This window comes from Sphingobacterium sp. (genome assembly GCF_032065005.1).
Lineage (GTDB): Bacteria > Bacteroidota > Bacteroidia > Sphingobacteriales > Sphingobacteriaceae > Sphingobacterium.
Genome location: NZ_DAMBMM010000005.1, coordinates 1 through 115,343 on the forward strand (window position 1 = coordinate 1; position 115,343 = coordinate 115,343).

93 protein-coding genes, 2 tRNA genes and 1 riboswitch (1 of these 96 running past the window's edge) are annotated in these 115,343 nt (G+C 40.9%); of the genes, 57 read left to right on the forward strand and 38 right to left on the reverse strand.

The window, feature by feature from the left end:
- Positions 1-646: 646 nt before the first annotated feature.
- The 3 genes from RT138_RS09545 to RT138_RS09555 all read right to left on the reverse strand — a co-directional run bounded on the left by RT138_RS09545 (position 647) and on the right by RT138_RS09555 (position 2,874).
- The gene (locus RT138_RS09545; protein WP_313190481.1) at positions 647-1,261 is read right to left on the reverse strand and encodes a sugar O-acetyltransferase; all 615 of its coding nucleotides are present in this window, start codon (positions 1,259-1,261) and stop codon (positions 647-649) included.
- A gap of 348 nt (positions 1,262-1,609) precedes the next feature.
- Positions 1,610-2,242: a nitroreductase family protein gene (locus RT138_RS09550; protein WP_313190482.1), complete on the reverse strand. Its 633-nt coding sequence runs from the start codon at positions 2,240-2,242 to the stop codon at positions 1,610-1,612.
- Between the two features lie 29 nt (positions 2,243-2,271).
- The gene (locus RT138_RS09555; RefSeq protein WP_313190483.1) at positions 2,272-2,874 is read right to left on the reverse strand and encodes a TetR/AcrR family transcriptional regulator; all 603 of its coding nucleotides are present in this window, start codon (positions 2,872-2,874) and stop codon (positions 2,272-2,274) included.
- Between the two features lie 119 nt (positions 2,875-2,993).
- Between RT138_RS09555 and RT138_RS09560 the strand changes: the two genes are divergently transcribed.
- Complete coding sequence (locus tag RT138_RS09560; RefSeq protein WP_313190484.1) at positions 2,994-3,863, forward strand: patatin-like phospholipase family protein; 870 nt, start codon at positions 2,994-2,996, stop codon at positions 3,861-3,863.
- Here RT138_RS09560 and RT138_RS09565 read toward each other — a convergent pair.
- On the reverse strand, positions 3,860-4,687 hold the full coding sequence (locus tag RT138_RS09565) for an alpha/beta fold hydrolase (RefSeq protein WP_313190485.1): 828 nt from the start codon (positions 4,685-4,687) through the stop codon (positions 3,860-3,862). The two genes, RT138_RS09560 and RT138_RS09565, sit on opposite strands and share 4 nt — an antisense overlap.
- A 138-nt stretch (positions 4,688-4,825) precedes the next feature.
- Here RT138_RS09565 and RT138_RS09570 point away from each other — a divergent pair.
- From RT138_RS09570 to RT138_RS09590, 5 genes are all read left to right on the forward strand, one after another.
- Positions 4,826-4,899 (forward strand) — tRNA-Arg (locus RT138_RS09570).
- Positions 4,900-5,091: 192 nt separating this feature from the next.
- Positions 5,092-5,165: transfer RNA gene (locus RT138_RS09575), tRNA-Arg, on the forward strand.
- Positions 5,166-5,237: 72 nt separating this feature from the next.
- Complete coding sequence (locus tag RT138_RS09580; RefSeq protein WP_185211480.1) at positions 5,238-5,807, forward strand: adenylate kinase; 570 nt, start codon at positions 5,238-5,240, stop codon at positions 5,805-5,807.
- Positions 5,808-5,833: 26 nt separating this feature from the next.
- Positions 5,834-6,832, forward strand: coding sequence for a GTPase ObgE (obgE, locus tag RT138_RS09585; protein ID WP_313190486.1), 999 nt, complete (start codon positions 5,834-5,836; stop codon positions 6,830-6,832).
- A gap of 550 nt (positions 6,833-7,382) precedes the next feature.
- A complete protein-coding gene (locus RT138_RS09590) occupies positions 7,383-8,153 on the forward strand; it encodes a TIGR02757 family protein (RefSeq protein WP_313190487.1) in 771 nt (256 codons plus the stop codon).
- A gap of 4 nt (positions 8,154-8,157) precedes the next feature.
- On the opposite strand, the gene RT138_RS09595 is transcribed toward RT138_RS09590, so the two are convergent.
- From RT138_RS09595 to secDF, 4 genes are all read right to left on the reverse strand, one after another.
- The gene (locus RT138_RS09595; RefSeq protein ID WP_313190488.1) at positions 8,158-8,595 is read right to left on the reverse strand and encodes a GNAT family N-acetyltransferase; all 438 of its coding nucleotides are present in this window, start codon (positions 8,593-8,595) and stop codon (positions 8,158-8,160) included.
- On the reverse strand, positions 8,592-9,590 hold the full coding sequence (gene gap / locus RT138_RS09600) for a type I glyceraldehyde-3-phosphate dehydrogenase (RefSeq protein WP_313190489.1): 999 nt from the start codon (positions 9,588-9,590) through the stop codon (positions 8,592-8,594). The genes RT138_RS09595 and gap overlap by 4 nt, the downstream gene beginning before the upstream one ends.
- A complete protein-coding gene (locus tag RT138_RS09605; protein WP_313190490.1) occupies positions 9,590-10,219 on the reverse strand; it encodes a redoxin domain-containing protein in 630 nt (209 codons plus the stop codon). Before RT138_RS09605 ends, gap begins: the two co-directional genes overlap by 1 nt.
- Positions 10,220-10,393: 174 nt before the next feature.
- On the reverse strand, positions 10,394-13,417 hold the full coding sequence (gene secDF, locus RT138_RS09610) for a protein translocase subunit SecDF (RefSeq protein ID WP_313190491.1): 3,024 nt from the start codon (positions 13,415-13,417) through the stop codon (positions 10,394-10,396).
- 383 nt (positions 13,418-13,800) lie between these two features.
- Here secDF and RT138_RS09615 point away from each other — a divergent pair, with 383 nt between their 5' ends.
- Complete coding sequence (locus RT138_RS09615; RefSeq protein WP_313190492.1) at positions 13,801-14,151, forward strand: DUF4870 domain-containing protein; 351 nt, start codon at positions 13,801-13,803, stop codon at positions 14,149-14,151.
- A 72-nt stretch (positions 14,152-14,223) separates the two neighbouring features.
- On the opposite strand, the gene RT138_RS09620 is transcribed toward RT138_RS09615, so the two are convergent.
- A complete protein-coding gene (locus tag RT138_RS09620) occupies positions 14,224-14,691 on the reverse strand; it encodes a hypothetical protein (RefSeq protein ID WP_093095147.1) in 468 nt (155 codons plus the stop codon).
- A 210-nt stretch (positions 14,692-14,901) separates the two neighbouring features.
- Between RT138_RS09620 and guaB the strand changes: the two genes are divergently transcribed.
- The 4 genes from guaB to nhaA all read left to right on the forward strand — a co-directional run bounded on the left by guaB (position 14,902) and on the right by nhaA (position 19,523).
- On the forward strand, positions 14,902-16,377 hold the full coding sequence (gene guaB / locus RT138_RS09625; protein WP_093095148.1) for an IMP dehydrogenase: 1,476 nt from the start codon (positions 14,902-14,904) through the stop codon (positions 16,375-16,377).
- A gap of 159 nt (positions 16,378-16,536) precedes the next feature.
- Positions 16,537-16,662 carry a 30S ribosomal protein THX gene (locus RT138_RS09630; protein ID WP_093095150.1) on the forward strand — a complete coding sequence of 42 codons (126 nt, stop codon included), beginning with the start codon at positions 16,537-16,539 and terminating at the stop codon, positions 16,660-16,662.
- A 248-nt stretch (positions 16,663-16,910) separates the two neighbouring features.
- Positions 16,911-18,347 (forward strand): alanine/glycine:cation symporter family protein, encoded by a 1,437-nt coding sequence (locus RT138_RS09635; RefSeq protein WP_313190493.1) that lies wholly within the window; start codon positions 16,911-16,913, stop codon positions 18,345-18,347.
- Between the two features lie 6 nt (positions 18,348-18,353).
- Entirely contained in the window at positions 18,354-19,523 is a 1,170-nt protein-coding gene (gene nhaA, locus RT138_RS09640) for a Na+/H+ antiporter NhaA (RefSeq protein WP_313190494.1), read from the forward strand.
- 35 nt (positions 19,524-19,558) lie between these two features.
- Here nhaA and RT138_RS09645 read toward each other — a convergent pair whose 3' ends face one another.
- Complete coding sequence (locus RT138_RS09645) at positions 19,559-20,860, reverse strand: DUF389 domain-containing protein (RefSeq protein WP_313190495.1); 1,302 nt, start codon at positions 20,858-20,860, stop codon at positions 19,559-19,561.
- A gap of 101 nt (positions 20,861-20,961) precedes the next feature.
- Complete coding sequence (locus RT138_RS09650; protein ID WP_313190496.1) at positions 20,962-21,831, reverse strand: AraC family transcriptional regulator; 870 nt, start codon at positions 21,829-21,831, stop codon at positions 20,962-20,964.
- Positions 21,832-21,945: 114 nt separating this feature from the next.
- On the opposite strand from RT138_RS09650, the gene fucP (RT138_RS09655) reads away from it, so the two are divergent.
- The 14 genes from fucP (RT138_RS09655) (at position 21,946) to RT138_RS09720 (ending at position 39,375) form a co-directional block, all read left to right on the forward strand.
- Positions 21,946-23,196 (forward strand): L-fucose:H+ symporter permease, encoded by a 1,251-nt coding sequence (fucP, locus tag RT138_RS09655; protein WP_313190497.1) that lies wholly within the window; start codon positions 21,946-21,948, stop codon positions 23,194-23,196.
- A gap of 10 nt (positions 23,197-23,206) precedes the next feature.
- Positions 23,207-23,542 (forward strand): L-rhamnose mutarotase, encoded by a 336-nt coding sequence (locus tag RT138_RS09660; RefSeq protein ID WP_409529451.1) that lies wholly within the window; start codon positions 23,207-23,209, stop codon positions 23,540-23,542.
- Between the two features lie 6 nt (positions 23,543-23,548).
- The gene (locus RT138_RS09665; protein WP_313190498.1) at positions 23,549-25,213 is read left to right on the forward strand and encodes an altronate dehydratase family protein; all 1,665 of its coding nucleotides are present in this window, start codon (positions 23,549-23,551) and stop codon (positions 25,211-25,213) included.
- 34 nt (positions 25,214-25,247) lie between these two features.
- Positions 25,248-26,012, forward strand: coding sequence for an SDR family NAD(P)-dependent oxidoreductase (locus RT138_RS09670; protein ID WP_254528366.1), 765 nt, complete (start codon positions 25,248-25,250; stop codon positions 26,010-26,012).
- A gap of 99 nt (positions 26,013-26,111) precedes the next feature.
- Entirely contained in the window at positions 26,112-26,969 is an 858-nt protein-coding gene (locus RT138_RS09675) for a fumarylacetoacetate hydrolase family protein (protein ID WP_313190499.1), read from the forward strand.
- Positions 26,970-26,977: 8 nt separating this feature from the next.
- Positions 26,978-27,808: an amidohydrolase family protein gene (locus RT138_RS09680; RefSeq protein ID WP_313190500.1), complete on the forward strand. Its 831-nt coding sequence runs from the start codon at positions 26,978-26,980 to the stop codon at positions 27,806-27,808.
- Positions 27,809-27,813: 5 nt separating this feature from the next.
- Positions 27,814-28,602 (forward strand): SDR family oxidoreductase, encoded by a 789-nt coding sequence (locus RT138_RS09685; protein ID WP_313190501.1) that lies wholly within the window; start codon positions 27,814-27,816, stop codon positions 28,600-28,602.
- A 445-nt stretch (positions 28,603-29,047) separates the two neighbouring features.
- Complete coding sequence (locus tag RT138_RS09690) at positions 29,048-30,214, forward strand: glycoside hydrolase family 172 protein (protein WP_313190502.1); 1,167 nt, start codon at positions 29,048-29,050, stop codon at positions 30,212-30,214.
- A 6-nt stretch (positions 30,215-30,220) separates the two neighbouring features.
- Positions 30,221-31,465 carry a DUF6786 family protein gene (locus tag RT138_RS09695; protein ID WP_313190503.1) on the forward strand — a complete coding sequence of 415 codons (1,245 nt, stop codon included), beginning with the start codon at positions 30,221-30,223 and terminating at the stop codon, positions 31,463-31,465.
- Between the two features lie 11 nt (positions 31,466-31,476).
- Positions 31,477-33,240: an L-fucose isomerase gene (locus RT138_RS09700; RefSeq protein ID WP_313190504.1), complete on the forward strand. Its 1,764-nt coding sequence runs from the start codon at positions 31,477-31,479 to the stop codon at positions 33,238-33,240.
- Positions 33,241-33,244: 4 nt separating this feature from the next.
- Positions 33,245-34,579, forward strand: coding sequence for an L-fucose:H+ symporter permease (fucP, locus tag RT138_RS09705; protein WP_313190505.1), 1,335 nt, complete (start codon positions 33,245-33,247; stop codon positions 34,577-34,579).
- Positions 34,580-34,590: 11 nt separating this feature from the next.
- Positions 34,591-36,258, forward strand: coding sequence for a ribulokinase (locus tag RT138_RS09710; protein WP_313190506.1), 1,668 nt, complete (start codon positions 34,591-34,593; stop codon positions 36,256-36,258).
- A 5-nt stretch (positions 36,259-36,263) separates the two neighbouring features.
- A complete protein-coding gene (locus tag RT138_RS09715; protein WP_313190507.1) occupies positions 36,264-38,345 on the forward strand; it encodes a hypothetical protein in 2,082 nt (693 codons plus the stop codon).
- A gap of 40 nt (positions 38,346-38,385) precedes the next feature.
- Positions 38,386-39,375: a LacI family DNA-binding transcriptional regulator gene (locus RT138_RS09720; RefSeq protein WP_313190508.1), complete on the forward strand. Its 990-nt coding sequence runs from the start codon at positions 38,386-38,388 to the stop codon at positions 39,373-39,375.
- Between the two features lie 4 nt (positions 39,376-39,379).
- Here RT138_RS09720 and crcB read toward each other — a convergent pair whose 3' ends face one another.
- On the reverse strand, positions 39,380-39,760 hold the full coding sequence (crcB, locus tag RT138_RS09725) for a fluoride efflux transporter CrcB (protein WP_313190509.1): 381 nt from the start codon (positions 39,758-39,760) through the stop codon (positions 39,380-39,382).
- Between the two features lie 272 nt (positions 39,761-40,032).
- Here crcB and RT138_RS09730 point away from each other — a divergent pair, with 272 nt between their 5' ends.
- The gene (locus tag RT138_RS09730; RefSeq protein ID WP_185211507.1) at positions 40,033-40,929 is read left to right on the forward strand and encodes an AraC family transcriptional regulator; all 897 of its coding nucleotides are present in this window, start codon (positions 40,033-40,035) and stop codon (positions 40,927-40,929) included.
- Positions 40,930-41,541: 612 nt separating this feature from the next.
- Here the strand turns inward: RT138_RS09730 and RT138_RS09735 are convergent.
- Together RT138_RS09735 and RT138_RS09740 are read right to left on the reverse strand one after the other, a co-directional pair.
- Positions 41,542-42,531, reverse strand: a complete 990-nt coding sequence (locus RT138_RS09735; protein WP_313190510.1) for an IS110 family transposase — start codon at positions 42,529-42,531, stop codon at positions 41,542-41,544.
- Between the two features lie 788 nt (positions 42,532-43,319).
- Positions 43,320-43,826: a DUF6702 family protein gene (locus tag RT138_RS09740; protein WP_313190511.1), complete on the reverse strand. Its 507-nt coding sequence runs from the start codon at positions 43,824-43,826 to the stop codon at positions 43,320-43,322.
- Between the two features lie 112 nt (positions 43,827-43,938).
- On the opposite strand from RT138_RS09740, the gene RT138_RS09745 reads away from it, so the two are divergent.
- Complete coding sequence (locus RT138_RS09745; protein WP_185211509.1) at positions 43,939-44,514, forward strand: HupE/UreJ family protein; 576 nt, start codon at positions 43,939-43,941, stop codon at positions 44,512-44,514.
- Positions 44,511-46,877: a M1 family metallopeptidase gene (locus RT138_RS09750; RefSeq protein WP_313190512.1), complete on the forward strand. Its 2,367-nt coding sequence runs from the start codon at positions 44,511-44,513 to the stop codon at positions 46,875-46,877. The genes RT138_RS09745 and RT138_RS09750 overlap by 4 nt, the downstream gene beginning before the upstream one ends.
- 236 nt (positions 46,878-47,113) lie before the next feature.
- Here RT138_RS09750 and RT138_RS09755 read toward each other — a convergent pair whose 3' ends face one another.
- From RT138_RS09755 to RT138_RS09765, 3 genes are all read right to left on the reverse strand, one after another.
- Positions 47,114-47,659, reverse strand: coding sequence for a GNAT family protein (locus RT138_RS09755; protein ID WP_313190513.1), 546 nt, complete (start codon positions 47,657-47,659; stop codon positions 47,114-47,116).
- Entirely contained in the window at positions 47,656-48,309 is a 654-nt protein-coding gene (locus RT138_RS09760; protein ID WP_313190514.1) for a TetR/AcrR family transcriptional regulator, read from the reverse strand. Before RT138_RS09760 ends, RT138_RS09755 begins: the two co-directional genes overlap by 4 nt.
- A gap of 68 nt (positions 48,310-48,377) precedes the next feature.
- A complete protein-coding gene (locus RT138_RS09765; protein WP_313190515.1) occupies positions 48,378-49,442 on the reverse strand; it encodes a WYL domain-containing protein in 1,065 nt (354 codons plus the stop codon).
- 594 nt (positions 49,443-50,036) lie between these two features.
- On the opposite strand from RT138_RS09765, the gene RT138_RS09770 reads away from it, so the two are divergent.
- The 3 genes from RT138_RS09770 to RT138_RS09780 all read left to right on the forward strand — a co-directional run bounded on the left by RT138_RS09770 (position 50,037) and on the right by RT138_RS09780 (position 52,844).
- On the forward strand, positions 50,037-50,210 hold the full coding sequence (locus RT138_RS09770) for a hypothetical protein (RefSeq protein ID WP_313190516.1): 174 nt from the start codon (positions 50,037-50,039) through the stop codon (positions 50,208-50,210).
- A 46-nt stretch (positions 50,211-50,256) separates the two neighbouring features.
- Positions 50,257-51,354: a slipin family protein gene (locus tag RT138_RS09775; RefSeq protein ID WP_313190517.1), complete on the forward strand. Its 1,098-nt coding sequence runs from the start codon at positions 50,257-50,259 to the stop codon at positions 51,352-51,354.
- 68 nt (positions 51,355-51,422) lie between these two features.
- Positions 51,423-52,844, forward strand: a complete 1,422-nt coding sequence (locus tag RT138_RS09780) for an RtcB family protein (protein WP_313190518.1) — start codon at positions 51,423-51,425, stop codon at positions 52,842-52,844.
- A 129-nt stretch (positions 52,845-52,973) separates the two neighbouring features.
- On the opposite strand, the gene RT138_RS09785 is transcribed toward RT138_RS09780, so the two are convergent.
- From RT138_RS09785 to RT138_RS09820, 8 genes are all read right to left on the reverse strand, one after another.
- Entirely contained in the window at positions 52,974-53,678 is a 705-nt protein-coding gene (locus tag RT138_RS09785; protein ID WP_313190519.1) for a HesA/MoeB/ThiF family protein, read from the reverse strand.
- Complete coding sequence (gene thiH, locus RT138_RS09790; RefSeq protein WP_313190520.1) at positions 53,671-54,813, reverse strand: 2-iminoacetate synthase ThiH; 1,143 nt, start codon at positions 54,811-54,813, stop codon at positions 53,671-53,673. Before thiH ends, RT138_RS09785 begins: the two co-directional genes overlap by 8 nt.
- A 4-nt stretch (positions 54,814-54,817) precedes the next feature.
- Positions 54,818-55,585 (reverse strand): thiazole synthase, encoded by a 768-nt coding sequence (locus RT138_RS09795; protein WP_313190521.1) that lies wholly within the window; start codon positions 55,583-55,585, stop codon positions 54,818-54,820.
- Positions 55,566-56,216, reverse strand: coding sequence for a thiamine phosphate synthase (thiE, locus tag RT138_RS09800; protein WP_313190522.1), 651 nt, complete (start codon positions 56,214-56,216; stop codon positions 55,566-55,568). Before thiE ends, RT138_RS09795 begins: the two co-directional genes overlap by 20 nt.
- On the reverse strand, positions 56,213-56,821 hold the full coding sequence (locus RT138_RS09805; RefSeq protein ID WP_313190523.1) for a thiamine phosphate synthase: 609 nt from the start codon (positions 56,819-56,821) through the stop codon (positions 56,213-56,215). Before RT138_RS09805 ends, thiE begins: the two co-directional genes overlap by 4 nt.
- Entirely contained in the window at positions 56,818-58,629 is a 1,812-nt protein-coding gene (thiC, locus tag RT138_RS09810; RefSeq protein WP_313190524.1) for a phosphomethylpyrimidine synthase ThiC, read from the reverse strand. Before thiC ends, RT138_RS09805 begins: the two co-directional genes overlap by 4 nt.
- Before the next feature lie 19 nt (positions 58,630-58,648).
- Complete coding sequence (gene thiS / locus RT138_RS09815) at positions 58,649-58,855, reverse strand: sulfur carrier protein ThiS (protein ID WP_313190525.1); 207 nt, start codon at positions 58,853-58,855, stop codon at positions 58,649-58,651.
- A 65-nt stretch (positions 58,856-58,920) separates the two neighbouring features.
- Positions 58,921-59,019: riboswitch (TPP riboswitch) on the reverse strand.
- A gap of 101 nt (positions 59,020-59,120) precedes the next feature.
- Positions 59,121-59,861 (reverse strand): hypothetical protein, encoded by a 741-nt coding sequence (locus tag RT138_RS09820; protein WP_313190526.1) that lies wholly within the window; start codon positions 59,859-59,861, stop codon positions 59,121-59,123.
- Positions 59,862-60,081: 220 nt separating this feature from the next.
- Between RT138_RS09820 and RT138_RS09825 the strand changes: the two genes are divergently transcribed.
- The gene (locus RT138_RS09825; RefSeq protein ID WP_313190527.1) at positions 60,082-60,948 is read left to right on the forward strand and encodes a DMT family transporter; all 867 of its coding nucleotides are present in this window, start codon (positions 60,082-60,084) and stop codon (positions 60,946-60,948) included.
- A 63-nt stretch (positions 60,949-61,011) separates the two neighbouring features.
- Positions 61,012-61,260: a Rho termination factor N-terminal domain-containing protein gene (locus RT138_RS09830; RefSeq protein WP_313190528.1), complete on the forward strand. Its 249-nt coding sequence runs from the start codon at positions 61,012-61,014 to the stop codon at positions 61,258-61,260.
- A 13-nt stretch (positions 61,261-61,273) separates the two neighbouring features.
- On the opposite strand, the gene RT138_RS09835 is transcribed toward RT138_RS09830, so the two are convergent.
- Positions 61,274-62,023 carry a DUF6882 domain-containing protein gene (locus tag RT138_RS09835; RefSeq protein ID WP_313190529.1) on the reverse strand — a complete coding sequence of 250 codons (750 nt, stop codon included), beginning with the start codon at positions 62,021-62,023 and terminating at the stop codon, positions 61,274-61,276.
- 480 nt (positions 62,024-62,503) lie between these two features.
- On the opposite strand from RT138_RS09835, the gene RT138_RS09840 reads away from it, so the two are divergent.
- Both RT138_RS09840 and RT138_RS09845 read left to right on the forward strand, forming a co-directional pair.
- Positions 62,504-64,192, forward strand: a complete 1,689-nt coding sequence (locus RT138_RS09840) for an ATP-binding protein (RefSeq protein WP_313190530.1) — start codon at positions 62,504-62,506, stop codon at positions 64,190-64,192.
- Between the two features lie 6 nt (positions 64,193-64,198).
- Complete coding sequence (locus RT138_RS09845) at positions 64,199-64,864, forward strand: response regulator transcription factor (protein WP_185217178.1); 666 nt, start codon at positions 64,199-64,201, stop codon at positions 64,862-64,864.
- 372 nt (positions 64,865-65,236) lie between these two features.
- Here RT138_RS09845 and RT138_RS09850 read toward each other — a convergent pair whose 3' ends face one another.
- On the reverse strand, positions 65,237-65,929 hold the full coding sequence (locus RT138_RS09850; protein ID WP_313190531.1) for a helix-turn-helix transcriptional regulator: 693 nt from the start codon (positions 65,927-65,929) through the stop codon (positions 65,237-65,239).
- Positions 65,930-66,275: 346 nt separating this feature from the next.
- Between RT138_RS09850 and RT138_RS09855 the strand changes: the two genes are divergently transcribed.
- On the forward strand, positions 66,276-66,956 hold the full coding sequence (locus RT138_RS09855) for a hypothetical protein (protein ID WP_313190532.1): 681 nt from the start codon (positions 66,276-66,278) through the stop codon (positions 66,954-66,956).
- A gap of 7 nt (positions 66,957-66,963) precedes the next feature.
- Here RT138_RS09855 and RT138_RS09860 read toward each other — a convergent pair whose 3' ends face one another.
- On the reverse strand, positions 66,964-67,818 hold the full coding sequence (locus tag RT138_RS09860) for an SMP-30/gluconolactonase/LRE family protein (RefSeq protein WP_313190533.1): 855 nt from the start codon (positions 67,816-67,818) through the stop codon (positions 66,964-66,966).
- 113 nt (positions 67,819-67,931) lie between these two features.
- On the opposite strand from RT138_RS09860, the gene RT138_RS09865 reads away from it, so the two are divergent.
- From RT138_RS09865 to RT138_RS09885, 5 genes are all read left to right on the forward strand, one after another.
- Positions 67,932-68,684 (forward strand): aldolase/citrate lyase family protein, encoded by a 753-nt coding sequence (locus RT138_RS09865; RefSeq protein WP_313190534.1) that lies wholly within the window; start codon positions 67,932-67,934, stop codon positions 68,682-68,684.
- A gap of 280 nt (positions 68,685-68,964) precedes the next feature.
- Positions 68,965-70,758, forward strand: a complete 1,794-nt coding sequence (locus RT138_RS09870; RefSeq protein WP_313190535.1) for a class I mannose-6-phosphate isomerase — start codon at positions 68,965-68,967, stop codon at positions 70,756-70,758.
- Between the two features lie 32 nt (positions 70,759-70,790).
- Entirely contained in the window at positions 70,791-73,919 is a 3,129-nt protein-coding gene (locus RT138_RS09875; RefSeq protein WP_313190536.1) for a GH92 family glycosyl hydrolase, read from the forward strand.
- Positions 73,920-73,966: 47 nt separating this feature from the next.
- A complete protein-coding gene (locus RT138_RS09880) occupies positions 73,967-75,262 on the forward strand; it encodes an MFS transporter (RefSeq protein ID WP_313190537.1) in 1,296 nt (431 codons plus the stop codon).
- A gap of 1 nt (position 75,263) precedes the next feature.
- Complete coding sequence (locus RT138_RS09885; protein WP_313190538.1) at positions 75,264-77,597, forward strand: GH92 family glycosyl hydrolase; 2,334 nt, start codon at positions 75,264-75,266, stop codon at positions 77,595-77,597.
- Positions 77,598-77,621: 24 nt separating this feature from the next.
- On the opposite strand, the gene RT138_RS09890 is transcribed toward RT138_RS09885, so the two are convergent.
- Positions 77,622-78,923, reverse strand: coding sequence for an amylo-alpha-1,6-glucosidase (locus RT138_RS09890; RefSeq protein WP_313190539.1), 1,302 nt, complete (start codon positions 78,921-78,923; stop codon positions 77,622-77,624).
- 123 nt (positions 78,924-79,046) lie between these two features.
- On the opposite strand from RT138_RS09890, the gene RT138_RS09895 reads away from it, so the two are divergent.
- Positions 79,047-79,784: a GntR family transcriptional regulator gene (locus RT138_RS09895; protein WP_313190540.1), complete on the forward strand. Its 738-nt coding sequence runs from the start codon at positions 79,047-79,049 to the stop codon at positions 79,782-79,784.
- Positions 79,785-79,934: 150 nt separating this feature from the next.
- Positions 79,935-80,363 (forward strand): cold-shock protein, encoded by a 429-nt coding sequence (locus tag RT138_RS09900; RefSeq protein ID WP_237219494.1) that lies wholly within the window; start codon positions 79,935-79,937, stop codon positions 80,361-80,363.
- 115 nt (positions 80,364-80,478) lie between these two features.
- Here the strand turns inward: RT138_RS09900 and RT138_RS09905 are convergent, their stop codons facing one another.
- The 5 genes from RT138_RS09905 to RT138_RS09925 all read right to left on the reverse strand — a co-directional run bounded on the left by RT138_RS09905 (position 80,479) and on the right by RT138_RS09925 (position 87,464).
- Positions 80,479-80,673: a cold-shock protein gene (locus tag RT138_RS09905; protein WP_093095228.1), complete on the reverse strand. Its 195-nt coding sequence runs from the start codon at positions 80,671-80,673 to the stop codon at positions 80,479-80,481.
- Between the two features lie 27 nt (positions 80,674-80,700).
- A complete protein-coding gene (locus RT138_RS09910; RefSeq protein ID WP_313190541.1) occupies positions 80,701-81,807 on the reverse strand; it encodes a DEAD/DEAH box helicase in 1,107 nt (368 codons plus the stop codon).
- Between the two features lie 247 nt (positions 81,808-82,054).
- On the reverse strand, positions 82,055-83,116 hold the full coding sequence (locus RT138_RS09915) for an acyl-CoA desaturase (protein ID WP_313190542.1): 1,062 nt from the start codon (positions 83,114-83,116) through the stop codon (positions 82,055-82,057).
- Between the two features lie 108 nt (positions 83,117-83,224).
- Positions 83,225-84,637: an aminopeptidase P family protein gene (locus RT138_RS09920; protein WP_313190543.1), complete on the reverse strand. Its 1,413-nt coding sequence runs from the start codon at positions 84,635-84,637 to the stop codon at positions 83,225-83,227.
- A 100-nt stretch (positions 84,638-84,737) separates the two neighbouring features.
- Positions 84,738-87,464 (reverse strand): DUF5695 domain-containing protein, encoded by a 2,727-nt coding sequence (locus RT138_RS09925; RefSeq protein ID WP_313190544.1) that lies wholly within the window; start codon positions 87,462-87,464, stop codon positions 84,738-84,740.
- A 380-nt stretch (positions 87,465-87,844) separates the two neighbouring features.
- Between RT138_RS09925 and RT138_RS09930 the strand changes: the two genes are divergently transcribed.
- The 13 genes from RT138_RS09930 (at position 87,845) to RT138_RS09990 (ending at position 106,965) form a co-directional block, all read left to right on the forward strand.
- Positions 87,845-88,708: an AraC family transcriptional regulator gene (locus tag RT138_RS09930; RefSeq protein ID WP_313190545.1), complete on the forward strand. Its 864-nt coding sequence runs from the start codon at positions 87,845-87,847 to the stop codon at positions 88,706-88,708.
- A 110-nt stretch (positions 88,709-88,818) separates the two neighbouring features.
- Positions 88,819-89,721, forward strand: coding sequence for a dihydrodipicolinate synthase family protein (locus RT138_RS09935; RefSeq protein WP_313190546.1), 903 nt, complete (start codon positions 88,819-88,821; stop codon positions 89,719-89,721).
- 78 nt (positions 89,722-89,799) lie between these two features.
- Positions 89,800-91,296, forward strand: a complete 1,497-nt coding sequence (locus RT138_RS09940) for an aldehyde dehydrogenase (NADP(+)) (RefSeq protein WP_313190547.1) — start codon at positions 89,800-89,802, stop codon at positions 91,294-91,296.
- A gap of 4 nt (positions 91,297-91,300) precedes the next feature.
- Entirely contained in the window at positions 91,301-92,299 is a 999-nt protein-coding gene (locus RT138_RS09945; protein WP_313190548.1) for a 4-hydroxyproline epimerase, read from the forward strand.
- Between the two features lie 22 nt (positions 92,300-92,321).
- On the forward strand, positions 92,322-93,581 hold the full coding sequence (locus RT138_RS09950; RefSeq protein ID WP_313190549.1) for an FAD-dependent oxidoreductase: 1,260 nt from the start codon (positions 92,322-92,324) through the stop codon (positions 93,579-93,581).
- A 26-nt stretch (positions 93,582-93,607) separates the two neighbouring features.
- The gene (locus RT138_RS09955) at positions 93,608-95,374 is read left to right on the forward strand and encodes a DUF885 family protein (RefSeq protein ID WP_313190550.1); all 1,767 of its coding nucleotides are present in this window, start codon (positions 93,608-93,610) and stop codon (positions 95,372-95,374) included.
- Positions 95,375-95,390: 16 nt separating this feature from the next.
- Positions 95,391-96,806, forward strand: coding sequence for an APC family permease (locus tag RT138_RS09960; protein WP_313190551.1), 1,416 nt, complete (start codon positions 95,391-95,393; stop codon positions 96,804-96,806).
- Positions 96,803-99,037 (forward strand): S9 family peptidase, encoded by a 2,235-nt coding sequence (locus tag RT138_RS09965; protein ID WP_313190552.1) that lies wholly within the window; start codon positions 96,803-96,805, stop codon positions 99,035-99,037. Before RT138_RS09960 ends, RT138_RS09965 begins: the two co-directional genes overlap by 4 nt.
- A 36-nt stretch (positions 99,038-99,073) precedes the next feature.
- Positions 99,074-100,018 (forward strand): ornithine cyclodeaminase family protein, encoded by a 945-nt coding sequence (locus RT138_RS09970; protein ID WP_313190553.1) that lies wholly within the window; start codon positions 99,074-99,076, stop codon positions 100,016-100,018.
- Positions 100,019-100,313: 295 nt separating this feature from the next.
- Positions 100,314-103,262, forward strand: a complete 2,949-nt coding sequence (locus tag RT138_RS09975; RefSeq protein WP_313190554.1) for a SusC/RagA family TonB-linked outer membrane protein — start codon at positions 100,314-100,316, stop codon at positions 103,260-103,262.
- 49 nt (positions 103,263-103,311) lie between these two features.
- Entirely contained in the window at positions 103,312-104,922 is a 1,611-nt protein-coding gene (locus RT138_RS09980; protein ID WP_313190555.1) for a RagB/SusD family nutrient uptake outer membrane protein, read from the forward strand.
- 188 nt (positions 104,923-105,110) lie between these two features.
- Positions 105,111-105,449, forward strand: a complete 339-nt coding sequence (locus tag RT138_RS09985) for a zf-TFIIB domain-containing protein (protein ID WP_313190556.1) — start codon at positions 105,111-105,113, stop codon at positions 105,447-105,449.
- 595 nt (positions 105,450-106,044) lie between these two features.
- Positions 106,045-106,965, forward strand: coding sequence for a glycoside hydrolase family 43 protein (locus RT138_RS09990; protein WP_313190557.1), 921 nt, complete (start codon positions 106,045-106,047; stop codon positions 106,963-106,965).
- Positions 106,966-107,038: 73 nt separating this feature from the next.
- Here RT138_RS09990 and RT138_RS09995 read toward each other — a convergent pair whose 3' ends face one another.
- Positions 107,039-107,956 (reverse strand): hypothetical protein, encoded by a 918-nt coding sequence (locus RT138_RS09995; RefSeq protein ID WP_313190558.1) that lies wholly within the window; start codon positions 107,954-107,956, stop codon positions 107,039-107,041.
- Between the two features lie 9 nt (positions 107,957-107,965).
- Positions 107,966-108,811 (reverse strand): hypothetical protein, encoded by an 846-nt coding sequence (locus tag RT138_RS10000; RefSeq protein WP_313190559.1) that lies wholly within the window; start codon positions 108,809-108,811, stop codon positions 107,966-107,968.
- 188 nt (positions 108,812-108,999) lie between these two features.
- On the opposite strand from RT138_RS10000, the gene RT138_RS10005 reads away from it, so the two are divergent.
- A complete protein-coding gene (locus tag RT138_RS10005; protein ID WP_313190560.1) occupies positions 109,000-110,490 on the forward strand; it encodes a sulfatase in 1,491 nt (496 codons plus the stop codon).
- Positions 110,491-111,525: 1,035 nt separating this feature from the next.
- Here RT138_RS10005 and RT138_RS10010 read toward each other — a convergent pair.
- Positions 111,526-113,553, reverse strand: coding sequence for an FUSC family membrane protein (locus RT138_RS10010; RefSeq protein ID WP_313190561.1), 2,028 nt, complete (start codon positions 113,551-113,553; stop codon positions 111,526-111,528).
- Between the two features lie 144 nt (positions 113,554-113,697).
- Positions 113,698-115,343 carry the 3' portion of a TonB-dependent receptor gene (locus RT138_RS10015; protein WP_313190562.1) on the reverse strand. 1,042 nt of this gene lie beyond the right edge of the window, so only the last 1,646 of its 2,688 coding nucleotides appear in the window; its start codon lies off the right edge, out of view; it ends in the stop codon at positions 113,698-113,700.

Below are 115,343 nucleotides of genomic sequence, written 5' to 3' on the forward strand. Positions count from 1 at the left end.
CTTTACCGAAGGTAAAGGACCTGTACGCCAATGCGATCAATAATAATGTTGAACAAATTATGGGTTCGTATTTCTCCGAGATGCTTCGGTTAACCTCAGCATGACGCAAAAAATAAACATACTGACATTGCCCGCTTGGGTTCATTTGAAAAGTTTAAAACATTCTTTTTTATTGCACACTTTATATTCTGAACGATCAGTAAGGAATCTGTACGGTCCTCCACTCTACGACCCTGTCATTCTTTACCGAAGGTAAAGGACCTGTACGCCAATGCGATCAATAATAATGTTGAACAAATTATGGGTTCGTATTTCTCCGAGATGCTTCGGTTAACCTCAGCATGACGCAAAAAATAAACATACTGACATTGCCCGTTGGTGTTCACCTGAACAGTTGTAAATCATTCATTTTTATTGCACACTTCCGATTCTGAACGATCAGTAAGGAATATGTACGGTTCTCCATTAAAACCGCTTGTCATCCTTTACCGAAGGTAAAGGACCTGTACGCTAATGCAATCAATACTATTTTTGTACAAATAAGGGTTTGGAATATTCCTAAATGCTTTGGATGAACCTCTGCATGACACACAAAAAAACAAACTTACTGACATTGTCCGCTAGGGTTCTATCTTCAAAAATGTTTTTATTCTTCCTCAAAATTATATTTCAAGTCCCTAAAGTAATATACCTTATCCCTGATATTGATCTCTCGCAATACCCGACAAGGGTTACCTGCCGCAACCACATTATCGGGAATATCCTTGGTCACGACAGAGCCTGAACCAATAACTGTATTGCTGCCGATTTTTACCCCTGGATTAATTACGGTGTTTCCTCCGATCCAGACATTGTCACCAATTTCAATGGGTAGGGCATATTCCCAACCTTCAACCCGCAACACCGGATCTACCGGATGCCCAGCCGTAAATAAGCTCACATTCGGTGCGATCATCACATTATCCCCGATCTTTACCTTGGCACAGTCTAAAATGGTCAGGTTATAGTTGGAGTAGAAATTATCACCGATTTCAATATTGTATCCATAATCACAATAGAATGGCGGCTCAATAAAGAATCGGGATGTGGTCTTCCCAAACAATTGCTTGATGATCTGGTTTCTCCCCTTGATCTTTGTGGGGTCCATTAGATTGAACTTCTGTAATTCCACTTTTGCATGTTGCCTTTCCTTAAATAGTTCATCTCCCGAAGCGATATAAGGTTCGCCTGCGATCATCTTTTCTTTTGAGCTTTTATTCATCTGCTATACCTTGTTGATTACTGATTTAATATACAAAAATTGGCTGGCTCGAAGCAAAATTAGCGGCATAACTTGTAGGATTTTCTTTGTTGGGGATAAGATTTTGGCTAAGAATAAGCTTCGAGAGAAGCTTTACCCTGATTCGAGCCATATTCGGAAAATTCGAAATGTGTCTCGAATAAGGACAAAGTTTGAATGGGTAAATTGGCTAAAAAACTTTCTTAACAAGCCTTGCCTTTGCCCTTAAAAATTGGAGGTCTTTTAGATCGTCTGATCGAGTTCGGAATAAAGGTATGCAAAAGAGGCCTCGGATTTCTCGAGGCCTCTTCCAATATGTTGGATGAAATATTAGTTTTTGCTGATCACGAAGTTCTCTTTGGTAATCCTAACTTTCTTCAAGTTGACCAACCAATCATTAGATTCGTCGCGGTGACCTAATGCCAAGATGGTTACAGAACGTAATCCTAATTCATTAAGTCCTAGGAATTGGTCCAGTGCTTGGCTGTTAAAACCTTCCATCGGAGTGGCATCAACACGTTGTTCAGCAGCAGCGGCAATCGCGATACCGAAACCGATGTAGGCCTGGCGTGCGGCGTGTTCAAAATGCTGGTCTTTCGTCTGACTGTTAAACCTGGTCATCAAGTTGTTCTTATAGTCATTCGCGAAGCCAGCAGGCAATCCACGTTCTTGCTCCTGTTGTAAGAATACCGAATCCACGCGTTCTTGGGTGTATTCATCGTATGCTGCAAAGATCAACAGGTGTGAAGAGTCAACGATCTGCGATTGGTTATATGCCAATGGAAGGATCTGTTCTTTGATCTCTTGGTTGCTGATTTCGATCACCTTGAAAGGGTGTAATCCAGAAGAGGTAGGGGCAAGCCTAGCAGCCTCGGTTATGTAATCAATCTTCTCTTGTTCTACAGCCGCTCCTGTCATTTTTTTAGTAGCGTATCTCCATTGTAAATCTTGTAGTAAGCTCATTCTCTTGAAATTTATGATAGTATTTTACGTTAAATCAATATGGATTTGATATAGCCATCAATGGCGTCCGCTAGGACAGCCGATGGACATATGTTTTCCTTGCTGCTCAGGGCTAGCAAGTCCATGGCGACAATGCCATGCAGGATAGACCAAAGGGTCTTTAGTTTGAGGTATCGGTCAAGTTCCTTCTTTCCGCTGGCCTTGATCGCTTCATCGATCAGGGATAACATCAGGTTAGACACCCTTTTTATCTCTTCCGATTCATTGGTTTTTTCGCAGGTTGGGATTCCCAGGCCAAACATGATCTCATAATGTTTGGGGTATTTTGCAGCGAACAACCAATATCCAACCGAAAGCTGTTTGATCTTTGTTGCGATGTTTTCCTGAGGGTCTATCTCTTGATTGATGGAATCCAGTAATTGGATAAAACCTTCCTGTACAAAATAAGCAGCAATAGCCTCTTTATTTTCAAAATGCTTGTAGATCACGGGGACAGAATACTCGATGGCATCCGCAATCTTTCGGATGGAAAGTGAAGCCCAACCTTCTTTTTCGACGATTTCTCGGGAGCAGATGATGATCTGTTCTTTAAGTTCTTGCTGTTGTCTGAGTTTTCTTTCTGTAAGTCCCATGCTGCATTTAGTTAACAGTGTTAGCAAAAGTAACAATGATATTTAGATGTTGCAAACATCTATTAAAAACATACATCAAAATGACAATGAGCTTCGGGAAATAAATTCTAACTTTAAGGATGAACTTCTTAAAAAGTAAACGCAAGGTATCATTGGTCTTAGGCAGCGGAGGAGCTCGTGGACTGGTTCAAATTGGGGTAATTCGTAGTTTGGAGGAGAAAGGATATGAAATTGATGAGGTAGTAGGATGTTCGATCGGTTCTTTGATTGGGGCGGCCTATGTCGAAGGGAAAATGGGGAAACTGGAAGAATGGATGCGGTCCATTACCCGAAGGCAGGTCTTTAAACTGATGGATTTTACCAATCCAAAATTTGGGCTGCTCAAAGGCGAGCGGGTCTTTGAATCCCTGAAAGATATCTTCCCAGATAAGAACATCGAGGATATGGATATTCCATTTCGGGCCATCGCGACCGATATGGTAAGCGAAAAAGAAGTTGTGTTTGATAAAGGGAGCGTTTACAAAGCCATTCGGGCATCCATTGCCATTCCAGCTGTTTTTACCAGTATAGAAAGCGAGGACTGGAATCTGGTGGATGGAGGGGTCATCAATCCATTGCCCATCAACTATGTCAGGAGGAAGCGAAGGAACATCATTATTGCGGTCAATCTCGATGGCAAACCGGATGCTGAATACGGGCCATACAATGGTGCAAAAGGACTGAATGCCATATCCATGCTTCAGGAGTCCTATTTTATGATGCGGAGACGATTGAGCCAACTGTCGGTTGAACTGTACAAGCCCGATTATGTGATCAATATCCCCCATAATATCGCTGGGATTTGGGACTATGACAAAGCATCTTTTATGATCGAGAAAGGGAAGGAGCTTACGGACAGAGTGGTTCCTGATGTACCGATAAAAAAGAAGGAGACCAAGAAAAACAGTAAGACTCCTCAAGAAATAGAGAAAGAAAAAGAGGCCGTTTAATCGACCTCTAGCAATAATTTATTCATGTGGAGATTAAACTCCTCAGGATGTTCCAGGTTTGGAAGGTGTCCACAATCTTGCATTTCTATATATTTTGACCCCTTGATTCCTTTTGACAGTTCTTCCATGAGATTGGCAGGGGTGATCTTGTCTTCCTTTCCGCGAACCACTAAGGTGGGAATATTGATCTTTGGAAGGACTTCCGTAGTGTCCGTTCGGGCTGCCAGTGCCAGCAAGGTTGCACAGATGGATTCGATGCTGTTCCTTCGGATACTGCTCTTGATCAATTCTATAGCATCAGGGTTGGACTCTATGCTTTTTTTCGAGAACAGGTTGGCAATAAATCCAATGGCATAAGGTCTGCGACCATATTGCAGTACTGCCTGTATGGCATCAAAACGCTTCTGTTTACCTGCATTTTCATCGGGTTTGCTGTGGGTATCGGAGAGGATCAGTCCAGAAATCCGATCTGGATACAATTCATAGGCCCTTAGGGCTATATAGCCTCCCATGGAAACCCCACAGAGGACAGCTTTGTCAATTTCAAGTTTGCGCATGAATACGCCGAGGTCTTTAGCAAATACATCGATGGAAAAAAATCCATGACCTTTAGTTGTATTTCCATGTCCGCGAATATCGACTGCAATACCAGTAATGTTATCTTCTAAACTTTCGAGCTGATCTCGCCACATTTTTTTATTGAAGGGAAAACCATGTAGGAAAATGATCGTTTTTTCAGGTTGTTCGCTGGCCTTTTTGATATAATAGGAGATACTGATATCCCCAATCCGGATCTTGTTGCTTTTAATTATACGTTCCGCCATAATTTTAAATATATAAATATCAACACGATAAGCAAAATATAGTTTGAAAATGATTAAAAAAGGGAAAAAGGATTTGGAAAATCTAAAAAAGTCCCGATATTTGCGCCACCTCAAAGGACAATTTGTCCTTTAAAGAATGCGCTCATAGCTTAATTGGATAGAGCATCTGACTACGGATCAGAAGGTTAGGGGTTCGACTCCCTTTGAGCGCACTTTCTTTTATAAACACAGCCACAACATCTTCCTTTAAAAATTGAAATCCTCCACCGAAAAGGGGAAAAATAAGTCATTGAGGCTGAAAGGAATTGGTTTTAAATGTAAAAAAAAATTTTGCTGAGGATATTATTTCCTTATATTTGCATCACCAAAACAGAAAGGGCGTCAGTCGTATAGTATTGGTTGCCGCGCTCATAGCTTAATTGGATAGAGCATCTGACTACGGATCAGAAGGTTAGGGGTTCGACTCCCTTTGAGCGCACTTGGAAAGAGCCTAATTCTTATACGGGATTAGGCTTTTGTTTTTTTACATCTAAAAAAATAACAACACATTATGCTAAACCTAGTTTTATTCGGACCTCCGGGGGCAGGTAAGGGGACCCAATCGGCTAAATTGATCGATAAATATGCCTTGCACCATATTTCTACCGGAGATATGTTCAGAGGGCACATCAAAAATCAGACTCCACTGGGTAAAGAAGTGAGTCAGATCATTGCTGATGGTAATTTGGTTCCTGACTCGATTACAATTTCTATGTTGGAAGAAGAGTTGAAAAACAATCCTGAAGCTAAAGGGTTTATTTTTGATGGATTCCCACGTACAGTAGCTCAAGCAGAGGCATTGGATAAATTTTTGGAAGCGAACAATACGTCGATTACTGGAGTGATTGCATTGGATGTGGATGAAAATGAACTTACCCAGCGTATCGCTAAGCGTCAGGAGATTTCAGGACGTGCGGATGATGCAGCTGACAAATTGAAAAAACGTATCGAAGAATACTTCGGAAAGACCATTCATGTGTTGCCTTACTACGAAAACCAAGGTAAGTTGACAAAAGTGAACGGTATCGGTGAAATCGAAACGATTTTTGCCGACCTTTCAAACGTTATCGATAATTATTAATAAAAATATTCTGAATAGGGAGAGATATGGCTCAGGGGTCAAATTTTGTTGATTATGTAAAAGTATGTTGCCGTTCTGGACACGGAGGTGCCGGATCAGCCCATTTGCACCGTGATAAACACACGGCAAAAGGTGGACCTGACGGTGGTGATGGTGGTCGTGGTGGACATATTATCCTGAAAGGGTCGCATCAGCACTGGACTTTATTGCACCTGAAATTCAGAAAACATATTATTGCTGAAGCTGGTGAATCTGGGGGAAGTGCTTTGCGTACCGGTGCAAACGGAAAGGATGAAATCCTGGAGGTGCCACTGGGTACCGTTGTCAAGAATGCCGAAACTGGAGAGGTCCTATTCGAAATCACCGAAGATGGAGAAACCAAGATCTTGACGCCGGGAGGAAAAGGTGGTTTGGGTAACTGGCACTTTAAATCCTCTACCGTTCAAACACCAAGATTCGCTCAACCGGGCTTACCGGGCATAGAAGAGTGGATGATCCTAGAATTGAAGGTATTGGCAGATGTTGGTTTGGTGGGCTTCCCGAATGCAGGTAAGTCAACCCTTCTTTCTGTGGTATCGGCAGCAAAACCTGAAATTGCAGATTACCCCTTTACGACCTTAGTGCCAAATCTAGGTATCGTAAGTTACCGTGATGGGAAGTCATTTGTGATGGCAGACATCCCGGGGATTATCGAAGGGGCATCTGAAGGTAAAGGTTTAGGACACCGTTTCCTGAGACATATCGAAAGAAATTCAGTATTGCTTTTCTTGGTGCCTGCAGATACTGACCGTACTATCGCTGAAGAATACGAGATCCTTTTGAATGAATTGACCGCCTATAATCCGGAATTATTGGATAAGCCAAAGCTTTTGGCAATCAGTAAATCGGATATGCTGGATGAAGAACTGGAAAAGGAAATGGCCCTTCAAGTACCAAAAGGAATTCCTTACCTATTTATTTCTTCCGTTACCGGAAAAAATATCCAGCAACTGAAGGACATGATCTGGAAAGAAATCAATTCATAATATTAAAATATAGAAGCCATCGGAAGATGGCTTTTTTTGAACCAGGATTCAAGAGATTCGAGGATAGACCAAGATTATGGCGGACATTTCGCTGGAAATCTTTATTTTTTCTGTCATGTTGAGGAACGAAACATCTCGGAACAATCCAAACTTCCAAAAATAATTCCATCATTTATTTTGTCACATACAGTTTCTTAGCCCTCGGTTGTAACTGCGATTGGCGTACAGTTCCTTGACCGAAGGTCAAGGATGACAGGGTCGGTGGAAGGAGAATCTGTACGTAAATGTCCAAATACTGCTGTCATCCCCATCGAAGATGGAGGACCTGTACGCTTATACAAACAAAGTCATACAGCGGGCGTATGCGATACGCTCCTACCAACCCGTCGCTTAACTGTTTATTGATCTTGGTCCATCCTCCAATCTTTCAAATCCTGGTTCTTGCCCAAATCTTGGCCTATCCTCTTATCCCGTAGCCCGAGCGGAGCCGAGGGCAATCCTGGTTCAAACTCTCCCTCCAATCTCCTTTCTTTTCCTTATTTTCGCAACAATGGATTTATCATTAAAGGAATTTTTGGACCGTAAAGTGGAAGAGTTCAACCAACCGAATTTTATTCCTAATGACCCCATCAGTATTCCGCATCAATTTTCATTAAAGCAGGATATTGAAATCGTGGGATTCTTTGCGAGCATATTGGCTTGGGGACAACGGAAAACCATTATCAATAAATGTAATGAGCTTATCCAACGTATGGATGGCAGTCCCTATGATTTTATGCTCAACCATCAGGAGCATGATCTGAAAAATATGTTGGGTTTCAAGCATAGGACCTTCAACGATACCGATCTCCTTTACTTCATCAGCTTTTTCCATTACCATTACCATCATTTCAATAGCTTGGAAGATGCTTTTTTACAGATTGAGGAAGGAGAGGAGTTTACTGTGGAGCAATCCTTAAATGGTTTCAAATCCTATTTTTTCTCCTTGGCGGATTTTCCGGAAAGGACCCGTAAGCATGTGAGTTCGCCAATGCAGAAATCAAGTTGTAAGCGTTTGAATATGTTTCTGCGTTGGATGGTAAGGAAAGATGATAAGGGCGTGGATTTCGGGATCTGGAACAGGATTGATGCCAAAGACCTGATCTGTCCATGCGATGTGCATGTGGAAAGGGTAGGCCGGAAGTTCGGGTTGATCCAATCGGATAAGGTAAATTGGAAAACAGCCTTGGAACTGACCGAAAATCTGCGCTTACTGGATTCCAAGGATCCTGTTAAATATGATTTTGCCTTGTTTGGACTGGGAGTTGCAGGCGAGTTATAGGCACTTAGTAAAAGGGGATATACATTTCCTTGTGCTTACCCGCATCCTTATATTCGAATTCATCAGATATATATTCAAAGCCCATATCCAAATAAAAGGGGTATGCTATTTCTCGGGCAATGCACCATAGATAATCTCCATGCAACTGGGATTTGATATGGTCGATCGCAGCCCCTAATAATTCTTTTGCATAGCCTTTTCGTCTGGCCTCAGGGGCAGTTGCCATTCCCCGCAAACGGTAGCCTTCATGTGGAAGCTTGGGATTGTTGGTTTTGTGGACGGTCAGGACACATTGTAACTGGTTTTCATCGTCATACAGCCCTAAATGGAAGCTGTCTGGCCTTAAATCTTCGGGGTTGACACAAAGTTCCAGAGCTTTGCCTTTTTGCAATACAGCGCTTCTTAACGGCAAAGCATCATCAACTTGGATAAACCTGATCATCGATTCGATAATTTTTGGAGAATATCCACCAAGCGATTAGAATAGCCAAATTCATTGTCATACCAGCCTACTACTTTGACCAAACCACCGACAATACTGGTAAGTTCCGAATCAAAGACGCAGGAGTAGGGATTATTGATGATATCGACAGAGACGATGGGATCCTCGGTATAGTATAGTACATCCTTTAATTCACCTTCTGCAGCTTCCTTAAATTTCTGGTTGATTTCTTCCACCGTAGTTTTTTTGGCAAGGTTGCAGGTGAAGTCCGTTAGAGAGCCATTTAGGACAGGCACCCTGATTCCGGCGCCTCCAAGTTTACCATCCAGATGTTTGAATACATTGGTTATGGCTTTTGCAGCTCCGGTAGTTGTCGGTATAATGGATGCAGATGCCGCCCTAGACCTTCGGAGGTCACGATGGGGTGCATCATGGAGATTTTGATCGCCGGTCATGGAATGCACCGTTGTGATATAGCCATCTACTATTTCCCAGTTTTCATCCAAGATCTTGATCAGTGGCGCGACATTGTTGGTGGTACAGGATGCATTGGAGAAAATTGGGGTATTCCAATCAAAATCCTTATCGTTGATGCCTAATACTACGGTAGGGATCTCTTTGTCAGGGGAAGGGGCAGAGATGAGCACCTGTTTGGCTCCAGCGTCCAGATGTTTTGCTGCCAATTCTGCCTTGACAAAGAAGCCTGTGGATTCTACAACAAGGTCAATGTTTAAGTCTTTCCAAGGAAGGTCTTCTGGATTCCTCTGGTTCAAGATCACAATGGATTTGCCATCAATGATCAAATGGTTTCCGTCAAAATCTACCGTTCGATTCAATGGTCCGTGGACCGAATCGTATTTGAATAAATGTGCCAATGTTTTTGCGTCTGCAAGATCATTAATGGCTACAACCTCGATCTGGTTAAGGTTTCTGTTCAGTAGATTTCTGAGGGTATGGCGACCGATACGGCCAAAACCATTGATGGCAATTCTCATTATTTGTTAAATTCAGCGATTACTTCATTGATGTTTTTTTCACCTTCCCAATAAGTTTTCAATTGGCCATCAGGACCATAAACATAATTGGCAGGGAACATATTCGGGATATGGAATTTCTGTACGAACTCTTGGTTTCTGTCCCACAGCATTTGAACATTTGGTTTTCCGTCAAGTTCCTTACCGAAGGTAGTGAAGAACTGCGCCATTAGAGCTGGGTCATTCATGGATACATAGATCACATTGATGTCCTTGATCTTATCGTAATTCTTTGCTAAACCTTTGGTTTCATTTTGACAGTGGCTACATCCTGGATCGAACAGTACGAATACGGTATTCTTTCCAGCAGGCAGATCGGCCTTGGTATAGGAGATTCCAGATTTTACTTTATAGAAATTGAACTCAGGGATACTCAATGCTGCAGCTTTTGTTGTTTGTGGTGCAGCAGGAGCAGGGGTGCTTGATTGTGCCGTGTGCTCGTGAGCAGAGTGGTCATGGGCAGCATGGTCATGGCCGGCATGTTCATCATGTGCTTCCGTATTTTCTGTTTTCTGCGCTTGGTTATTGCATCCCACAGCTAATACACCTAAAGAAAGGCAAAGAGAGGATAGGATTAATTTATTTCTCATGTCTTGTGTTTAAGATTCAAAACTAATAAAAAATATAGAGTATGCCGGCTGTGATGATAGAATAAACATTATTTTGACATAATAAAAGGCGTATTCTGACGGAAGGATTTAGGATGGCATAAAAAAAGGCCCTGAATTTTCAGGGCCTTCTATTTTTCAGGTAGATTCCAAGTATTATGGAGTTACTACTTTAGCTTGTTTTTTGTCTTTTTCTTTTGCAGAGTCTGCTAAGTGTTTACCAGCACTTAGGTCATAAATAGCAGGAGCTGCCAAGAAGATCGAAGAGTAAGTAGCTACTACGATACCCACAAGGATAGCGAATGAGAAACCACGGATAACCTCGCCACCAAAGACGAACAATACAGCTAACACGAAGATTACAGTCAATGATGTAATTACGGTACGGCTCAATGTAGAGTTGATCGCTTTGTTGATGGTAGTTCCCATATCTTCATGGTGTGCATTTGGTTTCTTCAAGTATTCACGAAGACGGTCAAATACAACCACCGTATCGTTCACCGAGTAACCTAATACGGTTAGGATCGCTGCAACGAAGTGTTGGTCAATATCCAATGAGAACGGTACGATACCATCTAAGATCGAGAATAGACCCAATAGGATGATCGCATCGTGAACTGTTGCAATAGCTGCACCAGCTGAATATTGCCATTTGTGGAAACGAATCAAGATATATGCAGCAATTACGATAATCGATAAGATTGACGCATAGATAGCACGGTCGCGGATGTCACTTGCAATGGTTGGTCCTACTTTTTGTTGCGATAGGATTTCGTATTTGTTTCCTTGAATTTTAGAAAGTCCTTCATTCAATTTACCTAATACTTCATTGTCAGCTTCATCGCTTGTTTCTTCAATATGGTAAGAAGTAGTGATACGCAATTGGTTTTCACTACCGAAGGTCTTAACCTCTGTTGTTGTACCAAATACATTGTCTAGGTTCTCACGAACATTATCAGGAACAACGTTTTGATCATAACGTACGGTATATGTACGACCACCTTGGAAGTCAACTCCGTAAGAGAAACCTTTGAGCATGATGGCAGCAAATGAAAGGATCACCGCTATAACTGAAATTCCGTATGCAACTTTTCTTTTCTTGATGAATTGGAAGTTGGCATTTTTCAAGGTATGATTTGACCAAGGGAATGACAAAGTGATTTTCATGTCTTTGCTCAACATGTATTCGAAAATCAAACGAGTGATGAAGATCGCTGTGAACAGAGAGGTAATAATACCGATCATTAACGTCGTTGCAAAACCTTGGATAGGACCAGAACCTGTAAAGAATAGGATCAAACCTACCAAGAATGTAGTGATCTGCGAGTCAAGGATCGAAGGCATGGCATGTTTATAACCATCGGCAACAATCTGACGAGGAGATTTACCCAAAGCCTGTTCCTCACGCATACGCTCATAGATCAGTACGTTTGCATCCACCGCGGTTCCCATTGTCAATACGATACCTGCGATACCCGGCAAGGTCAGTACAGCATTCAAGGAAGCAAGAACTCCCATTAAGAAGAATACGTTGAAGATTACCGCGATATTCGCTGCGATACCAGCACGGTTGTAATAAGCGATCATGAACGCCATAACAACGATAATACCGATAACAGCTGAGTTCACACCTGAATCAATCGCTACTTGACCTAATGAAGGACCTACGATAGCTTCTTCCACGATCTTAGCAGTTGTTGGAAGCCTACCAGCTTTCAATACGTTAGCTAAATCTTTGGTGTCTTCAATAGTGAAGTTACCTGAGATCTGAGAGTTACCGTTAGGGATTTCCTCGTTTACACCAGGAGCAGAATACACGACACCATCCAATACGATAGCGATTGCATCTCTGTTTTGTGCCGCTTGAGCAGTCACACGTTTCCATTGACGAGCACCATCAGCGTTCATTTCCATAGAAACGATAGGGCTGTTTTGTTGGTCGAATCCGTCACGAGCATCGGTAATTACCTCACCCGTCATTACAGGACCGTTTTCAGCACCAGTAGTTTTGATAGCATATAGCGAAAGGAAATCCTTTGCATTGTTTTCAGGTTTTACAGCCCATAACAATTTCAAGTTACCCGGGATAATCGATTTTACCTCTGGACGAGCAAGCAAAGCATTTACTTTAGCAGTGTCTTTCAAGTTAGCATATCCTACCACAGCACCAGGAGCCAATTGTTGTTGGCCGTTTTGGCTGAAGGTAGAAGGAGATAATACGGCAAATAGAGGATTGTCTGCTAGAGCAGCTGCATTAGGTTGAGCTGAAGAGTCAGCTGTTGCAGAGTCAGTAGACTTTTGGTTAGCCCCTAATTTTGCCAATAGGTTATCTTCTTTCTTAGTGCTGTCTGCAGCTGTAGTAGCAGCAGTAGAATCAGAAGCAACAGTTGCAGCTGGTTTATTAGCTTTCAAAGTTGTTGCCAAGGTTCTGTTCACATTTTCTAATAAAGAATATACCTGAGGGTTTTGGTAAGTTTCGTAGAATTCCAATTTCGCAGAACCTTGTAAAAGCTTACGAACACGTTCTTCATCGTTTACACCAGGTAATTCGATCAAGATACGGTTGGTTCCTTGTTGGATTTGGATGTTTGGAGAAGCTACACCGAATTTATCGATACGCGTACGCAAAACTTTATAGGAGTTTTGGATGGCGTTGTCAGCTTCTTTGTCCAAGAAATTACGGACATCCGATTCAGAGCTGTTACCAGAGATTACAGCGGAGTTATCTTTTGTAGCAAAGAAAGAAGCAATCGGCGTGCTTGCACCAGTAGCTTTATATTCATTTAAAAATAAATCAATCAACGAAGTGTTGGTCGTTTTACTTTTTTTCACTGCATTTTCTAATGCTTTGTTGAAGTTTGCATCCTTAGGATTGTCTGCTAAATTGGCAATCAATTCGTTCAATGAAATTTCCATTGTAACGTTCATACCACCTTTTAGGTCCAAGCCTAGCGCAATTTCATTGGATTTTGCTTCGCGATAAGTGAATTTAGCAATACCTATATTATATACTTCCTCACCAGCAATGGAATCTAGGTAGGCTTTTTCTTTAGCCATGTCGCCTTTGGCGTATTCCGCTGCGTCTTTCTCAACTTTTCTAGTTACAAAAGTGAATGATAAGGAGTAGAGGCACGCTAAGGAAACCACTATCACCAAAAATTTAATCAGCCCTTTACTCATTGTCTAATCGTAATAAATTATGGTTTTTTATGTTTTTTTTAAGCTTAATAATATTTTACCAAGATTCGCAAAGGTATAAAAAAATTATATAATGAAAATAGTATATCAAACTTAATACGGAAAAAGTTGTTATTAAATATTGTCTTCATTTTCAATTAGAATGGAATCGTCAAATTCCTAATTTTCTGTATTATTATTGGGTTAAACATATTGGCGATAACCTAGCAATCTTTTCCACAATCTTCTGACTAATGCCTTGTTCAATTACCCTAAAATGCCCTGAATTCAGGGATGTTTTCCTTTGATCCATTTCGATAAGTTTGCAGCACTGATCGATGATCATTGACTAATAACTAACTATTAAATAAATAAACAATAATAATATGGAGAGAAATGATTTGAAATTGAACGAAGAAAAGATTCAGGACAATAAGACATTAGGTGTCGTATCCTACTTGACTTGGATTGGTTTGTTAGTGGCATTTTTGATGAACAGGGACAAGAACGATCCCTTTGTCAAGTTTCATATTCGCCAAAACCTAGGCTTGTTTATCCTTGGCCTTGTTGCTGGGGTATTGCACTATATACCTGGAGTAGGAGGGATTGTAGCTTATGTAGTCTTCACCGCACTGTTTATCTTTTGGGTAATCGGATTGATCGGAGCTATCAATGGGAAGGAAAATGCAGTTCCAGTGGTTGGACCCATGTTCCAGGAATGGTTCAAGGGTTTTTAGTGTCTAGGATTTGATCCATTAAAAAAGGCTTTTCGCTATCCGAAAAGCCTTTTTTATACATTTTAATTCAGCTTATTTCAAAGTGAATTTAAATCCTAAGCTAAAACGAGCAGCTTCGAAGTTTGATTCGTGAGAAAGGTTCCACCAAGGTTTCCAGTCAAAATGTAATGCTAAAGGAGCAGCAGGGATTTTGTACTCAAGACCAGCAGCTGGACGTACAGCAAACCAAGTCTCATCACCACCGAAACCTAACTGAGGACCAACACCTACATACCATCCTAAGCCGTTAGTACCAGCGAATTGTTGGTTGTAAGAGTAGTCAGCTCCAACTGCGGTGAAGTTATCACCGAATAAAACTTGCGCGTTACCAGCATTGTTGCCACCGAATGAATGTTTGATCTGTGGACCGAACAAAGTAGCGCCATCACCTAAGTCAATAGCTAAACCGATTGCTGTTTTATAAGGAGTCTGAGCTTTTGCTTCGTTAAAACCAAAAACTAATGCAGCTGCAGCTGCTAATGATAGTAATGTCTTTTTCATAAATATTGTGTTAATTAAACTTTAATTTATACATGATTAGCAATTAGCTTGCCAAAAATTTAACATTCCTTTAACTAATTGCTCAATTACCTGTTTTCCGGTAGTTATGCCTGAATGTCGATTTTATGTAAATAGTTATTTAGAGTTTTATTATTTTATAAATTTTCGTAAATTTGCCTCGCAAATAGGAAACCCCATTTAATATTTGCTATGCAATTAGATCCACAAAAATTCGTACAAGAAGGACTTACCTACGACGATGTATTATTAATTCCTGCATATTCAGAAATCTTACCTCGTGACGTTGACACAAGTACATTCTTAACTAAGAAAATCAAATTAAATATTCCTTTGGTATCGGCCGCTATGGACACCGTAACAGGTGCTGATCTAGCGATAGCGATTGCTCAGGCAGGCGGAATCGGTATGTTACACAAGAATATGACCATCGCGGAACAAGCTGCTGAAGTGCGCAAAGTAAAGCGTTCTGAAAGCGGAATGATCCAAGATCCGGTTACCTTATTGGAAAATGCCACGGTAGGTGATGCTTTTCAGATCATGAAAGATCATAAAATCGGTGGTATTCCGGTTATTAATTTGGAAAGCAAATTGGTTGGGATTGTTACAAACCGTGACCTTCGCTTCCAAAAAGACATGGCTCGCCCGATAAGTGAGCTGATGACCAAAACCAATTTGGTGGTTGCACCTGAAGGGACCGATTTGATCAAGGCTGAAGAGATCCTTCAGAACCATAAGATTGAAAAACTTCCTGTAGTTGATACAAACGGTGTCTTGAAAGGATTGATTACTTTTAAAGACATTCAAAAATACAAACACTATCCAAATGCAGCAAAAGATGAACATGGTCGTCTATTGGTTGGTGCAGCGGTAGGGGTTACTCCAGATACCCTAGAACGTGTTGAAGCTTTAGTTAAAGCAGGTGTTGATGTGGTTACCATTGATACTGCACACGGACATTCCCTAGGGGTTATCAATAAATTGAAAGAGGTAAAGGCTGCATATCCGAACCTACAGGTGATCGTCGGGAACATTGCAACGGGAGATGCGGCGAAAATGTTAGCAGACGCTGGTGCAGATGCGGTTAAAGTGGGTATTGGTCCCGGATCAATCTGTACAACCCGTATCATTGCTGGTGTAGGTGTTCCTCAATTGTATGCCGTTTATGAAGTTGCTAAGGCTTTAAAAGGAACTGGAGTTCCTTTGATCGCTGACGGTGGTATCAAACAGACCGGAGATATTGCGAAAGCAATTGCTGCCGGCGCAAATACCATTATGGCTGGTTCATTGTTTGCCGGTGTTGAAGAAGCACCGGGGGAAACTATCCTATTAGAAGGTAGAAAATTTAAGTCCTATCGTGGAATGGGTTCTGTAGAAGCTATGGAAAAAGGCTCTAAAGACCGTTATTTCCAAGATGTGGAAGATGATATCAAGAAATTGGTTCCAGAAGGAATCGTAGGTCGTGTACCATATAAAGGGACCTTGGCAGAAGTAGTTTACCAATATATTGGTGGATTACGTGCTTCCATGGGTTACTGTGGTGCTGCAACCATTGAAAAATTACAAGAAGCGAAGTTTGTTCGTATCACAGGTGCCGGATTGCGTGAGTCTCATCCTCATAACATCCAAATCACTAAAGAGGCACCAAACTACAACAGTAGAGGATAAGCTCGCCTCCATGGGGTATTTAAACAGGGTTATGGTTTTGCCATAACCCTGTTTTGTTTATGGCCATTCCCTTTTTGTTCATTTTGTAATATGTCTCATTTTTAGTAACTTGAGAATCCAAAATATATTTTTATTTAACAATTACATAATAACAAGCTTATGGGAAAAGGAGATAAAAAAAGTAGAAAAGGAAAGATCATCATGGGTTCATACGGTAAAAAAAGGCCTAGAGATCCATGGAAACATAAGACCACAGTAAAGTCTACAGAAGAAAAATCTAAATAGAACATATTTTCTGAAATGTAAGAAGCATCTTGAGGAAGGGTAAAACTGGAGCAAGATGCTTTTTCTTTTGTTTTGATATTGGTTAAAATTATCCTTTCCTTAAATTTTCTGCTTGTATTTTATAGAAAAATTGGGTCAATTCTTTCTATAAAATTAGCGTGATATATAGAGATTATCTATGCAATAATTCTGTAAAGCGTTGGAAGTATTCTATATTTTAGCGGACCTACCAATTGAGGGACGGATTTATGCAGGAAATTATAGACAAAATTTATAGTATAGTTTGGAGTGATGCCTTGGTGTACTTGTGCCTTTTGGCAGGGGTGTATTTTACGGTTCGCTTTAAATTTCCCCAGTTAATTTATTTGAAAGAGATGATCCGCCTTCTCTTTAAGGGCAATAGTTCTAAAAAGGGAATATCTTCTTTTCAGGCCTTTTCATTGGCCATATCGGGACGAGTAGGGACAGGAAACATTGCTGGTGTGGCTACAGCCATTGGAATGGGTGGACCGGGTGCCGTGTTCTGGATGTGGATCATTGCTTTCTTGGGAAGTTCATCGGCTATTATTGAGGCCTCTCTTGGACAATTGTATAAGGAGGAAAAGGATGGGCAATATCGCGGGGGACCGGCCTATTATATCCAAAAAGGGTTAAAGAGTAAGGTGTTTGCTTGGATATTTGCCATTGTGACCATTATCAGTACGGGTTTCTTATTGCCAAGTGTACAGAGCAATAGCATTGCCTTGGCCATGAAGTCTGCCTTTGACCTTTCACCAATGGTTATCGGGATCTTTTTAGCGCTTTTATTGGGTTTTATCATTATCGGAGGTGTAAAAAGGATCTCTAAGGTTGCCGAATATGTGGTTCCATTTATGGCCGGTGCCTACATCTTAATGGCCGTTGTCATCATCATCCTAAACATCCAACAAGTTCCGGCAGTTTTTAAATTGATCTTCCAGTCAGCCTTGAATCTGGATGCCACATTTGGCGGGATTGTGGGTTCTGCGATTTCTTGGGGGGTAAAACGAGGGATCTATAGCAATGAAGCCGGTCAAGGTACTGCGCCACATGCAGCAGCGGCTGCCGAAGTGAGCCATCCTGTAAAACAGGGTTTGGTGCAGGGTTTTTCAGTTTATGTGGATACTTTATTTGTTTGTACGGCTACGGCGTTGATGATCCTGTTTACAGGTCAATATAATGTAGCTGATTCGGCAGGCGGTTTTATTGTGCAGCACATCCCTGGTATTGAAGCAGGACCGGAGTTTACCCAATTGGCCGTTTCGCAGCACTTCCCTTCCCTAGGGGCGGGTTTCATCGCCATTGCATTGATGTTTTTTGCTTTTACAACGATTATGGCCTATTACTATATCGCCGAATGTAATGTAAGCTTTATTGGAAAAAACAGGAGCAGGACTGCCTTGATCTGGGTTTTGCGGGTGATGATACTGGGTTCGGTCTATCTAGGATGTATTTCGACAGCGAAGATGGCCTGGGATCTGGGCGATATTGGCGTAGGAATGATGGCTTGGCTAAACATGATCGCCATTATTTTGTTGCACAATAAGGTCTTGAAACTTTTCAAGGATTATAACCAACAACGAAAGGAAGGAAAAGATCCGGTATTTAATAATGCTGAAACGAAGTTTTCAGATGTGGGGATTTGGGAGAAAAATAAAAATATATAATTACCTATGGCTAAATTAATTAATCTGAACGTTTTTAAGGATTTCTTTGCGTCGAGTAACGCGGGCGGGATCATGTTGTTTCTATGTGTTATCCTATCCATGATCATTGCAAATAGTCCCTTGGCGGCAGCCCTTCAAAATCTTTTGGACCTGCCACTAGGTTTCGAAACGGAATCCATACACTTGAAATATTCGGTTCTACTGTGGATCAATGATGGTCTGATGGCCGTTTTCTTTTTATTGGTTGGTCTGGAGATCAAGCGCGAAATCGTGGAAGGTGAACTGTCTTCACCCAAAAAGGCAAGTTTGCCAATTTTGTGTGCCATAGGCGGTGCCGTTGTGCCTGCATTGATCTATTTGTCCTTTAATGCTGGACAGGAGACTGCAAGCGGTTGGGGTATTCCAATGGCTACGGACATTGCTTTTGCATTGGCAGTAATCAATCTTTTGGGAAACAGGATTCCTTCCAGTCTTAAGATATTCCTTGCTGCCTTGGCTATCGTGGATGACTTGATCGCTATCTTGGTGATCGCGTTTTTCTATTCTTCGGGAATTGAATTGACCTACCTATACTATGCAGTTGCAGGAATGGTAGTTTTGATCCTGATGAACAAATTCAATGTGCTGAATCCTTATCTGTATTTGATTCCGGGTGTGTTTATTTGGTATTTCATCCATCATTCTGGTATCCACGCTACTATTGCTGGGGTTTTGGTGGCTATGACCATTCCTACTAATGATACGGCTATTGAATCGCCATTGGAGCGTTTGGAGCATGCCTTGACCAAGCCGGTTAACTTCTTGATCATTCCACTTTTTGCTTTTGCCAATACCAATATTACCCTGGAAAAGGAAATGTTGGGCGGACTGACTTCTGGCTTAGGATTGGGGATTTCATTGGGCTTATTGGTCGGGAAACCGATCGGAATCCTATTAACTTCCTTTTTATGTACGAAGGCTAAACTAAGTTCTCTGCCTGAAGGAAGTAATTGGAAGCATATTATTGGGGTAGGGCTGTTGGCTGGTATTGGTTTTACCATGTCCATCTTTATCGCCATCCTTTCCTTCAATGATCCAGAGCATGTTTCTGAGGCTAAGCTTTCGATCTTACTGACTTCATTATTAGCTGGAGTGTTTGGCTATCTCGCCTTAAATTCCAAGAAAGAATATAAGTAATAAACAAAGGGAGGCCGATAAATGCCTCCCTTTGTTTATTGTGAATTAGTCCTGACGATTTGGATATTGCCGGTTTCCAATTTGTTTTCCAGCCATTTCTTTAATTTGCCAAGTTCCTCTGCATTTATATCCTTTTGAGCATTGTAAGTAATGATATTTTGGTAGTGGCTGCTATCGGGTGAAACCACGAACAGTTGTTTTCCTATGCTGTAGGGTGCCAATTCGGGGAATAGGATATTGATTTCCTTGATCAGGTTCTGGTCATCGAAGGTATAGGAAGAGAGTTCTTTCCTTAGATTCTGGATCGTCACATCTTTTTCTGACACATTTCTAGATTGCCTGTTGATCTCTGCCAAAATATCCCTTTTGAGGTCTGTGCTGTCCTGTCTGATCAGGAGATCGGTGTTTTCAAGATGATAAGATGCTAGCTTCATTTTGAGGTCCTTGATTTCCAAAGAGTCGAATTTCTTGTCCAGGAAGGCAAGTTCAATCTTTTTGGGTCTGCTATTGAAATAGGTGTTCTCGTAAATCAAGGTGTAGCCCTTGTTCACAAATTCATTTTGGATGAAATTATCAACGTTTTGGCTGTATTTCTTTTCCTGTAGTAGGAGGTAAGCCAAATAGAAGCTGGGTATTAGGATTACCAAGATCAGGGTACTGATGGTTCTTGTAATGCGTTTTTCCTTGGCTTCATCCACGAATTTTACCTTAGGGTATTTCAGGAATTTAACAATCAAGAAGGTTGAGATACAGATAAAGAAACAGTTGATGGTGTAAAGGTAAAGTGCTCCACCGAAATAACTGAAATTACCGATGGCGAGGCCATATCCAGCTGTACAGAGGGGCGGCATAAGGGCGGTAGCAATCGCAACCCCGGGGATAGGGTTTCCCTTTTCGACCCTGGTCAATGCTATGACGCCTGCTAAGCCACCAAAGAATGCGATGAGGACATCGTAAATGTTTGGAGCGGTACGAGCCAGTAATTCTGATTGCGCTTCCTTAAAAGGGCTTAAAAGAAAGTATACAAAGGAAACAAATAGACTGACAACCGTGGCGATAGCCAGATTCTTGATCGATTTCTTCAATAGAGTGAAGTCATAGGTCCCTAAGGCAAAGCCGGCGCCCACAATAGGGCCCATCAATGGAGAAATTAACATGGCACCAATGATGACAGCCGTGGAGTTTACATTCAGTCCAACCGAGGCAACGACAATGGCACATGCCAAAATCCATACATTGGCCCCGCGAAAAGATATGCTGGAAGTGACGTTTTCCAAAACCTTGTCCTTCGCTTCTTCTCCAAAATGTAAATTTAAAAATCTGTATAGTTTGTTCATGGCAGTGTGATTCTGCCTGCAAAAATATCGTTTAATATGAATTGAAAAAATAAAAAAGGGAGCTTTCGAGAAAAAATATCGAGGAATTATTTACTTCGTAATTAAGTCCTGAATTGATTGGGCGTGGTGCCTGTAATGCTCTTAAAAGACTTGTGGAAGCTCACAAAATTATTGAATCCAGAGTCATAGCATACTTCTTTCAGGCTAATGTTGCTGTTCCGCAATTGAAAACAGGCATGTGATATCCTGACTTCATTAATGAATTGCACCGGGGTTTTTCCTGTTTTATTCTTAAAATATCGGCAAAAAGAGTTTTCGGTCATTCCGGCAACCTTGGCCAGGTCCTGGAGCATGATTCTGTGTTTGTAGTTTTCACGAATGTAGCCCATTAAACTATTCATCCGAAATTGGTCTTCTGACTGATTGAGGATGGAATAATTAGTGCTGATCAACTCCTCTGCTAATAGGTCGGATAGCTGATTCAAGCATTCCAATAAGAGGAAAAACTTGGTCATTCCACTGGATTGGATGCATTTCTGGATCTGCAGGTCAAATAAACCTTCCTGTTCAATGGGGATGTACCTGCCTCTGCTCGTTTGATCCAGCAACTGTTTAATCTGTACCAGCTCAGGAGCTTGTAAAAACTTTTCTATGCCAAAGTCCTGAATAAAATGGACTACAATACAATCTATGGGTTCTTCAGGTTTTTCAGGATTGGATATTTCATCAAAAAGCCAATAATGGGGAATCTGGGAGGGGATGAGCACTGCAATTCCTGCATGAAAACTTTTTATCCGGTCACCAATAAAAAGAGTTCCCGATCCTTTCTTCACATACACCAGTTCCCATTCTTCGTGATAATGCCAAATGGATTGGTGCTTGGGGAAATAATCCCTTCGCATCTGGAAACTTTGATTCTCAGTTTTGGGAACGGCGAGTTGTTTGATGATCATAATGTCTAATTTATTCATAAAAATTGAATTGCAAAGGCTGTGAATGGTAAAATAGTTTATTAATTAGGTAATATAGTTCAATACTTTTTGCTGAAATATCTCGTATTTAGTTTCTCAATTATATTCCACACTATGAACAATAGGAGTAACACTATAGCTATCGTATTAATCACGTCCCTGTTTTTTTTCTGGGGATTTATCCATAACCTGGACCCTATATTGATAGCTCACCTCAGGAGTGCGTTCAGTTTGACCCATCTTCAGGCCTCTTTGGTGGATTCAGCAGTGTTTATTGCTTATTTGGTCATGGGTATTCCGGCCGGTCTGATTATGCAGAAGTATGGGTATAAGGTGGGAATTTTAGTGGGATTGATCCTTTTTGCGGTAGGGTGTTTTTTGTTTGTGCCGGCTGCCAATACGATGAGCTATATGTTCTTTCTTTCGGCTTTATTCGTGGTGGCCTGTGGAATCACGATTCTGGAAACCGCTGCAAACCCTTATATGACTGTCTTAGGAGATCCTAATACAGCCACCCAACGTCTGAATTTTGCCCAATCCTTCAATGGTTTGGCTGCTTTTGTTGCTCCGATCGTCGGAGGGAAGTTTATTCTGACGGAAGATCCTAAAACCGTTGAACAGGTTGCGGCCTTGACTGATGCGGAACGTTTGGCCTATATACAGACGGAAACTGCCGTGGTAAAAGGGCCTTATGTTATTTTGGGGATCATTATTTTGGTAGTTGCATTGATCTTTTTCTTCATCAAGTTGCCTGAAGTAAAGGAAGAAGAGGGCGAAGGAAAAGGATTTTTAAAGGCTTTGAGACATAAAAACGTGGCTTGGGCGGTCCTAGCACAGTTCTTTTATATTGGTGCACAGGTCTGTGTGTTGAGTTTTTTGATTGTATATGCCGTGGAGGTGTCAGGTATTGAAGCTAAAGATGCTAAATACTATGCAGGGGTTGCTGGCTTGATGTTTATGTTAGGAAGGTTTGTTGGTACCTTCTTTATGCGTTATATCGCTCCGGCTAAACTGTTGTTGTATTATGCCGGAATCTCAGCCTTACTGACCTTATTGTGTATTTTTGGTACAGGTGTCATCACGCTTTACAGTATGGTTGCCATAGCATTTTTTATGTCGATCATGTTTCCAACGATCTTTGCGATTGGGGTGGAAGGTACCGGTGCGGATACTAAATCTGCGTCAAGTTTGATCATTATGTCCATCGTCGGTGGGGCTTTATTGCCTCCGGTGTTAGGGTATGTGTCAGACTTGACCGGACATATGCAATACGGTTATTTTGTGGTTTTGGTTTGTTTCTTGGTGGTGGCCTTGTTCGCTACCCAAAACAAGAGCGATAAGCTAATTGTTAAACAGGGACATTGATAAATAGATTATGAGTATTAAAAGATATGCCATGGCTTTGGATCTGGTTGATGATCCGAAAATGATCGCCGAATATGAAGATCACCATAAGCGAGTTTCTGCTGAGATCAAAAAGTCGATTACCGATGCTGGCGTCACGGTAATGGATATATATCGCTTTGCTAATCGCCTGTTTATGATCATGGAGGTTGATGAGAGCTTTAGCTTTGAGCGAAAAGATAAGATGGACGCTGAGAATCCTGCTGTACAGGTTTGGGAGCAGTTGATGTGGAAATACCAGCAGTCTATCCCAGGATCTAAACCTGGAGAAAAATGGGTAATGATGGAACAAATATTTGAATTATAGTACCAAATGGAAAAAGAGAGATTGGAGTTTTTACAAATCCATCCTAAAGATAATGTCCTGGTAGCTCTTCGCGACCTGCCAGCTGGCTATTCCCTGGAATTTGAAGGGAAAGAAATCAGCCTGAAAAGGGCTGTGGCTGCCAAGCATAAGTTTACCATAGATCCTTTCCAAAAGGACGATGAGGTTTATATGTACGGCGTTTTGGTGGGGAAGGTGAATGAAGACCTGCAAAGTGGGGAGTTGCTGGATGTGAATAACCTGCGCCATGCCGCTGACGATTTTAAACTTGGCGATAGAAAATTAGAATGGCATAAGCCTGATGTATCTGCATTCTTAGGCAGGACATTCCGAGGCTACCATAGGAGCAATGGGTTGGTAGGGACGGCTAATTATTGGTTGGTTATTCCATTGGTGTTCTGTGAGAACAGGAATGTGTTGACCTTGAAGTCGGCATTGGAAGAGAAATTAGGTTACCAAGTTGAATCGAAAGATTATTCGGATGAGGTTGATGAGTTGATTTCCAGATATCAAAGTGGAGCTTCCGTAGATGATCTGATGACTGTGGACCTGAGTGCAGCGAGAGAGAACAAGTCTAAAAAGAGACTTTTTTCCAATGTAGATGGCGTGAAATTCCTGAACCATGATATGGGCTGCGGTGGAACTAGGATGGATTCGGATGCCCTATGTGGCCTATTGGCTGGATACATTACGCATCCCAATGTTGCTGGAGCGACAGTGTTGAGTCTAGGATGTCAACATGCGCAAGCTTCTATCTTGAAAGCTGAGATTGCAAAACGGGATCCTCATTTTGATAAACCGCTGTTCGTTTTTGAGCAACAGTTTGAAGGAACAGAGCAAGAGTTGATGCAGAAAGCTATCAAATCCACCTTCACTGGTTTGGTAGAGGCGAATAAATTGGAACGCAAAGAAGCAGGGTTGGATAAATTGTGCATAGGGTTGGAGTGTGGAGGGTCTGATGGTTTTTCCGGTATTTCGGCAAATCCTGCTTTAGGATACCTTTCTGATATGCTGGTAAGCCTAGGTGGCTCGGTCATCCTTTCGGAATTCCCAGAGTTGTGTGGCGTAGAACAGGAATTGAGCGATCGCTGTATTGACGAACCTACCGCAGAAAAGTTTATTCAGTTAATGCGTACATACAATGCAAAAGCAGAGGCTGATGGTTCTGGTTTCTACATGAACCCATCGCCAGGAAATATCCGGGATGGATTGATTACGGATGCGATTAAATCAGCTGGTGCCGCAAAGAAAGGAGGGACTTCTCCCGTGGCAGCAGTGGTAGATTATCCTGAATTGGCAAACGGTCCTGGTTTAAACCTGCTATGTACTCCTGGAAATGATGTAGAGAGTACGACGGCGGAAGTTGCTGCCGGAGCCAATGTGGTTTTGTTCACTACAGGGTTGGGAACTCCAACTGGAAATCCGATTACTCCAGTTATCAAGGTGGCGTCCAATACGAAAGTCTATAATAAAATGAATGATGCAATCGACCTGAACTGTGGGACTATTATCGACGGGGAAGAAAGCATTGAGGAAGCGGCACACCGCATCTTGAATTATGTCATTGCGGTTGCGAGTGGTGAAGAAACGGCAAAAGCAGTTAAGCTTGGTCAGGATGATTTTATTCCTTGGAGACGTGGAGTTTCACTTTAGTAAATAATAATAAAACCTTTAAATAGAAATAATTATGTCTAGGCTAAAAGATAAAGTAGCGATTGTGACAGGCGGAGCAAGTGGGATAGGAAAAGCCATTTCCACTTTGTTTGCCAAGGAGGGAGCAGTTGTACATATTTTGGATCTGAACCCGACCGGTGGGGAAGAAACCAAGAAGTTGATTGAAGACGAAGGCGGAAAATGTGAAGTCCATACTTGTAATGTGAGCAAGCAAGCTGAAGTACTGGATGTAGTAAAGCAGATTGGCAAGGTAGATATATTGGTGAATAACGCCGGTATAGCGCACGTAGGTAACCTAGAAGGGTGTACTGAAGAAGATATGGACCGGATTTACCAAGTGAACATAAAAGGCGCTTATAACGCCTTATTTGCGGTCGTTCCAGTGATGAAGGCTAATGGAGGTGGAGCAATCTTGAATTTGGCTTCCATTGCGACCCTTGTTGGTATTCCTGATCGCTTTGCTTATTCCATGAGTAAAGGAGCCATGTTTGCCATGAGTTTATCCGTAGCTAAGGATTACCTGAAAGATAATATCCGATCAAACTCCATTTCGCCGGCACGAGTACATACGCCATTTGTAGATGGCTTCATCGCTAAAAACTATCCTGGTAAAGAAGCCGAAATGTTTGAGAAGCTCTCAAAAACCCAACCTATCGGACGTATGGCAGAGCCGGAAGAAATTGCAAAATTAGCCTTGTTCCTTTGTTCAGATGATGCATCGTTTATTACTGGTAATGACTATGCTATCGATGGAGGTTTTGTTAAGTTGAATAATTAAAATAGACATAAGATAATAGATAAAAGACATTAGACTTTGGTGACTTGATTGTTCTTATGTCTCGTGTCTTGAGTCTATTGTCAATAAAAGTATAGAAAAATGAAATTAATCAGATACGGAGAATCAGGAAGAGAAAAGATCGGTGTGAACATCGATGGAAAGAATTATGATGTTTCGGCATTTGGCGGAGACTATAACGAGGAGTTTTTTACAGACAATGGACTAGCTCGTTTGGAGGAGTTTGTGAAAGCGAATCATGGGAAACTGATTGAGATTCCTGCAGAATCTCGATTGGGGGCTCCATTCACAAGACCATCCAAGATCGTTTGTATTGGCTTGAACTATAAAGACCATGCGGAAGAAACTGGTGCTAAGATACCAGCAGAGCCGATTATCTTTATGAAGTCCACTACTGCATTGGTAGGTCCTAATGACCAAGTGATGATTCCGAAGAATTCAATCAAGACCGATTGGGAGGTTGAGTTCTGCATTGTTATCGGAAAGAAAGCATCTTACGTCGAAGAATCTAAAGCCTTGGACTATGTTGCTGGCTATGTTCTTCACAATGATGTTTCAGAGCGTGAATACCAATTGGAGCGTGGCGGAACATGGGATAAAGGGAAAGGTTGTGACACCTTCGCGCCTATGGGCCCATTTATGACCACTACTGATGAAATTCCTGATATCAACAATGTAAAGCTTTGGTTGAAAGTGAATGGCAAGACCTATCAAAACGGAAATACCGCCAACCTGATCTTCAATGTGCCATTTGTAGTTTCCTATGTCTCTCAGTTCATGACCCTGTTACCAGGGGATGTGATCTCGACAGGAACACCTGCCGGTGTTGGCTTGGGCTTTGATCCTCCAATTTACCTGAAAGAAGGTGATGTGGTTGAATTAGGGGCAGATTACCTTGGCGAGCAACGTCAGGAAGTAATCGCTTTCCGCAAAAATTAAAAGAGACCATGAGAATAGATACTCATCAACATTTTTGGTTATTTGATCCCGTAAAGGACGCTTGGATTACGGATGAAATGTCGGTAATTCAACGGAATTTCCTTCCCAATGATATTTCTGGGACCCTAAAGCAATTGGATTTTGATGGTGTTGTAGCTGTTCAGGCAGACCAATCCTTTCGGGAGACAGCGTTTTTGCTGGAGTTATCCCAAGTCTATGCCTTGATCAAGGGTATCGTTGGATGGGTGGATCTCAGGTCTGAAAATGTAGAAGAGCATCTCCAAAACTTCTCAAAACATCAGGTCATCAAAGGATTCAGGCACATCGTTGAAGCTGAGGATGACCCTGACTTTCTCCATAGGGATGAATTCTTGCGCGGTATGGCCGCATTGACCAAATATAAATACACCTATGACCTTCTGTTGCGCCCAAGGCATTACCAAAGTTCCTTAAAATGCGTGGCGGCCAATCCGGATCAAGCTTTTGTTTTGGACCATATTGCAAAACCGCCAATCAAATCCCAGGAATTTACGGAATGGGCGAGCTATATCGAACAATTGGCTTCCTATCCGAATGTTCATTGTAAGATTTCAGGACTAGGCACAGAAGCAGATTGGAAACATTGGAAGTTGGATCACTTTACGGAGTACCTGGACCATGTCATTCAATGCTTTGGTAAGGAAAGATTGATGTTCGGGTCTGATTGGCCGGTGTGCTTGTTGGCCGGTAGTTATGAGGATGCGCTTAAGATTGTTGAGCATCGGTTAGGTGATTTTTCGGAACAGGAGTTGAAAGGCTTCTGGGGAGATAATGCAGTGAAGTTCTACGGTTTAAAATAGTTTATATGAACTTAAATTTAAAAGATAAAGTGGTCTTGGTTACCGGTGGTGCCAAAGGAATTGGAAAGGGAATTGTTGAGCTATTAGCTGAAGAAGGAGCGATTCCGGTAATTATTGGGAGAAAGGAAAAAGACAACCTTGCCGTAGAGGAGGAGTTAGCTACAAAAGGCTTTAGATCCTTCGCGGTCCAGGCTGAATTAACAAATCCAGAAGACTGTAATAAGGCCGTTGATGCAGTAATAGCTAAGTGGGGCAGGATAGATGGATTGGTGAATAATGCAGGCTTGAATGATGGTGTAAGCCTAGAAACTGGCGATTATGACTCTTTTGTAAAGTCCCTGCACAATAGTTTGGTCCATTACTACCTGATGGCGCATCATTGTCTCCCAGAATTGAAGAAAAGCAAAGGGAGTATATTGAACATTACTTCTAAAACTGCTGAAACTGGACAAGGGGGGACATCCGGTTATGCAGCTTCCAATGGTGGAAGAAATGCTTTGACAAGGGAATGGGCAGTCGAATTGCTGCCGTATTCCATTCGGGTCAATGCTATTGTCGTTGCAGAAAGCATGACACCGCAATATGAAAGCTGGATAAAAACCATTCCTAATCCAGAAGAAACATTGAAAAAAATTACGAGCAGGATTCCGCTTGAAAACCGGATGACTACCGTGGAAGAAATTGCCAATATGGCTGTATTCTTACTTTCGGATCGATCAAGCCATACCACAGGTCAGTTAATCCATGTGGATGGGGGCTATGTGCACCTAGATAGGGCTTTGATCAATGACTAAGTATAACAAGATATATTTGTAATCAACCTTTAGTAAACTCAATTGAGCTGCTTTCATTAAGCAGCTCTTTTTTATACCTTTCCTCCAATATAAATTGTTACAAACGATTTACTTCATTCAAAATCTTGTTCTATCTAAAACAACTCCAGTTTTTGAAGTAAAATCCCATTTCTAACCTTTAGTTCTTATCAGATTCGGACTTAAAATTTTTAGATTTTATTTTGATATTAAACGTTTAAGCATTAACATTGTGTAATTATAAACTGAAAAGTTCCGCATTTGTTTTATTTGAATTGTCTTGAGCAGTCTTCTTTTATGCTTAAGATGCTTAAACGATTAAAGCAATAGCCAGAATCCTTAACTAACCGAGAGATTTGGTAGCTCTTTTCAAAAATAGAATGTGATTTCCAATTGAACATTTGAATAATCAACTAATAAATAAATCATGAAAATTAAATTGTTATTAGCTTCCTTATTACTCTGTGGCATGTCCTATGCCCAGCAAAAGCAGCCATTTAATGGAATAGATATGAGTTTGGGAAACCTTTCCAAACTTTCCAATGCCAAAACCAGGTCAATTAGTCCAGAAAACTTTACAGGTGCCAAGGGGAAAGGAGGAATGGCAGATCCAGCGAAACAGGCTGGTCAAAAGAATGTTGCCAATGCTTCGCATGCTTCTAGGGAGCTAGGAGTGGGTTGGAAGGTAAATCCCTATATCACGATTGCACCTGGCGAGACCTTCACCATGGCCGAAATCAATGAATCAGGGGTAATTCAGCACATGTGGATGACTCCAACAGGAAATTGGAACCACACGATTTTCAGAATTTATTGGGATGGCGAGTCAACTCCTTCGGTGGAATCTCCTGTAGGACCATTCTTTGGAATGGCTTGGCATCGTTTCGCACCATTGAATTCATTGGCGATGACCGTTAATCCAGGAAGTGCATTCAATTCCTATTGGAAGATGCCATTTCGGAAAAGTGCCAAGATTACTATGGAAAATATTTCCAGCGAACCCATGAACCTGTATTACCAGATAGACTATGCCGTAACCGAGGTTCCTGAAGATGAAGGGTATTTCCATGCCCAATACCGTCGGTCAAATCCAACCCAAGGCTCTTTACACACTATAATCGATGGAATCAAAGGAAAAGGACAGTACGTAGGAACATATTTAGGGGTAGGGGTCAACAACATAGGTTGGTGGGGAGAAGGTGAGATCAAATTCTTTATGGATGGTGATAAGGATTATGCAACGATTGTTGGAACAGGTCTGGAGGATTATTTCTGTGGTTCCTACAACTTCGAAAACAAGGCCACAAGGCAATATCAAGAATATTCCACCCCATACGCTGGCTTGCACCAAGTAATTCGTCCTGACGGCGTATATGAGTCCCAGGCGCGCTTTGGAATGTACCGTTGGCATATCATGGATCCCGTGAGGTTCGATGGGGACCTAAAAGTGACCATTCAAGATTTAGGATGGCGTTCGGAAGGGAGATACCTACCGCAGAAGTCCGATATGATCTCTGTTGCCTATTGGTACCAATCCGAACCCCATAACAAATTTCCAAATCTACCATCCAAAAACGATCTAGAAGTAAACTAAATTTCTATGAAAAAAACATGGCTACATGCATTTATTGGAGTTTCGGCAGTTTTGTTGGCCAGCTCCTGCCAAGAAACCAAAAAACAAGAATCATCAATCCAGGATACCGTGAGCACCAACTATAATGAAGGGCAATTTGGCTACGACCTGCAATTCCTGCAGAAGTATGATAGCATTTTGATTTTGAGCAATGAAAGTGGACTAGGGCAGATCTTGGTCTCCCCAAAATATCAGGGCAAGGTATTTACCTCAACCGCAGATGGGCCTGACGGTAAAAGTTTTGGCTGGGTAAATTACAAAGCCTTCTCTGCGCCGGTTGATCCCCATATGAATGCCTACGGTGGGGAAGACCGCCTCTGGTTAGGTCCAGAAGGAGGCCCATTTTCCCTATACTTCGAAAAAGGAAGTGAAATGGTCTATGATAACTGGAAAACACCAACTGCCATCGACACGGAGGCTTGGACCCTGCTCTCCGCAACTGGAAATTCAGCCAGCATGGAGAAAACTGCGGAATTGAAAAATTATGCAGGCACCGTGCTCAGCATGAAGCTTAACAGGGATATCAAGATGTTGAGCAATTCACAGATCGAAACCGATCTAGGTATTCAACTATCCGATCAGGTAAAAACGGTAGGATTTAGCAGCATCAACAGCATCAGCAATACTGGAAAAGAGGCTTGGACCAAAGAAACTGGAGCACCATGTCTTTGGAGCCTGGATATGTTTATGCCGACTGACAGCACCGTTATTCTTGTCCCTTATGAGGAGTCTGCGAAAGGAAAGGTCGCCACGACCGATTATTTTGGAGAAATCGATAAGGATAGAATCAGCTATAAAGCAGGAATACTCTATTTCAAGGCAGATGGAAAGTCAAGAGGCAAATTGGGACTGTCGCCTTCTCGAGCAAAAAACATTGCCGGAAGTTACGATCTAGCCAATGGAATCCTGACCGTAACCAAATTCAGCATCGACTCAAGCAAGGTCTATTTGAACCAGGAATGGACCACCAAAAAGGATCCTTTCTTAGGAGATGCCGTCAATGCCTATAACGATGGACCATTGGAAGATGGAAGCCAAATGGGACCTTTCTACGAAATCGAAAGTGTTTCACCCGCTGCTTTCCTGAAACCTTCAGAAAAGCTGGAGCATACCCATAATGTATATCATTTTGTTGGAGATAAATCACAAATTGCTAATCTGTTAAAGAAGTTATTTAATATAACCGTTGAAGATATTCAAACTGCTTTCTAAACCCCTAGACCATGAACAAATATCCAAAAATCGGGATTAGACCCATTATCGATGGCCGCTGGGGCGGCATACGGGAATCCCTGGAAGATACCACTATGAACATGGCCAAGGCTGTGGCAAAATTATATGAAGCTGAACTGAAATATCCCGATGGCAGCCCTGTACAATGCGTCATTGCAGATAGCTGTATCGGTGGGGTCAAGGAGGCCGCGGATTGCCAGGAAAAGTTTGATCTGGAACAAGTCGGTGTTTCCTTATCGGTAACCCCTTGTTGGTGTTATGGGTCAGAGACCATGGATATGGATCCGATCCGGCCTAAAGCCATCTGGGGCTTCAATGGTACAGAAAGACCAGGTGCCGTGTATTTAGCGGCTACCGTTGCTGCCCATAATCAAAAAGGCCTCCCTGTATTCAGCATTTATGGACATGATGTCCAAGATATGGGAGATACCAAGGTCCCAAACGATGTGAAGGACAAATTACTTTCCTTCGCCAAATCCGGCCTTGCTGTGGCCATGTTGCGCGGTAAGAGCTACCTAGCTATCGGCTCTGTTTCGATGGGCATTGTAGGTTCCATCGTAAATGCTGAATTCTTTCAGGAATATCTAGGCATGCGTAATGAATATGTAGACTCTTCAGAGGTACTACGGCGCATACAATTATGTATATATGATGAAGAAGAATTCAAAAAAGCATTGGAATGGACCAAAAAGCATTGTAAGGAAGGTGCTGATTTCAACCAAAAGCATAAGGTAAAAAACAGAAAAGAGAAGGATGAAGACTGGGAGTTTGTGGTAAAGATGACCTTGATCATCCGTGACCTTATGATCGGAAATCCTAAATTGAAGGAAATGGGCCATGCCGAGGAAGCTATGGGCCACAATGCCTTTATTTCTGGCTTCCAAGGCCAAAGGCAATGGACCGATTTCTTGCCGAATGGTGATTTTCCTGAGGCTATATTGAACTCCTCATTCGATTGGAACGGTATCCGTAGCCCTTTAATGGTCGCTACGGAGAATGACTCATTAAATGGCGTGTCCATGGCCTTCAATTACCTCTTGACCAATACGGCGCAAATATTTGCCGATGTTAGGACATATTGGTCGCCAGAGGCCGTAAAAAGAGTAAGTGGATGGAAACCTACGGGTGCCGCCAAAGACGGATTTATCCATTTGATTAACTCTGGTTCCGCTACCCTGGACGGTACTGGGCAACAATCCAGCAATGGAAAACCAGTCATGAAACCATTTTGGGAAATCTCCGATAAAGAAGCAATAGCCTGTTTAAAGGCGACAACCTGGTATCCTGCAAACCGTGATTATTTTAGGGGTGGGGGTTATTCCTCCAACTTCCTGAGTAAGGGTGGAATGCCAGTGACCATGTGCAGAATTAATTTAATAAAAGGTTTAGGACCAACGATACAAATAGCTGAAGGTTATACGGTTGATATACCAGAAAAAGTACATAAGGTTTTGGACGAACGTACCGATAAAACCTGGCCAACCACTTGGTTTGTACCTGAATTGACTGGGGAAGGTGCCTTCTCCGATGTCTATTCTGTTATGGCCAATTGGGGTTCCAACCATGGGGCAATCAGTTATGGCCACATCGGGCACGATCTGATCACGATGGCAGCCATGCTTCGGATTCCAGTCTGTATGCACAATGTTCCTGCAAACCGTCTGTTTAGACCTGCAACTTGGGCAGCCTTTGGTATGGACCCAGAAGGAGCAGACTATCGGGCATGTGAGGTATTTGGACCACTTTATAGATAGCAACATGAGCAACCACAAGAAATCATTGTTTCGGGATGATGAAGGGAACTATCTATTGGTTCCATTCCTATTCATCTGCAGTCTATTCCTATTATGGGGCTTCGCACATGGATTTTTGGATGTTTTGGATAAACATTTCCAGGATCTATTGCATGTGTCCAAGGCGCAGTCGGGCTTTGTGCAGTTCTCCTTGTACATCGGATATTTGGCAATGGCCATCCCGGCAGGCCTTTTTATCAAGAAATTTGGTTACCAGAAAGGCATCATATTCGGATTGGCGCTCTTTGCCATAGGTGCTTTTATGTTCTATCCGGCAGCCAAACTTGCCGCATTTATCCCGTTTTTGGCCGCTTTGTTCGTGATTGCCTGTGGATTGGCATTCCTGGAAACTGCTGCCAATCCCTATTCCATTGTCCTGGGTTCTAAAGATGGAGCTGCTAGACGCATCAATATTTCCCAATCCTTCAATGGTCTGGGCTGGATATTGGGACCCTTGATCGGTGGATTGATGATCTTTGGAACGGAAGCCGAAGGCGAACATGATAAATTTGACTCCTTGGTGCAGCCCTATATTGGTATAGGCTGTGTCGTGGTATTGGTTGCTATTGTCTTCCTGATCATTAAACTCCCCGAAATCAAGGAGAAGAAAGAGGCTGGGGAATACGAGGAAAATCCGCCCATGCGGAACCTGCTGAAGCATCCGGTATTCATCTTCGCTGTTATTGCCCAATTCTTATATGTTGCAGCCCAGACAGGAACAAACTCATTTTTCATCAATTATGTGATCGATGCCATTCACGATTTGAAAACCCCGATTTCTAATATTATGGGCAATCTAGGTTCATTCGGTGAATTCTTTATGCCTAAAAACGACGAACAGGCCGCTTCACTGATCCTTGCCTTTGGTGGGATGGGAGCTTTTTGGATAGGTCGGCTTACAGGTTCTTATTTGATGAAGTTTATCGCACCTCATCGTCTTTTGGGTTTTTACGCAATCATGAATGTCATCTTAAATATTTTGGTGTTCATGAACCTTGGTTGGGTTTCCGTGTTTGCACTGTTCCTGACCTACTTTTTCATGTCCATCATGTTCCCGACCATTTTCGCACTGGGGATCAACAATTTGGGTACACTCACCAAAAAAGGGTCTTCTTTTTTGGTCATGGCCGTTGCCGGTGGTGCATTCTGTCCCCCTTTGATGGGCCTGATCGCCGATCATAGTTCAATGGCCACAGGGTTCATTATTCCAGTAATGTGCTATATAGTGATTGCCGTGTTTGCTATTTGGGGGGTAGGTAAAGTGGAAGGTAAATTAGATATGTCAAATCCTGTTCATTAATAGAAGGTTAAATGAAACAATCATATGTTATTGGGGTTGATTTTGGGACTGATTCAGCTAGGGCTCTGCTGGTCGATGCTTCTAATGGTGAAGTGCTTGGATCTGCAACATCCAGCTTTAGGAGGTGGAAAGAAGGACTGTATTGCGACCCTAAAAAAAGTCAATTCCGTCAACATCCCTTGGATTATATCGAAAGCCTTGAAGTTTGTTTGAATGGCTGTTTGGCAAATGTCCATGATGAAATCAAAGCTAATATAGTGGCCATATCCATCGATGCTACGGGATCCACTCCAGTAGCCATAGATAGCAGTGGTCAACCCTTAGCCCTGACCTCGGAATTTTCCGAAAATCCAAATGCCATGTTTTTTCTGTGGAAAGACCATAGCTCCATCAAGGAAGTGGAAGAAATCAATCGAAAAGCTCAAGACTTTGAAGTCAATTACCTCAGCTATTGTGGCGGAGCCTATTCATCGGAATGGTTTTGGTCAAAATTGCTCCACTTAGCTAGGACTGACGAAGAAGTTTACAACGCTACCCATTCCTGGCTGGAGCAGAGCGATTGGTTGCCCTATCTTTTGACAGGTCAACAAGATGCACAAAAAATAAAGAGGAACGTGTGTGCAGCCGGGCATAAGGCTTTATGGGCTAGAGAATTAGGGGGATATCCTCCGCTGGAATTCTTTAACCATTTAGACCCTAAATTGGAAAGGATATACCAATCCATCAATAAAGAGGTATTTACCGCTGATGAGATTGTTGGAGTTCTATCCGCAGATTGGGCAGATAAACTAGGGTTAAAGAATAGCGTTCTGATCTGCGTAGGAGCGATCGATGCACATGTGGGAGCCATAGGAGCACAAATCCAACCTGGATATATGTGCAAGGTCATGGGGACATCCACCTGCGATATGATGGTCATTGATAGAGAAGAATTACAAGATCGATTGGTCCAAGGAATCTGTGGACAGGTTCAAGGGTCAATCGTACCACACTATATAGGGCTGGAGGCCGGGCAATCCGCTTTTGGCGATGTCTACAATTGGTTGAAAAACTTGCTGTTGTGGCCAATCACGAATAGTATGAAAAAAACTGCATTTCTGGGTAGTCAAGCCATTTCAGATTTAAGGGATGAACTTGAGCAAAATTTACTTTCGGAACTTTCCGAATTGGCCAAACAACAGCCTATCCAAGAAGATGATGAGCTGGCCTTGGATTGGTTCAATGGAAGGAGAACCCCAGATGTAAACCCTTCACTGACTGCCGCCTTGTTCCATTTGGACTTGGGGACCAATCCTGTCCATATCTTTCAGGCATTGGTCGAAGCTACCTGTTTTGGCTCCCGAGCTATTGTTGAACATGTAGAACGCCAAGGGGTTGCTATTCAAGGTGTCATTGGAATTGGGGGCATAGCCAAAAAATCGGATTATGTGATGCAGACGCTGGCAGATGTCCTTCAAAGACCAATTATGGTCCATCGGTCAGATGAAACCTGTGCTATGGGAGCTAGTATGCTGGCTGCAACTGCAGCAAAAATCTATCCTTCCTTGACGGAGGCCATGGATAACATGGGAGCCGGATTTGAAAAAGAATATTCGCCCAATCCTGAAAAGAAGGAAGTTTTTGACAAACGCTATGCAAAGTATTTGACTTATGGTTCCATGGTAAATACCATACAATAATTGAAATGAGAATTCACTTGATTTACATATTTGTTGGTTTGTTAACTTGGCTGAATGCTATGGATTCTTCCATAGCGTATGGCCAAGGGATTCCAAAATTGCTCCAGCCATACATAGCCAATCTGGAGTATTCCAAGATTGAAAATCAAAATCCTGAAATCAAGTTTAAAAAAATCGATAAACATACCTTTAGGGTTGAATTTAATTGGATAATAAAGGCCGACACCAGCTTAGATAGGCTCTATGTCGCTGTAAAGCCTGCTTTTAAGCCCAGTTTTCATTGGTCCCCTCATCTGACACCTACAGATAACCATATCATCGCCCAACATGTTTTTCGCTCAGCGGCTTTGATTGTTCAGGACAGCCAAAAGTCTTTGGCCATCATTCCGGATGTGTCGCTGTTAACATCAGAAGCTGCTGTTCCTAGCTATCTGGATCTTAATGCCGATAAGAATCTCTTGACCTTTGGCCAGGCAAATTCTAAGATTACCGATCATGTACTTTATGAAAAAGAAGAAAAAACAGATTTTCCAGCAGGAACCTATCGTTTGGCTTTTTTCGTAAAATTCTCTTCAGATCCAGCTAGCATTGAAAACCCTTTTGCCAGTATAAATCAGTTTATGTGGCAGCATTGGAGCAAGAAACTGTACCAAAATGGGGAGCCCTTCGTAAATAATAATCTCGATGCTTATGTAGACTATACCTACCAATGGGCTTTTAAATATTGGCGTGACGCTGTATGGCAGGAATTTGACCTGAATGGCAAAAGGGTTGGAGCTCCAACCTTTATTGTCAATGTTACTCAAAGCCCTAATTATCCAGGCGAAGTCAACGAAAGAGAGTTTAGGTCCATTTGGAACCAAGCTTGGTTCAATTCTTTACGCTCGGCTTCTGGATTATTTCGCTATGCAAAGCGGAAAAATATAGATTCGCTGTTGCATTATGCGAATATGACCAAGGAATTGGCTCTTTCCTTTCCTCAGAGAAATGGTTTTTTCCCGGGATTGATCGCCACAGAAATGAAGGAAGTAGAAGTCGAAGGAAAAAAATATTGGCGTTCGGCAGGGTGGGATACCTACTTTTTCGGCAACTCCAACCGTAACCCTTTTACCTGGAATGCAAAAGAGTCTCCTTACCATATTTTGGATATGAGCTATACGGCTCTATTGATGCTGGATTGGTATTCTGAATTGGAAAAAGATCCCCGTTTATTGGATTATGCCATTCGTTATGCTGATGCATTGATTAGCATACAACGCCCAGATGGTTATTTTCCAGCTTGGCTAGATTTAAACCAGCAGAAAGATATGGAGCTGCTGAGCAAATCTCCAGAATCTGCCATGTCCGTAAGTTTTTTACTGAGATTATACCAGGTCAGCAAGGATGAAAAATATAAGGCATCCGCCCTCAAAGCCCTTGATGTAATCGTAAAGGAAATTGTTCCCGTCGGACGCTGGGAAGATTTTGAAACCTACTGGTCCTGTAGCCGATTCGGACATGACAGTTTAGTGGATCGGAAAATTGCAAGAAACAATATGTACAAGCAAAATACCCTGAGCATGTACTATACGGCCCAGGCTGCTATGGAAGCTTATAAGGTTACAGCAGACCACTCCTATTTGCAAAAAGGAAAAAGGGTGCTGGATGAACTGCTGATGTGGCAAGCTGTTTGGCAACCATCCTTTATCTATATACATGCGCTGGGCGGTTTTGGAGTCATGAATGCCGATGCGGAATGGAATGATTCCAGGCAGAGCTTATTTGCTGAACTGATCATGCAATATGGAAAAGAATTAGGTCGGAAAGATTATATGCAAAGGGGTCTTGCTGCCTTAAAAGCATCCTTTGTCATGATGTATGCTCCCGAGAACCTAGAGACCAAGGAGCAATGGCAAAAACGCTGGCCATTTCTGGGAAAACAGGATTATGGCTTTATGATGGAAAACTATGGGCATGATGGCCACACCGATTCCAACGGGATTGGAATTGGGGAATTTACCATCTATGATTGGGGGAACGGAGCAGCCTCGGAAGCAGTGAATCGGATCATCGATCATTGGGGTGAAAGTGTCTTTGCAAAATGGTAATGCAAGATTAATTATGAATTAATAATAATATATTTACAAAATGGTAAAAAAGGTATCATTAAAGGATATTGCTCAGAAAATTGGTGTTTCTACCGCATTAGTTTCTTATGTATTAAGCGGTAATGAAGAAAAGGGCCGAGTAGGGAAGGATACTGCAGAAAAGATCAGACAGGCTGCCAAAGAACTGAATTATCAACCCAACCATATCGCCAAGAGTTTAAAAACGGGTAAAACCAATACCATAGGACTGATCGTTGCAGATATTTCAAATCCTTTCTTTGCGTCTATCGCAAGAGGAATAGAAGATGAGTCTGGACATTTTGGTCTGACCACCATAATCGGTAGTTCGGATGAAAGTACGGAGAAATTGAAAAATTTAGTCGATGTTTTTATAAAAAGGCAAGTCGATGGATTTATCATCTCTCCACCGGACCACTCCGAAGAAACCATTGAATATATCATTTCCTTGGGGATTCCCATCTGTTTGATCGATAGGCATTTTGACCATGTCAATTCCAGCTATGTCATCACGGATAATAAGGAGTCCATGCAGACTGCAGTGAGCCATCTCATTGAAATGGGGTACAAGAACCTGGCTTTTGTGGCCTACAAGAGTAGCCTACAGCATATGAAAGACCGTGAACAAGGTTTCTTGGATGCCAGCTCTGCCATCCAATCCAAATTGTATAAAATTAATTTCAGTAAGCAGCAGCAAGAATTGGGGCAAGTCCTCGAGGAGATTTTGAACGATAAGAAAGCTGATGCCATCGTTTTTGCCACCAATACCCTTTCGGTTGCGGGATTAAAATACCTCACCCAAAAAGAGATCCAGATCCCAAAGGACTTAAATGTAATGTGCTTTGACTTTAGTGAGGTATATGATTTCTTTTATCATCCCATTATCCATGTAAAGCAGCCTATTGAGCAGTTGGCAAAGGAAAGCGTCATTGCCCTGACCCAACAGATGAAAGATAATACGATTCAGAAAAAGGTGTTGAATTCTGAATTGGTTGCCAAGACGAGGGCCTAATGATTTATTGAAATAATTTCCAGACCATCAAGCCACAGTAAACTGCAGCCAATCCAAGAACAACGCTAAGGCCAATGTATAGGAAGGCTTGCGAGGTCTGTTGGTTTTGGATAAGATTGATGTTTTCGGCAGCAAAGGTGGAGAAGGTCGTGTAACCACCACAAAAGCCTGTTATCAGCAACAGTTTCCATTCATTGCTCAAACCCTGGTTTTTGGCAAAATAACCCAGTAATAGGCCAATCAACAGACAGCCTAAGAGGTTCACGATTAAAGTGCCAAGGGGAATCTGGCTGGGGTAATTTTTGCTGATAAATTGTCCGCTGAAATACCTTAGTACACTTCCGACAGCTCCACCTGCAGCAATAATGAATGCCTCTCTGATCATGAATAATAACTAATTTTGATTTATTTTTTTTCGAATTTAATGAATTCCTTTACAAGTTACGAATGGATTGAATCTCAATAAAACCCAGCGAAAGGTATGAAAATGAATGAAATATGATTGATGTCAGAAAATTATTGGGGAAATTATCTTATAAAATTTCAAAAAATACCCTGCGATTGTAAAAAAATGATATTTTTGTTATAACTAAATTATGAATATCATTATCCCCAAACAACAATAACCGGTTGGATTGGGACAAAAATTAGGAATGTATGGAAGCTTTAAAGACTATGGAAGCAAGGTATCCAATTGAGTTTACTGTGCCTGCTTTTGGAGCTGGTTCGTTTTATATTCAAGAAGACCTGAGGGAGGAATTCTATACCCACTATCATAGACATAAGGAAATTCAAATTTCCTATATCTTAAAAGGTAGGGGTTCGGTCGTTATCGGAAACTTAATACAGCCTTTTTTTGAAAATGAAATCTATATCCTAAAGGCCAACGACCCCCATATCTTTATTAAAGAAGGTGCTGAAAATGACCAGATCCATGTCGTCCATATTTTTGTCGCCTTTGACAAGATGCAGTCCTTCTTCAATATGCAGGAGCTGCATCGGATCAGGGATATCTTTACAACCCTGGATTCCAGTAAAAAGCTGTTGCAGAAATATAGCCTACCGGTGAGGAGCATCTTTCAATCATTACTGCGCGAGGAGGGTCTACCAAAACTCATGCGCGTATTGGAGGTCTTCGAGTACCTGATCGCCAATGAAAAGGAAATGATCTCCCTGTATTCCGGACTTCCTGAATCAAACTTCAATGATAAAGTCGGTGTCCGTATCAATGAAGTCCTGCGATATTCCCTAGAAAACTATAACCGGGAAATCAGTATCGATGCGGTTGCCAAACTCATCCACATGACCCCATCCGCATTCTGTAAGTATTTTAAAAAGCATACCATGAAAACCTATGTAACCTTTTTAAATGAAATCCGAATCGAAAAAGCCTGCCAATTGCTCATCAACAAGTCCACAGAAAATATTTCCGAAGTCGCCTACCAATGCGGTTTCAATACCGTCGTCCATTTTAACCGAGTCTTCAAACATATCCTGCATAGTTCACCCTCTGAGTTTATCCATCGTCATGCAGTGAATAATATGGCGAATTAAGGAGGAGAATTGAGATGGGAGATATGAGATGTGAGACAGTGAATTTTCTGAAAGGGTAGTTTTTTTAGTCATTCTGAGGTTTATCCGAAGAATCTCGGAGTAATACAAACAAAGATTGGGTTGATGTACAAGTCCTCCATCTTCGATGGAGAATGAAGGGAACTGTTGGAGGAGAACCGTACAGATTCCTCACTGATTGTTCAGAATCAAAATATGCTAAAGAGGGATTCAGAGTGAAGCGAAGGATCTATTTTTGTTTTTTTTCTTAGGGTTGGAGTCATTCCGAAATCGTAAGATGAGGAAACTATTTTTTGGCGATTAATTCCTGTTTTAGAGGATTTATAGAAAAATATTTCACCCACGCTGTGGGTTGGCCATTACACACATCCAATTTCTACAAAGATTCCACCCCCGCTAGGGGTTATCTGTCCCAAAGATATCCTTTGACCTATTCCTGGCCCATCCTGTCCCAGAGCAGCATAGAAAGGCATTCTAGTTCAACAGCGGGCGTTTTCAAAACGCCCCTACAGTATTGGGGACTTTCCAACGATATAATGACAAGATAATCTTGGTCTATCCGGTGGGTGAGCATTCTAAGATAAAAGCAAATAATTATGCTGATAATTTTAGAAATGGTTCATCTCTTTTTACCACTGCGAATATTCTCAATATAATTTTGTTTGCAATAGCGTTGATTACAGATAGTTTATGTTTTCCTTCCTCCGTTTTCCTTTTATAATAGTTTTTGAGCTGTGGGTCATGTTGTAACGCCGATGAAGCTGCCTTGAACAGGATTGCCTTCATGTTTTTGTCGCTGATGGGACTGGTGCTGGCCCTTTTTCTTACGCTGCTTCCGGATCGATATTCAAACGGGGCAAGACCGCTGTGGCAGGCAAATTTTCTGGGGTCATCAAACTTGCTGAAGTTCTCGGTCTCCACGATACATTTGATTGCAGTAAGTGGTCCCACGCCAATTACCTTTGTGATCTTGCGATAAGAATCGCTGAGTTGGACATTTCCCCGGATGATCTCCAGCATCTGCTTTTCAAGCTTAGCAATTACCTTTTGATGTGCATCGATTAGTTTTTGATTTTCTTTGAGTTCCTTTGCCAGGGAAATATCAGCTGCAACCAACTTAAATGCCTTCAGGCTGTTTTTTTGCTGTACCATAATCTTGACTTGACCATCCCGCATGGCCATAAGGATTTTAAGTCTGCGGATTTCACGGCTGGCCAGGGTGAAGGGCTTTAGGTCAAACCTATTGGCCAGTGCGTATTTGGCAATCCGTAAAGCATCAACAGCATCGTTTTTACCACGTACCAATCCACTGGAAAGTTTCATCTCAAGAGGATTGATGACTGAGAATCTCATCGATGCAGAACTAAATTCCGTCATCAGCAAATAACCATAGAGACCCGTATGTTCCATGCACATATGCGGCTCATAGTCGGTATACTTCTTTACCATGGTCAAAAAGGACTTGATCCCTTTCTTGCTATTGAAATGGATACCTGATGGGATCACTGTTTCACCTGTTTCAGATATACCGTAGAAGTCAAAAACATCTTTTGATATATCGATGCCAATAAATAACTTTTTCATAATTTTACAATTAGGTAAGAGTCTGGAAACCTCAGGGTCAATGCTATCGCTATTAATAAGTCTTAAAACTTGGCATTCTAAATGGCACCAAAACCCAAGAAGAATTGAGGACTAATGCTCACGATAAGTCATGAACTTACGAGTCGAACTAGTTCACCTCAATTCTTCAGGTTTTCAGATATATAAATTTAATATAAATCTCTATTACAAATCTAATAGCCTGTCGAACCCCCATTCTGTACCCAGAGCGGCATAGAAGGACGTTCTAGTTCAACAGCGGGCGTTTTCAAAACGCCCCTACAGTATGAGGGTATTCCAACGACATAATGACAAGATGATCTTGGTCTATCCTCTCATCCTTTCCATCCTGGTTCCTGCCCAGCTCTTGGTCTATCCTCACATCCATTTAATCCTGGTTCATATCCAGTTCTTGGTCTATCCTCTCATCCTTTCCATCCTGGTTCAAAAGATGCACTTCCCCAAATTTGGAATTTGGCTCAAAATTTGTTATATTACTAGCAAACAATAAAAGAAAGGTAAATAATATGATTAAAAAAGAAAGAAGTAAAAAAGAAAAAATGATCCAGAACCCATTCTCATTCTATGTAACGAATGTAGGGTTTATCGGAAACCAACCAAGCCCACAAAATAGAAGTGTTAACAAGAAAAGTTAACCCTTCTACAAAACCAAAACAGATTAAATTTAGACGTGCTTTTTGAGAAAAAAGCATTTTGTGTTTCTAGAGGGGCCGTTCACCTCACCCAAAATCCCCAATCCTTCAAAAGAATTAAAAATTGAAACTTGCCGTCCTTTTAGGATTGTCGAGTTTGGTGCTTTTTTTTACATTGTTGACCTTGATATGCATGATGTTCGACTGATTCTTGAAATCCTGGAAAAGGAGTTGATTGACAATGTCCAGTTTGCTGATGGAGGTAACATTGCTGACTTCAAAATAGCACCAAGCTACATCCTCCTCAATCTCATAGCCAACATATTGTAAGTTTCGAGGTTGATTATTGATATTGATCTTGAAATTTTGCCGGATGTATTTCGAAATGGCGGAGTCTGCAGCGGCTTTGTTTTTGGGATGGATTACATCGATATGTTGGCCTAATTGGCTTTTCAAGGCTACTTCCAGGTCATCATAAAACAGCCTGCAGGAGACCTCAATGCGTTTTTTGCTGGGGTTGAAATCAACTGAACTGATGCTGACATAAAAAGGGTGCGCAAAAGCAATCAATGCCGTAAACATTCCAACAAGCAGCAATCCTAATCTTAATTTCTTCCAATCCATTCTTTTGATTTTTTGCAACAATTATGTGCAAATCTGCTTAAAATTAGTAAATCCGTTTGTCTATGTTAAAATAATATTAATTTTGCTATGTTATTATTACAAGACCTAATTAATGAGCGATTTCTCTATCTATTTTCAGCTTGGTTGGCAGCATATCTTGGACCTGACGGGTTATGACCATATTCTGTTTGTTCTCGTTTTATGTTGCAGTTATACGCTAAAAGATTGGAAGAAAATTCTTTGGCTGGTAACCGCATTTACGGTCGGCCATTCCATCACCTTGGCATTGGCAGCTTTTAAGATCGTAAGGGTAGATACCGCTTGGGTGGAATTCTTGATTCCGGTGACCATTTTGGCCACCGCATTCTATAATTTGCCCAAAAGAAGAAAGCAGCGAAGTCCATATGTACTTTATGCGATGACCTTATTCTTTGGGCTGATCCACGGTCTTGGATTTTCAAATTACCTGCAATCGTTGTTGGGACAGGAAGCTAATATTGTACTTCCACTGCTGTCCTTCAATATAGGTTTAGAGTTTGGACAACTTATCATTGTCTTTTTTGTTATTCTGCTGTCGGAGTTGATGCTCAAGATTTTTGCAGTTAGCAACCGTGATTGGAGCTTCTTCCTCTCATCGGCTGTCATTGGAATCTCCTTTATTATGGCACTTGAACGTATTCCTTTATGAAATTAAATTCATCAATAATCAAAACCATTTGCCTTGCCCTTTTAGGCTCGGCAAGCATATATGCTGCCCAAGCACAGATGCAGCACAACCCAGGTTCCAACCATGGGAATAAGTTTGAGCAACTGGGTAACCTGTTGACGGATCCAAATATCTTTCGAACGGCATCTGGTGCACCAGGGGCAATGTATTGGCAACAGAAAGCCGATTATGTCATTGATGTGGAAGTTGATGATGTCAATCGCGTGCTGAAAGGATCTGAAACCATTACCTATACCAACAATTCGCCAGATCCATTGACCTACCTATGGATTCAACTGGATGAAAACGAACATGCTGACAATGCCGAAAGTAAACGGTTTGACCAAAGTAGCTTAAGGGAGAAAATGTCCATTGGCGAACTGAAATCATTGGTTCCTGAGAAAAAAGGTTTTGGTGTCAATATCCATAAGGTGACCGATGGAGCCAATAAGGCGCTAAAATATACCATCAACTATACCATGATGCGTATTGATCTTCCTACAGCATTGAAGCCTGGCGCTAAATTCGTGTTGAAGATTGATTGGGATTATAAGATCTCTGATCGTATGGTCGAAGGTGGTCGTGGTGGGTTTGAGCATTTTGCAAAAGATGATAATAACCTATACACCATTGCGCAATGGTTTCCACGTATGGCGGTCTATTCCGATTTTCAGGGATGGCAAAATAAACAGTTTACCGGAAGAGGGGAATTTGCCCTGGTTTTTGGTGACTATAAAGTAAATATCACGGTTCCAGCGGACCATGTGGTAGGAGCGACCGGCGAATGCCAAAACTATGCTCAGGTATTGACCTCGGCGCAATTGGCTAGATGGAAGCAGGCTCAGCAATCGAAGGAACCCGTTGAGATTGTTACTTTGGAGGAAGCTAACAAAGCCATTCAACAGAAATCAAATGCCAAGAAAACTTGGGTATATGAAGCCAAGAACGTTCGCGATTTTGCCTTCGTTACCTCTCGTCGCCTGATCTGGGATGCTTTGCGCGTAAATGAAGGTATTCCGGGAAACCAGCCGATGGCCATGTCCTATTATGGTCCTGAGGCTTACCCATTGTACCGTAAATATTCCACCAAAGTTGTTGCCCATACCTTAAAGACATATTCTAAATTCTCTATCCCGTATCCTTATCCAGTAGCTATCTCTGTGGAAGCTGCAAATGGTATGGAATATCCTATGATCTGTTTCAACTATGGCCGTGCCGATGAGGATGGTACCTATACGGAGGCCGTAAAATATGGCATGATCGGAGTGATTATCCACGAAGTTGGACATAACTTCTTTCCGATGATCGTCAATTCGGATGAGCGTCAATGGACTTGGATGGACGAAGGATTGAATACGTTCCTTCAGTATTTGACCGAACAAGAATGGGACAAGGATTTTCCTTCCCGTCGTGGACCAGCCTACAAGATCGTGGATTACATGAAGCTTCCAAAAGATCAGTTGGAACCTATCATGACCAATTCAGAAAATATCGTTCAATTTGGACCGAATGCATACGCTAAACCAGCGACAGCTCTAAATATCTTGAGAGAAACAGTAATGGGGCGTGAGCTCTTTGACTATGCCTTTAAGGAATATGCAAGACGATGGGAGTTCAAACACCCTACACCAGCCGACTTCTTCCGTACCATGGAAGACGCCTCTGCTGTAGATCTTGATTGGTTCTGGAGAGGATGGTTCTTTGGAACTGATCCGGTTGAGATTTCCTTAGATAATGTGACGCAATACAGAATGAGTGGATCAGATCCTAAGAAAACGCAACAGGAGAAAAAAGAAGCATTTGAAAAAGACCTGAACAGTATTACGCGTCAGCGAAATATGGAAGAGAATATGGCTTTCTTAGTCGATAAGGATACCTCTCTTCAAGATTTCTATAATAAATGGGATCGTTTTGCCGTGAATCCAGCAGATGAGGCTAGCTACCAAGATTTCTACAATAAGCTAACCGATAAGGAAAAAGATATCTTCAATGGTAAGACTACCTTCTATGAGTTGAACTTCAAGAACAATGGTGGATTGGTCATGCCATTGATTATCGAATGGACCTTTACCGATGGAAGCAAAGAGATCGATCAAGTCCCTGCTTATATCTGGAGAATGGATGAAAATGAAGCAACGAAAGTATTTGCAAAGAGCAAGCAAGTTGCCTCCATTCAATTGGATCCGTACCGTGAAACTGCGGATATAGATGAGTCAAACAATGCATGGCCTCGAACTTCTCAACCTTCCAGGTTTGAGTTGTACCAGCAGAATGGACGAGCAGCTCGCGGTCAATCGGCCGAGAGCAACCCGATGAAAGAAGCTAAAAAACAAAATAATAGATAGGTAATACTAAACCAAAAATATAAAGGGCAGCTCAAATTTTGAGCTGCCCTTGTGTTATATCTAACAATTTTTTGGCTATAATATCCTAGTTTTGGTTTGGACTTATTCGAGACAGATTCCGAATTTTCCGAATATGGCTCGAATAAGGGTAAAGCTTGGTCAAGAGCTTGCGGTCTAAGAACGCTTGGTCAGGGAAAATTTCGGATGAAAGATAAGTGGGTTTAGATATCCTAAAACTATGGTCTGTCTGATTTCAGCCTGCTGAAGACCAGAAGGTCCCTAAATTGGAAATTGCCCATCCATTCGCCATTCCTTTTGGTTCCTTCGAGCTTAAAGCCTAGTCTTTTTGGGATATTGATGCTTTTTTCATTGCCTATGGCGCAGCAGATCTGTATGCGTTCTAATTTAAGTTCTTCAAAAAGCTCCTGGATCAGGGCTTCCACCGAACGGGTCATGATCCCCTGATTTTGGAAGTCTTGGGATAGCCAATAGCCAATTTCTGTGTTCTTGTTCAATAAATCGGTCTCCTTGGTGCCGATCAAGCCAATCATACGGTCATCGAAACAAATCTTATAGACATAATCCTTTTTGAGCTTTCGGCTGAGCATCGCCATTTCAACAAATCCCTTGCTGTCCTCCACTCTGTTGGTAAATTGGACGAAAGGTAGCCATTGTCCAAGATACTCCCTTTGGCTATTGATGATGTTGTACATGCGAATGGCATCGCTCTCGACGATTGCTTTCAAGCTGATTTGAGGATCTATTTCGATGATTCTTTTCATGTTTGGGTCTTAGTCAGTATTTCTCTCAGTGCTGCGGAAACTCGTTCTTGGTCTTGTTCGGAATTGAGATCAAGACCGCAGAATGTGCTTCCGTTTGTTTTGGCGTGAAGGGCTAGGTAATATAAGCCTGCAGTTTGCAGGGCAAGGATAGCGCAGGTGTCGACATCGGAATTGGGGTGGCTCTTCTCGTATTTACGGATGAGCTCTGCGCCAATTTCTTCACGGCTATCCGCTAGTTTACGCAGGATTTCCTTGTTTTCAGAAAGCTCCCACTGCAAGATTCGCTGTAGGATCTCGTCGTTAAGAACAGCATTGAACTGTCCTTGCAAGAGCGCAAACATCTCATCATCCTGAATGATCTCCTGGCTCAATAATTTGGAAATAGTGGATTTGGCCTTGGTTTTCCAATAATCCCTTTTTTCGATATATAGCTCGACCAAATTGTCCAAATTATCAAAATAGGTATAGATCAATTTACGGTCGACTTTTGCTTCTGTGGCAATATTTGCAATGGTCAATCCAGGGTAACCATGTTTTTTTAAAACCTTTCCGACGGCATTGACGATTCTGTTCATCGTTCTTGCCTTTTCACGTACGGGTCCAGAGGTGATTTTTCTGGACTTCTGCTCAGGATTCGGAGCTTTTTTCATATCTGTTTAAAATAGTAGGATAAATTTAAGCATTATTCACAGCATAGGGAATAAAGTGAGTAATATCATTATTTATCAGGTTGCTTCTGCGGCTCTGTATCTTCCCTTATGATTTGGGCTTTGGCATATTGATTTAACGCTTTGTAGTGCCTATAAAGTATTCTCTTTTCTAGGCTTTTTGGTGCCAATACCTTAATACATTCCCCAAATCCCAATATCTCTCGCTCCAGCTCCAGGTTCAGTACCACGTCTATACGTATGGTAATGGAACCATCGTCATGTCTTTTTTGGATCTGTTGGGAGCTGTGCAACGGTTTGGTCTCTACATAGGGGGCATTGGCAGCATTTACCTGTAGGATGACCTTCTGGCCACGTTCCTTGGCAGATTTGGTTACGCCTATGGTATCTGAAAAGTATCGATCGAAATCAATACCTTCATAAGGTTGAAACCCATTTTTGGCCATCATGTCAATTTCAGCCATCCGGTCCAGTGCCAACGTAGTTAGGCTTGAATGGTGCTTTTTACAACAGATAAGAAACCATCGGTTTCTATATTCCTTTAATAGATAGGGGCTGTATACCTCAACGGTTGGCTGTTTGGACTTGAAGGATTTGTATTTGATTAAAACTGGGTTTTCGTCCTTGATGGCTTGATAGAGTGGGGTAATCCATTTCAATCCCTTTAATAAAGGGTTGGCTTCAAGCTGTACAATGGACTTGCCTTCTCCCTTTGAAGCGTACATCTGGCTCTCTAAACGGATGATCATATCGCTCATTTCCTCAAAAAAGGTAAAGCCATTCAAATGTTTCAGGACATCGACGGCTTCTTTCATTTTTTCCATGTCCATGGAGGAAATTGGGGAGTTGCTAATGCTGTAATTCGGGTCTTCGTAGCTATAATATCGACGGTCCTTGACAACAATTGGAGCATTATAACCGAGCTTATTGCTTCGCATCAACTGTATATCGCCTTGTATTGTCCTTTTACTGACGCCACTATTGATTCCTTCCAGCTCATAAAGCGCATCCGAAACCTTTTCTATCAAGTCCTCCAAAGTCCATTTCCTATGGGTTTGTTGAAGACATTGGTCGATGATTTTGTATCGGATAAGAGCAAGTTTGTTTGTAGACATGGATTTCCTTTCCTTTTTGGATAAAATAAAGATAGATAATTTGACATTATTACGCAAAGTATTTGCGTAGTAATGTCTTTTTGTAAATATGTTATAAAAATGTTGTTAAATTAATTAATTGATACACAGTGTAATAAATGTATAATGTTAAAATAATATGGATAAAATTTTACTACGCATAAGTGATGCGTAGTGCTGTATGCACCTTTGTAATGTCGGGTATGACAAATGTTCTTTGATTAAACAAGCGATAAGCTTTTTATACGATATATGTCCGAAAGGATATATAATCTGTAGAGATCAAATCGTAATCCTGGTGTCCTGTTTCTGTATAGCAGGCTAGTGCTTTTCCGGTAGGATGGAGTATACTGATTATGAGATGGGTCTATAGATTAATTGTTTGCTGTGCAGGTTCGAATCCTGCTCCTGGTTTCCAGGATAATTCAAATGGCTAGAATAACAAACCCATGGTTGAAATAGGACCATAAACATCCTCACACGATGCATTTTCGTGGTAAAACACGATGGACGAGTTTAGGTCTTCTCTAAAAAGATCAAAAGCTTATTGCCAATGGTTCGGTTAAAGGCATGTTCATGCCAATAACAGTTGGAAAGGATCTTTGCAACTTTTTGCTAGACCTAGACCAAAGGCGAATTGTTCTTGAACTACTGGAAGACCTGTTCTTCCACTATGGGAAAGGCAAGGTCACTGGATGGTCTAGGACTACCCTAGAGTTCCGTTCTGGACCGATGAACGATTGGCGGTAGCTTTTTAGGATTAAATGAATGAGTGAAATAATTAAATAGAAAAACAATGAAAAAGGTATTAATTAACAGAAACGAAGTAGGATTGATCATCAAAAACAATGCTGTGAAAAGGATTGTGACTGAAGGAAAATACTGGTTAGGCTTTGGGGAATCCCTAGAGCGCCATGATATGGCGAAACCATTTCAGGTTGCTCAACATCTAGATGTTTTGTTGACTGTACCTGGATTTGATGAATTGGTTGAAATCGTTGAGGTCTTGGACAATGAAATCGCTTTGATGTTCAAGAACAAGAACCTTGTGGGCTTGTTGAATGCGGGAAGACATGTCTTCTGGAAAGGTTTGGAGGATTTGGAATTCCAAATTGAGAATATGGATACCTTGGAGGTGCCTTCTTCCATCAACAAGGCTTATTTAAGGAAAGACTTGTTCAAACCTTATGTGAGCAGATATCAGATTGAAGAATTTCAAGGAGCATTGCTTTTTGTGAATGGTAAATTTGAAAGAGAATTGTTGGCTGGTGAATACTTTTTTTGGAAAAACGCTGATGCCATTCAGGTGGCCATCGTGGACAAAAGAGCAATGTATATGGAGATTCCAGGTCAGGAAATCTTGACTAAGGACAAAGTGCAGATCCGATTGAATATCGGTTTCCAATATCAAGTCAAAGATATCAAGATGGCCTTGTTGGAAAACCAATCCTATGATAATCATTTATATGTTTTGATGCAGATGATCGTGAGAACGTATGTGTCTGACCAAACATTCGATGGATTATTGGAAAATAAGGATGCGATCGCTAAGGTGATCTTGGAAGAAGCAAAGAGGTCGGTTCAGCGATTGGGAATTGAATTGATTTCAATGGGTATCAAGGATATTATCCTTCCGGGAGAAATCAAGGATATCATGAACCAAGTGTTGGTCGCTGAGAAGAAAGCTCAGGCGAATATCATTACCAGAAGGGAAGAAACGGCCTCGACAAGGAGCTTGCTGAATACCGCGAAGCTTTTGGAAGAGAATGCGATGTTGTTCCGGTTGAAGGAAATGGAATACGTGGAGAAGATTGCGGACAAGATCAATACGATTTCTGTTTCTGGAAACGGTCAGATCGTGGATCAATTGAAACAATTGTTCTTAAATAAATAGGAAGCCCTGCAGGGCAATAAGGCCCTGCAGATTTATTAAATGGTCATTATTTGTTAAATTAATAAAAGATGGAAAATAAGAGAATTAATGGCAATGATTTGATTGCCTTAGGATATAAAGAGAATTTGGCGATTGGGGTTGCTTTGAAGATCAATAAGAAGCGATTGGGTTTTAGCAAAGAGGAAATGTTGACGAAATTTAAAGCTGTTTTGGATGATCCAAAGGCTTTTGCTGATGATCCCTTGTTTTCACCGCTATCATTCGCCTTGTTGAACATTGAGGAATTGGAAAAATACAATATCCCCTTGAAGTCTGTAGAGCTGCCATTTGAGTTGTATGGCGCTGAGCAGATTGAGGATGGGGCAAAGAACCAAATGAAGACGGCGATGAAACTGCCTGTAACGGTTGCCGGTGCATTGATGCCTGATGCACACCAAGGCTATGGATTGCCTATTGGTGGGGTATTGGGTACGAAAAATGCAATCATTCCTTATGGTGTTGGGGTCGATATCGGTTGCCGTATGGCGCTTTCCATATTTGACCTTCCGGCCAGTTATGTGGATACCCATCGGGACGAGCTGAAAAAGATCTTGATGAAAACTACGCGCTTTGGTGCGGGAAACGGATTCTTGAAAGATGAACGCATTGACCATGAAGTGTTGGAGAACGATCAGTTTGATGCCAATCCTTTTGTGAAGCAATTAAAAGATAAGGCTTGGACCCAGTTGGGTTCTTCAGGTGGTGGAAACCATTTTGTGGAATTTGGTATCATGGAATTTAATGAAGAGGATAAAGAATTAGGGGTTCCTCAAGGGCAATATTTGGCTTTATTGACGCATTCTGGCTCTCGTGGATTGGGGGCAATGATCGCCAATCACTATACCAAAATGGCTATGCAGTTCTGTCAATTACCGCATGAGGCCAAGCATTTGGCTTATTTCGACTTGGATTCTGCTGAAGGTCAAGAGTATTGGTTGGCCATGAACCTAGCGGGGGATTATGCCTCTGCCTGCCACGAAGTAATCCATGAAAAGGTGCTCACTGAATTGGGTGCTGAGCGATTGACGAAGGTGGAAAACCATCATAACTTTGCTTGGAAAGAGATGTGGAAAGGTGAGGAGCTGATCGTGCACCGTAAAGGTGCAACTCCGGCGGCAAAAGGGGTGATGGGGATCATTCCGGGATCGATGGCTGCACCAGGATTCTTGGTACGTGGTAAAGGAGCTGAAGAAGCGATCAATTCGGCTTCGCATGGCGCAGGACGATTGATGAGCCGCACCCAAGCGATAAAGACCTTGTCCCGAATTGAGCTTAAACAGCGTTTAGAAGATCTAGGGATAACCCTGATCGGAGCTGATTTGGATGAAGCGCCAATGGCCTATAAGAATATCCATGAGGTCATGGATGCCCAAAGGGAATTAGTGGATGTGGTTGCATCCTTCCACCCAAAGGTGGTCCGCATGGCTGATGATGGTTCTAGGGAAGATTAAGCTAAGAGGTTTTGGATTGTTGTTCGGTCCTTTGACTTTAATAATGCCTTTTTATAAATAGGGATAAGGTTAGGCAGGGTTGTTACCTGCCATCTTATCCTTTAGTAATTGTCACACTAATTACTATCTTTAATATCTTATCTGGTTGAAATTCCAGTTTTTGCTATCGATGATGGTCAACTGGTTTGTTGGGACATTGAGGCCTAGAATAACTTTCAAGGTCAACATGGCCATCATGGTTCCAGTGATTCCCGCCAAAGCTCCCAGGACCCCAAATTGGTCACAGTTCTGTACATCCTCCGGATTAGGGGGGCTTGGAAATATATCCCTTAGGTTCTTGCTGCCCTCATAATTGAAGACAGCTACTTGGCCTTCAAAGGAAAATATGCTTCCATAAACGAGTGTTTTTCCCATTTTGATACATTGGTCATTAACTAGGTATCTTGTTTCAAAATTATCTGAACCATCAACGATGATGTCGTATCCTGAAAATACAGCTTCAATGTTTTCCTTATTAAGTTTCTGGTTGATGGGCTCGAAAGAAATTCCTGAATTGAATTGGCTTACAAAAGATTGTGCACTTTCGACCTTTGGCTTTCCAATAAAGCTTTCTTGATGTATTACCTGTCGGTTTAAGTTGTGGATTTCAACTATATCAAAGTCGATACTAGCCAATTTCCCAACGCCTGCCGCCGCTAGGTATTGAATGACAGGAGATCCTAAGCCGCCAGCTCCAATCACCAGAACCCTTGCGTTTCCAATCTTTCGCTGGCCTTCAATGGATACTTCTTCCATAAAGATCTGTCGGCTATAGCGGCTGAATTCCTTATCCATGGTTGCTGTTTGAGTTGCTGAAATGCTCAGAAAAACAGGAATCCCAATCTTTCATGATAGGGTCGTAGCCCTTGGCCTTTATTCTGTTCTTTATTTCTTCCATACTGCGTTCATCGGAAATCTCAAACTGCTCCAGGGATTGCGGGTCAACGACATATCCACCAGGATTGGTTTTTGAGGCAGCGCTCATGCTTGTTGCTCCCAATGCGATGATATGGTTCCTGAAGTTTTCACTTTCTCGCGTGGAAATTGAAATCTCCAGGTCTGGGTTCCAGATCCTATAGGCACAGATCAATTGCAACAGGTGACGGTCCTCCATAATGAAGTTGGGTTCAATTATGCCCTCTGCTGGCCGCAGTCGTGGAAATGAAACGGAATATTTGGTTTTCCAATATCGCTGTTGTAGGTAATTTAGGTGAACCGCATTGAAGAAACTGTCTATCCGCCAATCCTCTAGGCCTAACAGTACACCTAGACCTATTTTATGGATTCCGGCAGAGCCTATGCGGTCTGGTGTTTCTAATCGGAAATTGAAATTGGACTTTTTGCCTTTCGGATGGTATATTTTATAGACTTCTTCGTGATAGGTTTCTTGATAGACCAGCACTGAATGTACCCCTGCCTGATGGAGCATGGCATACTCTTCCTGGGAGAGTGGCTGTACTTCAATGGAGATGTTTGAAAAAAAAGGTTTCAACAGACTGATGGCGTTCAGGAAATATTGGATTTCTACTGTCTTGTTGGCTTCTCCCGAAACCAATAGGACATGATTGATCCCCATCTCTTTTAAAGCCATGGCCTCCAAGATAATTTCAGCATTGCTCAAGGTCCTTCGTTTTATTTTGTTGTCCATGCTGAAGCCACAATAGGTACAGATGTTCTGGCATTCATTGCTCAGGTACAAAGGGGCATACAGCTGTATGGTCTTGCCAAAACGCTGCTGGGTCAACTGGTTGCTTAGTTGTGCCATTGGTTCTAAAAAAGGTTCCGCAGCAGGTGATATAAGGTTCAGAAAGTCCATAATAGACTTCTTAGGCCTATTCAGGGATGCTTCAACATCTGAGGTTTTGCAGTTCTGTAATTTATTTTGGATCTCTTTCCAGTCGTATTGGTTTAAGGTTTCTTTGATGTCCATCCTGTTATTGATCCATTAAAAAACTAGTTAGTGGAGAAGATGGATTGGCATTAAAGCTTTTACTTGCTAATCCAGATTCATAGGCCATCCTTCCTGAAATCACGGCCAGCTTGAAAGCTTCGGCCATTTTAATAGGATCTGAGGCTGTGGCAATTGCAGTGTTCACCAATACGGCATCTGCTCCAATTTCCATGGCTTGGGCAGCATCAGATGGGGTGCCAATGCCCGCATCGACTACTACCGGTACCTGGCTCTGTTCAATGATGATCTCCAAAAAGTCTATGGTCTTTAAGCCTTTGTTGCTTCCTATTGGAGAACCTAATGGCATAACAACTGCCGTCCCGGCATCCTCCAGTTTTTTACATAAAACAGGGTCAGCATGAATATAGGGCATGATGATAAAACCCTGTTTGGCTAGCGCTTCGGTAGCTATTAACGTTTCAATGGGATCAGGCATCAAATATCGAGGGTCAGGATGGATTTCCAATTTGATCCAATTGGTTTCAAACGCTTCCCTTGCAAGTTGGGCTGCAAAAATTGCTTCTTTTGCATTCCTTGCCCCCGACGTATTGGGAAGCAAGCCCACATTGGGTAATGACAAGGAATTCAGCAAGGTATCCTCCTCGGATTGGTGATCCACTCTCTTTAATGCTAAGGTGACCAATTCGGTTTGAGAAACTAAAATAGCTTCCTCCATCTGGGAAAGGTTTCCAAATTTTCCAGAACCTAAGAAAAGTCTGGATTGAAATGATTTATCGGCTATTTTTAACATAATCTTCTATGTAAAATTGATTCATTCTTGATGTTGCAGAAGGGTCATTTTGAATCAGGCTTGATACAGCCACGCCATAAATACCTGCTTGCAACAATTCGGTTAAGTCCTGATCTATTATCCCTCCAATGGCATAAATTGGAGGGAATTGTATATTTTCATTTTTTAGTCTTTGGATGATTTCCTGGTATCCTGAAAACCCTAGAACCGGACTGAGTTTCTGTTTGGTTGAGGTGAACCTTAATGGTCCAAGACCAATGTAATCGCATTCTTCCCTGCTTCTTTGAAGTACATCATGGAAGCTGTTAGCTGTTCCACCAATAATTTTTTCAGTGCCTAAGACAGCTCTTGCACTTAAAATAGATTCATCCTGCAAACCTAAATGGATTCCATCTGCATCCAGTTCCTTGGCTAAATGCAAATGGTCGTTGATGATAAAGGTTGCTTGATAGAGTTCACAGAGCTTTCGGCCCAATTCTGCGAGCTGATGAAGTTCCTTTTCTGTACCATATTTCCACCTGAGTTGTAGCCACATGATTCCTGAATCCAGGGCATTCCTGATATTTCTTTCCTGATCTGAAAAGGTTCTTCCATCGGATATGTATTGGATTCGACTTAAGTTTGTTTTCATTGTTGATCTGCTTTCCATAATGCTAGTTTTTCATTGCAGGAGATCAAATAATTAGTTGGATCGATCTGATTCCAAATAGAGCCCAGCAAAGCAATTCCGTCCGAACCTTTGTCTAAAACTCTTTCCATGTTTTGATATTCAATTCCTCCTAGTCCAATCAAATCGACATCCGCATTGTCCTTTAATCCTATATCTTCAAAAACATTGTTGGAAACGCCGTGTCCAGGCTTTGAGATACTCTGAAAAATAGGACTAAGAAAGGCGTAAGACCAAGTCTTGTTCAATTCATTGAATTCTTGAATAGAATGCGTGGAAGTCGATAAAATGTAATTTCCATTATACTCCAATTGCTTTCCTCTTATCCGATCATAACTATTGAAATGCAGACGCTCAATGTCTGCAAATTCAGTCGCTAGGTGATGGTGGGAGTGGAGTACGATTTTCTTTCTTTGACAAACATCAATATTGTCCAAATACTCCAAAGCAAGCTCATCTGACGAGGCATATTTCCTGAAATGAAATAGCTCTAATCCATTATTTAACATGTTGTTGACATGCAATGGTTCGTTAGGATAATTGCTGTTTGGAGAAACGACTATGATCATAGATATATTTCTTTTCCGCTTTCAATAAATTCCTTCGATTTTTCCAACATCCCTTCTTCGGTTGCCTCCCTAATCTCTTGTGTTATTTTCATGGAACAGAATTTAGGACCGCACATCGAACAGAAGTGAGCCACCTTTGCTGCATCTGCAGGTAAGGTTTCGTCATGAAACTCTCTAGCGGTATCAGGGTCTAGTGAAAGGTTAAATTGATCCTCCCATCTGAATTCAAATCTTGCTTTGCTCAATGCATTGTCTCTGTATTGGGCACCAGGATGTCCTTTGGCTAAATCTGCAGCATGGGCAGCAAGTTTATAGGTGATTACACCGTCCTTAACGTCTTTTTTATTGGGAAGGCCTAAGTGTTCTTTTGGTGTTACGTAGCACAGCATAGCACATCCATACCAACCGATCATTGCAGCTCCAATAGCAGAAGTGATATGGTCATAGCCGGGTGCAATATCCGTTGTCAATGGACCTAAGGTATAAAACGGAGCCTCATCACATTCTTCCAATTGCTTTTCCATGTTCTCTTTGATCATGTGCATAGGAACGTGTCCCGGTCCTTCTATCATCACCTGGACGTCATGCTTCCAAGCTATTTTAGTCAATTCTCCTAAGGTTTCCAATTCTGCAAATTGAGCCTCATCGTTGGCATCGGCAATAGAGCCTGGTCTTAATCCATCACCTAAAGAGAAGGCAACATCGTACTTTTTCATGATTTCGCATATCTCCTCAAAATGCGTATACAGAAAGTTCTCTTTATGATGGTATAGGCACCACTTAGCCATGATTGAACCACCTCTAGAAACAATTCCTGTTACCCTTTTCGCCGTTAAATGGATGTATCTCAACAGGACACCTGCATGTATCGTAAAGTAAGAAACGCCCTGTTCTGCTTGCTCAATGAGGGTATCCTTGAAAATCTCCCAAGTCAGATCTTCGGGTACACCTTTAACTTTTTCTAAAGCCTGATAGATAGGAACTGTACCTATTGGAACTGGAGAATTTCGGATAATCCACTCGCGGGTTTCATGGATGTTCTTTCCGGTAGAGAGGTCCATGATCGTGTCTGCACCCCATCGGCATGCCCAGACTGCCTTTTCCACTTCCTCTTCGATACTGGAACTTACAGCGCTGTTTCCGATATTGGCGTTGATCTTCACCAAGAAATTGCGGCCAATGATCATAGGTTCGCTTTCCGGATGGTTAATATTGTTTGGAATGATTGCCCTACCGGCTGCGATTTCATCCCGCACAAATTCAGGACTTATCCGTTTTGGCGTATTGGCACCAAAGCTTTCACCTTTATGTTGTTCAGCCATTCCTTTCGTAGCGGCCTGTAATTGTTCAATTCTTTGGTTCTCACGAATGGCGACATATTCCATTTCCGCAGTGATGATCCCTTTCTTTGCATAGTGCAGCTGGGTCACATTTTGACCATATACTGCTCTTTTCGGTTTATGATTGTAAGAAAATCGTAATTCATCCAAGCTTGGATCATGGAGTCTTTTTTGTCCGTACTCGGAACTGATACCATCCAGAATCTCGACGTCATTGCGGTCTAAAATCCATTGTTCCCTGATCCTATCCAAGCCTTTCCGGATGTCGATTTCAGCATTCACATCGGTATAAGGACCAGAAGTATCATAAATCGTAACGGGAGGGTTGATTTCAAAACCGCCCTTGCTCAACTTGGTTGGGCTCAGGGATATTTCACGCATTGCAACTTGGATAGGGTGCAGGTTGCCTGGAATATAAACCTTTTTGGAATTTGGAAAAGCATTGGTTGTAATCTTTTGTTCTGTCATTTCTTCAAATATTTAAGGGTTATCCGCCTTGAGTTGCGGTTATGATTAGGATAGAATCAGTATCAGCCAATAGGGTATCCGACCATCTGTCTCTTGGGATGACTTGGTTATTGAGGGCAACAGCAACACCTTTGGTTTTGCCTTTAAGCTCCAAATCCATTAATTCCTCCAAATTAAATGGATATCTCTTGTACTGTTTTGTCTGATTATTGATAATAAGTAACATTCCTGAATAGTTATTTAAGCATTAATGCTTTAGGAATGTCTACTTTAGGTACAGGACGCACCCATGAATGACATTTTACTTTTCCCTACGCTAGTATGATCTAGATCAGGTTATAAGGGTAAAATCTCAGCCTGCAATTAATGCAGACACCCCTAAAGCGTTGGCAAGTTAGCTAAATGAGTTAACTAAAAGAAATTATTTGTGATTATAATACAATTTACAGGATTCTTCTTTACCGAGAAGAAACACCAAACAGTCCCAAGAACTACTTTAGGATCAATCTTTCAGCAGGGGACTTCTCTTTAAATTCTTTGTAATATTTCTTGACATATACATGCAGGTCATAGCTGGTCCAATATTGGGCTGTTTCGAAATCAGGTCTATATTCCACCATAAACTGTTCCAGCTCATCATCGTCCATTGGGATAATATCGCTAATGCTTGCTTTGTTGAAGATTTGGTCCACTTCCATATTTTTGATTTCTTGCTGCATAAAAGCACTGAACCTTCTTGCGTTTCTACCAGATTTACTGAATTTTTCGTAGAAGTAAGTAACGGTTGGCATACCAATGGGTAGAAGCAGGTACCAAGGCGGTTCACCGGAGTAGTATAATCCACCCTTAACGTTAATATCTTTTTTCATGCTTTCCAGTTCCTTTAACTTAGCGGCTTTGGTATTCCCCATGACAACGATCTCTTCTAATACGATGGATTTTTTCTGTAGGTAGACATGGTAATTTAGATCTTCAGCCAAGATACTGAGGCGGTTCCAATGTGGATGGACAAAGGTTATGCTATCATTTGGGCGGGCATCGATACCAAAGGAACCATCAAAATCTGACCGAAGCGTTTGTTTTGTTCTCTGGTTAATGACATCCACATTTTTGATCAGCAGACTGCTGTCGCTGGAGTACACTGTGCCGGTATATCTCTTTTGAGCTTGGGAAAATGCCACCAAACTATAAAGGAACAAAAGAAAGGAAATAATAATTGGTTTTAATGCCATAGCTTTAAAATTAAGCTTTCATTTTCTTTAGATGAAAATAATTCATCCAGTCTAATTTACTAAATCTAAAAGCTTAGAATCAAAGCAATAACTATATTTAACATATTGGTTAAGAAAATTAAATACAGGAAATCCATAGGGAATTAATTATTCTCATTTCGCCAGTTTAATTAAAATGAAAGGCTATTTTTGGATTCAATTCTAAAAAGAGCGATTGACCATGTTTACCAAAATCCGAAACACCAATATTGCGGTTGCTGCTGCCATCTTATCCATCATCTGTGTACAAGGGGGAGCATCGTTCGCGAAGCAGTTGTTTCCATCCATCGGTCCCATCGCGACAACAACCCTGAGGATTGGCTTATCGGCCATCCTGCTATATGCGATCAATAGGCCGAAGCTGCATACCTTCAACAAGCAACAGTGGCTGTACTGTGGGCTTTACGGAATCGGCATTGCTGTCATGAACCTCATTTTTTACATGGCCATCCAAAGAATCCCATTGGGCTTAGGGGTCACCATCGAATTTGTAGGGCCTCTGTTCTTGGCCTTTGTCCTGTCTAAAAAGTGGACAGACGTCATCTGGGCAGTATTGGCATTGACTGGGATTTTACTGATCGTTCCTTGGAAGAGCAATGGCATCGATCCGATAGGATTGGGGTTAGCCTTAATGGCAGGGGTCTTCTGGGCAGTATATATCCTGATGGGGGCCAAGCTATCCAAAGTTATGGAGGGCAAACAGGCCGTTACTACCGGAATGATGATCGCTACGGTCTTTATTGTTCCATTCGCCTTAATGGATGGAGCGATATTGAACATCAATATGGGCCAATTTTCCATAGGGCTTCTGGTGGCCATATTATCTTCGGCATTGCCATTTTCATTAGACATGATGGCTTTAGGAAGACTGCCCGCCAAAACATTTAGCATCTTGACCAGTCTGCAACCTGCATTCGGAGCACTCTCTGGATTGATCTTTTTACAAGAATACCTCAGTATCCATCAATGGATTTCCGTCTTATGTGTGGTATTGGCAAGTATTGGGACGACAGTTTTTTCTCGAAAACAGGAAAAGCATGAACTATAAATAAAAAATTCCAACAAATAATCTCATGAAATGTTCAACAGGTATAAACAAATTTTCAGTATTATGCCCAGAGAGAAAACACCCCAGATAAAAAAGCCAAAAACTTATGATGCATTGGTAGATAAGGGGATGAGTAAAGAAAAAGCTGCCCGTATTTCAAATGCACAGGCTGCCGGTACCATCGACCATAAATCTAAAAAGCTGGAAGAAAGATCAAAATCTGATTTATTGGCAGAAGCCAAAGAAATCGGTATAAAAAATCGTCACAGCATGAATAAGGGACAGCTTATCAAAGAAATCAGAGGACATTAACAGTCCTCTTTTTTTATCCTCCCAAATTAACTACCCGATTGAGGGAATCTAAGCTTGCGGTACATTTTTCATTAGCTTTCGTGCCGATGACTTGACTATCGCTCTCTTCGATTTCATAGCCTTTGCTCTTCAGGTAATGGATCAACGTATTTCTATGATCGACTTCAAAGTTTGAGATCACCTGCGGGAAAGTTGTGAATATTCTGTAATGATTATCTTTTCTGTTCTGTTGGATTTTCTCTGATTTTACGGTCATCAGCATGACCCCGCTGCCATAATCCGCTAGGTAATAGGCATCGGCGTCAAACATTCCGACTGCGATTAGGCCCAATCGATGTAAGTCATCCTGTTTGATCGAATACTCGGGGGTTCTCAATTGATCTATTTTATTTTTCACACCAAATGCTTTCAGACCTTTCGCATCAGTTAGGAGGTTTTCAGGTAAGTTTGATTGACTATTTGCCCATGACCAAAGCCAAGTGTTTACAGAATACGAAAAGCTCCCAATAATCTGTAATGGAAACTCAAGGCCATCACCAAAAGTGATTGTCCCACGTGTCAAATCCGCATCCCAGCTCTTGTCTTCAATTAATTCCGAAAAGTCGACTTGCTTTTCAAATCCATAAGCTGCATAACTCTCAAATAATTCTTTCTCTGTTTTTATTGGCTCAATTTTAGGGCTTTCTTTGCTGGTTGGTTGTTCTGATTTTTCATTTTCTTGTTTAGGTGTAGGTTTTCCAAATAACCTATTTAAAAATCCCATAATATATAACTTTACTGTGTTAGTTTCTTTTGATGATTTAAGTTAATAAAGGCTGGTTGAAATCCATAATTAGTCAGGGCTAATGTTATAGGAAATTCATTTTTCGTAGTGTTATATCTACTGTTTGTAGGAGAAAATACTTATCTACGTAAATTGACGAATATTAATTTTACCTCAATTAAAGTGAAGCTAGGTTTTATTTTAGCTTATTAAAAGTCGTGTGGTTAAATATTTGCTTAAATTCTGAGCTTATTCAGTAGGGCTTTCAAAAGAGGGGATCTTTTTGATATTGTAAAAATATCATATATAAATGGTTATGTAACAGGTTGTTAGTATAAAAACATCCAAATTGTTACTGTTGTGTCTGTTCAAACAGTTGTTTCGCTTAACAAAATAATCTTTCATTCTTGTGATTATTAGTGTTTTGTGCTGAAAAGTAATTGTTTTATTGGCTATTTTTGACCATTATTATTTTTACCTGTGAAACCATTATTACTCTTTATCGGGATACTTCTTATAGTATCCTGTAAAAACCAAATTATATCTACTCAAGAATCAGAAAAGAATCCGTATTACGAACAGGCATACGAGTTCTTGGACAAAAATGAGTTTGATAGTGCTTTTGTCTATTTTGAGAAAGCAAAATCGTTGTTCTTGGAAAAGAATGACAGTGTCGGTGTGGCCGAAAGCTATATCAATATGGCCGTTACCCAATCTGATTTTGGTGATTATTATGGTTCCCAGGAAACCTCCACCAAAGCCATTGAATATCTTAACCTGAACGATACCTCCCAATATGGTTTGTTGGGAATGGTCTACAATAATTTAAGTAATGTATATACTTCCTTAAAGGATACTGAAAAATCGATTGAAGCCAATCAATTAGCCATACGGTATGCCGCAAACCCTGCCAATAAAAAGGTTTATGAAAATAACTTGGCATCCACCTATATAGCGAATAGGGAATATCAAAAAGCCATTGAAATCTTAAAAAAACTGCTTTCTAGTACAGATTCAAATTCCATCGATTATGCTCGTTTCTTAACGAATTATGCAAGGGCCAAAGGTCATCTCGATACGAATTACAGGTTATTGCCCGTATTGAGGAAAGCTATGCTGATCCGTCAGAAGATGAAAGACCCTTGGGGGCTCAATTCGAGTTATACCCATATGGCCAATTATTATAAGGAAAGGAACAAGGATTCAGCGCTGTATTATTCCAAGCAGCAATACGAGGCGGCTAAGGCTATCAAAAATCCGGATGCCCAAATGGATGCCCTGCAACGGATATTGGAACTCTCTGTTCTGGAAAGAAACCAACCTCTACTTGAAAGATACCATAAGATACAGGACAGCGTCGAAATTGCACGGATGAATGCAAAAAATCAATTTGCACTAATCCGCTACGAGGTGGAAAAGAGTAAAACCAATAACCTCAAGCTCAGCAATGAAGTTGCGGAAAAACAATATAGATTGAACCTGATGCGGGTATTCATCGTTGGTCTGTTGATTGTGGCTGCACTGACGTCATTCTATTTCTTGAATTGGCATAAAAGAAGGAAGCAGCGAATGGAATTGGAAGCTGAAAATAGGGTAAAGGAAAGTCAGCTGAAAACTTCCAGAAAAGTCCATGATGTCGTTGCGAATGGGATTTATCGGGTAATGGCTGAATTAGAGAATCGAGATGATATCAACCGAGAGGAGCTATTGGACCGGTTGGAAATCCTATATGACAAGTCCAGGGATATATCCTACGAAGTTGAAGACCTCGGGATGGATGATGTTCAGTTCCACCTGACCATCTCCGAATTGCTGAAATCATTTTCAAATGAGGAACGTACCGTCCTGATTGCAGGAAACGAAGAAGCTATTTGGGAAAAATTTAATGCTGTTCAAAAGGACAACCTAGAGCAGGTCTTGCAGGAACTGATGGTCAATATGCAGAAACATAGTAAAGCGCAGGAAGTCATCGTCCGATTTGACGACGATGGAAATAACCTTCATGTCTATTATAAAGATGATGGCATTGGACTTTCGGATTCCTTAAAATATGGCAATGGATTTAAGAATACGGAAAACCGTATAAATCTATTGAAAGGGACCCTTACTTTTGAGAAAAATAATAATAGAGGTTTAGGAATTCACATTTCCATCCCTATTCAAAAATAGGATGTTATGTTTAAAAAAGTATTGATTGCTGAAGATCATGAGGTGGCCAACCTTTCTGTCCATAAGACGGTACAGGAAATGGGAGTCACTGACACCAAATATGTCTATTACTGCGATGATGCGCTCAGTTGGATCAAAAAAGCAGTTCGCGAGGGAGAGCCGTATGACCTCCTGATCACCGACTTGGTTTTCGAAGATGATATCGTTCCACAAAAGATTTCCCATGGAAAGGACTTGATAAAAGCCGCAAAAGAAGTACAACCCGACCTGAAGGTGATTGTATTTTCTTCCATTGATCGGATCAGCCTGATCGAGGATCTCTTTAGAAATTACCAGATCGACGCCTATGTCAGGAAGGCAAGGCATGATGGGCAACATTTTAGAGAAGCGCTGAAAGCGGTGGCCAGCAACAAAATTTATCAGTCACCCGATATCCGCTTGGCCCTAAGGTCTAAGAATTCGCATGAATTTACCAATATGGATATCCAGATTATCTCATCCCTGTCCCAAGGAGTCCTTCAAAAGAACATCCCTCAAATCTTGCAGGAAAAGAATATCAAACCTTCCGGGTTGAGTAGTATCGAGAAACGATTGAACCTGATGAAAGAGGTATTGGGCTTTACCAAGAATGAACAACTGGTATTGTATTGCAAGGATAAGGGATTAATATAAAATTAATGATTGCTTTACGGAAAACCGTATGGTAATGCTAAGTAGGGAAAGTATCTTTGCTTACTGATTTGACCAACCCATATTAACCAAAATAAATATAAATGGCTTCTAATTATTTAGAGGCCATTTTTTATGCTCTTTCTTGCCAATCTTGTTAAATAATGTTAATCCATGGGTATAAATATACATTTAGGCATTTGCTTTGCGTTAATAATAGCAAACAGAGTAAAAAAGTAAAAGAGTAAATAATTTCATAATTTAGGTTAATAATTGGTTAGTTAAAAAAAACCTGAGCTTCCCCGGCTCAGGTTTTTTAGTTTTTGTTTATGATGGATATGATCCCATTGCCCATTCCCAAAATTTGCCAAATGACTAGGTCAAATCAAAATTTACGGCAAACTTCAATAATTCTGCAAAGGATTTATTTTCCAGTTTCTTGCAAATATTTTTTCGGTGTGTGGATACGGTATGGGAGGATAGAAAGAGTTGGTCTGAGATTTCTGATGTTGAGAAACCGTTTGCCAGCATTCGAATTATCTCTTTTTCCCTTTTGGTCAGTTGTGCATATTTTTTATAATGGGCATGCACATATTCGTTTTGGTCCAAGGTCTTATTGACACGTTGGATGATATGGTCTAATCCATCAATAGGAGCAGAAATCAAGATCAACTTAGTCTCGGTTTGAATTTCAGCAAGTTTACAACTGGTAAAACACCATTGGTACTGTTGGTCAGCATACCTTTTTACCCTTTGGAAAAAATTGTAGGTTTTGTCAGCCTCCCCATTGATAATATACTGCTGTAAACCGACAAAAAAGCTGAATATTTCCTCTTTAACAAAGAAATGGTCGTAATAATCCATACCCATGGCAGGGATTTCCTCAGGATATACCCCTAAATAGCTGGTCCCCCAATGGTTCATATAGCTGCAGCCATTAGGTGAATTTCCGCTCAGATCATGGATCATGAGGCTCGCCGGTAAGATATCGCCTAAGTCAGGAATGGTGAAATTCCCCATATTAAGACCATTCGAGATTTCAAATAATTGGGCATCAAGGGTTATCATAATAATTAATAGGTGGTTTGGAAATTAATTATCGCTTATCCTAAAATAGTGAACAATGTTTAAACACTAAAATAAATTTTTCAAATCCACTGATTGAATTGCAATAAATAATTCTATTATAGAACCTTTTATCCGTTTTAAAATGTCCGCTAAGTATTTTGTGTTGTTTTAAATAACTGTTAATCAAGATGATGCGCGCTTAATCCGCGAAGTTAACTAACACGAATTTTTTATTTAGAAATAATAAAAAAAGGCAAAAATACCTTTGCTCCAGCAGTAGTAATATTTATGTTCGTAACAGTTTAATCTTTTTAAAAAAATAAGACTCCAACTGTAAAATAGAATCATGAAAAAGCTAACTATCCTTCTCTTTATTATTTTCAATTGTCTGGCCGCATCGGCGCAAAGAGGTAAAATCAGCAATAATTTTTTTGGTCACCTTGAATTCAACTCCCTTGATGGAAGGTATAAGGCTACCCTTGAAAAGAATATCTTCAATGGATTGGAATTTTATGACAGTTCAAGCAATAGAATCACCTTTGATGAAAAGTACCTATCCAAGCATTTTCCAGGTATCATGCGAGATAATGAAGGGAAAACCAATTTTCTACGAAATCTGGTTCGTAAATATTCAAGTGATAAAAATTATAGATTATCTCATGTCATCGATATGTTTGGCAAAGAGAAGATTGAAGACAATCGGGGCTATTCTTCCGAGAAGGGAAAGGATTTTTTTGGACACGAATATCATGAAGAATCGGGGAAGTTTGGTACTGCTAGCATCAAACGTAACCTGCAAGGCGTTCTTGAATATGATCTAAATGACTTTTCAGCCAGCTTAGGCAAAGATTTCCATAAGCAATGGGTATATGAAGATTCTCAAAAAAACAGGATCGAATTCAATCCTAGTTCTTGGGAAAAAATGATCAAAAGGTTCAAGTCCGATAAAGAAATCATGTTCTTCTTAATCGAACAATTGACTGATTTCTATGACGAAGATGACAACTCTTATCATGACGATTATTGATGCTCCCTTAGCGGTTCATTATAAATTCCACAGCAGCTTCTTCATCAATTTTTAAGCAATATAAGCCAGCAGCATCGGGCTGGTCATCCTCATGTGCAGAACTGCTGATAAATAATTCATCCATATTTGGCCCTCCAAAAGTACAGGAAGTTGGATTTTTGGAAGGCAATGGGATATAATCGATGACCTCTAACCTTGCAAGATCAAATATGATGATCCGGTTTCCGCCCCAATTTGCTACATAGAGTTTCCTGCTCTTGGAGAGGCACATCCCGTCCAGAGAACCTGGTCCATCATATTGAAAGATCAGGGTTTCATCCTCCAGCTTTCCATCATTGTATTTGAACCTTCTGACCGAGTTTAGTTCGGAATCGATGAAATAGAAAAATTTGTCCTCAAACACAATCCCATTTGAAATAATGACCCCATCCAATAAGGGCTTTGCCTCGTCCTGTTTCAGTTCATATAAGGTTGCGTCGGGTATCAATGGACCATTGTCACCATTGTTGAGATTGTTCATGCTACCGATTAACCAAGTGCCCCAAGGGCTTACCGCGCCATCATTATACCGGTAATTTGACCTATGCTCAGGCTGTGTGATGAACGTCTTACTCCCTGTTTTCCATTCCAGTTCATACAGGCCGCTTTCAAGAGATATTAAGATTTTGTCCAAATCAGGAGTCAATGCCACACAACTTACATATTCGTTGAATACCTGTTTTTCAATATTCTGGGTTTGGTAATCATAGATGTAAAGTTTTTTGTCCATGATATCCACAAAGAAAAGTTTCTGGATCCTAAAATCCCAAACCGGTCCTTCGCCTAATTTTAATGTTTCTTTATAAATTCTTTTAAGGGCCATATTCCATGGTTTTGGTAGATTGCTATAAATCCTGAAATTGTTTCATTTTCTATAGCGGATTTCTTGGTCATTATCAGCAATATAAGTTATTTTTAGGTTTAATTTAAACCTACATGAGATTTTTAGAGAAACTGGACGCAGGGCAAACGGTGATCGGACCATTTTCAAAAACTTCAGATCCGTCCATGATTGAAGCCATGGGATTTGCAGGCTTTGACTTTATCATCATCGATTTGGAACATGGTCCCAATAGCATTTTAAATGCGCAGAACCTCGTGAGGGCCGCGCAGATCACAGGAGCCTTTCCTATTATCCGGGTTCCCGAAAATGCGGCATCGGCTATCGGTAAAGCATTGGATATCGGTGCCATGGGGGTACAGGTCCCTCAGATCAGTAATGCCGAACAGGCCAAGTTGGCTGTTGAGTATGCTAAATTTGGACCGATAGGTATGCGGGGTGTATGTAGGTTTGTCCGAGCTGCCGAATTCTCAAACAAAGATAGGTTTGCGTATTTTTCAGAGGCCAATAAGAATTACCTGATCTTGCAATTGGAAGGAGAAGAGGCTATCAGGAATATTGAGGAAATCATTCAAGTGGAGCATGTCAACATTATTTTTCTAGGGCCTTATGACCTATCCCAAGCCTTAGGCGTGCCTGGACAGATTAATCATCCCACGGTTATAGAGAAAATAGAATATATCGTCTCGCTTTGCCAAGAAAACTCGAAAAAAACTGGAATCTTTACGGATAATCTTAAAGATGCAAGAAAGTGGAGGGACTTAGGGATTGATTACATTTCATATGCTGTTGATGTAGGTATCATACAGGAGGCTTCGAAGACCATAATCAGAGAAATCCTAAAATAGATTTAATCTGAAAATTTTCTGGGTTTTTATTTGACCTTATTCGAGACATATTCGGAAGCGATCCATAATGTTTCGAATAATTTCAAGTCCATTATCGAATGTCTCTCGAATATGCCTCGAATGAAACCCCTATTTTACTTAGTTTTTTTGTGCTCTTGTTTTGTGAAAATAACCTACATGTATAAACATATTGATATTTTTCTTTGATATGTAGGTACAATGTTTTAATATTGTGCTGTAGACCAATTGAAATTAAAGAATTTTTAGATCGCAAATAGATATGTTGGAAGATTTGTCAACCAAGGAAAGCACTTCAATCATTCGAAGGACCAAACAAGCAGTGATGCCATCCGTGATTTCAAAGGAATTTAGGGATGGATATAGCATTTATCCTTCGTTTTCCATTGCCGAAGGATTGATTTCTTCGGGATATTCCTCTTTAGCAGACTGGATGATTTCCAAGAAAACGGTTTGTGTAGATGGTTATGTGGCGGTTGATTGGGTTGGGATCAAGGCAGCTTTGGAAAAAGAATTTGCTAAGAGATCCGTACGTGTAAATTGGATTGAAACAAAGGATTTCTTAAAGCCCGAAGGAGAGATCGATAAAATGGTAGCCCCTTATATGGGGAATGAAGACTCGGTATGGGGGAAGGTTTGTGACCTTAGCCTAAATGATTTCTTTGACATGGAGGGATTAAAGAAGCTGGAAGCCAATCAGGAATTCGAAGTGAATATAGCCTGGGGGATTGGAGCCAGTTTAGTTAACTCTCTTAATTCCATAGCCTATTTTGATATTCCAAAAAATGAACTGCTTTTCCGGGTAAGGGGAAAGTCTGCCTATAATATAGGATCCAAGACGAGGTTCAATATGAAGGAAACGTATAAGCGTTTATATTTTGTAGACTGGATCGTATTGAATGCCCATAAAAAAGCGATCCTTTCAAAGGTCGATCTTCTTGCGGACTGCCAATGGCTTGATACCATTAATTGGATCCAGGGCGAAGATTTGAGAAATTCCTTGTCTGAAATGAGCAAAACGGTCTTCAGGCCTAGACCCTGGTTTGATCCTGGTGTATGGGGCGGTCAATGGATGAAAGCTCATTTTCAGGAATTGGCCCAAGATGAGGTAAATTATGCTTGGTCATTTGAAATTATTGCACCTGAGAATGGATTGGTTTTAGAAAGTTCGGGGCAGTTGTTGGAGGTCAGTTTTGATACATTGATGTTCCAGGAGTCTAAAAATATATTAGGTTCAGGTCATCCACGGTTTGGTGATTATTTCCCGATCCGCTTTGATTTTCTGGACACTTTTGATGGTGGAAACCTTTCTGTACAATGCCATCCAGCATTGGATTATATACAGGAAAATTTTGGTGAGCAGTTTACACAGGATGAAACCTATTACATCATGGATTGCAAAGAAGATGCAAAGGTGTATTTGGGATTTCAAGAAGACATTGAACCAAACAGATTTAGAAAGGCATTAGAGGAAAGTGTAGTGGAGGAGAAGGAATTGGAGGTTACCGAATTTGTCCAGGAATTTAAGTCCGAGAAGCATAAGCTGTATCTAATTCCAAATCAAACGGTACACAGCGCTGGAAGGAATAATTTGGTTTTAGAGATTTCAGCTACACCTTATATCTATACATTTAAGATGTACGATTGGCTTCAGCGGGACAAGGATGGGAAGCCTAGACCCATCAATATTGAGCATGGGTTCAGGAACCTGGATTTTTCAAGAAAAGGAGACCTGGTTGAACGGGAACATATCTCCAAACCCTATGTTTTTGAGGAACGTAATGGGGCCAAAATCATCCAATATCCAACCCATCCTGAGCATTATTATGCTATACAAAGATTAGATATCAAGGATCAGGTCCAAGTGCAGACAGCGGATAAAGTGCATGTCCTGATGCTTGTGGAAGGCAGTAAAATTGAATTGGAGGACAGCGCAGGAAATCGACAAACATTCCATTATGCAGAAACATTCATTGTGCCGGCCGCTGCAGAACAGTATAAAATTAAGAATCTAGGGGAAGGGGAAGCTAAGGTTATTCTCTCTTACTTGAAATAATCAAAACAATAACCAATACCAAAATCATGATTATGCAGCATTTTCGAAAGATATTATTTTCTGCGGCTTTATTTCTGGCAACTCCTTCGAGTATTTTTAGCCAAGAGAATACGATTTGGGAATTAGGAAAAGCAGATCATTCGAGTCAAGAATTTGCCTTAAGTCCACATGGGTTCAAGGATTTTTTGGCGCATGATTTTGGTTATGAAGATAACTATTTTGTGGTAGGTCAACATGTCCTTAACCAAGATTTCCCTTATGTTTTACCGGGTCCTGCGAACGGATGGGGCGGCACTGGTGGGACTTCTGGTATCCGGACCCATTTTCTGAACCTGTACTATCAATTGAATACCATAGACCCAAATGCTAAATATGTATTGGAATTGGATTTCGTGAATTCTGAAGGGAAGGCCAAACCAACTTTGCAGGTGGGTATCAATGGGCATCTTTTCAACCATGATCTAAAGAATGGTACTGGCGAAAGTAATCCTGTTGCAGGTCAATTTGGGACTGAAAAAATCAGGATCGATATCAAGCCAGGCATCCTGAAAAGAGGTTTCAATCAGATTTACCTCACCAGTTTAAAAGGAGGTTGGATTGAATTTGATTCCTTTAGGTTAATGGGACCATCGGATACGAAACTCGTTGCTGATTACAGTACAGTTATTAAGGGCCTTGAAACGGCTGATTTTGAACTGCAAAATGATAAAGAAAGGATCCAAAATTTACTGCTAGAAGTCCTGCGATTAAAAGACAACCAAACCGTAAAGGTATTGGTCGATGGTAGGACTGTTTATCAAAAGTCCATGGATCAAGGTCTGTCCAGGATCGAGATCCCTTTGCAAGCCGTGAAAAAAAGTAAGACCAGTGCTGTTGAGGTATATGTTAATGATCAATTGCTCAGCAAAGAGCAGGTGATTCGGAGTCCGAAACCCTTGGGTTCATTAGCAAATTATGTCAATACCATGATCGGTGCATCCCATTCCCGTTGGATGATTGCTCCAGGGCCATGGATGCCCTTCAGCATGGTAAAATTGAGTCCTGACAACCAGAATGTAGGATGGCAGGCTGGTTACGAACCATCCATTGAATCCATTGCAATGTTCAGCCATATCCATGAATGGACAATGGCCGGGCTAGGCACCTTTCCAACATCGGGGCCTTTGCAGATCCAGGTTGGTGATCAATATGATCCAGATTCAGGCTATCGCTCCAGGATCGATAAGACCACGGAAAAAGCACCATTAGGTTCTTATCACGTGAAATTGACCGATTACGATATTGACGTCGATCTTACCCAAACCACAAGGGCCAGTTTCCAACGCTATACCTTCAATCAGTCTGAAAAAGGTCGGGTTATGATTGATCTTAAAGTCAATGGCGAATACCCTTATACCATCAAGGACTATCAATTAAAAAAGGTCTCAGACTATAAGATCATCGGATATTCGGATCAATTATCGGAAAATGTTTGGTCCACAGATGCAAAACAGGATTATAAGGTCCATTTCGTAATGGAGTTTGACCGAGCCATTGTTGATTTTGGAACTTGGGAGTCAGATCGCATCCAGAAAGGGCAGAGTTCATCGGGGAAAGAAGTGAAAGAGGCGGGAATGTTCGTGGAGTTTGATGTCCGAAAAGAAAAGACTGTACAATTGCGGACAGGCATATCCTACGTCAGTATTGAAAATGCGCAAGAAAATTTAGACAAAGAGATTTCAGGAGCATTTGGTTGGTCATTTGAAAAGGTTAGGGACAATCAATTAAGGACCTGGAACACATTGTTGGAAAGGCTGAAAGTGAAAAGTGATGATTACTTTGAAAAGGAGAAATTCTATAGCAATATGTATAGATCCTTAAGCCGGAACACCTTCAGCGATGTGAATGGCGAATGGCGTGATTCGCAGGAAAAGGTTCGTCAATTCAGCAATCCTCAGGATTTGGCTTTGGGTTGTGATGCTTTTTGGAATACCTTCTGGAATTTGAATCAGTTTTGGAACCTGGTTACTCCGGAATGGAGCAACAAATGGGTGAAATCACAGCTTGCTATGTATGAGGCCGATGGTTGGTTGGCCAAGGGACCCGCTGGAATGGAATATATTCCAGTCATGGTTGCCGAGCATGAGATTCCGTTGATCGTTTCGGCCTATCAAATGGGAATTCGGGAATATGATGTAGATAAAGCTTTTGAAGCCGTTAAAAAAATGCAGACCACGATGCCTTCGAAATTTGCAGGAGGATTTGCAGGGAATAGGGACCTCGAGGTCTATTTAAAATATAAATACGTTCCATCTGATTTGGGAAGGTTCTCCAATACCTTGGAATATAGCTTTGATGATTGGACGGTGGGTCAGTTTGCCAAATCCTTAGGGAAGGAAAAGGACTACGTCTATTTCAATGATCGCGGCAATTGGTGGAAAAATGCCATTGACGTGGAAAGTGGTTATGCGAGGATGAAAGATTCTAAGGGGGAATGGTTAAAAGATTTTGATCCGTTCAAATCAGGTGCAAACCATCATTATGTGGAGGGTAATGCTTGGCAATTGACGTTTTTCGTTCCTCAGGATATTCCTGGATTGGCCAACTGGATCGGTGCAGATGTGTTTTCAGAACGGCTGGAATGGGGATTTGAGGAGAGTGTAAAATGGCGATATAATGGACCCAACGATCAGTATTGGGATTATCCGGTAGTGCAGGGTAATCAGCAGTCGATGCATTTTGCCTATTTATTCAATTATTTGAATAAACCTTGGTTGACACAGAGGTGGAGCCGTTCCATTGCAGAACGGTATTATGGCAGAGGGATATCAAATGCCTATTTAGGCGATGAAGATCAAGGGCAGATGAGTGCTTGGTATATCATGACGGCGATTGGTCTCTTTCAGATGGATGGTGGTACTCGTAGCCAACCGGTCTATGAGATCGGAAGTCCTATGTTTGAAGAAATTCAGATTGACCTTGGAGAACAGTATGGAAGGGGCAAGAAGTTTGTCATCAAGGCCAAGAACAATAGTAAAGCGAATGTGTACATTCAAAATGCTACGCTGAATGGAAAGAAACTGAACAGCTTTTATTTCAGTGCAGCGGAGTTGTTGAAGGGCGGCGAGTTGATATTAGAGATGGGTGCAGAACCAAATAAAAATTGGGGTGTATCGAGATAAGGATTGATTGCAAAATAAAAAACTATTATAAACTATAATTCCGGCATGTGAATATTTCCAACAAGCAATTGGCCTTTGTGGCCTTGATAGCCTCATTAGGCGGTTTTATTTTTGGCTTTGATATGGCTGTGGTATCGGGGGTTTTGCCCTTGGTGAAAATGCAGTTTAGCCTTGACAGCTTTTTGGAAGGCTGGTTTGTGTCATCCGCGCTATTAGGCTGTATCCTCGGGGTCATGATTTCGGGACATCTATCTGATAAATATGGACGGAAAAGCAGCATGCAGTTTGCCGCTGTAATATTTGTCATCGCCACTTTTGCCTGTATTTTTTTGGAGTCCTTTTCCTTGATTATCCTGACCAGGATCTTTACGGGAATTGGGATAGGCATTGCCTCGAATGTTGTGCCTCTATATCTGTCGGAAATTGCACCTGTTAAAGATCGTGGAAAACTGGTCACCTTTTACCAATTGGCATTGACCTTTGGCATTGTACTGGCTTATGTGTCGAATGCCTTGATCATTAAAGATCAGGATGTTTTGGCGCAATTCACTGCACAAGCTTTCTTTCAGCATGTATTTGTCGAAGAGGAGTGGCGAGCCATGATCGGTATGTCCCTGATACCCTCTTTGGCTTTTTTTATTGGATTGATGTTTGTGCCCGAAAGTCCGAGTTGGTCCAAAAACAATGATGGAATGGCCAATTCAGGATATGCAGAGGTCTGGAAACCAATCTATAGGAAAGCACTTATCATTGGTCTGTTTTTACCTATATTTTCCCAGTTCTGTGGGATCAATGTAATCATCTATTACGGTCCTACCATATTGAAAACTTTAGGGTTTAGTTTAGATAATTCCCTTTATGGCCAGATTATCATAGGTGTTGCCAATATGTTGTTTACCCTGATTGCCATCTGGAAGGTGGATAGTTTGGGCAGAAGGCCACTTTATTTGATCGGGACATTGGGCGGAGCTGTATCCCTGTTTCTGACCAGTGTATTGTTTTATCTGGATCTGGCAGATAGTTGGCTGCTGGTGATTTCAGTGGTCTGTTTCCTGGCATTCTTTGCTTTTTCCATAGGGCCCTTGAAATTTGTGGTGGCTTCTGAAATCTTTCCTGCCCATATCCGCGCCAAGGCTATGGGTTTGAGTATTTTAGCCATGTGGGTATCTGACTTTTTAATGGGACAGGTAACCCCCTTTCTATTGGAGGATATCGGCGTTGCTGGGACCTTTATTCTACTGGGCTTGGTTTGTCTGATTGGGTTTGTGTTTGTCCTTAAATATCTTCCAGAAACCAAAGGTAAGAGCAGTGAAGAAATCCAATTCCTATTAAATCAAAACTAAGATGAAAAGATTGTTCAGCTATTTAACATTTGCCATTCTAAGCCTAGGTCTTCCTGCTATGGCCCAACAGCCAATTCAATCGGTGGATCTCTTTATTGGCACTGCCCATGCGCGATGGTTTCATTTTGCTCCTGGTGCCATGCCCTTTGGTATGGCCAAGCCCGCACCGTCGACCAATGGGAGTTTGGGCAATAAAAGTGGATGGGAGGCGACAGGTTATGACTTCCGCGACCATAGCATAGAGAGTTTCCCTAATTTCCATGAATTCCAGATCGGTGGGATTTCGTTAATGGCGAGCAAAGGCAAATTGAAAACTATCCCCGGCAATCTGGATGATCCCCAAACGGGCTATCGTTCAACTTTTGACCGTAAAGATGAACTGGCAGAACCAGGTTATTACCGCGTATTGTTAAAGGATTATGGCATTAAAGCGGAATTGACAGCCACCGAAAGGGTCGCGTTCCATCGCTATACCTTTCCTAAAAGTGATGAATCCCACATCATTTTTGATATTGGCAATATCATGGGAGAGAGCGGAAAGGTGAAGGGAGCGGAGGTGAAAATAAACCCTGATGGTTCCATTGAAGGATATGCGATTACAGCACCATTTTATGTAGAGAAATATCAGGCTGGTTCCGATATCAGGATGTATTTCTATGCAGAGATCAACAAAGAAGCGAAGAAACACGGCGTATTCCGGGGAGAAAAGCAGTTTGAGGGACTCGATCAGATTTCAGGGATTTCCTCGGGCGCTTATTTAACCTTTACGACTGCTGATGAGGAAGGTATCGAAGTCAAGTTAGGCCTTTCCTATACCTCAGTGGCTGAGGCCAAGGCAAATTTGAATGCAGAAGCCAGTGATTTGGATTTTGATGCTGCCAAAGAACGGAATCAATCACAATGGAATGCCATGTTGGGAAGGATTCAGGTGAAGGGAGGAAAAGAAACAGATCGCAAAAAGTTTTATACCGGCCTTTACCATGCTCTGTTGGGCAGGGGATTGGCAAGTGATGTTTCAGGAGCCTATCCAAAAAATGATGGGACGGTTGGGTATATTGAAAAGGACCAAACAGGAAAGCCAAAATACCAGCATTATAATACCGATGCGGTATGGGGAGCTTTTTGGAATTTGACACAACTATGGACCATCGCCTATCCTGAATATTTATCTGATTTTGTGAATTCGCAATTGTTGGTCTACAAAGATTCAGGATGGTTGGCCGATGGAATAGCCAATAGCAGATATGTTTCTGGCGTTGGGACCAATTTTGTAAGCCTCGTTATAGCCAGTGCCTATATGCAAGGAATACGGGATTTTGATGTGCAATTGGGGTATGAAGCAGCATTGAAAAATGAAATAGATGGAAAGGGAAGGCCGCGGGGAGCAGGAAAATTGGATGTGGATCAATTTGTTGCGAAGGGATTTGTGCCCCATATTGATAAATCTGATAATGAAATACATGAATCTTGGATGTTTTCAGCTTCCCATACCTTGGAATATTCTTTCAGTTCCTATGCTGTTGCCCAATTTGCCCAAGCATTGGGCAAGAAGCAGGACTATGCACAGCTTTCCGGATTATCACAGGGCTGGAAGCATCTTTTTGACCCCCAATTGAAATTGATACGACCAAAACTTGCCAATGGGGATTTTATTGCTGATTTTAAACCTAGTCAAGCATGGCGGGGTTTTCAGGAAGGAAATTCCTATCAATATACATTTTATGTGCCGCATGATCCTAAAGGGCTGATACAAGCTATAGGTAAAACAGCGTTCAACGCTAGGTTGGACAGCATTTTTGTGCAATCGGAAGCACTTGGTTTTTCGGGAGGTAAGAATATTGATGCCTTTTCAGGACTGGAAGGGCTATACAACCAAGGGAATCAGCCGAATCTACATGTATCCTGGTTGTTTAACTTTTCGGGGAAGCCTTCATTGACCCAAAAATGGGTTCAGGAAATCTGTAATAAATTCTATGGTAATGAGGGTATTCATGGATATGGATATGGGCAGGATGAGGATCAAGGGCAGTTAGGCGCATGGTATGTCATGGCAGCCATGGGCATATTTGATGTGGCTGGACTAACGGATGCCGATGCAAAAATGGGGCTATCGACGCCACTCTTTGACGAGATCAAGATTCAATTGAACCCTAAATATTATGCTGGCGAAGACTTTGTCATTAAAAAGGAGAACCCTGGTTCAGAGGGTACCTATATTGAACAGATTAATCTGAATGGCAAGATTGTACATGAACCATTTATCCCAATAAATTCAATTAAGGCAGGAGGGATACTGAAATTAAAAACTGGGAATCGTCCCAAAGATAGATACTAAGCTATGGGCATGAAAAATCAGGGATTAAGACCCTGATTTTTCTAATAGCTGTATGGCGTCATATAACACCCCGGCTTCGCCCCTAAAGGTTCCGGACCCTTCCGGTTTGTTGTCTTTCGTGTACCATTCGTAAAACCCTTTGTTTTTGATTACCCGGTTCAGCATAGGTTTCAGTTGTTCCTTTGCCTCTGTTACAAATCCATTCCTGATCAATTGCTGAACCATCCGACCTCCAAACCAGGTCCAATCTCCTCCATTTTGATAGCCATAAGGATACATGCCTTTATTTTTAAAGAAGCCTTCAGGATAGGTAGGATAAATCGTAAGCCCTATGGTTGCAGCTCCAGATTCTTTAACATTGGCAATCATTTTATCCAAGGAGGTTTTGATCTGTTCTTTGCTCAACAGATTGGCTTCAATTGCTATTGCAGTTCCTCCATGGTAGAAGATTTTATTTTCATCGAAATCAGCAGGAAAGGGCGACCCATTCAGGTAGATATGCGGAATAAATTTTTGATTCTTTTCATCCCAAAGATGTTTCATGGTATTGCTAGCAATATCTTTTCTGATGGTTTCCCATTTTGATTTGTTTTCAGAGGCTAACTCCATGAAATTATCGAGGGCGATCAAGAACATGGCATTATCATAGATGTCAATGGCGAGATGGGAATTCTCATCCAAATGTACTCCCCAATCATGTTCAGGCTGGACATCGCCCCAATCCACCGTTGTTGCTCCCCAAAGCAGTCCATGTGCATTGTCAAAACGTTTGTCCATTAAGAATTGAAGTGCTTGCTCCATTCGTTGAACGACAGTAAACTGACCTACCATGGTCTTTAAGAAATCCCGATCATCTGAAACCTGGATATATTTATAGACTGCTTGTACAAGGGATGCCTCTTGGTCAGTCTCCACCGTGTTTTTATGGGCAGCCAATAAGGGTTCTAACTCCGACAGGATGCTGTAATAATCACTGGGTTTACCATTCAGGCTTTCTTTTGTCACGAAGCCATCTGGGATATTTCCATCCTCAGCTTGAAGACCAAAAAAGGCCAATAGGTTTTTCTTGATTTGATCGGCAGGTTGAACTTCGTAGGCAAGTCGGATAAAAGTATTGTAATCACGGATCCAAACCTCTTGGTATCCATCACCAGCGTTAAAACCAGACTTAACAATGTCTTTTGCCATGTCTTTGACGATAGTATAATTGCTGTCGGAAATCATTGAATCCTGAAGGGCAGAATTTAGATTGTTATTGTTGCTTGTATGGTTGTTGCAGGCTGTTAGAGCTAGGCCGAATGCAACATAAAATAGATAACTTTTCATTGTTTTATTGGTTATAACCTCGAAAATCGATAATATTAGGTCACATGAAGTATGTGTATACAAACATACATAATTTGCTATTTAAAAAAGAATTATCTTACTTTAAGTCACAATCAAAAAAGTATGAATCTGAAGATAGACCATAATAGCCCCATTCCCCTGCACGTACAGGTGGAAACTTTGCTTCGAGATTTAATCAAACAGCCTGAGTACCAGGATGGCAAGTATTTGCCCAATGAGATAGACTTGGCGAAGAAATTGTCGATTTCCAGGTCTACCTTGCGATTGGTGATCAATAAGTTGGTGTATGAAGAACTTTTGGTTAGGAAGAAAGGTGTAGGGACGAAAGTTACGCAACAGAAATTCAGTTCCAAATCCAAGAATTGGTTGAGTTTTTCGCAGGAGATGAAGAACAGAGGGCTGGAGGTGAAGAATTTTGAGCTCCATGTGCGTTGGGTGGTTCCGGAACCCGCTGTTGCAAAGTTTTTTGAAATTCCGGAAGATCAGAAGGTCCTGAAGCTGGAAAGGTTGCGAGGCAAGCCCGGTGATCCATTTGTCTATTTCATTTCATATTTTCATCCGAGGGTCGGGTTGACGGGGGAGGAAGACTTCAAATTGCCCTTGTATGATATCTTGCAGCAGCAATGCAATATCATTGCGGATCTTTCCCAAGAGGAGATTGATGCCAAAGCTGCCAATAAATTTATTTCGGAGAAGTTGGAGATTGCCATTGGAGAGCCTATTCTTTCGAGGAAACGTTTTGTATATGATCAATCGGGAAAACCCATTGAGTATAACTTAGGCTATTACAGGGCAGAGAGTTTTACCTATAAAGTAGAAAGTAGAAGGGGGGAGGCCTAATTAGGTTGGGGCAGGAGTATGCAAAGATTAGCAAATCTCGCTAATTTTTTGTATCTTTGTATTCATTCATAAAGGCCCCTATCTTAATCCTCAGCCAATCCAGGTTATTTAAAGAGATACCCCTTTCATTTTTTAACTTAATTATTTTTAATGTCAAGAAACCAACTCACATTCAAGAAAAAAGAACTAGCAAAAAGAAAACAGCAAAAACTTCAAGAAAAGCAAGAGCGTAGAGAACAGAACAAGTCTCAAAACAACAAAGGCAAGTCATTGGAAGAAATGTATGCCTATGTTGATGAATTTGGAAACATCGTTGATACACCTCCAACTGAAACCTATAAGTTTAAACCTGAAGACTTAGAGAGACCGAAAGATCCTGAGGATGAATTCCTATTGGGACGTGTTTCTTATTATAATGAAACAGGTCATTATGGATTTATCCGCGACAATGAGACTAGAGAAACTGTTTATTTTAACGATACCCTTGCAGGCAAGATTCTTTCTTTGCATCAAAATGTGAGGTATAAGTACACCAGAACCAGACAGGGAAACCAAATTTCAGAAGTGGAATTGGTATAGTCGGGTCGTACTTGAAAATATATCGACTAATGCTAAGCCATTAGTTTTGCACAACAAAAAAAAGCAGCCCTTGGGCTGCTTTTTTTTGTTGTGCAACATGCACGGTAGAGCTGGATTATCTAACTACACGTACATTGATTGCATTAATTCCTTTAGGACCACTTTCAGTGTCAAACGTAACATTGTCATTTTCTCTGATTTCGTGTACTAAACCTGTTGAATGTACGAATACATCTTTTCCTCCTTCGTTTGGAGTGATAAAACCGAATCCTTTAGTTACGTTAAAGAATTTTACTTTTCCTTCTTGCATGGTATTATTATTTACTTACTTAATTATTTAATTCGTTTCTAGTTGGAAGCCAATCAGTTTTTGGATTCCATGTAATGCTTTCTTCTCTTCTTCACTGCAGAAAGAATAAGCATGGCCAGCATTTCCGGCCCTTCCCGTTCTTCCAATCCTGTGTACATAGGTTTCGGATTCAGTGGGTAGATCATAATTGATGACCTGTGGTAATTTATGGATATCAATACCACGGGCAGCAATATCTGTTGCGATCAAAATCTTGGACCTTCCTGTCTTAAAAGATTCCAAGGCATTCTGTCTTGCATTCTGTGATTTATTTCCATGAATGGCATCTGCCTGGAATCCTCTTTTATTAAGTTGCTTTGCCAATCGGTCTGCAGCATGTTTTGTACGGATAAAGACCAAGGTTTGCAGGTTCTTATCTCTGTTCAATAGATCGACCAAAAGGTCAGTTTTCTGTTTTTTCTCAATGAAGAAAACAGATTGATTGACATTTTCAGATGCTTTTACAACGGGGTTGATATTTACTTCTGCTGGGTTTTTTAAGATCGTATTGGCAAACTTCCTGATTTCAGGAGGCATGGTAGCAGAAAAGAACAGGGTCTGTCTTTTCTCTGGTACATATTTAAGGATCTTCTTGATGTCATGGATAAATCCCATATCCAACATGGTATCAGCTTCGTCCAATACTAGGGTAGCAATGCTGTTCAATGTTAAATATTTCTGATTGATTAGGTCCAATAACCTGCCTGGTGTTGCGATCAATATATCTACAGGCTGTTGAAGCGATCTAATATTTCTGGAGATTGGGACACCACCAAATACGACCAAATGCCTTAGGCCAAGATGTTTGTTCAGTTCAGCAAAGGTTTTATCAATCTGAATGGCTAACTCGCGAGTTGGTGCCAAGATCAAGGCTTTTGGAGCTTTTGAATTCGATTTTTGCTGCGCACAGTTTTGAAGGATTGGGATGCTAAAAGCTGCTGTTTTCCCGGTTCCGGTCTGTGCACATCCGATGATGTCTTTTCCCTTTAAAATGTGGGGGATAGCTTCAATCTGTATATCCGTAGGAGTCTTGTAGCCAAGACCTTCGAGTGCTTTTATGATTGGAGCGATTAGCTCCATATTGTTGAAATTCATTGATGTTTTTAAAATTTGTCTTCTAAAAATTTGTTTTTACGAAATGCTCTTCGTTAGAACAAACTGCTTACACACATAAAATATGTCAATTAATATTAAAATGAAATCTGAAGAAGCAGTGACAAAGTTTATTAAGGAGGGTTTACAAAGTCAATGATATTATAGAATAAATTCCAATATTATTACAAAATTACTAAAATATTTCGATAATATTTTTCTTTTTTATTAATGGGACGAATTATAGGTCCTAAACGGACATGAGTTTAATGACCTTGACATGCGATTTAAAGGCAGACCAGAAGGAATTATATTCGTTGTATTTTATTTCATAATCCTTGCAAGCCTGTCTAACGATCTTATTTAATGCCGGATAATGGATGTGGCTGATCTTTGGGAAAAGGTGATGCTCCACCTGGAAGTTCAGGCCACCCAAAAGCCATGTTAACATTTTGTTCTTGGTGGAGAAGTTTGCAGTGGATTGGATTTGGTGAATCATCCATTCCTCTTCAATTTTAGGTTGGTCACCAGATTTAAACTCTGTTTCTGAAACCACATGGGCCAATTGAAATACCGTCGCTAAACAGATTCCGCATACCGCGCCTGCTATCAAAATACCAACTATGGTCGGGATCCATCCCACATAAATAATCGGGATGACAATAAAAATCAAGGCGTGAATAAGCTTACTGATCCAGAAGATTACTTTTTCCTTCAATGGAAAGTGGAATGTTCTTTCTGAACTGCCCATTTTTTGCCTGAAGTATTTTTCATAATCCTGATAGAATATCCATGCTAAATAAGAAATTCCATAAAGAAAAATGAAATAAATAGGCTGGAAACGGTGGTGTTTCTTTAGTTGCTGATCTTGATGGATACGCATAAACTTCACTTCGATATCGGGATCTTCACCATCGATATTGGTGTAGGTATGATGGGCGATATTGTGTTTTTGCTTCCAGAAGAATATGTTCCCTCCCAAAAGATTTAAGGAATAAGAAAGGATATTATTGACATGCTTGTTCTCAGAAAACGAATTATGGCCAGCATCATGCATAATATTGAATCCAATAGCTGCAAGGTTGACACCAAATATCATACATAACAGGACACTGATTGCCCAATGCGGTTGTACAAAAACTAATATACTGTATATTAAAACAAAGGAAGCCATCAAGATTATGGCTTTACTGTACAATTTACTGTTTCCAGTCTTTTTTTGTATGGTGTTATTAAAATATTCGTTGATATTATTTTTTAATGATTTTGAGAATAAGCTGTTTAAGTTGTTGAACTTTATGGTTGATTTCATATAATTATTACCCACTTCCACTTTGTCGACCAGCCCGACAAGAATGTTGTATTTGTGCAAACTTACAATTAATATGGCAAATGATTGTTTAACTTAAGTTAAAAAACTCTAATTTTTTATTGGGCCTTCATTCAAACTTTGCTTTCTGATTTCTTCGATTTCCTCCACAGTTTTTACCAAGTCTGGACCTAATAATCGGTAGCCGTTCTCTTCAATCAAGAAATTATCTTCAATTCGGATTCCGGAAAAATTACGGTAATCTTCTAGGAGATCATAATTGATGAACTCATGGTTTCTCTTTTCTGCCTTCCACATATCGATCAAGTCAGGAATAATGTATATGCCGGGTTCTACGGTCAAGACAAAGCCTGCTTCCAGTTCTTTTCCTAGGCGTAAAGACTTGAGTCCAAATGTGTTTTTGTCCTTAGGCTCTGCTTCGGTATATCCCACATACTGTTCACCTAGGTCTTCCATATCATGGACATCTAAACCCATCATATGGCCTAAGCCACATTGAAAGAACATGGTATGGGCATGGTTAGCAACGGCGTCTTCAGCATTCCCCTTCATCAATCCAACTGCGGTCAAGCCCTCTACCAAAGATTTGGCAGCTTTTAAGTGGATATCCTTGAATTTAACCCCCGGTCTCATCATGTCTCTAGCGTCCGTAAAGGATTTTAAGACCACATTGTAAAGGTCTTTCTGTCTTTCTGTGAAAGTTGCGGATACAGGGAAAGTCCTGGTTAAGTCACCCGCATAACCCATTGAGGTTTCAGCGCCTGAGTCGTTTAAGACCAAATCGCCGTTTTTAAAGCTGTTCTCACGGTATTGGTTATGGAGGATTTCGCCATGTACCGTCACGATCGGTGGATAGGCAAATGTAAAGTTTTGGTCTGCAGCATATTTTTGGATTGCATTCACCAATTCATATTCTTTCATTCCCGGTTTTGAAATCTTCATGGCAAGGAGATGCATTTCCGTAGAAACACGAAGAGCCTCTTCAATCTGTTCGATTTCCTGTGGTTCCTTGATCGATCTTTGCTTTACGACGGCCTTGATCAGTTTTTCAGATGGCAGTAGTTCATCTAAATGTCTATCCAATAGCCTGCTCAATAGGATTTTGTTGTAAGATTGATATGGAGGCAAAAAATGGATGGGGCGGTTATTGAACTTAGCTTTCTGAAGGTAGTTCTCCAGTTCTTTGAAAGGCATGGTTTCAGAAACTCCTGCTTTCAGGCTTTTATCCTTTAAGGTTTCTTGTCTGCCGGTCCAAACCAATGCATCCATGTCCAATTCATCGCCAAAGATTATTTCCCGGTTTTCATCAATGTCGATGATTCCAGCAATAAATGGGGCTTGGATTCCGAAATAATATAAAAAACTGCTGTCTTGGCGGAATGGGTAAGTGTTATGTTCGAAATTGATGGGATTTTCAATATTTCCTAATAAAACGATCACTCCATGGGAAACCTCATTCTTCAATTGGTTTCTTCTATTTTGATAGGTACTTGACGAAAACATTGCTCTTAAATTTTATAACGAAATTAAACAAAAACTGTGGAACCGTCTTTAGGAACCACAGTATTTATAGGAATAAGTTGTTACCGGTTGATTAAGCTGCTTAATCTTTGCTTAGTTGAATTTGTGTAACGCGATTTGGAATGACGTATCTACCCAAAGCATCTTTTTCAAAGCCTTTTAATGTATAACCACTTTCGAAATTAAACCTGAGGAGGTTATTCTCCAGGATTTCTGAATTGGGGATCAGGGTCAATGTAACCGTTTTGTTTTTCTCATTATAGGAAAGTTGATCCAGCTCCCCCGCATCGAGTTCAATCCATAGTTTTTCTGGAGCTAGGAAGATTCGGTTTCTTGCTGCAGTTTTGATTTTAACATCGATGTTTTCTTTATCCTTGACCAGGTTTCCGGAGAAGGCCAACCAATCAAATTCGGGATGCTTGAGGATATATGTTCCTGAATTTACGGCATAGCCATAAAATCCTGAACCATAATCCCCTGTAATACCGTCGATTTCTAGGGTGGATGGATAGGAGTGGAATGCTGCTGGTCCGAAACCTTCTTGGGTAACATTTGCCAAAGCTCCCATCATGCCCGCATGACCTACGCGCAGTAGGTAGAAGTCATCGGGATGGTCTCTGTATTCAGTGAGAACGGGTATGGAATTAAGAGCAGAGCCGTAGTGGTGCAGCTGTCTTTCGATTCTGGAGAGTTTTCCGCCGTATACAAAGTCCCAATAACGGCGAGCGCTGCCATTGTAGCCCCAATGTGGAACCGTCGGCATATAGGCTAATATGGCGTTGAGGGTCACCTGTGCTTTTTCATCGAAGCCAAAGTACCTGGACCAGAGGTAAACTTCTTCTTGGCCGGTGGAGTCCCATGGCATTTCGCTGCCAAATGGGTAATTTAAGGTTTTCCAATGCTCGGCACGTTTTCTCATTTCGGATTCCAATTTATTTGCAGAATCCGTTAAGCCTTCTCTTTTTAAGTCATTCAGGATCAGTAGAAAAATACTGCCTTCCATCTGTCCGAATTGAGCATAATGTGGGGCTTTTTCAACCATGGCAATTGCCGTATGGAATGCCCGGTCGAGGTATACATCCCAAGGCTCTTCAGCAACTAGCTGGTTGTAATTCCTAGCGAGACGGTACATGACCCAGTGGGCTGCCGCTACATGGGGATAATTATAGGACCGACCTATATTGTCGGCTTCTTTCTTAGGCCAAGCGGACCATGTTTTCCAGTTGATATCTTCACTATAGGTACCTTTTGGTAGGGAATCTGGCTCATAATAGAAAAGACTCTTGACTACGCCATATTTATCTTTTCCCTCTTTGTGTTGGATTCGGCCATACATTGTTTCATTGACAAAACGCTTAAGTTTTTCAATTTCAGCTTTGTTTGGCAGCATAACCTGTTTCATCATGGCTGCCAGCCAGCTGGCAGCACCAGCTTCATCACTCAAGCCTGCATACCAGGCCCTTTGCTCTTGGGTAACAGGTTTTCTTTCTTCAATATCGTATGTAATTACCGAAGGCGATCTTTTAAATGGATCATTGGGATCCTCAAACCATTGTTCATTGGTCAAGAAATTCCCTAAGTCCTTGACTACTTCCTGCTCAGGTTTGATGACCTTATACTGAATGGTTTGTTCGATTCCATCTTGATAGGTAATCTGTAGTCTTGCCCTTCCCCAGGTATTTCCTGATACCTCAAATTGATTCCAATTATCCTTGGTCTTTTTCAAGGTTTTTATGCTTAAGGCATCTTTTGGAAAAACCCCGATGTTCTTGATCTCCTTATTATGCTTGATGAATAATTTGCTTGGGTTGTCCATTGGAACGACATAACCTGGAGCTGCAATGGCTACAGGTCTATTATTGGCCAATAGGGTAGATTCAATTTCTTTGATGCTCGGTGCGAGAACAAATTTCAACGAGAAGTTTTTGGTCTCACCTGGTTTCAAAATAGATGACGTAGGTTGGTTCCAAGGATTGACATTTTTCCATTCTGTTTCTGCATAAGCTTTGCTATAGATCAGCCATTCATGAAAGCCTTCAAAGGTGATGCTTCTGGGGGTTGGATCTGTATTTAAAGGGTTGTAAGCTTCAAATCCCGCATTTTCACTGGGCAAGACCAATAGGCTAGGTCCATTTCCATGCAGTCGGTTTACCTGCATATATCCAGCATCCTTTCCGATGTAAGGGTCGAAGAAGACATTTTTAGCATGGGCTTCGTCTAAACTTTTCCAATCCATGTTGTTGTTGAACGGTAAGGGAATTCCAAGGCCGCCAATCTCAATGGATTTGTTTGAATTATTGATGATCTGGAAGGTAAGTTGCAGGTGTCCATTTATGTCTTCCCATTTTCGGATTACCTTCAAAGGTATGTCTTGCAAGGTAGGGCTCAAATCAGCCATGGCTAAGGCATGGCCCTCAGGCTTTAATGCAAGTACTTTTTGACGGTTATTTGCAGAGGAGAAGGACTGCCATTCCTGGCTGCCGACATCACGAATTTTGAGATTGATGTCCCCGATATGGAAGAAACCATTGCGATCTCTTCTGTTTAAGAGTTCAGTTGCTGTGTAGTCAAAGCTAGTATCTGCATCGACCAGTTTGATTGATGATGCGGTCTGGGAACTGTTTAAAAGCTGCAGGTTAAGCTCTTTCAAAGGAAAGGTTTTCTTGCCTTGGTCAATGCCAAGGGTAGGAGGTTCAGCAGCTACTTTTTTCCAAACTGGATGTTCATTCTGTTGAGCATGAGCCGGTTGGGGCATGTTAGGTGTCAAAGCCAATAAAAGGAGATAATAGAAATTTTTAATTTTCATCATTTCTGTTGAAGTCTTAAAATATTAATAGAAAGCCAATTATTCGAATTCTAAAAATGAATGGAAGGAAAAATTTAATTGTATTAAGTAAAATAATTAGATTAGTGGAAGCAAAATTACAGTTTGGAAGAAATTATATGGTGTGATTTCCATTTTATCTAACAAAACTGGTTTTCTAAGCATTGATCCAAAGTCACACTTAATACACACGATTAAGTTTTTCCTGTTTGTTTGTTACAAATATGGTTTTAATAATTGTTTTAAGATTGCCGGATTTTAGCCTAGTATGGCCAATTCTTAGCCATTCCTGTTAAATATTTTGCTGAATGACCTCTTTATAACTATATTTAGTGTTAGATTGACATTTATAAACTTTTTAAATTATGAAACCAATACAATATAATGTACCGGTTCCTAAGGATAGGACGGTATTTGTGCAGGAAGACATATTAGATAAGTTTTATCCGTATATGCATCGTCATGTTGAGTATCAGATTATTATGATTGTAGCTGGTAGCGGTCAACTGTTGGTTGATGACAATCTTCATAATTTTCAACAGGGTGACATCTTTTTGGTTGGTTCCAATCAAGCTCATGTTTTCAAGAATGACCAAAGTTCGGAAGGGATAAGGTCTGTTTCCGTATTTTTCAACCTAGAGGGCGCCTTGCTTAATTTGTTGAATTTGCCTGAGTTGAGCGTATTAATGGAATTCATCAGCAATAACTGTAGAGGTTTTCAGGTTCCGAAACAACATTTGGCTCCGATACGGAGAAGAATCGAGGTTTTGAAGCGATCTGATAGGATGGACCAATTGGTGAACTTCTTTTATCTGTTAAAATCGTTGAACATGGTCTCTGCTGATTTGACACCTCTTTCAGGGGTTTCTCATTATGAAACTGATGCCTTTGGCGGTTTCAAGATCAATTCTTTATGTAGGTATATTGAGGAGAATTTTAAAGAGAATATTTCATTATGTGATGTGGCAGAAAAGGCAAACTTAACTCCGCAGGCATTCTGTAGATATTTTAAGAAATGCACGGGAAAGACATTTGTATCCTATCTAAATGAAATCTGGGTTCGTGAAGCCTGTCGCTTATTAGGTAATGATAAGTATGACTGTGTTTCCATTATTGCCTACAGCAGTGGATTTAACAGCATCACCAATTTCAATCGAGTATTTCGGAGTGTTATCGGCACCTCACCAAAGGAATACGCATTAAACTACAAGAACTTTTTATATCAATAAATAGAAAAGGTTAAAATTCAGTAAACAAATATTAAAAGGCGGTTAGGCGAGGAGCTATTAAGTGGCTAGTTTTGGTTATACAATTATAATTTAAAACAAGAAAACTTACTATGGCTCAATTAAATTGGAAAGGAATTTATCCTGCTGTTTTGACTCCATTTAAGGAGAATGGAGAAATTGATTTTGAAATGTTTGCCAAAAACACGGAGGCGCAGATTTCTGCGGGTGTACATGGGATCATTATTGCGGGAACTCTGGGAGATGCTGCTGTATTGGACAATGATGAGAAATTCGAATTGCTCTCTTATGCGAAAAAAGTTGTTGCTGGAAGAATTCCACTAATTCTGAATATTGCGGAAAATACAACCAAAAATGCCGTTGACTTTGCAAAAAAAGCAAAGGAACTTGGCGCGGATGGTTTGATGTTACTACCTCCGATGCGCTATAAAGCAGATGACCGTGAGGTGGTAGAATATTTTAAGGCTGTTGCCAGCGCGACTGACCTTCCTATCTTAATTTACAACAACCCTGTTGATTATGCGACCTATGTTTCCTTGAGCATGTTTGAAGAATTGAAGGATTACCCAAGTATTCAAGCGGTGAAAGAATCAACCAGAGACCTGTCAAACATTACCAGAATGAAGAATAAGTTTGGCAATCGCTTTAAGGTTCTGGGTGGTGTGGATACCATTTCCTTGGAAACAGTACTGCTTGGTGCCGATGGGTTGGTTGCAGGATTGGTTGATGCTTTTCCGAGAGAAACCATGGCGATGTACAATCATGCCCTGAATGGTGAAGTTGAAAAAGCCATTGAAATCTATAGATGGTTTATGCCATTATTGGAGTTGGATATCCATCCAAAACTTATCCAGTACATTAAATTAGCTGCTACAGCTGAAGGAATCTGTACACCGCATGTTCGTGCGCCAAGGTTGCCTTTGGTAGGTGAGGAAGCGACAAGAATAAACAAAATAATTGCTGATGGCATTGCAAGTCGTCCGGTTTTGAATTAAATCGGAGGATGTGCAGTCTTTGGAACATAAAGTTGGTCTTACAGCTTTATGTTCCTTTAATAGTAAACCCAATTGAATATGAACCAAAAAAAAGAATACTTAGATCAATGTGTAGACCTGGCTGCTGAGGCGTATCAATTTTTAAAGTCCACTACGGTTAGGGATCGAGCCAAGTTTATGCATGCTGTAGCAGATCGAATTGAAAGTCTAGGGACGGAATTGATCGAGACAGCAAATCAGGAGACCTCATTACCTTTTCCTCGTTTGGAGGGCGAGAAGGCAAGGACCATCTGGCAATGGCGGAGTTATGCAAATGCGATTTCCAATGGCCTGTACAGTGAGGCGAGGATTGACTTAGCAAATCCAGAAAAAGGAAAGAATGATATTCGCAAATACAATCTAGGCATAGGGCCAGTGGTTGTATTTGGGGCTAGCAACTTTCCTTTTGCTTTTTCAACCGCAGGTGGAGATACCGCAAGTGCCCTAGCTGCAGGATGCCCAGTGATTGTAAAAGGTCATTCGGGGCACGAGAAAACCTCTACGATGATGGCCAAGGCAATCTCGGAAGTCGTAAAGGAATTTGGATGGCCTGAGGGGGTCTTCAACCATATCCTTGGCAATGAAGTTGAAGGTGCTAAAGAGAAGATCGGTGCTTATTTGGTTGCTCAGCAAGGTATTAAAGCGGTAGGTTTTACTGGTTCCTATTGGGGAGGAAAAGCCCTGTTTGATATTGCAAACCAGAGGGAAGAACCGATTCCTGTCTTTGCGGAAATGGGAAGCATCAATCCAATATTTGCCTTCGGGAATATATTGGAAGAGAAAGCAGAAGCTTTGGCAAAGGAATACGCTTCATCCTTAACCTTAGGAGTAGGCCAGTTTTGTACCAATCCTGGGTTGTTCATTGCGGTGAAAGGGGAGGCTTTTGAGCAATTTAAATCTAGTTTGCATGATGCGATTGCGGCGATCAATTCTGCCCATATGCTGAACCAAGGGATCTATTCACATTTTGAGAAAAACAAGGATCTATTGAGCAATCAAGCTGAGGTTGCTATACTTTCCGAGTCGAATTCTATTGCTGAATCTGGCCAGGGTCGACCAAGGGTAGCCTTGACCTCTGCAGCAAATTTCTTGACCAATGAAGTTTTGGCTGAGGAAGTTTTCGGTCCGTTTGGATTATTGATAGAAGCTGATTCTATATCAGAAGTAGAGAAAATCGCAAGAAACCTAAAAGGACAACTGACGATAACTATTGCTGGAACGGAGAAAGATGCAGAAGAAAATAAGACGATATTAAACATCATAAAAGATAAGGCCGGAAGGCTATTGTTCAATGGAATGCCAACCGGGGTTGAGGTTGTGTATGCGATGCAACATGGCGGGCCTTTTCCTTCGAGTACAGATCCAAGGTTTACCTCGGTAGGACCTGATTCCATTAAGCGGTTTTTACGCCCATTGGCGTTTCAGAACTGGCCAGATCAGTTTCTTCCAGCTGAACTGAAAAATGGCAATCCCCTTGCGATCAATCGCCTAGTGGATGGTACGAGTACGAAGGATTCCATAAATGCAAACCAATAAATAGATGAAGAAAACATTTTTTTGTATTGATTCCCATACCTGTGGTTGCCCAGTGCGCTTAGTGGCTGGAGGTGGTCCATATCTGAACGGGAATTCCATGATGGAACGCAGGCTCCATTTTATGGAGGAGTATGATTGGATCAGAAAAGGGTTGATGTTTGAGCCTAGAGGCCATGATATGATGAGTGGTAGCATTCTGTATCCACCCATTGATCCTAATAATGATACGGGTGTACTCTATATAGAAACCAGTGGTTGCTTGCCAATGTGTGGCCATGGTACCATTGGAACTGTGACCATTGCCATAGAGGAAGGATTGGTGATTCCGAAAGTACCAGGTAAACTCCGACTGGAAACACCTGCAGGATTGATCTTGATCGATTATTTGCAGGAAGGCTCAAAGGTCAAGACAGTAAAGTTGACCAATGTGAAATCCTTTTTATATAAATCAGAATTGACTGTAGACTGTCCTGATTTAGGTGAAATTGTTGCTGATGTTGCTTATGGAGGGAATTTTTATGCGATTGTAGATCCGCAGAAGAACTTTAGGGATATCTGCGATTTCTCCGCAAGCCAATTGATCCATTATGGAAAGTTGATCCGTTCCCTGTTGAATGAGAAGTATGAATTTATCCATCCTGAGGATGAAAATATTTTTGGTTTGAGCCACATTCAATGGACCGGGAAACCGACCAAGGAGAACTCCACAGGTAGAAATGCGGTATTGGTAGGCGAGAATGCCCTCGATCGCTCACCTTGTGGAACAGGGACTTCAGCTCGCATGGCGCAATGGTATGCAAAAGGAAAATTAAAGCCAGGAGATGAATTTGTCCATGAAAGTTATATAGGCTCGCAGTTTATTGGGCGGATTGAGGAAGAGACCCAATTGGCGGGTCAGGATGCCATCGTTCCATCAGTAGAAGGATGGGCAATCATTACGGGATATAGTCAGATTATCATAGATGATATGGACCCGTATAAAGAAGGATTTCAAGTTATGTAATTCACGATAACCATAGAATAAAGTGTCAAAAAACCATAAAGGAAATGTAGTTATTATCGGGGCTGGGATTGCAGGTCTATCCACAGCCTATTATTTATTAAAAGATGGTTGGCAAGTCACTGTCCTGGAGAAGGACAATGGCAAGAATAATTGTTCCTATGGCAATGCGGGCATGATCGTTCCTAGTCATTTTACACCTTTGGCAGCACCGGGAATGGTAGCCCAAGGAGTAAAATGGATGCTGAACAGTAAGAGCCCGTTTTATGTTAGGCCATCATTGAACCTCGGGTTGATCGACTGGGGACTGAAATTTCTAAAACATGCCAATGAGAAGCATGTAGAAAGGAATGCTGAAGCAATTCGTGATTTGAATCTGGAAAGCAGTAAGCTATATGATCAGTTGGCTTCAGAAGAAGGTCTTGACTTTGAACTGAGGCAGAACGGCATTTTGATGATGTACAAATCAAAAGAAGTCGAACATGAAGAAATAGTGTTGGCTGAGCGAGCAAACCGATTAGGATTAGATACTCAGGTTTTAGATCGGAATGGCGTGCAGGAATTAGAACCGAACCTCAAGGTCGATACATTGGGTGCTATTCTTTATAAGTGCGATGGCATTATGTATCCGCCTAAATTAATGCAGGAATTGACAACCTATCTTGTCCATCATGGAGTGGAATTTCAGTATGCAACTGAAGTTAACGGATTTGAAACCAGCGGAAATAAAATCAAATCCGCGGTGACCAATAAAGGAAACTTTCAAGCAGATGAGTTTGTGGTTACTGGAGGAGCAGCACTGGGCAAAATAGGAGCTAAATTACACTTGAAATTACCACTTATGCCTGGGAAAGGCTATTCCTTTATGTATAATCCAGAAGAAGGCACTTCGATGAATCATGCAGCACTTTTGTTGGAAGCAAGGGTTGCTGTGACACCGATGAACAATCAGATACGATTTAGTGGTACCATGGAATTGGGTCCTGCGAATGATAAAATCTATCAGAACAGGGTTAAGGGCATCGTTGAATCTATCCCAAAATACTATCCTGATATTCAAATTGACTATCCAAATGATATATGGTTTGGGTACAGACCATGTTCGCCAGATGGGCTTCCTTATTTAGGGAGGACCAAGAAATACAGCAATGTAAGCATTGCAGGGGGCGGAGGTATGATGGGCCTAAGTTTGGGGCCAGCCTTTGGTAAAAGCATAGCAAGGATCCTGTCCAATGAAAAGACAGAAACGAATATTTCCGCTTTTAATCCCGACCGATTCCAGTAGCAATTTTACCTACCTAAATTATGATTATGAAAAACCGGAAAAACATCGACCTTAAATCATTTATTGGAATTGGAATTATCGCTATGACTAGTGCTTCAACATATGCTCAAGAAAGTGGCTTGTACGATCATACCACTCCCATTGAACCTTATATCATACAATACAGAAACGACCTGCAGGCCATCAATTATTTTTATGGACCGATGCCGAAGGGTTGGGGATTTCAGAGTGCGGCAGCTTCTCTTGAACAAATAGACAGATTACTTCTTCTAGATCAGGAGTACGAAAAGAAACTGCAACAGTTTGACTATAAAAAACTCAATACCAATGGCCAGGTTGATTATATTTTACTGAACAGAAAAATCAAAAGGGATATTGAAAACCTTAAATCCAATCAAACCGCATATAACCGAGTGAAGGGTTACCTGCCTTTTGCAGATAGTATCCTTGAATTTGAGAAGAAAAGAAGACGTGGTGGAGCAGTGGATGCAAAGGAGGTAGCAACCGCTTTTGAAAAAGCCTCGGCCCAGGTTGATCAAGAACTTAAGAAATTGGAAGGAATGAAGGCTATTTCTTCTGCAGATGTTGAATATTTAGAAAGCATCTTAGAGTCTCTGAAATTAAGATTGGAAAGCTCATTCGACTTCTATAATGGCTATGAACCCATGTTCTCTTGGTGGGTTCCAAAATCCCATGATAGGTTACAGGAAAAGCTAAAGGAGTATAAAGAACTAATAGCCTCGAAATCAGATTTGAAGCCTTTTGATGATGGCAGTAACATCGCTGGTAAGCGCGTCGGCAAGGAGGTGTTAAATAAAATGCTGAAGGATGAAATGATTTCCTACAATGCCGATGAGCTCCTGAAAATTGCTGATAAGGAATGGCAGTGGTGTGTTGCAGAACTTTTGAAGGCTTCCAAGGAAATGGGCTTTGGCGAAGATTGGAAGAAAGCTCAGGAAAAAGTAAAGAACTCTTATGTCCCTGAAGGAAAGCAACCTGAATTGATCAATGAGCTGTATGATAAAGCCATGAACTTTATCAATGAAAAGCAATTGATCGATATTCCACCTTTGGCGGATGAAACTTGGGGAATGATCATGATGACACCAGAACGTCAATTGGTCAATCCGTTCTTCACGGGCGGTCGAGAGATCAGTATCTCGTATCCAACCAATACCATGACTTACGACCAGAAAATGATGAGCATGCGTGGAAATAATCCACATTTCTCCTTAGGAACCGTTCAACATGAATTGATCCCAGGACATCATCTGCAGTATTTTATGAACCGCCGGTATAAACCCTATAGAGAACAGAACTTCAATACCCCTTTTTGGACGGAGGGCTGGACCTTGTATTGGGAATTGCTATTGTACAGAATGGGATTCCCGAAAACACCTGAAGAGCGGATTGGGATGCTATTCTGGAGGATGCACCGTTGTGCAAGGATAACCTTCAGTATCAAATTCCATATCGGAGAATGGACCCCGCAACAGTGCATAGATTATTTGGTAAATCAAGTAGGACATGAGCCTGCAAATGCCCATGGCGAAGTAAAAAGATCCTTTGAAGGCTCTTACGATCCTTTATATCAACTGGCCTATATGATTGGCGGATTGCAATTGTTGAGCATCAGCGATGAAATGGTAGGCTCAGGTAAAATGACCTATAAGGAATTTCATGACCGTGTGATCAAAGAAAACTATATGCCTATGGAGATGCTGAGGGCTATCTTGACCAATCAAAACCTGAACCCTGACCATCAATCTTCTTGGAAGTTCTATAAATTCTAAACCAGTGACCTAAATTATGGAAGAAAACAAACAGGAATTTAAGAAATCATTGGGTCTATTGGATGCAACCATGTTGGTGGCCGGTAGTATGATTGGATCCGGTATTTTCATAGTTTCATCAGATATCGCGAGGAATACAGGTTCTGCAGGATGGCTGATGATCGTGTGGGCGATATCTGGGTTTAAGACTTTGGCAGCAGCATTGAGTTATGGGGAGTTGAGCTCGATGTTTCCAAAAGCTGGTGGGCAATATGTTTATCTAAAGGAAGCCTATGGGCCTTTGGTCAGCTTTACATTTGGGTGGACTTTTTTCGCCGTGATCCAGACAGCTACCATTGCTGCGGTTGGGGTAGCATTTGCAAAATTTACCGCCTATTTGTTTCCCAGTTTGGATGAGGATGTCTATTTGTTGACAATCGGGACCTATCATATATCATCCGCACAGGTGCTGGCTATTGGTGTCATACTTTTACTGACCTTTATCAATACCCTAGGCGTACAGAACGGGAAAGTCGTGCAGACGACATTGACCCTCATCAAGATATTGAGTTTGGTCTTGGCGGTCTTGTTTGGGTTTGCAGCCTTTGATCTAGAAGTCTGGAATCACAATTGGAATAGTGCCGATACCTGGAACCTGAGCCGATTGGCCGTAGAGGGAACTAAATCAGACTATACCTTTCTCGCAGGATTAGGAGCTATTTCAGCAGGTTTGGTTGGCGCATTGTTCAGCAGTGACTCCTGGCACTCTTCATCTGCCGTTGCTGGCGAGATTAAAAACCCGCAAAGGAATATAGGTTTGAGCCTGGCATTAGGGACCATTATCGTCACGGTAATTTACCTATTGACCAACTTAATGTATACTGGAGTCCTTCAAATGGAGGAAATGGCAAGTGCGCCTAAGGATAGGGTAGCCATGGTTGCTGCCCAAGAGATATTTGGTCCGATCGGTATCACGGTCCTTGCTATCATGATTATGGTCAGTACGTTTGGTTGCAATAATGGCTTGATCATGGCCGGTGCCAGGATCTATTATTCCATGGCAAAGGATGGTTTGTTCTTCAAAAAGACAAAAGAGCTCAACAAACACGCTGTGCCTAGCTATGCCCTTTGGCTGCAAGGGATTATCGCTTGTTTATGGTGCTTGACAGGAAAATATGGCGATCTCTTGGATATGATCACCTGCGTAGTGGTTATTTTCTATGTACTATGCATCATCGGGATTTTTATCCTTAGAAAAAACAGACCTGATTTACCAAGACCATACAAAGCTTTGGGATATCCCATAATCCCAGCAATTTATATTCTATTGGGAGTATCCTTCATATTGTTACTTGTCTTTTACAAACCACAGTTTACTTGGCCGGGAATAATTATTACATTATTGGGCATACCGATTTATTTTATTGTAAAGTCTAAAAAATCATCACTATGAAATTGAGAATTACTGCTTTTTTGCTGTTTATCCTTCATGTTTCCAGCTATGCACAAGGAACCTTGGATGATTATAAAAGGGCAAAGGAGGTTCGAAATAATTTTGGAAAGATCTATAATATTCCTCAGCAGATTACCTGGTCTGAGGATGGAGGGACTTTTGTCTATAAACTGAAACAAAAGGACAACAAAAGCATCCTGGTTTTGGTTGATGCTCAGGCAAAGAGCAAAAAAACCATTGATCTTGCGGCTGTATCCGATCAGATGTCCAAGGTACTTTCAGAAACTGTACCACTAAACAACAGTTATTTTGTGGGATTAAAACCGATCAACAACAATGAGATCGAATTCACCGAGAAGAAAAAAGTGTGGCGTTGGAATGTTGCAGAGAATAAACTTTCTATTCAAAAGGAATTGGATGACACCGATCGAGGTTCTGGATATTGGGGGCAAAAATGGGACGATAGCAAAGGAGATCCCGTTGAATCACCAGATCAGGTTTATCTGGCCTATATCAAAAACAACAATGTCTATGTCCGGAAGAAAACAGATCTAAATAGTGAAAAGCAAATGACTTTCGATGGAAGTCCAGGGCTCTATTACTCTGCAAGAATCGACTGGTGCCCTGATTCGAAAAAGCTGAGTACCACAAAAGTCAGGAAAGCTGAGGTTCGACAATTAACCTTGTTGGAGTCATCGCCTACGGATCAATTGCAACCAAAATTGCAGTATAGAGATTATTCAAAGCCAGGGGATGCCCTTTCGCAATATTACCCTGTCATAGTAAATGTTGAATCAGCACAGGTTATGGAGGTAGATCCTAAGCAAGTTGAAAATCAGTTTTCGTTGTACAACATACGTTGGAGACCAGATAACAATGCCATTACCTTTGAATACAACCAACGCGGACACCAACGCTATGACGTATTGGAACTGAATGCTGTGAATGGTCAAACAAAACCCATCATTTCAGAAACTAGCAAAACCTTTATTGACTATAGTGGCAAGAAATACAGAAAAGACCTGGAAAAGACCAATGAAATAGTATGGACTTCCGAGCGTGATGGCTGGAACCATATGTATTTAATTGATGCAAAGACAGGCAAAGTGAAGAACCAAATCACCAAAGGAGATTGGGTGGTGCGGAAAGTGATCAATGTTAATGAGGCGAATAGAAATATTATTTTTGAGGCCAGTGGAAGGAATAAAAATGAAGACCCTTATTTAGTTCGATATTACAGTATTGGATTAGATGGTAATAGATTGAAAGAACTGAGTCCAGAAGTTGCCAATCATCAAGGTTATTTTAATAAAGACTTTTCTAAGTTTATCGATATATACTCCTTGGTTGACCAAGCTCCTAAAGCAGTATTGAGAGATGCTAAGACAGGAAAGGTAGAATTAGACCTAGAAGGGGCGGATCTGTCGGAACTGGCTGCAACAGGATGGAAAGCACCCGAGGTGTTTTCATCAGTAGGTAGAAATGGGGAAACAGATATCTGGGGGATTATTATCAGACCGAATAATTTTGATCCTAATAAAAAATATCCCGTGATAGAATACATCTACGCTGGTCCACATAGCTCTTTTGTTCCAAAATCTTTTACCCCTGGCTTGTCTGGCATGTATGAATTGGCGGAGTTAGGCTTTATTGTGGTTCAGATTGATGGAATGGGAACTTCAAACCGTTCTAAAGCCTTCCATGATGTAGCTTGGAAAAATCTGAAGGATGCTGGTTTTCCAGATCGGATTGCTTGGATGAAAGCTGCAGCGCAGAAGTATCCGTATATGGATATTGATAAAGTGGGCATCTATGGCACCTCAGCTGGTGGACAGTCCTCAACAGGCGCTGTTTTGTTCCATCCTGAATTCTATAAGGTTGCGGTTTCTTCCTGCGGCTGTCATGATAACCGTATGGACAAGATCTGGTGGAATGAACAATGGATGGGCTGGCCAATCGGTCCGCAGTATGCTGAATGTTCGAATATTGAAAATGCCCATCGCTTGGAAGGTAAATTGATGCTAATAGTAGGCGAATTGGATGATAACGTAGATCCGGCCTCAACCTATCAACTGGTAAATCAATTGATCAAAAATGGAAAGGAACATGAATTGATAATGGTACCGGGTATGGGGCATTCCTCCGGAGGTGATTATGGCGAGAAGAAAAGAAGAGATTTCTTCGTGAAGAATCTATTGGGTGTAGACCCACCTGCTTGGAACATGTATTGATAAGCAAAAATCGTTCATAAAATAAATAAATAAAAAATGATGAGAACAATTGATAATGAAACAATAGATCAAGTACTGAATTATGATAGGATGTTGAATGCATTGTACAAGACCTTTATTTCCAATTTTACAATGCCAGTTCGACATCATCATTTTTACAGTACCCCCGAGTCCGCAGAGAATGCATTGATCCTAATGCCAGCATGGACCGACAAGTACCTTGGTTGCAAACAGGTAATTGTAGCACCCAAAAATGCCGAACAAAATTTACCTGCCATCCACGCCTTGTATACCTTGTTCAATGCGGAAACTGGTGTGCCATTGGCGCAGATGAATGCAACCAAACTAACCTCCGTACGCACGGCCTGTGCCTCAGCCTTGGCAGCTAAATACCTCGCTAGGGAAGAAGCTGAAAACTTACTGATTATCGGAAGTGGAAGTGTCGCCGCTCATTTGGCCCAAGCCCATTCGGCTGTAAGGAATTACAAGCAAATAGAAGTTTGGGCTAGAAATTCGGCTAAAGCTCAGGCTTTGGTAAATAGTCTAAATGAACAAGGATTTACCAATGTGAGCTTGGCAAACAATCTCCAAGAAGCTATACAAAAGGCTGACGTTATCTCCAGTGCAACGCTTTCAAAGGAACCTATTATCAAAGGAGCATGGTTAAAACCTGGCGTTCATCTGGATTTAATTGGCTCCCATACCCCGAAGACCAGAGAAGCTGACGATGAGGTGATCCGGAAAAGTTCTGTTTATGTGGATTCCAGAGAGGGTGCTCTCCATGAAACCGGAGAATTGGCCATTCCAATTGCTTCCGGGGTCTTGGATCCTCATCAGGTGAAAGCTGACCTGGTTGAACTATGTAAAGCCAATAAATCAGCAAGAAAGGATGATGATGAAATCACCCTGTTTAAATCTGCTGGGTTAGCCATTGAAGATTTGGCTGCAGCATTAATGGTTTATGAAGCTGTTGCTGAATAAATATTGCACATAAAATAAATCACAAATAAAGCCTCAAAGGTCGCTAAACTTTTAGCGACCTTTTTGTTTAGCATGCTATCTAGGTTTCCCCATTTATTTCTTTTTTGATTAGATTATTTCATTTGTTCAAGGATATGTTGATTATCTAATTGACTGATTGGTAGGTTAATGTTGATTTATTGTTAATAATTCTAATTAGGGTTAAAAATTGATAAATACTTGCTAAAATATGCCTCATGTGGAAGAGCATTCCTTGTTATCTTCGGAATAATTGTCTTAATAACATTTAACCATTATGAAGAAACCAAATATTATGCTCGTCATCCTATTTTCCTGTATACAGGTTTTATTTGCTCAAAATAAAATCCAGTTAAACGGGGAAGTAGTCAATACGACAGGGGAGAAATTATCGGGAGTGACAATTTCTCTAAGCAACTCTAACCAAAAGTTCATGACAGATGAAAATGGCTCATTTTCTTTCGAATATGTTCCAGGAACGGAGTTAACCATTAATTCCTTAGGATTTGCCACACAGCAAGTCACCTTGACTAATCAAACCACTTTGAGAGTCGTGTTGATTGAATCTGAGGAAAACCTTGAACAGATTGTCGTTGTAGGATATGGTACCCAAAGAAAAGGGGAGACGACCGGGTCGGTGGCCAGTGTCAAATCCGAAAGCTTTAACCAAGGTGCCGTTAAGGATGCAGGTCAATTGATTCAAGGTAAAGTTGCGGGTTTGAGAATTACGACGCCGAGCGGTGATCCTAACGGCTCTACCCAAATCAACTTAAGAGGTCTAAACTCCATCCAAGGGGCGGTAAATCCTCTTGTTATTATTGACGGGGTACCAGGCGACTTTAATTCGGTTGCTCCAGAAGATATTGAGTCGGTGGATGTCATGAAAGATGGATCTGCGGCGGCTATTTATGGTACGCGAGCTACGGGAGGTGTTATTTTTATTACGACGAAACAAAACCGTTCTACCGATGGAAGAACAACAATCGAATATAACAATTATGCATCTCTTCAAACCTTATTTAGGGTTCCTGAACTGATGAATGCCGATGATTATAGAAGGTTAATCGGAGAAGGACAAAACTACACTGATTTGGGCCACAGTACCAATTGGGTAGATGAAGTAACTCAAAACCCTTTCTCCCACAATCACAACCTTTCCTTATTTGGTGGCAATGCTAGAACCAATTTCACAGGAACCGTAAATTTCCGTGATTGGAATGGGGTTTTATTGAAAAGTGGTCAACAGCGCTTGAATGCCAGAGCCGATTTAAACCATGAAATGTTTGACGGAAAACTAAGGAGCAGAATCCAGATTATCAGCAACAGCATCAAGGCGTTGCAGGGTGGAAGCTCCGATTATATGTGGAGGCAAGCATTGATAAGAAACCCAACAGATAGAATTTACAATGACGAAGGGAAGTGGCAGGAGAACAACGCCTATATGTACGACAATCCATTGGGGATGATCAACGAAACGGTGAACGATCGCATATTCAGGGAAACCAGAATGAATGGATCCTTGGATTACCGGCCTATTGAATCCTTGAGCTTCAAAGCTATGTTCTCTAGGGTCCAGGATAATGATTTAACCGGCACGTCAACATCATTTAATCATGTTAATACCACTAAAAACAACCTGAATGGTACTGCTAACAGATTTACCCAAGCAGGTGTGGAAAATCTAATGGAATTGACCGGGAATTTCAACAAATCTTTCGGAGACCATCACTTCGCAGTTCTGGGTGGATACAGTTGGCAACGAAATACCTTCGAAAACTTCAGTGCCTATAATTATAATTTCCCAACCGATCAATACAGCTATAATTCCTTGGAATCTGGTATGGCATTAAAAGAAGGTTTGGCGACCATGAATAGCTATAAACAAGAATCAACTTTAGTTGGCTTTTTTGGAAGGTTGACCTATAACTATAAAGAGAAATACATGGCTATGTTGAGTTTGAGGAGAGAAGGGTCCAGCACATTTGGAGAAAACAACAAATGGGGTAATTTTCCAGCAGTTTCCATAGGTTGGGATATCGCAAAAGAAGATTTCTTGCTAAATCAACCTGCTATTAACCAACTTAAACTGAGAGCTGGTTATGGGGTGACAGGAACCATCGCAGGTTCACCATACAATTCCCAGATCAGCTATAACTATACCTTCGATCAAGGGGCCTATATCAATGGGAAATGGGTTCCAGGATTCGTGCCTGCCCGTAACTTCAACCCTGATCTGAGATGGGAAAGAAAAAATGAATTCAATGTCGGCTTAGACTACAGTTTAGCGAACAACAGAATTTATGGTTCCTTAGATTACTATAACAGAAGGGTCAAAGACCTCTTGTATTGGTTTGAGGTACCTGTACCTCCGTATTTGACTTCGACCATGTTTATCAATGCTGGCGAAATGAGCAACAGTGGCTTCGAAGCTTTGGTAAATGCTGATGTGTTCAACAAAGAAGGAGGAGTAAAATGGAAAACGGGAGTCGTTTTCTCGACCAATAAAAATAAATTGATCAACCTTTCCAATGACAGATTCGGAGTAACCCAAGAGTTTTTTGATGCTGGCTATACTGGCGAACCCATTCAAACCTTTACCCATCGCGTAGAAGTAGGGCGGAGCATCGGTGATTTTTATGTATGGAAAACTGTAGGCTTAGATGACGATGGAAAATGGTTGGTGGAATCCCAAAATGGAGAGATCATTCCAATCCAGGATGCAAGTGTGGAAGATAGACAATACTACGGAAACGGAATCCCAGATTTCAATTTAGGATGGAACAACAATTTCCAATACAAAATCATTGATCTAACCATAAACTGGAGAGGTGCATTCGGACATCAGATCCTGAATATGCCTAGAATGTATTATGAAAACCCGGTCAACAAAGCATACAATGTTTTGAAAACCGCATACGATCCAATCGATGGCAAGTTATTGAACAATGATTTAGTGTATGTGTCCCACTACATTGAGGATGCAGATTATTTCAAACTCGATAACCTAACCTTGGGCTATACCTTCAGACCACAATTGATCAAAGGTATCAGTAACCTTCGGATCTATGTTTCAGGCTTGAATTTGGTCACATTTACCAAATACAAAGGTTTAGACCCTGAGTCAACAAGTTATGAAGGAGAATTTCAGTTTGCACCGGGAATTGAGCACAGGGACCGATATCCAACTACGCGGACCTACACCATCGGATTGAATGTTAAATTCTAATAATACCATGAATCACATTCAGAGTTTGTATCAATTAAACTAAATCAAAATGAAGAATTTAAAATTAAAAAACATATTGCTCCTCAGCGGCTTATTCGGTTCGATCTTGATGTTCAATGCCTGTACCGATTTGAATGAGGAAGTGTACTCTGAGGTTTTAGGAAGCACCGTGGACCCCAAGGAAAGAGATCTGCCCTTTATTGTTGCTCCAACATATAGCTCATTCAGGTCCTTGATGTTTGGTTGGCAGGGTTATTTCGACCTTCAGGAAGAAAGTGCCGACCACATCATCACCCCAGTCCGACCAAACGGATGGGATGATGGCGGAACCTATAGAAGGATGCACCAACACATGTGGACCACCGAACAATGGCAACCCTATAATACTTGGAATCAAGCCTACGCAACCATTACCAAAGTAAATATGGTGATCATGCAGATTGAGGATGGCCTGTTGGCATTACCAGAAGAAACGGGAAAAGATGCCATTGCAGAGCTACGTGCTACGCGTGCTTTAGCCTACTATCTTTTGTTGGACAATCACGGAAATGTGCCAATTGTGACTGATTATCGGGATGATAGCCTGCCTCAACAAAAGACGAGAAAGGAATTATATGATTTTGTGATCAAGGAACTGGAAGAGGTCATTCCTATGCTTTCAGAAGAGGTCAGTTCGATGTATGGCAGGATCAATGTGTGGGCTGCAAAGACCTTACTGGCCAAGATCTATTTAAATGCAGAGGTATATATCGGAGTAGCGCAATGGGAAAAGGTCATCAAAGAGACCAATGATATTATTGCGAGCAACCAATACAGGCTAGATGATGATTACAAGAATGTATTTTCTCCTACCAATCAAAATTCCCCTGAAATAATATTTTCCGTTCCATATGATGAAGTCTATGGATTTGGAAATCAAATCCACATGAAAACCCTAGATCCACTGAGTAGGCTAGTTTATGGCATGGCTGCAGGACCATGGGGCGGGAACTGCGCAGTTCCGCAGTTTATTGATTCCTATGACAAGGATGATACTAGGCTATTGGATACTTGGATTCAGGGACCTCAATTAAATGTCAGCACGGGCGCTGAGGTCATCAACTATGTAAAACAAGTTCCTGGCATTGGAGGCGATGGAACCGTGGCTGCTTCAAATGCAGGCTATAGGATTGGAAAATATGCGATCAAGCAAGGGGCTACCAACAATCTGGATAATGATTACCCCATGTTTCGCTATGCGGATGTATTGATGATGAAGGCAGAAGCATTATTAAGAACAAATAAAGCCAATGAAGCAGCTGTTTTGGTGAGCCAAGTTCGTGCGAGGTCCTTCAAGGAAAATCCAGCCAAAGCACAGGTCACAGGAGCCCAATTAATGTTGGGTAGTAATTACAATTACGGCTGGCAGGAAAAGAACAATACGGTTACTGGAGCCAATGGAGGTGCTGATGTGAAGTACGGAAGATTCCTAGATGAACTAGGCTGGGAATTCGCCGCTGAAGCTAGACGGAGACAAGATATTATCCGCTTTGGCGTATTTCAGTCTAAATCATGGTTTAACCATAAACCTCATACCAATGCGCAATCCAGAACCTTATTTCCCATTCCTAATGCGGAAATCACCAAAAATCCAAATCTTAAACAAAATCCTGGTTATTAGTTAATGTTAAATATTAGTTCTGCCCATCTCATTCATTTGAGATGGGTTTTTTATTTATTCTGGTCATCCGCTTATCCTATTCCCTTTATTTATTAAAATACCTGTTAAAAAATGTCAAAAAAGAGGTCTTTTGACCTTCTAAGCCAACCTAATTTTCTATTTTATGGCATCATCGAAAAAGAAGAACTATGAAATGTCCAAATTGTAATGAAATATTATTGATGACAGAGCGCCATCAGGTCGAGATAGATTATTGTCCCAGCTGCCGGGGTGTATGGTTGGATAAAGGCGAATTAGATAAGCTCATGGAATATGCCTCATCTCAAACACAGGCTCCAGATCCTAGACAGACCCAAGGCTATGATCGTCAAAACTCCTACCAGCAAGATTACCGTGAAGAGTATCGAGACCATCGAGACGATCGGTATGATCGCGATCAAAGAGACCATCGGGACTATAGAGGACAAAACCAAAAATATCCTCGCAAGAAGAAATCCTTTTTATCTGACTTTTTTGATTTTGATTAAGGCTGAAAGGAAATAAAAGATCTTTAAGGCAGTCGTTTTGATAGACATCAACGGCTGCCTTTTCTTATAAAGAATACCCTGTTAGCCTATAATTAGGCTAAATCTCTGCTTAGTTCCTTAGCAGTATCAATTCCCCCCTGATACAAAAAAGGATACTCCAGCGTATGTAAGAATCTGTTTTTTAATTCGTCATTTTCAATTATCAGGGTATTTTGGCTCTTCGAGCACTTCACCAATAATCGCTCCTCATCCCTTATGATGGAAAAGGAATAAAACTCATTACTTTCAGTTCTTACAGCATGATACAAGGTCCAAACCTGGTTAATGTTAGATAACTTAACATTTTGGTTTAGCCAAACGTTAAAGTCTGTGGTTTCCATGATGTTAGTGTGATGGAGCGAATGTATATATTAATTCGATCCATCCATTACGGTTTCCCGTATTACCACATCTATTTTACAATAATTACCGATTATAGATACCTGTTTTTGTTTTTGTAGATGATTGCCGATAAAATAATCTTTATAAAATCCTGCAATTTTCAATAGATTTTATTTTGTAACTTAAACCCTGCAATAAACCTATACCTACCAAAATGAAAAGAATCTTCATCCTTGTATTTATTCTATTGATTGCTATTTCTTCCCAGGCCCAAGAAAAGCTAGTTCCATTAGGGGACCCTTTTATCATGCTACATAAAGGGAAATATTATGCTTACGGAACCAATGCAGCTGATGGGATCCAAGTCTATACCTCTAATGATTTAATGGAATGGTCTTTAGAGCCTGATCTTGCCCTTAAATCTGCTGACTCCTGGGGAGGCAAGTGGTTTTGGGCGCCAGAGGTGTACTATATCAAGGAAAAGAAGAAATTTTTCATGTATTATTCTGCGAATGAACATATCTGTGTCGCAAGTGCCGATTCTCCTTTAGGCCCTTTTATCCAAGAGAAGAAGGCTCCCATGCTGCCAAATGAAAAAGCAATTGACAATTCTCTTTTTATCGATTCCGATGGAAAACCATATTTATATTTCGACCGTTTCAACGATGGCCTGAACATTTGGGTCGCCAAACTCCAAGATGACCTCATAACCATTGATACCACTAGCATGAAACCCTGTATCCATGTTTCCCAAGATTGGGAGACTGTATGGCCAAGGGTAAACGAAGGATCATTTGTAATTCAACATAAAGGACTTTATTACATGACCTATTCTGCCAATAGTTACGAAAGTCAACATTACGGAATCGGCTTTGCAACTGCCAAATCCGCCGAAGGACCGTGGACTAAGTATGATAAAAATCCCATCTTCCAGATGCCTGAAGACTTAGTAGGGGTAGGGCATAGTGCGATGTTTCGGGATAAAGAAGGGAAATTGCGGATTGTGTTCCATGCCCATCATTCCAAAGAAAAGATTCATCCACGGGCAATGTACATTGCAACCGTTGATTTTAGCAAAGATAAGGTACCGGTAATGCAGATTAAGGGAAAAATCCTGCGCCCTAAGCTGAAATAGAGGATCATATCAATTAGGATATAGAAAATCTTATTAAAGGCAGATAAGTATGCTTTCAGCCTATTGAAAATCTTTATTCTTGGTAAATATAAACGGTAACTGGGTATTCACTATAAAGCTTATAATCAAAATTATAATCTTTCAACGCCAAAAAATCTATTAATTCTTGACTTGCCTTAGCTTCTCCTTTTAGTATGATGGGATCCAAAAATTCATCGTATAAGAAAATGTAGGAAAGAACAATTTTCTGTTCAGACAAACTAGGTTTTTCCTTGCTTGCCTTGACCTCTTGATTCTGGGGGTCAATGGAAAAGTAATCGATTCTGTTCACATCAAAATCAAAGGTTTTTGCGTTTAAGAAATCTTCTTTATATAATGTGTCTGTTTCAAAATATTCACTTACAAGATAACCCGATTCCATAGTGGGATGCCATTTTCTTAATTTTTTAAGGTCTATCAAATCGGCAAGATTATTCTTGTTCATAAAAATCATTTCTCCCGATGATTTTATCTTGAACTGGATTTTTTGCCCCCAGTCGTACTGGTCTAATTTGCTGCTATCAATATTTTCCTCCATCATAGCAAAAATTATTTTTCTAAAGTCATTAATTCCACTTGGGTAACTGGCTGGAACCTCATAACGTGTCCACTCATTTATTTGTTCAGAACTATATTTTGCATAAACCTTATCTCTAATTGAATCCTTTAAAAAATGATAGGAGTATCGATAGTTTTTTTCAAGTTCAGGTTTTATAGAATCAATACTTGTTTTAATCCCCAATTTATAAGCCTGAATATTTTGTGAAACAGAAACTTCGTATGATTTATTAGAATCCGTATGGATTACAATATATGCAGTTCTGTCAGGCTTTAAGCCCTTTGATATCAATTTTTCAAACTCCGCTTGTAGTCTTCCACCTGATTTCCGATCCTGCGAAAAAACCTGGCTCATGCTAAGAATGAAGGCAATCATTAAAATATGCTTCATCATAAAACTTTATTATTTGTAATAAACATAGACACGACCAGGAAAGGGATAATGAATAATATCATGTACACTGGTTTCGGATTTTATGAAATTTATGAGTTCTGTGGTATTTTTTGTCGTTCCTTTTATGATGTGAGGTTCAAACAAACCCCTTGCACTTACAAAGGATATAATAGTTTGATAATTTCCTTCTTTAATCAAAGCATCACTTATTATTATGGGATAACCTTTAAAGGAAGGGTATAAAATATCATAACCATAAAGCTCAATTCTATATTGATTCTCAAAAAGGAACTTCACTTTATTTATCGGTTCAGTTGTGAAATATTGTGGAACAGGACGCCCGTATTTAATAGCAGGTTGCCATTTCTTGATTTTAGTACTATCAACAAGGTCAATAAGATTATTATCCTCTATAAATTTCAACTTGCCATTTTTGTCAACCATGAAAGAAATAGCTTTGTTCCAATCGTAATAATCAATTCGATCTTTATCCAAATTAGCCGATATCTCCGTATGCAAAACTTTTAGAAAGGCATTGATTCCACCAGGATAGCTGGCTGGAATATCATAATAACCTCCAAAGGTACCGGCTTCATTAATCTCATAATTTGAAAATGTAGTATCACTGATAGAATCCCTAAAGAAATATAATTCATATAATTTGTTTATGGCTAATGAATCTTTTTTGGATTGCATTATTAAGTTTACCTGTTGGCTGTCTACTAAATTTCTATCATAATTTTGGTAGAATTGAACTTCATTTAAACTGTCCAGCCTAAAGATCAGCCTATGCTTCCTATCTTTTTCAAGAACTTCATGGACAATTGGATTTAATTCATGCTCCAGGTTTTCCATAAAAGATCGGCTTTGCGAAAAGCATACACAGGTCAGGAAATTTAAGATAATAAAGGTTATTGCTTTCATATATTAATGATGCATAATGGAGGTCAATTGCATATTATTTTGGGAAAAATCTTTTAATAATCCTTATCTTCTCCTTAATCTAAATTTAATAAGAATTAAATAATCGATCTACCGAAAACATGTTTAGTAAAAAGACACTGACCATACTATTATCATTAATTGTGTTTAGTTTCGTTCATGCACAGAAAAAACCTAATATTATCATCTTTATGGTCGATGATATGGGTTGGCAGGATACATCATATCCCTTTGCCGATCAGGCAACCGAATTTAATAAAAGTTATCATACGCCAAATATGGAACGGCTAGCCAAGGAAGGGCTAGCATTCACCGATGCTTACAGTACGCCTGTCTGCACACCAACTAGAGTTAGTCTGATTACCGGAATGAATGCCAGTCGACATCACGTCACCAATTGGACGTCTCCTTTTAAGGATAAACCAACAGGCAACCAAGATGAACAACTGGAAGAGCCTGAATGGAACCATAATGGAATGAGCCCGGTTCCTAATATATCCCACACGGTCTATGCAGATGCGCTGCCACAGATCTTAAAAGAAAACGGTTATTTCACTATCCAAGCGGGAAAGGCACATTGGGGTTCGGCAGGAACTCCAGGGTCTAATCCATATTCCCTAGGTTTTACGGTCAATATTGCAGGAACCTCTACCGGTAGACCTGCCAGTTACTGGGGGGAAGAAAACTTTGGACGCACCGGCAAGGATTACCATGGAATAGAGAACTTGCAAGAGTATTTTGGCGAAGATATCAACCTGACAGAAGCCCTAACTCGTGAAGCTCTAAAGAGTTTGGATTATCCAATCCAGCATAAAACACCCTTTTTTCTTAACCTCTGTCACTATGCCCTGCATGATCCCTTAATGGAAGACCACCGTTTTTTTCAGAAATATCTAGATCAAGGATTATCTCAGAATGAAGCTAAATATGCCTCCATGATTGAGAGCATGGACAAAAGCCTAGGAGATGTGTTGGACTTTTTAGAACAACGTAAAATCAAGGATAATACCTACATTATCTTTATCTCAGATAATGGCGGTTTAAGCACTGTTCCTCCTCGAGATGGAATTGCACATACCCATAACAAGCCATTGCGATCAGGCAAAGGTTCAATTTACGAAGGCGGAATACGGGTTCCATTAATCATAAAAGGCTTAAATAAGGATGCAAAAAATAAGCGTACAGGAGTTCCGGTAATAGTAGAGGATATCTTTTCAACTGTTTTAGAGATGGCTCAGCTTAAGAAAGTTCAGACCGTACAGCAAGTTGATGGTATTAGTAATCTAGCGCTTCTAAAAAATCCTGAAACAAGCAGAGTTGACCGTGCCTTGATTTTCCATATCCCTAATAAATGGACAAAATCAGACGGTGATGGGTTCAATTATCGTTCGGCAATCCGAAAAGGAAAATATAAGCTGGTTTGGTCTTTAAGGAGTGATAGTATTGAATTGTTTGATCTTGAGCAGGACCTAGGCGAACAACATAATATTATCCAGCAAAATGGAATGGCTGAAATCGCTGAAAAATTGAAAGCAGAGCTAAAGGCTACCCTAGAAAAAAATAAGGCCCCTATGCCGAAAAAGAAGGGGTAATGGTGAAGCAAAAACGGAGTACGAATTATCGGACTCCGTTTTTGTATAACATAAAATAATTCTGCCCTTTTAGGGCAGTAGGACGTAAAAAAGCTATCTTTTCCATCGTCATCCTGACACAGGAAGGATCTCGGAACTATACCAAGCATGGTTGAATTGGCGTACAGTTCCTAAATCGAAGATTTAGGATGACAAAATCTAGTGGAGAGAACCGTACAGATCCTTCACTATTCGTTCAGAATCAAAATTCACAAAGGAGGGATTCAGAGTGAAGCGAAGAATCTATTGTTTTTATTTTTTAGGAAGATTTTGTCATTTCGAAATCGTAAGATGAGAAAACCATTTCAATTGAACGTCCGTACGTTCCGAGACCCTTCGGCAGAGCCTTCAGGGTGACACGAAAAGGGTATAGAAAAATTTTTCACCCCCTCTGGGGGTTAACCGTTAATCAATCCAATTTTTCTACAAAGATTCCACCCCCACTTGGGGTTTTCTAAGCACACATCAAACCTTGGGGAAACCCATCAGGGTGACACAGGAAATAAAAGGGTGTATTGGCGTACAATCCTTCAACCACGTTAACCACCGTGGGGGTCATCCTGACACAGGAAGGATCTCGGAACTATATAAAGCATGATTGAATTGGCGTACAGTTCCTAAATCGAAGATTTAGGATGACAAAATCTAGTGGAGAAAAACCGTACAGATTCTTTACTAATCGTTCAGAATCAAATTTCGCTAAAGAGGGATTCAGAGTGAAACGATGAGCAAGAATTTGAAATCGAGGAATTTCTTTAATCAGAAAGTGCTGTTAATTTATGTTTGTAAGGGGCGGGCGTATCCCATACGTCCCTAGGGTATTGGGGAATTCCATCCACTAGATGATCATAATCATGGTTCATCCTCGCATCTATTTAATCCTGGTTCTTTCCCTCGATCTTGACCCATCCTCTCATCCATTTAATCCTGGTTCAAACAAACTGAGCAATCTTTTTCAAATGTAGAGCGTAAAGTACCGATGCCCTTCGGGAACTCCTACTTACTCGCTTCCAGCTGAATTGATTTTCCGTTTTTCTCTTTCCTTCCCTTTGCTAGTTTCTTAGAAAGACCTTCAGCCTCAGAAATAATGCCATTGATATAGTGAACTTTCTCTTCCATGACGGCAGGCTCCAAGGTAAATCCTAACTTCGTCATATTCACGGACAATCCAACCAAAAGGGCATTGATCCGATAAGCTAGGGTCTGGAAATGTGCAATATCCGCTTTAAGGTATTTTCCTTTTAGGGGTTCTTTGGCAAATTGATCAAGGGAATCATAGGATTGTGCCAATGAAGCCTGGGTAGACTTCCTAAGGAGTCTTAAATCATAATAATTCAGGTTGCCAGTGGTATAGCTCTCTTCAATTTTATTCAGATAGGATCTGAAATGTTGGAGCAAGGCGTTGGTGCTTTGTTCGACAGTTCGGTAATGGTTGATTGGAATAGCAAGACAACCTAGAACTGCAAAAATTGATCCCAGTAGGGTAAAAGCAAAGCGACTGCCTAATAGGTCCTGGATATTTCCTTCATGGATGTGCTGTCCTAACAAGATGGTAATGGTGATAAAAATTACACAGACCAAATAATTTGGTTTGTTGAAGAGCAGGAATAAATAAAGACAAAACGCAGCAATGGCAATCAACACCCAAGCATTTTTTATATAGACTAGCAATAATAGGCTTATAGCGATACCGATAACAGAACCTACAATACGTTCGTAATTTCTTTTTTGGGTATTGGTATAACTAGGTCTTGCCACCAAGATAATGGTCAACAAGATCCAAGAAGCATAGCGATATTCGGGAAGGAAATACCCTATCAGTCCTCCAGCCATCAAAAGGGCAGACATCCGGACTGCATAAGAGAAGATTGGCGACTTAAAGCTTAGGTTCTGCAGGATTGTTTTGATGTTGCTCTTTGGAGCCACAAAATCTGCGTAATTCTTGCTCTCCACCAAGGTAATGTCTTGATAGATCTCTTTGGCCTGGATCTTTTGCAAGATATCGGCAACATGCCGTAATTGCGTGCTGATGGAGCAGATCAAGATCCATTTCTCAGGGGTAGCATCCGCCTCCTCTGTTTCCAATTGCAAGAGAAGCTCCTCTAATTTATATCTTTTGGTGAATTTGTTTTGCCCGATCTTTTGACTGGAAATAGTCAATCTTTTGGTTTCCTTGGATAATAGGGATAAGGATTGACGGATTAATTTCAGCGTGTTTCCACCTTTTAAGGTCTCTCGGATATGTTCGTAGTCATTGTCAATGGCCATCAACAATTCATAGAGATCGACTAATTGGTATAGTTTGGCGAGCCATATTTTGCTCTCCAGGTCTGCTTCCGAATGCAATTTTTTATCCCTAAGGAGAATGGATCGGATAGCTTCCAGTTGATCGCTTAATTTCGTGTGCAATGCACTTAATTCCTTATATGCCTTTGGTAAAGATTCCTTTTCATCATAGCATGCAATTTTTAAGCGGATCAATTGTGCCATGGTCTTCAGACCTCCATCTACAGCATATCGCAAGGAACGATGTGGATGCAGGTAGACCTGAATGATACAGATCATAAAAAAGAATAAGGCTCCTGCGGTCACCGAAAGACTAAAGCTGATCGGATCATCAGGCCTTAGGCCGATCGTGAAACTGGCGACGATGAGCCCTAGGTTTCCAACTACATTAACCCGAAAGCCTAATAAGGCAATAATGGTATAAATAAAACCATAGATCCCTAGAAGCGGAACAACTACCCAGGACTGATGCGAAAGGGCGGTGGAAATGCTGAGTGCCGTAATAAAGAAAATGGGTAGACAATAGGCCGCAGTACTTAATTTGTCGGTTTTGTTTCCAGGCACATCGGTCAATGCCGCTAGGAGGGCACCAACCGCAAAAGCGACCGCAATGGCACCATCAATAAAGAAAAAGATGAAAAAACTGGGAACTAAAACGACTAGGATGTTTCGAAGTGCATCTAGACTTGATTCTGTCTTTAAAAATGATATTAACCTCGAAAATAAAGCTGCAACCAATATTTTATAATTGAATTAATTTATTACAGCGCAAAAATAATGATTCCAATCGGTTTTTGAAATATGATATGGAGTAAAATTTTTCTGACAAAATATTATTTCAGGTTTTTAAAATTTTATTAAGTTTAATTTTGTTCTATTCTTTTATTTATTCCCAGTTTTTAGAAACTTGTAGACCATTCCGAGTAGAAAATACTGCCTCAATGTCGTAGTCGAATTGAAATAGGTGCTGTTCGAAGAAGATCCAAAATAATTGGAAACGTTTTGATTTAATATATCGAATGCAGACAATTTTAACTCGCCTTTGCCCAATATGGGATAATAGACTGATGCATTCACGATATGTAGGTTTTGCCGCTGGTTATTGATGCCCACCACTTGGTTCTTAATGTTATAAGAGCTTTCCAATCTGAATTTTTTGATATTATTCAATAATAAAGTAGCCCCGTATCGCTTTGTATTGTTGTTCATGTTCCTGAAGTTTTCAGAATCGAACTTAAACTTGGTGTTATTGCTGTTGAATTCAAACATGGGCGTAAAGGTGAACACATTTTTATAGGTCAGGGTCAATGTATTATTGAAATTACTGAAAAAAGCAGATCCAATGTTTTCCTCTCCATTGACCTTACTGTAGGTGTCCTGAAGTACTCCGTAGCCATATCCGTTATAATTTAAATTCCAGACTTTGTTTTGGATTATAGTTTTTGAAAAGGATAAATAGTAGTTTTTTACCTCAGTAGTTCCGGCCTGATAATATTGCCCCGTGCTAAAGCTAGTCTGTACATCATAGGTCCTGGAATGGGCGATGCTATTGGAGTTCTTGGTCCATCCGCCAGATACATGGAGGTTGATTTTAGATTTTGAAAAGAATTTATTATATGAAATTCTATAATTTTCTTTCAGATTGTTTTCGAAAAATGGACTTGCAATTCGAAGATAATTGGGTGACAAATCTGATTTTACCGTTACGATGGAATAATAGCCTGGAACCTCTAGGTCTTTATGATAATTGAAGTTTAATCCCTTATAAGAGATGTTCATATCCGGGAGCCAATGGGATTCCTCTATTTTTCTGTTTTCCAATTTTTGGTAATAGTCAAAATGATTGGAAAATGAACCCCATTTGAGACCAAGGGAAATGGGTAGGTTTTTTATGAATTGAACATTCCATTTCGTTCCAATAATAAAATTTTTATTTAACAAGCCCTTGTCATTGGCGACATCATTTCGGTTCTGAAGGATATCGGAATTTATGCTGTTTAGAATATCTTCTGTGGAGGTCTGTTCATTTAAGTTCTGATGCCCAAAAAGATCAAAATTCACCTTCTTACCCAATGGAATCTGCAGATTGAGTTGATGGCTAAGATTGAAGGTGCTAGAATTTGTTCTTTGTCGGTTAATCTGATGAAAAGCACTGTCATTCAATAGGAAAAATCGAGTATTAGAGGTATTATCATCTGTGGAGGATCCATTTTCGTTCGAAATCCCCTGATTTAGAGAAAGCAACCATTTGTTCTTAAATTTCTTTTCAGCATACAGGTTATGACCATAATTTAAGCCTTTATTGGAATCATCATTTTGAAATTCGCCTTGAGTAACCTTTTGCAAATTGTCCCGCCATCTTTCACCATAACCGCTAGCCGTTGATTTCCCTCGATTGCCTGAAAGTGAAGGGGAGAAGGTCACTTGGGATGTTGTGTCGAGACGATATCTCATGAAGCCTCTTAACTCGTGCGTATATCTCGAGTTATTGGACGTATTGTTGTTACTGTTCTGTTCTGCGATTTCAT

Excerpts from the sequence above, each read along its gene's own strand:
- RT138_RS09860 (WP_313190533.1), bottom strand. The coding sequence starts at position 67,818 with ATGGCCCTTAAAAGAATTTATAAAGAAACATTAAAATTAGGCGAAGGA.
- RT138_RS09665 (WP_313190498.1), top strand. The coding sequence starts at position 23,549 with ATGGAAAAAGAGAGATTGGAGTTTTTACAAATCCATCCTAAAGATAAT.
- RT138_RS09685 (WP_313190501.1), top strand. The coding sequence starts at position 27,814 with ATGAACTTAAATTTAAAAGATAAAGTGGTCTTGGTTACCGGTGGTGCC.
- RT138_RS09720 (WP_313190508.1), top strand. The coding sequence starts at position 38,386 with ATGGTAAAAAAGGTATCATTAAAGGATATTGCTCAGAAAATTGGTGTT.
- RT138_RS10005 (WP_313190560.1), top strand. The coding sequence starts at position 109,000 with ATGTTTAGTAAAAAGACACTGACCATACTATTATCATTAATTGTGTTT.
- RT138_RS09805 (WP_313190523.1), bottom strand. The coding sequence starts at position 56,821 with ATGATCATAGTCGTTTCTCCAAACAGCAATTATCCTAACGAACCATTG.
- RT138_RS09580 (WP_185211480.1), top strand. The coding sequence starts at position 5,238 with ATGCTAAACCTAGTTTTATTCGGACCTCCGGGGGCAGGTAAGGGGACC.
- RT138_RS09895 (WP_313190540.1), top strand. The coding sequence starts at position 79,047 with ATGAATCTGAAGATAGACCATAATAGCCCCATTCCCCTGCACGTACAG.
- RT138_RS09660 (WP_409529451.1), top strand. The coding sequence starts at position 23,207 with ATGAGTATTAAAAGATATGCCATGGCTTTGGATCTGGTTGATGATCCG.
- thiH (WP_313190520.1), bottom strand. The coding sequence starts at position 54,813 with ATGGACATCAAAGAAACCTTAAACCAATACGACTGGAAAGAGATCCAA.
- RT138_RS09845 (WP_185217178.1), top strand. The coding sequence starts at position 64,199 with ATGTTTAAAAAAGTATTGATTGCTGAAGATCATGAGGTGGCCAACCTT.
- thiE (WP_313190522.1), bottom strand. The coding sequence starts at position 56,216 with ATGAAAACAAACTTAAGTCGAATCCAATACATATCCGATGGAAGAACC.
- RT138_RS09850 (WP_313190531.1), bottom strand. The coding sequence starts at position 65,929 with ATGATAACCCTTGATGCCCAATTATTTGAAATCTCGAATGGTCTTAAT.
- RT138_RS09620 (WP_093095147.1), bottom strand. The coding sequence starts at position 14,691 with ATGAAAAAGACATTACTATCATTAGCAGCTGCAGCTGCATTAGTTTTT.
- obgE (WP_313190486.1), top strand. The coding sequence starts at position 5,834 with ATGGCTCAGGGGTCAAATTTTGTTGATTATGTAAAAGTATGTTGCCGT.
- RT138_RS09715 (WP_313190507.1), top strand. The coding sequence starts at position 36,264 with ATGAGAATTCACTTGATTTACATATTTGTTGGTTTGTTAACTTGGCTG.
- RT138_RS09760 (WP_313190514.1), bottom strand. The coding sequence starts at position 48,309 with ATGAAAAAAGCTCCGAATCCTGAGCAGAAGTCCAGAAAAATCACCTCT.
- RT138_RS09940 (WP_313190547.1), top strand. The coding sequence starts at position 89,800 with ATGAACCAAAAAAAAGAATACTTAGATCAATGTGTAGACCTGGCTGCT.
- RT138_RS09975 (WP_313190554.1), top strand. The coding sequence starts at position 100,314 with ATGAAGAAACCAAATATTATGCTCGTCATCCTATTTTCCTGTATACAG.
- RT138_RS09875 (WP_313190536.1), top strand. The coding sequence starts at position 70,791 with ATGCAGCATTTTCGAAAGATATTATTTTCTGCGGCTTTATTTCTGGCA.
- RT138_RS09960 (WP_313190551.1), top strand. The coding sequence starts at position 95,391 with ATGGAAGAAAACAAACAGGAATTTAAGAAATCATTGGGTCTATTGGAT.
- RT138_RS09765 (WP_313190515.1), bottom strand. The coding sequence starts at position 49,442 with ATGTCTACAAACAAACTTGCTCTTATCCGATACAAAATCATCGACCAA.
- RT138_RS09695 (WP_313190503.1), top strand. The coding sequence starts at position 30,221 with ATGAAAAAAACATGGCTACATGCATTTATTGGAGTTTCGGCAGTTTTG.
- RT138_RS09980 (WP_313190555.1), top strand. The coding sequence starts at position 103,312 with ATGAAGAATTTAAAATTAAAAAACATATTGCTCCTCAGCGGCTTATTC.
- RT138_RS09700 (WP_313190504.1), top strand. The coding sequence starts at position 31,477 with ATGAACAAATATCCAAAAATCGGGATTAGACCCATTATCGATGGCCGC.
- RT138_RS09645 (WP_313190495.1), bottom strand. The coding sequence starts at position 20,860 with ATGAACAAACTATACAGATTTTTAAATTTACATTTTGGAGAAGAAGCG.
- nhaA (WP_313190494.1), top strand. The coding sequence starts at position 18,354 with ATGGCTAAATTAATTAATCTGAACGTTTTTAAGGATTTCTTTGCGTCG.
- RT138_RS09830 (WP_313190528.1), top strand. The coding sequence starts at position 61,012 with ATGCCCAGAGAGAAAACACCCCAGATAAAAAAGCCAAAAACTTATGAT.
- RT138_RS09795 (WP_313190521.1), bottom strand. The coding sequence starts at position 55,585 with ATGTTAAAAATAGCCGATAAATCATTTCAATCCAGACTTTTCTTAGGT.
- RT138_RS09930 (WP_313190545.1), top strand. The coding sequence starts at position 87,845 with ATGAAACCAATACAATATAATGTACCGGTTCCTAAGGATAGGACGGTA.
- RT138_RS09995 (WP_313190558.1), bottom strand. The coding sequence starts at position 107,956 with ATGATGAAGCATATTTTAATGATTGCCTTCATTCTTAGCATGAGCCAG.
- RT138_RS09605 (WP_313190490.1), bottom strand. The coding sequence starts at position 10,219 with ATGAGAAATAAATTAATCCTATCCTCTCTTTGCCTTTCTTTAGGTGTA.
- RT138_RS09545 (WP_313190481.1), bottom strand. The coding sequence starts at position 1,261 with ATGAATAAAAGCTCAAAAGAAAAGATGATCGCAGGCGAACCTTATATC.
- RT138_RS09775 (WP_313190517.1), top strand. The coding sequence starts at position 50,257 with ATGAAAAAGGTATTAATTAACAGAAACGAAGTAGGATTGATCATCAAA.
- RT138_RS09630 (WP_093095150.1), top strand. The coding sequence starts at position 16,537 with ATGGGAAAAGGAGATAAAAAAAGTAGAAAAGGAAAGATCATCATGGGT.
- RT138_RS09560 (WP_313190484.1), top strand. The coding sequence starts at position 2,994 with ATGAACTTCTTAAAAAGTAAACGCAAGGTATCATTGGTCTTAGGCAGC.
- gap (WP_313190489.1), bottom strand. The coding sequence starts at position 9,590 with ATGAGAATTGCCATCAATGGTTTTGGCCGTATCGGTCGCCATACCCTC.
- RT138_RS09865 (WP_313190534.1), top strand. The coding sequence starts at position 67,932 with ATGAGATTTTTAGAGAAACTGGACGCAGGGCAAACGGTGATCGGACCA.
- RT138_RS09870 (WP_313190535.1), top strand. The coding sequence starts at position 68,965 with ATGTTGGAAGATTTGTCAACCAAGGAAAGCACTTCAATCATTCGAAGG.
- fucP (WP_313190505.1), top strand. The coding sequence starts at position 33,245 with ATGAGCAACCACAAGAAATCATTGTTTCGGGATGATGAAGGGAACTAT.
- RT138_RS09755 (WP_313190513.1), bottom strand. The coding sequence starts at position 47,659 with ATGAAAAGAATCATCGAAATAGATCCTCAAATCAGCTTGAAAGCAATC.
- RT138_RS09825 (WP_313190527.1), top strand. The coding sequence starts at position 60,082 with ATGTTTACCAAAATCCGAAACACCAATATTGCGGTTGCTGCTGCCATC.
- RT138_RS09965 (WP_313190552.1), top strand. The coding sequence starts at position 96,803 with ATGAAATTGAGAATTACTGCTTTTTTGCTGTTTATCCTTCATGTTTCC.
- RT138_RS09855 (WP_313190532.1), top strand. The coding sequence starts at position 66,276 with ATGAAAAAGCTAACTATCCTTCTCTTTATTATTTTCAATTGTCTGGCC.
- RT138_RS09970 (WP_313190553.1), top strand. The coding sequence starts at position 99,074 with ATGATGAGAACAATTGATAATGAAACAATAGATCAAGTACTGAATTAT.
- RT138_RS09590 (WP_313190487.1), top strand. The coding sequence starts at position 7,383 with ATGGATTTATCATTAAAGGAATTTTTGGACCGTAAAGTGGAAGAGTTC.
- RT138_RS09770 (WP_313190516.1), top strand. The coding sequence starts at position 50,037 with ATGCCAATAACAGTTGGAAAGGATCTTTGCAACTTTTTGCTAGACCTA.
- RT138_RS09675 (WP_313190499.1), top strand. The coding sequence starts at position 26,112 with ATGAAATTAATCAGATACGGAGAATCAGGAAGAGAAAAGATCGGTGTG.
- RT138_RS09905 (WP_093095228.1), bottom strand. The coding sequence starts at position 80,673 with ATGCAAGAAGGAAAAGTAAAATTCTTTAACGTAACTAAAGGATTCGGT.
- RT138_RS09820 (WP_313190526.1), bottom strand. The coding sequence starts at position 59,861 with ATGGCATTAAAACCAATTATTATTTCCTTTCTTTTGTTCCTTTATAGT.
- RT138_RS09650 (WP_313190496.1), bottom strand. The coding sequence starts at position 21,831 with ATGAATAAATTAGACATTATGATCATCAAACAACTCGCCGTTCCCAAA.
- RT138_RS09945 (WP_313190548.1), top strand. The coding sequence starts at position 91,301 with ATGAAGAAAACATTTTTTTGTATTGATTCCCATACCTGTGGTTGCCCA.
- RT138_RS09955 (WP_313190550.1), top strand. The coding sequence starts at position 93,608 with ATGAAAAACCGGAAAAACATCGACCTTAAATCATTTATTGGAATTGGA.
- RT138_RS09900 (WP_237219494.1), top strand. The coding sequence starts at position 79,935 with ATGTCAAGAAACCAACTCACATTCAAGAAAAAAGAACTAGCAAAAAGA.
- secDF (WP_313190491.1), bottom strand. The coding sequence starts at position 13,417 with ATGAGTAAAGGGCTGATTAAATTTTTGGTGATAGTGGTTTCCTTAGCG.
- RT138_RS09910 (WP_313190541.1), bottom strand. The coding sequence starts at position 81,807 with ATGAATTTCAACAATATGGAGCTAATCGCTCCAATCATAAAAGCACTC.
- RT138_RS09985 (WP_313190556.1), top strand. The coding sequence starts at position 105,111 with ATGAAATGTCCAAATTGTAATGAAATATTATTGATGACAGAGCGCCAT.
- RT138_RS09835 (WP_313190529.1), bottom strand. The coding sequence starts at position 62,023 with ATGGGATTTTTAAATAGGTTATTTGGAAAACCTACACCTAAACAAGAA.
- RT138_RS09615 (WP_313190492.1), top strand. The coding sequence starts at position 13,801 with ATGGAGAGAAATGATTTGAAATTGAACGAAGAAAAGATTCAGGACAAT.
- RT138_RS09745 (WP_185211509.1), top strand. The coding sequence starts at position 43,939 with ATGAGCGATTTCTCTATCTATTTTCAGCTTGGTTGGCAGCATATCTTG.
- RT138_RS09595 (WP_313190488.1), bottom strand. The coding sequence starts at position 8,595 with ATGATCAGGTTTATCCAAGTTGATGATGCTTTGCCGTTAAGAAGCGCT.
- RT138_RS09935 (WP_313190546.1), top strand. The coding sequence starts at position 88,819 with ATGGCTCAATTAAATTGGAAAGGAATTTATCCTGCTGTTTTGACTCCA.
- guaB (WP_093095148.1), top strand. The coding sequence starts at position 14,902 with ATGCAATTAGATCCACAAAAATTCGTACAAGAAGGACTTACCTACGAC.
- RT138_RS09885 (WP_313190538.1), top strand. The coding sequence starts at position 75,264 with ATGAAAAGATTGTTCAGCTATTTAACATTTGCCATTCTAAGCCTAGGT.
- RT138_RS09750 (WP_313190512.1), top strand. The coding sequence starts at position 44,511 with ATGAAATTAAATTCATCAATAATCAAAACCATTTGCCTTGCCCTTTTA.
- crcB (WP_313190509.1), bottom strand. The coding sequence starts at position 39,760 with ATGATCAGAGAGGCATTCATTATTGCTGCAGGTGGAGCTGTCGGAAGT.
- RT138_RS09670 (WP_254528366.1), top strand. The coding sequence starts at position 25,248 with ATGTCTAGGCTAAAAGATAAAGTAGCGATTGTGACAGGCGGAGCAAGT.
- RT138_RS09635 (WP_313190493.1), top strand. The coding sequence starts at position 16,911 with ATGCAGGAAATTATAGACAAAATTTATAGTATAGTTTGGAGTGATGCC.
- RT138_RS10000 (WP_313190559.1), bottom strand. The coding sequence starts at position 108,811 with ATGGAAAACCTGGAGCATGAATTAAATCCAATTGTCCATGAAGTTCTT.
- RT138_RS09550 (WP_313190482.1), bottom strand. The coding sequence starts at position 2,242 with ATGAGCTTACTACAAGATTTACAATGGAGATACGCTACTAAAAAAATG.
- RT138_RS09690 (WP_313190502.1), top strand. The coding sequence starts at position 29,048 with ATGAAAATTAAATTGTTATTAGCTTCCTTATTACTCTGTGGCATGTCC.
- thiC (WP_313190524.1), bottom strand. The coding sequence starts at position 58,629 with ATGACAGAACAAAAGATTACAACCAATGCTTTTCCAAATTCCAAAAAG.
- thiS (WP_313190525.1), bottom strand. The coding sequence starts at position 58,855 with ATGTTACTTATTATCAATAATCAGACAAAACAGTACAAGAGATATCCA.
- RT138_RS09990 (WP_313190557.1), top strand. The coding sequence starts at position 106,045 with ATGAAAAGAATCTTCATCCTTGTATTTATTCTATTGATTGCTATTTCT.
- RT138_RS09920 (WP_313190543.1), bottom strand. The coding sequence starts at position 84,637 with ATGTTTTCGTCAAGTACCTATCAAAATAGAAGAAACCAATTGAAGAAT.
- RT138_RS09730 (WP_185211507.1), top strand. The coding sequence starts at position 40,033 with ATGGAAGCTTTAAAGACTATGGAAGCAAGGTATCCAATTGAGTTTACT.
- RT138_RS09565 (WP_313190485.1), bottom strand. The coding sequence starts at position 4,687 with ATGGCGGAACGTATAATTAAAAGCAACAAGATCCGGATTGGGGATATC.
- RT138_RS09710 (WP_313190506.1), top strand. The coding sequence starts at position 34,591 with ATGAAACAATCATATGTTATTGGGGTTGATTTTGGGACTGATTCAGCT.
- fucP (WP_313190497.1), top strand. The coding sequence starts at position 21,946 with ATGAACAATAGGAGTAACACTATAGCTATCGTATTAATCACGTCCCTG.
- RT138_RS09785 (WP_313190519.1), bottom strand. The coding sequence starts at position 53,678 with ATGGATAAGGAATTCAGCCGCTATAGCCGACAGATCTTTATGGAAGAA.
- RT138_RS09915 (WP_313190542.1), bottom strand. The coding sequence starts at position 83,116 with ATGAAATCAACCATAAAGTTCAACAACTTAAACAGCTTATTCTCAAAA.
- RT138_RS09680 (WP_313190500.1), top strand. The coding sequence starts at position 26,978 with ATGAGAATAGATACTCATCAACATTTTTGGTTATTTGATCCCGTAAAG.
- RT138_RS09735 (WP_313190510.1), bottom strand. The coding sequence starts at position 42,531 with ATGAAAAAGTTATTTATTGGCATCGATATATCAAAAGATGTTTTTGAC.
- RT138_RS09925 (WP_313190544.1), bottom strand. The coding sequence starts at position 87,464 with ATGATGAAAATTAAAAATTTCTATTATCTCCTTTTATTGGCTTTGACA.
- RT138_RS09780 (WP_313190518.1), top strand. The coding sequence starts at position 51,423 with ATGGAAAATAAGAGAATTAATGGCAATGATTTGATTGCCTTAGGATAT.
- RT138_RS09555 (WP_313190483.1), bottom strand. The coding sequence starts at position 2,874 with ATGGGACTTACAGAAAGAAAACTCAGACAACAGCAAGAACTTAAAGAA.
- RT138_RS09890 (WP_313190539.1), bottom strand. The coding sequence starts at position 78,923 with ATGAAAAGTTATCTATTTTATGTTGCATTCGGCCTAGCTCTAACAGCC.
- RT138_RS09740 (WP_313190511.1), bottom strand. The coding sequence starts at position 43,826 with ATGGATTGGAAGAAATTAAGATTAGGATTGCTGCTTGTTGGAATGTTT.